The 102,392-nt window shown below is 67.2% G+C and carries 91 protein-coding genes, 2 tRNA genes, 1 other RNA gene and 1 pseudogene; 34 read left to right on the top strand and 61 right to left on the bottom strand.

Annotation, left to right across the window (positions count from 1 at the left end; all coding sequences use genetic code 11):
• Positions 1-520: 520 nt before the first annotated feature.
• Positions 521-2,467, top strand: a complete 1,947-nt coding sequence (locus Q0Z44_RS02670; RefSeq protein ID WP_298009844.1) for a histidine kinase — start codon at positions 521-523, stop codon at positions 2,465-2,467.
• Positions 2,464-3,210, top strand: coding sequence for a response regulator transcription factor (locus Q0Z44_RS02665; protein WP_298009841.1), 747 nt, complete (start codon positions 2,464-2,466; stop codon positions 3,208-3,210). The genes Q0Z44_RS02670 and Q0Z44_RS02665 overlap by 4 nt, the downstream gene beginning before the upstream one ends.
• Before the next feature lie 15 nt (positions 3,211-3,225).
• Here the strand turns inward: Q0Z44_RS02665 and gshB are convergent, their stop codons facing one another.
• From gshB to Q0Z44_RS02635, 6 genes are all read right to left on the bottom strand, one after another.
• Complete coding sequence (gene gshB, locus Q0Z44_RS02660; RefSeq protein WP_298009838.1) at positions 3,226-4,173, bottom strand: glutathione synthase; 948 nt, start codon at positions 4,171-4,173, stop codon at positions 3,226-3,228.
• Complete coding sequence (locus tag Q0Z44_RS02655; RefSeq protein ID WP_298009833.1) at positions 4,170-5,348, bottom strand: benzoate/H(+) symporter BenE family transporter; 1,179 nt, start codon at positions 5,346-5,348, stop codon at positions 4,170-4,172. Before Q0Z44_RS02655 ends, gshB begins: the two co-directional genes overlap by 4 nt.
• Positions 5,349-5,377: 29 nt before the next feature.
• The gene (locus tag Q0Z44_RS02650; protein WP_298009830.1) at positions 5,378-7,264 is read right to left on the bottom strand and encodes a potassium transporter Kup; all 1,887 of its coding nucleotides are present in this window, start codon (positions 7,262-7,264) and stop codon (positions 5,378-5,380) included.
• A gap of 82 nt (positions 7,265-7,346) precedes the next feature.
• On the bottom strand, positions 7,347-8,642 hold the full coding sequence (gshA, locus tag Q0Z44_RS02645) for a glutamate--cysteine ligase (RefSeq protein ID WP_298009827.1): 1,296 nt from the start codon (positions 8,640-8,642) through the stop codon (positions 7,347-7,349).
• A gap of 153 nt (positions 8,643-8,795) precedes the next feature.
• Complete coding sequence (gene amt / locus Q0Z44_RS02640; RefSeq protein ID WP_298009825.1) at positions 8,796-10,334, bottom strand: ammonium transporter; 1,539 nt, start codon at positions 10,332-10,334, stop codon at positions 8,796-8,798.
• A gap of 68 nt (positions 10,335-10,402) precedes the next feature.
• A complete protein-coding gene (locus tag Q0Z44_RS02635; RefSeq protein ID WP_109037346.1) occupies positions 10,403-10,741 on the bottom strand; it encodes a P-II family nitrogen regulator in 339 nt (112 codons plus the stop codon).
• A gap of 289 nt (positions 10,742-11,030) precedes the next feature.
• Between Q0Z44_RS02635 and Q0Z44_RS02630 the strand changes: the two genes are divergently transcribed.
• Both Q0Z44_RS02630 and Q0Z44_RS02625 read left to right on the top strand, forming a co-directional pair.
• Entirely contained in the window at positions 11,031-12,575 is a 1,545-nt protein-coding gene (locus tag Q0Z44_RS02630) for a YifB family Mg chelatase-like AAA ATPase (protein WP_298009819.1), read from the top strand.
• A 72-nt stretch (positions 12,576-12,647) separates the two neighbouring features.
• Positions 12,648-13,208 carry a copper chaperone PCu(A)C gene (locus tag Q0Z44_RS02625; RefSeq protein WP_298009815.1) on the top strand — a complete coding sequence of 187 codons (561 nt, stop codon included), beginning with the start codon at positions 12,648-12,650 and terminating at the stop codon, positions 13,206-13,208.
• On the opposite strand, the gene lapB is transcribed toward Q0Z44_RS02625, so the two are convergent.
• The 10 genes from lapB to gyrA all read right to left on the bottom strand — a co-directional run bounded on the left by lapB (position 13,202) and on the right by gyrA (position 25,698).
• Positions 13,202-14,359: a lipopolysaccharide assembly protein LapB gene (gene lapB / locus Q0Z44_RS02620; protein ID WP_298009812.1), complete on the bottom strand. Its 1,158-nt coding sequence runs from the start codon at positions 14,357-14,359 to the stop codon at positions 13,202-13,204. The two genes, Q0Z44_RS02625 and lapB, sit on opposite strands and share 7 nt — an antisense overlap.
• Before the next feature lie 60 nt (positions 14,360-14,419).
• Positions 14,420-14,785, bottom strand: a complete 366-nt coding sequence (locus tag Q0Z44_RS02615) for a LapA family protein (RefSeq protein WP_342755622.1) — start codon at positions 14,783-14,785, stop codon at positions 14,420-14,422.
• Positions 14,786-14,792: 7 nt separating this feature from the next.
• Entirely contained in the window at positions 14,793-15,122 is a 330-nt protein-coding gene (locus Q0Z44_RS02610) for an integration host factor subunit beta (RefSeq protein WP_109037343.1), read from the bottom strand.
• Positions 15,123-15,279: 157 nt separating this feature from the next.
• Positions 15,280-16,965 carry a 30S ribosomal protein S1 gene (gene rpsA / locus Q0Z44_RS02605; protein WP_109037342.1) on the bottom strand — a complete coding sequence of 562 codons (1,686 nt, stop codon included), beginning with the start codon at positions 16,963-16,965 and terminating at the stop codon, positions 15,280-15,282.
• A 159-nt stretch (positions 16,966-17,124) separates the two neighbouring features.
• Positions 17,125-19,170: a bifunctional 3-phosphoshikimate 1-carboxyvinyltransferase/cytidylate kinase gene (locus Q0Z44_RS02600; RefSeq protein ID WP_298009802.1), complete on the bottom strand. Its 2,046-nt coding sequence runs from the start codon at positions 19,168-19,170 to the stop codon at positions 17,125-17,127.
• A 30-nt stretch (positions 19,171-19,200) separates the two neighbouring features.
• On the bottom strand, positions 19,201-20,082 hold the full coding sequence (locus Q0Z44_RS02595; protein ID WP_109037340.1) for a prephenate dehydrogenase/arogenate dehydrogenase family protein: 882 nt from the start codon (positions 20,080-20,082) through the stop codon (positions 19,201-19,203).
• Positions 20,083-20,094: 12 nt separating this feature from the next.
• Complete coding sequence (gene pheA / locus Q0Z44_RS02590; protein WP_298009795.1) at positions 20,095-21,234, bottom strand: prephenate dehydratase; 1,140 nt, start codon at positions 21,232-21,234, stop codon at positions 20,095-20,097.
• Positions 21,227-22,333 carry a 3-phosphoserine/phosphohydroxythreonine transaminase gene (gene serC, locus Q0Z44_RS02585; protein ID WP_298009791.1) on the bottom strand — a complete coding sequence of 369 codons (1,107 nt, stop codon included), beginning with the start codon at positions 22,331-22,333 and terminating at the stop codon, positions 21,227-21,229. The genes pheA and serC overlap by 8 nt, the downstream gene beginning before the upstream one ends.
• Before the next feature lie 49 nt (positions 22,334-22,382).
• Positions 22,383-22,991 carry a hypothetical protein gene (locus tag Q0Z44_RS02580; protein WP_298009788.1) on the bottom strand — a complete coding sequence of 203 codons (609 nt, stop codon included), beginning with the start codon at positions 22,989-22,991 and terminating at the stop codon, positions 22,383-22,385.
• Between the two features lie 76 nt (positions 22,992-23,067).
• Positions 23,068-25,698, bottom strand: a complete 2,631-nt coding sequence (gene gyrA / locus Q0Z44_RS02575; protein ID WP_298009783.1) for a DNA gyrase subunit A — start codon at positions 25,696-25,698, stop codon at positions 23,068-23,070.
• Positions 25,699-26,020: 322 nt separating this feature from the next.
• Here gyrA and ompA point away from each other — a divergent pair, with 322 nt between their 5' ends.
• On the top strand, positions 26,021-26,671 hold the full coding sequence (gene ompA / locus Q0Z44_RS02570; protein ID WP_298009778.1) for an outer membrane protein OmpA: 651 nt from the start codon (positions 26,021-26,023) through the stop codon (positions 26,669-26,671).
• Positions 26,672-26,773: 102 nt separating this feature from the next.
• On the opposite strand, the gene Q0Z44_RS02565 is transcribed toward ompA, so the two are convergent.
• Both Q0Z44_RS02565 and Q0Z44_RS02560 read right to left on the bottom strand, forming a co-directional pair.
• Positions 26,774-28,384 carry a GMC family oxidoreductase gene (locus Q0Z44_RS02565; RefSeq protein ID WP_298009774.1) on the bottom strand — a complete coding sequence of 537 codons (1,611 nt, stop codon included), beginning with the start codon at positions 28,382-28,384 and terminating at the stop codon, positions 26,774-26,776.
• Positions 28,381-28,917 (bottom strand): hypothetical protein, encoded by a 537-nt coding sequence (locus tag Q0Z44_RS02560; protein ID WP_298009771.1) that lies wholly within the window; start codon positions 28,915-28,917, stop codon positions 28,381-28,383. The genes Q0Z44_RS02565 and Q0Z44_RS02560 overlap by 4 nt, the downstream gene beginning before the upstream one ends.
• Positions 28,918-29,196: 279 nt before the next feature.
• Here Q0Z44_RS02560 and Q0Z44_RS02555 point away from each other — a divergent pair, with 279 nt between their 5' ends.
• Positions 29,197-30,897 carry a long-chain-fatty-acid--CoA ligase gene (locus Q0Z44_RS02555; protein ID WP_298009769.1) on the top strand — a complete coding sequence of 567 codons (1,701 nt, stop codon included), beginning with the start codon at positions 29,197-29,199 and terminating at the stop codon, positions 30,895-30,897.
• Between the two features lie 78 nt (positions 30,898-30,975).
• Here Q0Z44_RS02555 and hemW read toward each other — a convergent pair whose 3' ends face one another.
• The 5 genes from hemW to Q0Z44_RS02530 all read right to left on the bottom strand — a co-directional run bounded on the left by hemW (position 30,976) and on the right by Q0Z44_RS02530 (position 35,658).
• The gene (gene hemW / locus Q0Z44_RS02550; protein WP_298009766.1) at positions 30,976-32,172 is read right to left on the bottom strand and encodes a radical SAM family heme chaperone HemW; all 1,197 of its coding nucleotides are present in this window, start codon (positions 32,170-32,172) and stop codon (positions 30,976-30,978) included.
• Positions 32,173-32,208: 36 nt separating this feature from the next.
• Complete coding sequence (locus Q0Z44_RS02545; protein ID WP_298009763.1) at positions 32,209-32,898, bottom strand: non-canonical purine NTP pyrophosphatase; 690 nt, start codon at positions 32,896-32,898, stop codon at positions 32,209-32,211.
• A 33-nt stretch (positions 32,899-32,931) separates the two neighbouring features.
• A complete protein-coding gene (rph, locus tag Q0Z44_RS02540) occupies positions 32,932-33,666 on the bottom strand; it encodes a ribonuclease PH (RefSeq protein WP_298009760.1) in 735 nt (244 codons plus the stop codon).
• Between the two features lie 88 nt (positions 33,667-33,754).
• Entirely contained in the window at positions 33,755-34,693 is a 939-nt protein-coding gene (locus Q0Z44_RS02535) for a PP2C family serine/threonine-protein phosphatase (RefSeq protein WP_298009757.1), read from the bottom strand.
• Entirely contained in the window at positions 34,690-35,658 is a 969-nt protein-coding gene (locus tag Q0Z44_RS02530) for a serine/threonine-protein kinase (protein WP_109037327.1), read from the bottom strand. Before Q0Z44_RS02530 ends, Q0Z44_RS02535 begins: the two co-directional genes overlap by 4 nt.
• 29 nt (positions 35,659-35,687) lie before the next feature.
• Here Q0Z44_RS02530 and Q0Z44_RS02525 point away from each other — a divergent pair, with 29 nt between their 5' ends.
• The 4 genes from Q0Z44_RS02525 to Q0Z44_RS02510 all read left to right on the top strand — a co-directional run bounded on the left by Q0Z44_RS02525 (position 35,688) and on the right by Q0Z44_RS02510 (position 39,877).
• A complete protein-coding gene (locus tag Q0Z44_RS02525) occupies positions 35,688-36,626 on the top strand; it encodes a YicC/YloC family endoribonuclease (RefSeq protein ID WP_298009750.1) in 939 nt (312 codons plus the stop codon).
• 47 nt (positions 36,627-36,673) lie between these two features.
• The gene (gene gmk, locus Q0Z44_RS02520) at positions 36,674-37,294 is read left to right on the top strand and encodes a guanylate kinase (RefSeq protein ID WP_298009856.1); all 621 of its coding nucleotides are present in this window, start codon (positions 36,674-36,676) and stop codon (positions 37,292-37,294) included.
• 65 nt (positions 37,295-37,359) lie between these two features.
• Positions 37,360-37,563, top strand: coding sequence for a DNA-directed RNA polymerase subunit omega (gene rpoZ, locus Q0Z44_RS02515; protein WP_109037324.1), 204 nt, complete (start codon positions 37,360-37,362; stop codon positions 37,561-37,563).
• Between the two features lie 109 nt (positions 37,564-37,672).
• The gene (locus Q0Z44_RS02510) at positions 37,673-39,877 is read left to right on the top strand and encodes a bifunctional (p)ppGpp synthetase/guanosine-3',5'-bis(diphosphate) 3'-pyrophosphohydrolase (protein WP_298009747.1); all 2,205 of its coding nucleotides are present in this window, start codon (positions 37,673-37,675) and stop codon (positions 39,875-39,877) included.
• A gap of 15 nt (positions 39,878-39,892) precedes the next feature.
• On the opposite strand, the gene greB is transcribed toward Q0Z44_RS02510, so the two are convergent.
• Positions 39,893-40,465: a transcription elongation factor GreB gene (greB, locus tag Q0Z44_RS02505; RefSeq protein WP_298009744.1), complete on the bottom strand. Its 573-nt coding sequence runs from the start codon at positions 40,463-40,465 to the stop codon at positions 39,893-39,895.
• Positions 40,466-40,637: 172 nt separating this feature from the next.
• Here greB and Q0Z44_RS02500 point away from each other — a divergent pair, with 172 nt between their 5' ends.
• The 5 genes from Q0Z44_RS02500 (at position 40,638) to Q0Z44_RS02480 (ending at position 46,509) form a co-directional block, all read left to right on the top strand.
• A complete protein-coding gene (locus tag Q0Z44_RS02500; protein ID WP_298009741.1) occupies positions 40,638-41,321 on the top strand; it encodes a helix-turn-helix domain-containing protein in 684 nt (227 codons plus the stop codon).
• A 21-nt stretch (positions 41,322-41,342) separates the two neighbouring features.
• Entirely contained in the window at positions 41,343-42,431 is a 1,089-nt protein-coding gene (locus Q0Z44_RS02495; protein ID WP_298009738.1) for an ATP-binding protein, read from the top strand.
• Between the two features lie 10 nt (positions 42,432-42,441).
• Positions 42,442-42,819, top strand: a complete 378-nt coding sequence (locus Q0Z44_RS02490; protein WP_298009735.1) for a response regulator — start codon at positions 42,442-42,444, stop codon at positions 42,817-42,819.
• Between the two features lie 68 nt (positions 42,820-42,887).
• A complete protein-coding gene (locus Q0Z44_RS02485; RefSeq protein ID WP_298009732.1) occupies positions 42,888-45,668 on the top strand; it encodes a PAS domain S-box protein in 2,781 nt (926 codons plus the stop codon).
• A 145-nt stretch (positions 45,669-45,813) separates the two neighbouring features.
• On the top strand, positions 45,814-46,509 hold the full coding sequence (locus tag Q0Z44_RS02480; protein WP_298009729.1) for a VTT domain-containing protein: 696 nt from the start codon (positions 45,814-45,816) through the stop codon (positions 46,507-46,509).
• A gap of 18 nt (positions 46,510-46,527) precedes the next feature.
• Here Q0Z44_RS02480 and Q0Z44_RS02475 read toward each other — a convergent pair whose 3' ends face one another.
• From Q0Z44_RS02475 to Q0Z44_RS02415, 13 genes are all read right to left on the bottom strand, one after another.
• Positions 46,528-47,313 (bottom strand): tetratricopeptide repeat protein, encoded by a 786-nt coding sequence (locus Q0Z44_RS02475; protein WP_298009726.1) that lies wholly within the window; start codon positions 47,311-47,313, stop codon positions 46,528-46,530.
• 247 nt (positions 47,314-47,560) lie between these two features.
• A tRNA-Arg gene (locus Q0Z44_RS02470) sits at positions 47,561-47,637 on the bottom strand.
• Positions 47,638-47,668: 31 nt separating this feature from the next.
• A tRNA-Arg gene (locus Q0Z44_RS02465) sits at positions 47,669-47,745 on the bottom strand.
• 104 nt (positions 47,746-47,849) lie between these two features.
• Entirely contained in the window at positions 47,850-49,106 is a 1,257-nt protein-coding gene (locus Q0Z44_RS02460; protein WP_298009722.1) for a heme biosynthesis HemY N-terminal domain-containing protein, read from the bottom strand.
• Between the two features lie 20 nt (positions 49,107-49,126).
• On the bottom strand, positions 49,127-50,287 hold the full coding sequence (locus tag Q0Z44_RS02455) for a uroporphyrinogen-III C-methyltransferase (protein WP_298009719.1): 1,161 nt from the start codon (positions 50,285-50,287) through the stop codon (positions 49,127-49,129).
• A 58-nt stretch (positions 50,288-50,345) separates the two neighbouring features.
• Positions 50,346-51,146: a uroporphyrinogen-III synthase gene (locus Q0Z44_RS02450; protein ID WP_298009716.1), complete on the bottom strand. Its 801-nt coding sequence runs from the start codon at positions 51,144-51,146 to the stop codon at positions 50,346-50,348.
• Positions 51,147-51,153: 7 nt separating this feature from the next.
• Entirely contained in the window at positions 51,154-52,101 is a 948-nt protein-coding gene (hemC, locus tag Q0Z44_RS02445) for a hydroxymethylbilane synthase (RefSeq protein WP_298009713.1), read from the bottom strand.
• A gap of 47 nt (positions 52,102-52,148) precedes the next feature.
• The gene (locus tag Q0Z44_RS02440; RefSeq protein WP_298009711.1) at positions 52,149-52,913 is read right to left on the bottom strand and encodes a flagellar brake protein; all 765 of its coding nucleotides are present in this window, start codon (positions 52,911-52,913) and stop codon (positions 52,149-52,151) included.
• A 19-nt stretch (positions 52,914-52,932) separates the two neighbouring features.
• Positions 52,933-53,280: a flagellar protein FliT gene (locus Q0Z44_RS02435; RefSeq protein WP_298009708.1), complete on the bottom strand. Its 348-nt coding sequence runs from the start codon at positions 53,278-53,280 to the stop codon at positions 52,933-52,935.
• On the bottom strand, positions 53,277-53,690 hold the full coding sequence (gene fliS, locus Q0Z44_RS02430; RefSeq protein ID WP_298009706.1) for a flagellar export chaperone FliS: 414 nt from the start codon (positions 53,688-53,690) through the stop codon (positions 53,277-53,279). Before fliS ends, Q0Z44_RS02435 begins: the two co-directional genes overlap by 4 nt.
• A gap of 152 nt (positions 53,691-53,842) precedes the next feature.
• Positions 53,843-55,288, bottom strand: a complete 1,446-nt coding sequence (gene fliD, locus Q0Z44_RS02425; RefSeq protein WP_298009704.1) for a flagellar filament capping protein FliD — start codon at positions 55,286-55,288, stop codon at positions 53,843-53,845.
• A gap of 125 nt (positions 55,289-55,413) precedes the next feature.
• Entirely contained in the window at positions 55,414-56,349 is a 936-nt protein-coding gene (locus Q0Z44_RS02420) for a flagellin (protein ID WP_298009701.1), read from the bottom strand.
• Positions 56,350-56,580: 231 nt separating this feature from the next.
• On the bottom strand, positions 56,581-57,534 hold the full coding sequence (locus Q0Z44_RS02415) for a flagellin (RefSeq protein ID WP_298009853.1): 954 nt from the start codon (positions 57,532-57,534) through the stop codon (positions 56,581-56,583).
• A gap of 371 nt (positions 57,535-57,905) precedes the next feature.
• Here Q0Z44_RS02415 and Q0Z44_RS02410 point away from each other — a divergent pair, with 371 nt between their 5' ends.
• The 3 genes and pseudogenes from Q0Z44_RS02410 to Q0Z44_RS02400 all read left to right on the top strand — a co-directional run bounded on the left by Q0Z44_RS02410 (position 57,906) and on the right by Q0Z44_RS02400 (position 61,845).
• Positions 57,906-59,828 (top strand): glycosyltransferase family 41 protein, encoded by a 1,923-nt coding sequence (locus Q0Z44_RS02410; RefSeq protein WP_298009698.1) that lies wholly within the window; start codon positions 57,906-57,908, stop codon positions 59,826-59,828.
• A gap of 114 nt (positions 59,829-59,942) precedes the next feature.
• Positions 59,943-61,055: pseudogene (locus Q0Z44_RS02405) on the top strand (DegT/DnrJ/EryC1/StrS family aminotransferase); the annotation flags it as partial.
• A 130-nt stretch (positions 61,056-61,185) separates the two neighbouring features.
• A complete protein-coding gene (locus Q0Z44_RS02400) occupies positions 61,186-61,845 on the top strand; it encodes an acetyltransferase (RefSeq protein ID WP_366517566.1) in 660 nt (219 codons plus the stop codon).
• A gap of 23 nt (positions 61,846-61,868) precedes the next feature.
• Here Q0Z44_RS02400 and Q0Z44_RS02395 read toward each other — a convergent pair whose 3' ends face one another.
• The 8 genes from Q0Z44_RS02395 to Q0Z44_RS02360 form a co-directional block, all read right to left on the bottom strand.
• Positions 61,869-63,017 (bottom strand): TDP-N-acetylfucosamine:lipid II N-acetylfucosaminyltransferase, encoded by a 1,149-nt coding sequence (locus tag Q0Z44_RS02395; RefSeq protein ID WP_298009695.1) that lies wholly within the window; start codon positions 63,015-63,017, stop codon positions 61,869-61,871.
• Between the two features lie 17 nt (positions 63,018-63,034).
• Positions 63,035-64,543, bottom strand: a complete 1,509-nt coding sequence (locus tag Q0Z44_RS02390) for a glycosyltransferase family 2 protein (protein ID WP_298009692.1) — start codon at positions 64,541-64,543, stop codon at positions 63,035-63,037.
• Between the two features lie 173 nt (positions 64,544-64,716).
• Positions 64,717-65,844: a deoxyguanosinetriphosphate triphosphohydrolase gene (locus Q0Z44_RS02385; RefSeq protein WP_298009688.1), complete on the bottom strand. Its 1,128-nt coding sequence runs from the start codon at positions 65,842-65,844 to the stop codon at positions 64,717-64,719.
• 21 nt (positions 65,845-65,865) lie between these two features.
• The gene (gene aroB / locus Q0Z44_RS02380; RefSeq protein ID WP_298009685.1) at positions 65,866-66,990 is read right to left on the bottom strand and encodes a 3-dehydroquinate synthase; all 1,125 of its coding nucleotides are present in this window, start codon (positions 66,988-66,990) and stop codon (positions 65,866-65,868) included.
• 106 nt (positions 66,991-67,096) lie between these two features.
• An RNA gene (ffs, locus tag Q0Z44_RS02375) (signal recognition particle sRNA small type) lies at positions 67,097-67,194 on the bottom strand.
• 105 nt (positions 67,195-67,299) lie between these two features.
• Positions 67,300-67,533, bottom strand: a complete 234-nt coding sequence (locus Q0Z44_RS02370; RefSeq protein WP_294636662.1) for a SlyX family protein — start codon at positions 67,531-67,533, stop codon at positions 67,300-67,302.
• 4 nt (positions 67,534-67,537) lie between these two features.
• Positions 67,538-68,656 (bottom strand): AIR synthase-related protein, encoded by a 1,119-nt coding sequence (locus Q0Z44_RS02365; RefSeq protein ID WP_109037300.1) that lies wholly within the window; start codon positions 68,654-68,656, stop codon positions 67,538-67,540.
• A gap of 109 nt (positions 68,657-68,765) precedes the next feature.
• On the bottom strand, positions 68,766-69,233 hold the full coding sequence (locus tag Q0Z44_RS02360; RefSeq protein WP_298009681.1) for an NINE protein: 468 nt from the start codon (positions 69,231-69,233) through the stop codon (positions 68,766-68,768).
• A 249-nt stretch (positions 69,234-69,482) separates the two neighbouring features.
• Between Q0Z44_RS02360 and rpsP the strand changes: the two genes are divergently transcribed.
• From rpsP to Q0Z44_RS02330, 6 genes are all read left to right on the top strand, one after another.
• The gene (rpsP, locus tag Q0Z44_RS02355) at positions 69,483-69,740 is read left to right on the top strand and encodes a 30S ribosomal protein S16 (protein ID WP_298009678.1); all 258 of its coding nucleotides are present in this window, start codon (positions 69,483-69,485) and stop codon (positions 69,738-69,740) included.
• Positions 69,741-69,755: 15 nt separating this feature from the next.
• Positions 69,756-70,412, top strand: a complete 657-nt coding sequence (gene rimM, locus Q0Z44_RS02350; RefSeq protein ID WP_298009675.1) for a ribosome maturation factor RimM — start codon at positions 69,756-69,758, stop codon at positions 70,410-70,412.
• A 19-nt stretch (positions 70,413-70,431) separates the two neighbouring features.
• The gene (gene trmD / locus Q0Z44_RS02345; protein WP_298009847.1) at positions 70,432-71,214 is read left to right on the top strand and encodes a tRNA (guanosine(37)-N1)-methyltransferase TrmD; all 783 of its coding nucleotides are present in this window, start codon (positions 70,432-70,434) and stop codon (positions 71,212-71,214) included.
• Between the two features lie 106 nt (positions 71,215-71,320).
• Positions 71,321-71,677 carry a 50S ribosomal protein L19 gene (rplS, locus tag Q0Z44_RS02340; RefSeq protein ID WP_298009673.1) on the top strand — a complete coding sequence of 119 codons (357 nt, stop codon included), beginning with the start codon at positions 71,321-71,323 and terminating at the stop codon, positions 71,675-71,677.
• Positions 71,678-71,827: 150 nt separating this feature from the next.
• Entirely contained in the window at positions 71,828-72,544 is a 717-nt protein-coding gene (locus tag Q0Z44_RS02335; RefSeq protein WP_298009670.1) for a CoA pyrophosphatase, read from the top strand.
• 58 nt (positions 72,545-72,602) lie between these two features.
• A complete protein-coding gene (locus Q0Z44_RS02330) occupies positions 72,603-73,601 on the top strand; it encodes a CobD/CbiB family protein (RefSeq protein ID WP_109037294.1) in 999 nt (332 codons plus the stop codon).
• Positions 73,602-73,697: 96 nt separating this feature from the next.
• On the opposite strand, the gene Q0Z44_RS02325 is transcribed toward Q0Z44_RS02330, so the two are convergent.
• Genes Q0Z44_RS02325 through Q0Z44_RS02310 form a run of 4 tightly spaced genes read right to left on the bottom strand, consistent with a single transcriptional unit; the run spans position 73,698 to position 76,585 of the window.
• A complete protein-coding gene (locus tag Q0Z44_RS02325) occupies positions 73,698-73,961 on the bottom strand; it encodes a hypothetical protein (protein ID WP_298009664.1) in 264 nt (87 codons plus the stop codon).
• Positions 73,962-73,974: 13 nt separating this feature from the next.
• A complete protein-coding gene (gene rsgA, locus Q0Z44_RS02320; protein WP_298009661.1) occupies positions 73,975-74,943 on the bottom strand; it encodes a ribosome small subunit-dependent GTPase A in 969 nt (322 codons plus the stop codon).
• Positions 74,940-75,287, bottom strand: coding sequence for a 4a-hydroxytetrahydrobiopterin dehydratase (locus Q0Z44_RS02315; protein ID WP_298009658.1), 348 nt, complete (start codon positions 75,285-75,287; stop codon positions 74,940-74,942). The genes rsgA and Q0Z44_RS02315 overlap by 4 nt, the downstream gene beginning before the upstream one ends.
• Entirely contained in the window at positions 75,284-76,585 is a 1,302-nt protein-coding gene (locus Q0Z44_RS02310) for a M48 family metallopeptidase (RefSeq protein WP_298009655.1), read from the bottom strand. Before Q0Z44_RS02310 ends, Q0Z44_RS02315 begins: the two co-directional genes overlap by 4 nt.
• An 88-nt stretch (positions 76,586-76,673) precedes the next feature.
• On the opposite strand from Q0Z44_RS02310, the gene orn reads away from it, so the two are divergent.
• Positions 76,674-77,255: an oligoribonuclease gene (gene orn / locus Q0Z44_RS02305; RefSeq protein ID WP_298009652.1), complete on the top strand. Its 582-nt coding sequence runs from the start codon at positions 76,674-76,676 to the stop codon at positions 77,253-77,255.
• 10 nt (positions 77,256-77,265) lie between these two features.
• Positions 77,266-77,640 carry a cupin domain-containing protein gene (locus tag Q0Z44_RS02300; RefSeq protein ID WP_298009649.1) on the top strand — a complete coding sequence of 125 codons (375 nt, stop codon included), beginning with the start codon at positions 77,266-77,268 and terminating at the stop codon, positions 77,638-77,640.
• Positions 77,641-77,683: 43 nt separating this feature from the next.
• Here Q0Z44_RS02300 and gluQRS read toward each other — a convergent pair whose 3' ends face one another.
• Complete coding sequence (gene gluQRS, locus Q0Z44_RS02295) at positions 77,684-78,622, bottom strand: tRNA glutamyl-Q(34) synthetase GluQRS (protein WP_298009645.1); 939 nt, start codon at positions 78,620-78,622, stop codon at positions 77,684-77,686.
• Positions 78,619-79,563, bottom strand: coding sequence for a LysR family transcriptional regulator (locus Q0Z44_RS02290; RefSeq protein ID WP_298009643.1), 945 nt, complete (start codon positions 79,561-79,563; stop codon positions 78,619-78,621). The genes gluQRS and Q0Z44_RS02290 overlap by 4 nt, the downstream gene beginning before the upstream one ends.
• A 128-nt stretch (positions 79,564-79,691) precedes the next feature.
• Between Q0Z44_RS02290 and Q0Z44_RS02285 the strand changes: the two genes are divergently transcribed.
• Complete coding sequence (locus Q0Z44_RS02285; protein WP_298009639.1) at positions 79,692-80,393, top strand: pirin family protein; 702 nt, start codon at positions 79,692-79,694, stop codon at positions 80,391-80,393.
• A gap of 41 nt (positions 80,394-80,434) precedes the next feature.
• Here Q0Z44_RS02285 and rlmJ read toward each other — a convergent pair whose 3' ends face one another.
• Positions 80,435-81,301 (bottom strand): 23S rRNA (adenine(2030)-N(6))-methyltransferase RlmJ, encoded by an 867-nt coding sequence (rlmJ, locus tag Q0Z44_RS02280; RefSeq protein WP_298009636.1) that lies wholly within the window; start codon positions 81,299-81,301, stop codon positions 80,435-80,437.
• Positions 81,302-81,389: 88 nt separating this feature from the next.
• Between rlmJ and Q0Z44_RS02275 the strand changes: the two genes are divergently transcribed.
• Both Q0Z44_RS02275 and Q0Z44_RS02270 read left to right on the top strand, forming a co-directional pair.
• Complete coding sequence (locus Q0Z44_RS02275; RefSeq protein ID WP_298009633.1) at positions 81,390-81,947, top strand: flavodoxin family protein; 558 nt, start codon at positions 81,390-81,392, stop codon at positions 81,945-81,947.
• Between the two features lie 23 nt (positions 81,948-81,970).
• Positions 81,971-82,582: an NAD(P)H-dependent oxidoreductase gene (locus Q0Z44_RS02270; protein WP_298009630.1), complete on the top strand. Its 612-nt coding sequence runs from the start codon at positions 81,971-81,973 to the stop codon at positions 82,580-82,582.
• Here Q0Z44_RS02270 and Q0Z44_RS02265 read toward each other — a convergent pair whose 3' ends face one another.
• Genes Q0Z44_RS02265 through Q0Z44_RS02250 form a run of 4 tightly spaced genes read right to left on the bottom strand, consistent with a single transcriptional unit; the run spans position 82,583 to position 86,861 of the window.
• Complete coding sequence (locus tag Q0Z44_RS02265; protein ID WP_298009626.1) at positions 82,583-83,527, bottom strand: alpha/beta hydrolase; 945 nt, start codon at positions 83,525-83,527, stop codon at positions 82,583-82,585. It lies immediately after the preceding gene.
• Positions 83,528-83,548: 21 nt separating this feature from the next.
• A complete protein-coding gene (locus Q0Z44_RS02260; RefSeq protein WP_298009623.1) occupies positions 83,549-84,400 on the bottom strand; it encodes an SDR family oxidoreductase in 852 nt (283 codons plus the stop codon).
• Between the two features lie 17 nt (positions 84,401-84,417).
• A complete protein-coding gene (locus Q0Z44_RS02255) occupies positions 84,418-85,359 on the bottom strand; it encodes an alpha/beta hydrolase (protein WP_298009619.1) in 942 nt (313 codons plus the stop codon).
• Positions 85,356-86,861: an NAD(P)/FAD-dependent oxidoreductase gene (locus Q0Z44_RS02250; RefSeq protein WP_298009616.1), complete on the bottom strand. Its 1,506-nt coding sequence runs from the start codon at positions 86,859-86,861 to the stop codon at positions 85,356-85,358. Before Q0Z44_RS02250 ends, Q0Z44_RS02255 begins: the two co-directional genes overlap by 4 nt.
• Positions 86,862-86,940: 79 nt before the next feature.
• Here Q0Z44_RS02250 and Q0Z44_RS02245 point away from each other — a divergent pair, with 79 nt between their 5' ends.
• Together Q0Z44_RS02245 and dnaE are read left to right on the top strand one after the other, a co-directional pair.
• On the top strand, positions 86,941-87,606 hold the full coding sequence (locus Q0Z44_RS02245; RefSeq protein WP_298009613.1) for a TetR/AcrR family transcriptional regulator: 666 nt from the start codon (positions 86,941-86,943) through the stop codon (positions 87,604-87,606).
• Between the two features lie 59 nt (positions 87,607-87,665).
• A complete protein-coding gene (gene dnaE / locus Q0Z44_RS02240) occupies positions 87,666-91,199 on the top strand; it encodes a DNA polymerase III subunit alpha (protein WP_298009610.1) in 3,534 nt (1,177 codons plus the stop codon).
• 107 nt (positions 91,200-91,306) lie between these two features.
• On the opposite strand, the gene Q0Z44_RS02235 is transcribed toward dnaE, so the two are convergent.
• From Q0Z44_RS02235 to Q0Z44_RS02220, 4 genes are read right to left on the bottom strand one after another with little or no spacing between them, the layout of a single operon-like run.
• Positions 91,307-93,091 (bottom strand): acyl-CoA dehydrogenase, encoded by a 1,785-nt coding sequence (locus Q0Z44_RS02235; protein ID WP_298009607.1) that lies wholly within the window; start codon positions 93,089-93,091, stop codon positions 91,307-91,309.
• Between the two features lie 35 nt (positions 93,092-93,126).
• A complete protein-coding gene (locus tag Q0Z44_RS02230) occupies positions 93,127-94,800 on the bottom strand; it encodes a cation acetate symporter (RefSeq protein WP_298009604.1) in 1,674 nt (557 codons plus the stop codon).
• The gene (locus tag Q0Z44_RS02225; protein ID WP_298009601.1) at positions 94,797-95,105 is read right to left on the bottom strand and encodes a DUF485 domain-containing protein; all 309 of its coding nucleotides are present in this window, start codon (positions 95,103-95,105) and stop codon (positions 94,797-94,799) included. Before Q0Z44_RS02225 ends, Q0Z44_RS02230 begins: the two co-directional genes overlap by 4 nt.
• Positions 95,106-95,165: 60 nt before the next feature.
• Positions 95,166-96,806: an acyl-CoA synthetase gene (locus Q0Z44_RS02220; protein ID WP_298009599.1), complete on the bottom strand. Its 1,641-nt coding sequence runs from the start codon at positions 96,804-96,806 to the stop codon at positions 95,166-95,168.
• A 221-nt stretch (positions 96,807-97,027) separates the two neighbouring features.
• Here Q0Z44_RS02220 and Q0Z44_RS02215 point away from each other — a divergent pair, with 221 nt between their 5' ends.
• Genes Q0Z44_RS02215 through Q0Z44_RS02205 form a run of 3 tightly spaced genes read left to right on the top strand, consistent with a single transcriptional unit; the run spans position 97,028 to position 100,970 of the window.
• Positions 97,028-98,992, top strand: a complete 1,965-nt coding sequence (locus tag Q0Z44_RS02215) for a PAS-domain containing protein (RefSeq protein ID WP_298009595.1) — start codon at positions 97,028-97,030, stop codon at positions 98,990-98,992.
• Complete coding sequence (locus tag Q0Z44_RS02210) at positions 98,989-99,735, top strand: response regulator transcription factor (protein WP_298009593.1); 747 nt, start codon at positions 98,989-98,991, stop codon at positions 99,733-99,735. The genes Q0Z44_RS02215 and Q0Z44_RS02210 overlap by 4 nt, the downstream gene beginning before the upstream one ends.
• A gap of 47 nt (positions 99,736-99,782) precedes the next feature.
• Complete coding sequence (locus tag Q0Z44_RS02205; protein WP_298009590.1) at positions 99,783-100,970, top strand: PA0069 family radical SAM protein; 1,188 nt, start codon at positions 99,783-99,785, stop codon at positions 100,968-100,970.
• A gap of 6 nt (positions 100,971-100,976) precedes the next feature.
• Here the strand turns inward: Q0Z44_RS02205 and Q0Z44_RS02200 are convergent.
• On the bottom strand, positions 100,977-102,392 hold a 1,416-nt coding region (locus Q0Z44_RS02200; protein ID WP_298009588.1), incomplete at its 5' end, for a M48 family metallopeptidase.

The raw sequence follows: 102,392 nt of genomic DNA, 5'->3' as shown, positions 1-102,392 counted from the left end.
TCCCTACACGACGCTCTTCCGATCTTTCTTCGACGCGCTGCTCCCAGTTCCAGCCGTTGCGGGCCTCGATCTGGGTCATGAGCGATTCCATGTCGTCGGCATCGCCTTCGCCGTGCGTGATCGCCTCGAAGCGTTCGCGCAGCGCGCGGATGTCGCCCAGGCCTTCGCTGACCGTGCTCTCCACGGTGGCGTCGTCGGCGAACGCCGGCTCCTGCGGCACGTAGGCCAGCTCGACGCCTTTTTGCACCTGCAGCTGGCCGTCGTCGGGCTTCTCCAGCCCCGCAAGGATTTTCAGCAGAGAGGACTTGCCCGTGCCATTGCGGCCAATCAGGCCGACGCGTTCGCCGGTTTCGAGCGAGAACGAGGCGTGGTCGAGGAGGGCGACGTGGCCGAAAGCAAGTTGAGCCTGGCTCAGGGTGAGGACGGCCATGGTGGCGGGCAGCAAGCAGAAGCGGAAAAGCTGCATTGTCGCCCCAAGCAGGGGGCAGACCCGTGCAGATCGGCGCGAGACAATGGCGCGATGTCTGGCTTGTTGCTCCGGGCGCGCACCGGCGCCGGTCTGTTGGGATGGATGGTGGTGTGGGCCTTGTGGTCGGTGTGGCCCGTGTCGGGTGCACGCGCGGCCAGCGACGCGGTGGCCGTACGGAGCGTGCCGCTGCACGGTGAAGTGCTGCACCACCTGCACGAGGCCTGCGTGCTGATCGGCGCCAGGGGTGCCGATGGCGTGCCGCCCCCTGACGGCCCCTGGTTGCACACGCACCTGCCGCATCGCTGGATGGACACCCATCCGGGTCACACCGGCTCGATGTGGTATCGCTTCCGGGTGGATCTGGCGGGCGTGCCCAAAGGGCCGTGGGCCGTCTACCTGCCTCGCGTCTCGATGAACGGGCAGGTGTGGATCAACGGTGTGGCCTTGCCGTTCTCGGGCTCGATGACCGAGCCCGTGACGCGCAACTGGTACGTCCCCCTGCTCTTCACGGTGCCGTCCACCTTGTGGCGCGACGGCGCCAACGTGATCGACGTGCGGGTGGCCAGTGGGCACGCCGCCCGTGAGGGTCTGGCGCCCATTGCGGTGGGCCCGCTGGAGCACGTCATGCAGCCCTACCGCTGGCGCCGCTGGATCCAGGTCGATCTGATGAACTTCATCCACACGGCCCTCATCACCAGCGGCCTGCTGATGGGGCTCGGCTGGTGGCGCGATCGCAGCCAGGGCGCAGTGGCCTACATGGGCCTGGCGGCCTTCACCTGGGGCCTGTCGACGCTGTTGATGATCCGGCCCGAGCCGCTGAGCGACCCGTCCTTCTGGGAAGGCCTGCGGTCCACGCTCACGCACTGGTATCAGCTGGCGCTGTGCGCCTTCTTCTTTCGCATTGCGGACTGCCCGCCGCGCTGGCTGGCGCGCGTGTTCGGGGCACTCATGCTGCTGGTCGCCGGCTACCATGCCACGGCGGCCGACTTCGTCCGCACGGCGTATGTCTATGGGGCCACTTACCTCATCGCGCTGGTCGGCATGGGGCTCGCCATCTCGCACGTGATCCGCACCCGCCGGCCGGATGGCGGCTGGCTGGTGCTGGGCTGTGCGGCGCTGGTTCCCGCGGCCTTCCACGACATGCTGATCGTGACCGGCGCGCTGCCCTTCGATGCGGTCTACCTGATGGGCATCTTCGGCCCGGTGCTGATCGCGTGCAACTTCGTGGTGCTGGCCGGCGACCAGGGGCGGTCGCGGGCGGCGCTGCACGAGCTCAACCGCACGCTGGCCACCCGTGTCGCCGAGCGCGAGGCCGCCCTGCGTGACAGCTTCGCCCGGCTGTCCGCGCTCGAGAAGGCGCAGGCCGCCACCGCCGAGCGTGCGCGCATCGTGCAGGACATGCACGATGGCGTGGGCGCGCACCTGACCTCGGCGCTGCGGCAGCTTCAGGCCCCGGGTGCGCGGCCCCCGGACATCGGGCTGGTGACCCAGACGCTGCGCGACTCGTTGGCCCAGCTCAAGCTCACGATCGATGCGATGTCGCTCGCGCCGGGCGATGTGGCGGGGTTGCTGGCCAGCTGGCGGTACCGACTGGCGCCGCGCCTCGAGGCCGCCGGCATCACGTTGCGCTGGGACGTGGCGCCCTTGCCCGCCTGGCCCGACGGCAGCCCGCCCGCCCTGCGTCAGCTTCAATACATCCTGTACGAGGCGCTGTCCAACGTGCTGCAGCACGCACATGCCACGCAACTGGTGCTGGCTGCGCACGCCTTGCCCGATGCCATCGAGGTCACCCTCACCGACAACGGTGGCGGCTGGGATCCTGGCGCCGCGCCCCGTGGGCAGGGCATTGTCGGCATGCTGGGCCGCGCCAGCCAGATCGGCGTGGCGCTGCACTTCGACACCCCGCGGGACGGCGGCCTCGCCGTGCGGCTCGTGCTGCCGCTGGCTGCGTCTGCGCCCGGCCCGGGCCCTGCAGTCGGTATATCCTCGTCCACATGAACCGCGACGCCCCCTGGGACGTGGTGCTGGTCGAGGACAATCAGCTGACTCGTCAGTTCCTCGAGCAGTCCATTGATGCCCATCCTGCCTTGCACCTGCGCGCCAGCTTCGGCACGCTGGCGCCGGCCGCCGCGTGGTTCGAACACCGGGGGGCCGACTTGTTGCTGGTCGACCTGGGACTGCCGGATGGCAGTGGCCTGAGCCTGCTGCGCCAGGTGCACCAGCGCTGGCCCGCGTGCGACATGCTGGTCGTGTCGATGTTCGGCGATGAGGCCAACGTGGTGGCCAGCATCGAAGCCGGTGCGGTGGGCTATGTGCACAAGGACGACGAGGCGGCCGACATTGCGGCCACGCTGCTGGCCGTCAAGCAGGGCGCCTCCCCGATTTCGCCGATGATCGCGCGCCATTTGCTCAAGCGACTGCGCCCGGTCCCCGATTCCGTGCAGATGGCCGAACCGGGCCGTGCCGCGCCGGTGCTGCTCACCGCCACGGCCACGCCGTCGGAGGCGGCCGACGCGCCGGCGCCCGTCAGCCTGAGCCGCCGCGAACAGGAAGTGCTCGAGTTCATCGCCCGTGGGTATGCCTATGCAGAGATCGCGCGCGAGCAGGGCATCACCGTGCATTCGGTGCAGACCTACATCAAGAAGCTGTACGCCAAGCTCGCCGTCCACTCGCGCAGCGAGGCCGTGTACGAAGCGAGCCGGCTCGGTCTGCTCGATGTGTTCGGCCGGCCGCGGGGCTGAACAGGCCTTGAGCCGTCAGGCCTTCAAGCGGGCTTCCAGCGCGTCGATGAAGCGTGCGGCCACATCCCAGCCCGTCTGCTGCGTAATCTCCTGGAAGCAGGTCGGGCTCGTCACGTTGATCTCGGTGAGGCGGTCGCCGATGATATCCAGGCCCACCAGCAGCAGCCCGCGTGCCGCCAGAATGGGGCCGAGGTGGCGGGCAATCGCCAGGTCCGACTCGCTCAGGGGCTGAGCCACTCCCTTGCCGCCGGCCGCCAGGTTGCCTCGCACCTCACCGCCCTGCGGGATGCGCGCCAGCGCGTAGGGTACCGGTTCACCATCGATGACCAGCACCCGCTTGTCGCCCTCGGTGATGGCGGGCAGGAACTTCTGCACCATGATCGTCTGCGTGCCGTTGCGCGTGAGGGTTTCGGCCACGCTGCCGAGGTTCAGCCCGTCGTCCTTCACACGGAAGATCCCCGCGCCGCCCATGCCGTCCAGCGGCTTGAGGATCACGTCGCGGTGCTGCGCGTGAAAGGCGCGCACGGTCTCGATGTCGCGCGTGACCAGTGTGGGCGCAATGAACTGCGGGTAGGCCATGATGGCCAGCTTCTCGGGGTGCTCGCGCAGCGCCTGCGGGCTGTTGAACACGCGGGCCCCTTCGCGCTCCGCCTGGCTCAGCAGGTGGGTGGCGTACAGGTACTCGGCGTCGAAGGGCGGGTCCTTGCGCATCAGCACGGCGTCCGCGTCGGCCAGGGCCATCACGGCCATTTCCTCGACGGTGTACCAGTCGTCGGCTTCGCCGGTGAGCGTGATGCGGGCGGCCTCAGCCTGCACCCGGCCGTCGCGTTGCCACACGATCTGCGGCGGCTCGCAGGCCCAGAGTTCATGGCCCCGTGCAGCGGCCTCGCGCATCATCGCGAAGGTGCTGTCCTTGTAGGTCTTGAAGGTGTCGAGCGGGTCGACAACGAAAAGCAGCTTCATGGTGTCTCGGTCGGTTCGGTGGGATGTCGGAAGTGTTCCACGAACAGCGTCAACGCGCCGGCGACCAGGCCCCAGAAGGCCGATCCGATGCCCAGCAGCGTCACGCCCGACAGCGTCACAAGAAAAGTGATGATGGCCGCCTCACGGTAGCGCACGTCGTGCAGCGCGTTGGCCAGGCCATTGGCGATGGTGCCCAGCAGGGCCAGACCCGCCACCGAGATCACCAGCGCCTGCGGAAACGCCGCCAGCAGCCCGGCCACGGCCCCGCCCAGCAAGGCCATGAGGATGTAGAACACGCCGGCGTAGACGGCCGCGGTGTAGCGACGGGCCGGCTCGGGGTGAGCGTGCGGGCTCAGCACGATGGCGGCAGTGATGGCCGCCAGGTTGAACGTGTAGCCGCCGAACGGGGCGAGCACCAGCGTCACCACGCCCGACCAACTCATCAGCGGTGACACCGGGGCCGGGTAGCCCGCCACCCGGAGGGCGGAAATGCCCGGCACCGCCTGCGAGGCCATGGTGACAATGAACAGCGGCAGGCCCATCCCCACCACCGCGTGCCACGAGAACGCCGGCATCACGAACACCGGGCTGGCCAGATTCAGATTGAGCTGGGACGCGTCAAGCTGCCCGCGCACGCCGGCCACCACCGTGCCGATCGCCAGCACGAAGATCACCGCATAGCGCGGGATCCATCGCTTGCCCAGCAGGTAGGCCACCAGCATGGTGATGACCAGCAGCGGCTCACTGGAAGCCGCCGAGAAGGACTGCAGCGCAAAGCGCGCCAGAATGCCTGCCAGCAGCGCCGAAGCCAGCGCGACGGGGATGCGGTCCATCATCCGCTCGAACACGCGCGTCACCCCGCACAGCCACATCAGCAGGCCGCACACCAAGAAGGCGCCGGTCGCCTCGGCCAGGCTCACGCCCGTGGACGCGGTGGCGATCACGGCTGCGCCGGGGGTCGACCACGTCACCAGCACGGGTGCACGCAGCCACAGCGACAGGCCGATGCTGCCTACGCCCATGCCCACACCCAGGGCCAGCACCCAAGAACTGAGTTGCTCGGGCGTGGCGCCCAGCAGCCGTGCTGCCTGGAATACCAGGGCGATGGTGCTGGTGAAGGCCACCAGCGTGGCCACGAAGCCCGCCGACACCGATGAAGGCGCGGAGTCGCGCACCAGGCGCGACAGGAGGCCGGGCGACGCGTTCAGAGCTCGACCTTCGAACCCAGCTCGACCACGCGGTTGGCCGGCAGGCTGAGGAAGTCCGCGACGCCCGACGCGTTGCGGTGCATGCTGGCGAACAGCTTCTCGCGCCACGGCGCCATGCCACCGCCGATGGTCGGGATCACGATGTCACGCGACAGGAAGTAGCTGGTTTCCATGTCGTCGATGTGGACGCCGTGCTGGCGCACCAGCTTGAGCGCTTCCGGCACGTCCGGTTCGTTCTTGAAACCGAAGTGCAGCATGATCTGCCAGCAGCTGTTGCCCAGCGACTCGATCTCGACGCGCTGGTCGAAGCCGATCCACGGCACCTCGTGCGACTTCACCGTCACGAACAGGTTCTGCTTGTGCAGCACCTTGTTGTGCTTGAGGTTGTGCAGCAGGGCGTTCGGCGTGGTGCCTGCGTCGGCATTGAGAAAGACAGCCGTGCCTTCCACACGCTGCGGCGGGCTGGAGAACACGGCCTCCAGGAAGGGCAGGAGGTCGATCGAATCCGAGCGCAGCCGCTCGCTGAGCAGGGCGCGGCCATCGCGCCAGGTCATCATCAGGCTGAACATCACCACGCCGATCAGCAGAGGGAACCAGCCACCATCCACCACCTTGATCACGTTCGCGCTGAAGAACATCAGGTCGATCACGAAGAAGATGCCGGTGGCGCCGATGCACAGGGCGATCGGCAGCTTCCACGCAAAGCGGATCACAAAGAAGGTCATCACCGTGGTGATGAGCATGTCGATCGTGACGGTGATGCCGTAGGCCGCAGCCAGTTTGCTGCTCGAGCCGAAGAAGATCACGGCCAGCACGATGCAGCCGTACAGCGTCCAGTTCACGAAGGGGATGTAGATCTGGCCCGTCTCGTTGACCGAGGTGTGCAGGATGCGCAGGCGGGGCAGGTAGCCCAGCTGGATCACCTGCTTGGTGACCGAGAAGGCGGCCGAAATCAAGGCTTGCGAAGCGATCACGGTCGCGCAGGTGGCCAGGCCCACCAGCGGGTACAGCGCCCAATGCGGCGCCATCTCGAAGAAGGGGTTTTCGACGTTCTCGGGGTGGGCCAGCAGCATCGCACCTTGACCGAAGTAGTTCAGCGTCAGCGCGGGCAGCACCAGGCTGAACCACGCCAGCCGGATGGGCTTCTTGCCGAAGTGGCCCATGTCGGCATACAGCGCCTCGGCGCCGGTGGCGCACAGGATCACCGACCCCAGCGCCACGAAGGCCATGCCCGGGTGGGTGAAGACGAACAACAGCGCGTGATGCGGGCTGAGCGCAGCCAGCACCGCTGGATTGCCGACGATGTGCATGACGCCCAGCACCGCCAGCACGATGAACCACAGCGCCGTGATGGGGCCGAAGAACTTGCCGATGCCGCCGGTGCCGTGCTTCTGGACCATGAACAGGCCAGTGAGCACCACGAGGGTGACCGGCACGACGAAGCGCTCCAGGGCGGGCGCGGCCACCTCCATGCCCTCGACCGCCGACAGCACCGACACCGCAGGGGTGATCACCCCATCACCGAAGAAGATCGCTGTGCCGAAGATGCCGATGCCCAGTAGCTTGGCGCGCAGCGCCGGCCGGTCGGCCACCGCGGTGGAGGCCAGGGCCAGCATGGCGATCAGGCCGCCTTCGCCGTTGTTGTCGGCCCGCAGGATCAGCGTCACGTACTTCAGCGAGACGATCACCATCAGCGTCCAGAAGATCATCGACAGGATGCCGTAGATGTTCTCGGGCGTGAGCGGCACGTGGCCGTGCGCGAACACCTCCTTGAGGGCATACAGGGGGCTGGTGCCGATGTCGCCGTAAACGATGCCGATGGCACCGAGGGTCAGACCGGCGAGCTGTTTGCCGCTGAGGGCGGCGTTGGGGCTGTGTTGCACGTGGAGACGAACGCGTTGCGACAGATGGGCATTTTGCCCGTGTTCCGCCTCTGCGCGCGCGCTCCGAAATGGTGCAGGCGGGTCAGGCGTAGACCTCGGGGTTCGGGTCCGTGGCCTCGAGCTCGTAGGCGGCGGCCAGCATCGCCAGGCGCGCGATCACGCCATACATGTAGAAGCGGTTCGGGGCACTCACGCCCGGCTTCACGCCCGGGCGGGGCAGGTGGGCCGGCTCGGCAAAGGCCAGTGGCACGAAGCTCGAGCCCGGCGCGTTCAGGTTTTCGTCAATGCCCCGTTCGGCGTGCACGCGGTAAAAGCCGCCCACCACGTAGCGGTCGATCATGTAGACCACCGGCTCGGCCACGGCGTCATTCAGGCGCTCGTACGTGGGCACGCCTTCCTGGATGATGACGCGCGTCACCTCCTGCCCATCCTTCACCACCGACATCTTGTTGCGCGTGCGGCGGTTGAGGTCGACCAGCTCCTTGGCGTCCCGCACGGTCATGATGCCCATGCCGTAGGTGCCGTTATCGGCCTTGACGATGACGAAGGGCTTCTCGTTGATGCCGTATTCCTTGTACTTGCGGCGCACCTTGTTGAGCATGGCGTCAACCTGGGCCTGCAGGGCGTCCAGCCCGGCGCCTTCCTGGAAGTTCACGCCCTCGCACACCGCATACATCGGGTTGATCAGCCACGGGTCCATGCCCAGCAGCTTGGCGAACTTCTTGGCCACTTCCTCGTACGCACTGAAGTGCTGGCTCTTGCGGCGCACCGCCCAGCCGGCATGCAGCGGCGGCAGCAAGTACTGCTCGTGCAGGTTCTCCAGCACCGGCGGGATGCCGGCCGACAGGTCGTTGTTGACCAGGATGGTGCAGGGGTCGAAGTGCTTGAGGCCCAGGCGGCGCTTGGTGCGCACCAGCGGCTCCAGCGTCAGCGTCGAGCCATCCGGCAGGGGCAGCTCGGTCGGTTCGGTGATCGTTTCGTCCAGCGTGCCGAGACGCACATTCAGGCCGGCCGAGCCGAAGATCTGCATCAAGCGGGCCACGTTCGCCAGGTAGAAGGTGTTGCGCGTGTGCTTCTCAGGAATCAGCAGCAGGTTCTTGGCTTCGGGGCAGATCTTCTCGATCGCGGCCATGGCGGCCTGCACGGCCAGCGGGATCATCTCCGCCGTCAGGTTGTTGAAGCCGCCCGGATACAGGTTGGTGTCCACCGGCGCCAGCTTGAACCCTGCATTGCGCAGGTCCACCGAGGTGTAGAACGGCGGCGTGTGCTCCATCCACTCCAGCCGGAACCAGCGCTCGATGGCCGGCATGGACTCGAGCATGCGCTGCTCCAGTTCGTTGATCGGGCCGGTCAGTGCGGTGATGAGGTGAGGAACCATGGCGGAGGCAGGCGGGAGTCTGTGGACACCGGATCATTCTAGGAACATCCGGATGTGGGGGCGCATCGGCCAAAAAAAAGGGGCCGCCCGAAGGCAGCCCCGTTGACAGCGGATCCGGCGGCGGGGCAGGGCCCCGTCCGGATTCCGCGTCGATCACTTGTGATAGGCCGTCTCGCCGTGCGAGGTGATGTCCAGGCCTTCGCGCTCTTCCTCTTCCGGCACGCGCAGACCGATCACCACGTCGACGATCTTGTAGGCGATCAGCGAGACCACACCCGACCACACGATGGTGATCAGCACGCCCTTGAGCTGGATCCAGACCTGGCTGGCGATCGAGTAGGCGTCGCCGGTGACCATCGAGACCGTGACCCAGTCCGACACGACCGAGGGGCCGCCCAGGTTAGGCGAGTTGAACACGCCGGTCAGCAGGGCACCCAGGATGCCGCCCACACCGTGCACGCCGAACACGTCCAGCGAGTCGTCGGCGCCCAGGATCTTCTTCAGACCCGACACGCCCCACAGGCAGATGAAGCCCGCCAGCAGACCGATGATCAGCGCACCGCCGATGCCGACGTTGCCGGCAGCCGGGGTGATCGCGACCAGACCCGCGACGGCGCCCGAAGCGGCACCCAGCATCGAAGCCTTGCCCTTGAGCAGGCCTTCGCCCAGACACCAGGCCAGCACGGCGGCGGCGGTGGCGGCAAAGGTGTTGATGAAGGCCAGGGCGGCGAAGCCGTTGGCTTCCAGAGCCGAGCCGGCGTTGAAGCCGAACCAGCCCACCCACAGCAGCGAGGCACCGACCATGGTCAGCGTCAGCGAGTGCGGGGTGAAGGCTTCCTTGCCGTAGCCGATGCGCTTGCCGACCATGTAGGAACCGACCAGGCCTGCCACGGCAGCGTTGATGTGCACCACGGTGCCGCCGGCGAAGTCCAGCGCGCCGTGCTGCCAGATCAGACCGGCCTTGCCGTTCATGGCTTCGACCACGTCAGCCGAGGTGTAGGCGTCCGGGCCCATCCAGAACCAGACCATGTGCGCGATCGGGGCGTAGCTGAAGGTGAACCACAGCACCATGAAGAGCAGCACAGCCGAGAACTTGATGCGCTCGGCAAAGGCGCCGACGATCAGGCAGCAGGTGATGCCGGCGAACGTAGCCTGGAAGGCGGCGAACACGATCTCGGGGATCACCACGCCCTTGCTGAAGGTGGCGGCGTTGGCGAAGGTGCCCGCGGCGTTGTCCCACACGCCCTTCATCATCAGGCGATCGAGGCCGCCGATGAAGGCGTTGCCCTCGGTGAAGGCGAGGCTGTAGCCATAGATGAACCACAGCACGACGATCATCGAGAACGTGACCATCACCTGCATGAGCACGGACAGCATGTTCTTGCTGCGCACCAGGCCGCCGTAGAACAGGGCCAGACCGGGCACGGTCATCAGGATCACCAGCAGCGTGGAGACCATCATCCAGGTCACGTCGCCCTTGTTGGGCACGGGCGCAGCGGCCGCGGCTTCGGCGGGCGCGGAGGCAGCTTCAGCGGCCAGAGGGGCGGCCTCGGGTGCAGAAGCCGGGGCGGCAGCCGCCTCGGTGGCGGTGGCGGCGACAGGGGCCGACGCGGCAGCATCCTGGGCGTGCGACACGCCCAGCAGGCCGAAGGCGGCGAGCCCCAGTGCGATGGACGCAATGAGCTTTCTCATGAAATGCCTCTCAGATACTCAAAGGAGGAGGGGGAGGACACACACCGGGTGGTGCGGCCAACGCTGAATCAGAGCGCGTCCTTGCCGGTTTCGCCGGTTCGGATGCGGATGACCTGTTCGAGATCGGTCACGAAGATCTTGCCGTCACCGATCTTGCCGGTGCGGGCGGACGATTCGATCGCTTCGATCACGCGGTCGAGGATGGCTTCGTCGACGGCGGCCTCGATCTTGACCTTGGGCAGGAAGTCGACCACGTACTCTGCACCGCGGTACAGCTCGGTGTGGCCCTTCTGGCGGCCGAAGCCCTTGACTTCGGTCACGGTGATGCCCTGCACGCCGATGGCTGACAGGGCCTCACGCACTTCATCAAGCTTGAAGGGCTTGACGATGGCGGTCACCATTTTCATGGTTGGTTCTCCGGTGGTTGGCTGAATTGGACGGGTGCATAACTGCACGATCTGTGCCAGTGCTCCAAAACGGGGAACGGCCGCGGGCCCCCGGGGCGCGGTCGCACCGCGATGGCGGGTACAGAGACCTCGCGCACCATAACAAGGCGAGCGGGACGTTCGTGGCCGTCATGGAAGGTGTGCTGCACAACCTTGGTGCGCCAAGTGTCGCCTCGCTCTCCCGGGGGACAGCCAGACACCGGGTCGATGACGACAATCTCGCTCCATCGTCTTTCTTCCCCTGATCCCGATGTCGCTTGCCTTGGTCCGCAGCCGCGCCCTGGATGGGTTGCGCGCACCCGAAATCACCGTCGAGGTGCATCTGGCCAACGGGCTGCCCGCTTTCACGCTGGTCGGCCTGGCAGACACGGAGGTCAAGGAGGCCCGAGAGCGGGTGCGTGCGGCGCTGGCGAACTGCGGGCTGGATTTCCCCTTCAACAAACGCATCACGGTCAACCTTGCGCCGGCCGACCTGCCCAAGGAGTCAGGGCGTTTCGACCTGCCCATCGCCATCGGCATCCTGACCGCCATGGGGCAGCTGGATGCCGAGCGCGTGGCCGCGTTCGAGTTCGCCGGCGAATTGTCGCTGGGCGGCGAACTGCGGCCCGTGCGCGGCGCGCTGCCCATGGCGCTGGCCCTGCACCGCACGGCCGTGCAGGCCGGTGAGGGGCCGCCACGCGCGCTGGTCCTGCCCGCCTCCAGTGCCCGCGAGGCGGCGCTGGTGAACGGTGCCCCGCTGTACGGGGCGGCCCATCTGATGGATGTCGTCAACGCCTTGCGCGTGGAGGGCGCCGAGCCGGGCGGCCTGGTTCGCATGGTGGCCGAGGGCGGCCTGGCCCCTTCCGCCATCGGGCAGCCCGATCTGCGCGACGTCAAGGGCCAGAGCGCCGCCAAGCGCGCGCTGGAGGTGGCGGCGGCGGGGCGCCATTCGCTCTTGATGGTTGGCCCACCCGGCACAGGCAAGTCCATGCTGGTGCAGCGTTTTCCTGGCTTGCTGCCGCCGCTGGATCAGGAAGAGGCGCTGGAGTCCGCCGCAGTGCTGAGCCTGGCGGGCCATTTCGATCCATCGCGCTGGATGCAGCGGGTGATGCGCAGCCCGCACCACAGCGCGTCGGCAGTCGCCATGGTCGGAGGCGGATCCCCGCCGCGGCCGGGGGAGATCTCGCTGGCCCACCACGGGCTGCTGTTTCTCGATGAACTGCCCGAGTTCCCGCGGGCGGCGCTCGAGGCGCTGCGCGAGCCTCTGGAGACCGGGCACATCACGATCTCGCGCGCCGTGCGGCGGCACGACTTCCCGGCGCGCTTTCAGCTGCTGGCCGCCATGAACCCATGTCCTTGCGGGCACTTCGGCAACCCGCTGAAGAGCTGTCGGTGCACGCCCGAGCAGGTCACACGATACCAGTCCCGGCTGAGCGGGCCGCTGCTCGACCGCATCGACGTGCAGGTGGACGTGCCCATGGTGGCGCCGGAGGTGCTGGCCCGCAGTCCGGACGGCGAAAGCACGGCCGAAGTGGCCGAGCGGGTGGCCGCTGCCCGGGCGCGCCAGCTCGGCCGGCAGGGGGTGCTCAATGCCAGCCTGGAAGGGGCCGCCCTGACCGAGCACGCCCGGGTGCATGCCGATGCCATGGCCTTTCTGCAGGCGGCTTGCGGGCGCCTGGGCTGGTCCGGCCGGTCTTTCCACCGTGTGCTGAGGCTGGCGCGCACGATCGCCGACCTTGGTGGCGCGGCCGACGTGCTCACCGCCCATGTGGCCGAGGCGATTCAGTACCGTCGCGTGCTGCAGGTCGCTTCCTGATCCGCGTCAGACGGCAGCGGTGGTGCGAGGCTAGACTGGCGCCTTGTTCCATTCCCCTGTCGGAGCTTGCTCATGCGCATCGTCCCTGCTGCCCTCTCTTCTGCCTGCGCGCTGGCGCTGAGCATGGCGCTTGTCAGCGTGCCCGCCGTGCAGGCGTCCGACAAGGTCGCACCGGGCGCGACACAGGCCGCCGAGGCGCCCGTCTCCGTGGAGGGGGCATGGATCCGGGCCACCGTCAAAGGCCAGACGGCCACCGGCGGATTCATGAACCTGCAAAGCAGCCAGGCCCTGACGCTGGTTGGCTTCAGCGCCACCGAGGCGCCCGTGGCCGAGCTGCACGAGATGAAGATGGAAGGCGACGTGATGCGCATGCGGGCCCTCAAGGCCCTGCCACTGCCTGCCGGCCAGACCGTGAGCCTCAAGCCCGGAGGGCATCACCTCATGCTGATGGGACTGAAGGCGCCGCTCGCTGCTGGCACCACGGTCAGGCTGACCCTGCAATTGCGCGCGGAAGACGGTCGTGTCTTGAGTCAGACGGTCGATGTGCCGGTCAAGGCGATGGCGCCCGCCGGGTCAGGCCAGGGGGCGGGCATGCCGCACCATGGCCAGGGCCATGGCCACATGCATCACTGATCTTCCAGACGCCGGGGCGGGTAGGTGTCCCACCCCTGGCAGCCGGGACATTGCCAGAAGTAATGCTGGCTCTCGAAGCCGCAGGCGGCGCAGCGATAGCGCTGTAGCGGCTTGGCGGCGGTGTTCAAGGCCTTCTGCAGGCCTTCGATCTCGCTCTGATCGAGGGCAACCTCGCTGCTCAACCGCTCCCGGATCAGGCCCTGCGCCGCAGACAAGGACGGCTGGTGGCGCAGGTGCTCGATCAGGCGCTGCCTGCGCAGTCGCTCGTCGGGTTGCAGCAGGTTCACGGCGTTGAGCACCTCGACAGACGGTGCCTGGGCGTACAGCCCTTCCAGCTTGCGCAACGCCGTCGGTCCTTCGCCGCTGGCCTGGGCAGCCTGCGCGTAGTCCATGGCAATCAGCGCAAAGGCCTGAGGTTGCAGTGCCATCAGCTCGTCCCACGCCCTCAGCGCGCCGGCGTGGTCACCCTGGCGCAGCAGGCGCTGGCCCTGGATCACCAGAGGCCGGGCCGCCTGGGGCGCGGCCTCGCGCGCGCGGGCAAGTGCCTGCTCGGCCTCGTCGGCCCGGCCGCGAGCGTCGGCCTCCTGGGCGACCTCACACCAATGGTGGGCCATGCGTTGCGAGAACGAGCCCGTGCCGGCCGCTTCCAGTTGTCGCGCGACGTCGATGGCCGGATGCCAGTTCCGCGAGCGCTCATGCAATGACAGCAGCGCCAGGCGGGCGTCCGTGGTGAAGGCCGTGCCTTCCAGTGCCTTGAACGCGTCCTCGGCACGGTCGAACAGCCCCGCCTTCATGAAGTCCTGAGCCAGCGCGTGCTGGGCACGCTCGCGTTCGTCCCGGGTGATGTCCGCACGGGCCAGCAGGTGCTGGTGCACGCGGATCGCGCGCTCATATTCGCCACGCCGACGGAACAGGTTGCCGAGTGCGAAGTGCAGGTCCGAGGTGTCGGGGTCGTGCTGCACGGCCTCGATGAAGGCGTCGATGGCCTTGTCCTGTTGCTCGTTCAGCAGCAGGTTCAGGCCCTTGAAGTAGGCCTGCGGTGAGGCGCGGTCTTCCCGCTTGAGCTGCCGCAGATCGACACGCGATGCCAGCCAGCCGGCCAGAAAGGCGCCCGGCAAGGCGAGCAACAGCCAGTAGAAATCGAAGTCCATGGGTCACGGGCCCGCCAGGCGGGCAGGTGGAAGCGGTGAACGGCCCGGGGTGGCCGAAGGTCAGCGTGCCGGCTTGCGCGGGGCAGGCATGTCCGGGGGGAAAGGCAGCTCGACAGGCAAGGTCGCGGCGTCGGTGCCGGCTGCGGTAGGCGTGCCCTTGCCGCTCTGCACAGGGGCCTGCGGTTCGGGCTGCAGGTGGGCGCGGTGGCGGGCGTCCCGGCGGTGGCGCCACCAGCTGGGCACCATGGCGAGCACGCCAGCCACACAGCCGAGGGCGAACATGCCGAGCACGATGAACACCATGGGGGCCTCCCACTGGTAGCCCATGAACCACTTGAGTTGCACGACGTGCTGGTTGTTCAACGCGAACGCGAACAGGATGAAGAACAGCAGGGCGCGAAACAGCCAGTTCAGGGTGCGCAGCATGGGCAGGTCAGCTCCGTGAAGGGTCGGTGGACGGGGTGTCGGCCTCAGTGGCCTCACCGCGAGTATCCACCCCTTCGCGCAGGGCCTTGCCGGGTTTGAAGTGCGGAACGAGCTTTTCCGGGATCAGCACCTGCTCGCCGGAGCGCGGGTTGCGGCCCATGCGGGGCGGGCGGCGGTTGATCGAAAAGCTGCCAAAGCCGCGAATCTCGATGCGGTGGCCTCGCGCCAGCGCGTCGGACATGGCGTCCAGGATGGTCTTGACGGCGAATTCGGCGTCACGCTGCGTGAGCTGGCCAAAGCGCTCGGCCAGTCGGGCCACGAGGTCGGATCGGGTCATGTCGGGACGTCGGCAATCGGCTAATTGCCTCTTGTGGAGGCTGTGATGAGCACCGGCACCGTCAGGAAGACAGGCGCCGCGCTCATCACAACCCCCGCGTGCAATGGCCCCGAAGGGCCAGGCACAACGGGTGTCGTGCTCGGAACGTCAGCCGGGATCAGCCGTTGTTCTGGTCGAGCTTGGCCTTCAGCAGGGCGCCCAGGCTGGTGGTGCCGGAGCCTTCCTTGCTGGTGTCGGCGCGCAGCGACTGCAGGGCTTCCTGCTGTTCTGCGTTGTCCTTCGCCTTCACGGACAGCTGGATGTTGCGGGTCTTGCGATCGATGTTGATGATGATCGCGGTGACTTCGTCGCCTTCCTTCAGCACGTTGCGGGCGTCTTCGACGCGGTCGCGGCTGATTTCCGAAGCACGCAGGTAGCCGACGATGTCGTCAGCCAGCGTGATCTCGGCGCCCTTGGCATCCACGGTCTTGACGGTGCCGGTGACGCTGGCGCCACGGTCGTTCAGGGTCGTGAAGTTGGTGAAGGGATCCGAATCCAGCTGCTTGATGCCCAGCGAGATGCGCTCGCGCTCGACGTCGATGGCCAGCACGATGGCTTCGACTTCCTGGCCCTTCTTGTAGTTGCGGACAGCCGATTCGCCCGGCTCGTTCCACGACAGGTCGGACAGGTGCACCAGACCATCGATGCCAGCGGCCAGGCCGACGAACACGCCGAAGTCGGTGATCGACTTGACGGGGCCCTTGACCTTGTCGCCACGGTTGAAGTTCTGAGCGAAGTCGTCCCAGGGGTTCGGCTTGCACTGCTTCATGCCCAGCGAGATGCGACGCTTGTCTTCGTCGATCTCCAGGACCATGACTTCCACTTCGTCGCCCAGGTTGACGATCTTGTTGGGAGCCACGTTCTTGTTGGTCCAGTCCATTTCGGAGACGTGCACCAGGCCTTCGATGCCCGGTTCGATCTCGACGAACGCACCGTAGTCAGCGATGTTGGTGACCTTGCCGAACAGGCGGGTGCCGGCGGGGTAACGGCGCGACACGCCAACCCACGGATCGTCGCCCATCTGCTTCAGACCCAGCGAAACGCGGTTCTTCTCGGCGTCGAACTTCAGGACCTTGGCGGTCAGTTCCTGGCCAACCGTCACGACTTCGGACGGGTGACGGACACGGCGCCATGCCATGTCGGTGATGTGCAGCAGGCCGTCGATGCCGCCGAGGTCCACGAACGCACCGTATTCGGTGATGTTCTTGACCACGCCGTTGACGATGGCGCCTTCGCGCAGCGTTTCCATCAGCTTGGCACGTTCTTCGCCCATCGAGGCTTCGACCACGGCACGGCGCGACAGCACGACGTTGTTGCGCTTGCGATCGAGCTTGATGACCTTGAATTCCATGGTCTTGCCCTCGAACGGCGACATGTCCTTGACAGGACGCGTGTCGAGCAGCGAGCCGGGCAGGAAGGCGCGGATGCCGTTGACCAGAACGGTGAGGCCACCCTTGACCTTGCCGTTGACGGTGCCGGTCACGAAGTCGCCCGACTCGAGGGCGTTCTCCAGCGACAGCCACGAGGCCAGACGCTTGGCCTTGTCGCGCGACAGGATGGTGTCGCCGTAGCCGTTTTCGATGGCGTCCACGGCCACCGACACGAAGTCGCCAACCTGGACTTCGATCTCGCCCTGGTCGTTCTTGAACTCGTCGAGGGGCACATAGGCCTCGGACTTCAGGCCGGCGTTGACGACCACGAAGTTGTGTTCGACGGCCACCACCTCGGCGGTGATGACTTCGCCCGTGCGCATGTTGGCGCGCTGCAGCGACTCTTCAAAAAGGGCGGCAAAAGATTCAGACATGGAATTTCCTGTGCTGGCGCAAACCAGCGGAAACGTTCACGCCGACAGGAACGACGGAACGGGTTGGGTTGAAGAACATGACACCCAGGCCGGCTTGGCGCCGACCCCTGCTTGCGCGTAGCGTCTGCCTGGCAGCAGACGCCGGATGTCACAGCCTTGTCAGGACTTCACGATCACGTGAGGCCAGCCCTCGACCCACGAGTTCAGCACGGTGTCCACCGATTCGTCGATGGACAGCGCCGAATTGTCGAGGCTTCGGGCATCTGCAGCCGGCTTGAGCGGCGCCACCGCGCGGGTTCGATCCCGCAGGTCGCGCGCTTCCAAATCAGCGCAAATCTCTTTCAGGTTAGCAGAAAAGCCTTTGGAAATCAATTGCTTATACCGGCGCTCGGCGCGCTGGGCCACCGAGGCCGTGAGAAACACCTTCAGCGAGGCGTCGGGGAACACCACCGTGCCCATGTCCCGCCCATCGGCGACCAGGCCCGGCAGGGTGCGGAAGGCCTTCTGCAGGTCCAGCAGCGCCTGGCGCACGCCGGGGTTGGCCGAAATGCGCGACGCGGCCTGGCCGACTTCCTCGCGGCGCAGGTCGGCACCCACATCGCGGCCGTCCAGCCAGACGTGTTCGCCGTCGAAGTGCAGCGGAATGCTGTGGCCGACGCGGCGCGCCAGCATCTCGACCTGGCGGCCATCGTCCAGGTCGACGCCGGCTTCCATCGCCAGCAGTGCGGCGATGCGGTAGAGCGAGCCGGAATCGAGGAAGCGGTAGCCCAGACGGGTGGCCAGGCTGCTGGCCAACGTGCCCTTGCCAGAAGCCGTGGGGCCGTCGATCGTGATCACGGGGATCAGGTCGGGCCGCGTGCGGGCCACCTGGAACAGGGCTTCGAAGTAGTCCGGGAAGGTCTTGGCGACGCAGCGTGGGTCTTCGATGCGGACGGACACCGGCGCGTTCGGCGTGGCGGTGGGCGCCAGCGGGTTGAACGCCGCCAGCGAGAAGCACATCGCCATGCGGTGGTCGTCGTAGGTGTGGATGCTCGCGTGTTCCCAGCAGGCCTTGGCCGGGGGCGTGACCTCGATGAAGTCCTCTCCCTCCACCACGGTGGCGCCCAGCTTGCGCAGCTCGGTCGCCATGGCCGCGATGCGGTCGGTTTCCTTCACGCGCCAGCTGGCGATGTTGGTCAGGCGGGTGGTGCCCCGGGCGTACAGCGCCATCACGGCCAGCGTCATGGCCGCATCGGGGATGTGGTTGCAGTCGAGCGTGATGGCCTTGAGCGGCCAGGCGCCGCGGCGCACTTCCAGCCAGTTTGGGCCGGAAGTGACCTGCGCGCCCATGGCCTCGGCTGCCTCGATGAAACGGATGTCGCCCTGAATGGAGGCAGCGCCCACGCCTTCGATGCGGACCGGCTGCTCGGTGGCGGCCAGCGCGCCGAGCGCAATGAAATAGGAGGCGGAGGACGCGTCTGCCTCGACGTGGATTTCGCCGGGGGACTGGTAGTGGCTGCCCTGCGGAATGGTGAAGCGCGACCAGCCCTCGCGGCGCACGGTGATGCCAAAGCGTTCCAGCAGGTTGAGCGTGATCTCGATGTAGGGTTTGGAGATCAGCTCGCCGACCACCTCGATGACCAGATCCTGTTGCTGCGAGACCAGTGGCAGCGCCAGCAGCAACGCCGTGAGGAACTGGCTGGAGACGTCGCCCCGCACCTTGATCGGATCGGCCAGATGGAGCTTGCCGCCGGCCAGGCGCAGCGGCGGATAGCCCTCATTGCCCAGGCACTCGATGTGGCAGCCGAGCGGCCGAAGGGCATCGATCAGGTCGCCGATGGGGCGCTCGTGCATGCGCGGAATGCCGCTGAGTTCGAAGACGCCGCCCTGCGTGGCCGACAGCAGCGCGAGCGCGGCGGTCAGGGGGCGCATGGCCGTACCGGCGTTGCCCAGGAACAGCTGCGCGTTCTGCACCGACAACTGCCCGGCCAGGCCGGTGATCGACACGGTGTCGCCGTCCTGTTCGACGGCGCAGCCCAGCGTGCGCAAGGCTTCCAGCATCACGCGGGTGTCGTCGGACGCGAGGAGGTCGTGCACGACGGTGGTGCCGGCGCTCAGGCCGGCCAGCAGCAGCACGCGGTTGGAGATGCTCTTGGAGCCTGGCAGCCGGATGGTGCCGCCGGCAGACAGCAGGGGCGGCAGATCAAGGAAAGCGGTGGTGTACATGCGAGGCAAGCGGGTGAGCGCACACGGCGCTCAGCGGGAAGCGGCGGGCTTGGGGCCCAGGTGCCACTGGCTGCGGGCGTCGGAAGCCGACTGGATCAGTTCCTGCAGCGCGGGGCCGTTCCAGTCGCGCATCTGGCGTTCCATCAATTCGAGCGCGTGGCGGAAAGCCTCGGATTGTTTCAGGATTTCTTCCCGGTTGGACAGCAGGATGTCCCGCCAGACAGTGGGGTCGCTCGCTGCGATGCGGCTGAAGTCCCGGAAACCGGGACCGGCCAGCGAGAGGTACTCCTGCCCGGCAGGCTGCTCGGCCATCGCGTTCATGTAGGCGAAGGCCAGCAGGTGAGGCAGGTGGCTCACGGCCGCGAAGGCGGCGTCGTGGTGCTCGGGCGTCATCTTCAACACCTGGCAGCCCACGGCCGACCACGCGTCGGTGGCGCGCTGCACCAGCAGGGGATTGGTCTGCGGCAGGGGCGTCAGAATGGTCTTGCGGCCCTGATAGAGCGCGGCATCGGCGTGCTCGATGCCCGCCACCTCACGGCCGGCAATCGGGTGTGCGGGCACGAAGCCCGGCAGGCGCTCCTTCAGCACGCGGCGTGCGGCGTCGACCACGTCCCGCTTGGTCGAGCCCACATCCATCATCAGCACGGTGGGGTCCACCAAGTGGCGGATGGCCTTGAAGGTGGCTTCGGTGGCGGCCACCGGCACGGCAATCAGCACGATGTCGGAGCCGGACACGGCCAGCAGGGCGGATTCGGCGGCAATGTCGATCACGCCGAGTCGACGGGCCTTCTCGACGGTGGAGGGCGACTTGCTGTAACCGATGACCCGCTTGACCAGGCCGGCTTTCTTGAGGGCGAGGGCGAAGGAGCCGCCCATCAGGCCGCACCCGATCAGACCGAGTTGGTTGAACATGGGACAGCGCTTTCAGTGAGATCCGTGTGCATCCAGCGGGTAGCTGCCAAGCACCTTGATGAACGAGACTTGCGCGCGCAGCGCTTCGAGCGCCGCAGCGACGTTGGGGGTGTCCGGGTGACCCACGATGTCGACGAAGAAGACGTACTCCCACTGGCCGGAGCGGGCCGGGCGGGATTCGATGCGGTTCATCGACACGCCGTGCTGCTTGAGCGGCACCAGCATGTCGTGCACCGCACCGGGTTTGTTGGGCACCGACACCGCGAGGCTGATGCAGTCGCGACCTGTGGGCCCCGCCGGCTTGTGCTTCTCGGCCGGCGTGAGGATGAAGAAGCGGGTGCGGTTGTTGGCCTCGTCCTGCACGGCGCGCTGCACGACGTGCAGGCCGAACATCGAGGCGGCGCGCTCGCTGGCCAGGGCGGCAAAGCTCGGGTCGGCGGCGGCCAGGCGGGCGCCTTCGGCATTGCTGGCCACCGCGCGGCGCTCGGCGTGCGGCAGATTCTGGCTGAGCCAGCCCTGGCATTGCGCCAGCGCCTGCGGGTGCGCCGTGACCACCTGGATGCCGTCGCGGCCGGGGTCCTTGCGCAGCAGGTTGTGCTGCACGGCCAGGCTGGTCTCACCCATGATGGTCAGTGACGACTGCAGCAGCAGATCGAGCGTGCGGGCGACCACGCCTTCAGTGGAATTCTCGATCGGCACGACACCGTAGTCCGCCGAGCCCGAGGCGGCCGCCCGGAAGATCTCGTCGAAGCTCGAGCAGGCAATCGGTTCGATGGACGAGCCGAAGTAGTTGTACATCGCCTGCTCGGTGAACGTGCCTGCCGGCCCGAGGAAGGCCACGCGCTGCTTGGCTTCCAGCGCGCGACAGGCCGACATCACTTCGCGCCAGATCGGGCCAATGCTCTCGGGCAGGATCGGGCCCGGATTGCGCTGCTTCAGGCCTTCGATCACCTGCAGTTCACGATCGGGCCGGAACACCGGCGAGCCGTCGATCTTCTTGACCTCGCCCACCGCCTGAGCAAGCCGCGCGCGCGCATTGAGCAGACTCAGCAGCTCGACATCGAGCGCGTCGATGCGCACGCGAAGGTCGGCCAGCTGCTCGTCGACCGGCCGGCCATCGGGTTCATAGTGGGCGTCGAGGGGCTCAGCCATGGGTGCGTGCGAAGTGCTTCATGAAGTCGACCAGCGCCTGCACGCCCGCCAGCGGCATCGCGTTGTAGACCGAGGCCCGCATGCCGCCCACGCTCTTGTGACCCTTGAGCTGAAGCAGGCCCGCTTCCTTGGCGCCAGCCAGGAAGGCGTCGTTGAGCGCCTCGTTCTTCAGGAAGAACGGCACGTTCATGCGCGAACGACAGTCGACCGCCACGCGGTTCTCGTAGAAGCCGGAGCCATCGATGTAGTCATACAGCAGCGCCGCCTTGGCGATGTTGCGGGCCTCGACCGCGGCCAGCCCGGTGAGATGGCCCTCGGTCTGGCGCTTGACCCACTGGAACACGAGGCCTGCGATGTACCACGCATAGGTGGGCGGCGTGTTGTACATCGAATCGTTCTTGGCCACCGTCTGGTAGTCGAAGGCAGACGGGGTGATGGGCAGGGCGCGGCCCAGCAGGTCTTCCCGGACGATCACCAGCGTCAGGCCCGAGGGGCCGATGTTCTTCTGTGCGCCCCCGTAGGCGACGGCCACGCGGGACCAGTCGAGCGGGCGGGAAGCGAGGTGCGACGAGCAGTCGATCACCAGCGGGGCGTTCGAGCCGAGGGCCTTCAGGTCGGGCAGCTCGTGCATCTCCACGCCGTGGATGGTTTCATTGCTGCAGACGTGCACATAGGCCGCGTCCTTCGACAGCTGCCAGCTGCCATAGGCGGGCATGCGCGTGTGCAGGTCGGCCTCGTTGGTGGCCGCCACGTGCACATCGCAGTAGGTGCGCGCTTCCTTGGCCGATTTCTGCGACCACGAACCGGTGATCACGTAATCGGTGCGCGCGCCCCGCGACAGGTTCATTGGCAGGATGGCGTTCTCGGCGATGGCGCCGCCCTGCATGAACAGGACCTTGTAGTTCGCCGGGATCGAGAGGATCTCGCGCAGGTCGGCTTCGGCCTGCTGTGCGATCGAGATGAACTCCTTGCCGCGGTGGCTCATCTCCATGACGCCCATGCCGCTGCCGCGCCAGTCCAGCATCTCGGCGGCGGCCTGTTTCAGAACGTCTTCGGGCAGCGTGGCCGGGCCAGCCGAGAAATTGAAAGGACGCGTCATGGGGCAATCCGATGGGAACGAACCCGGCGCGCGGCCGGGTCGGGGAGGGTCACTTCTTGGCGGGGACGGGCTTGGTGGCCGGAGCAGGCTGACTGGATTGGCCGCCACTCAGCTTGCCGCCGGTCGCGGTGTCCAGAATCTTGCGGATGTTCTGCTGGGCGGCCTGCAGCTTGGGGTCAACCTGCGGGCGGGCTTCCTGCACCACCTTCTCGACCAAAGCGTTGCTCATCTCGGGCAGCAGCCCCTGGTACTTCTTGAGCACGGGCGACTCGAGCATGGTGACCAGCTGGCGCAGTTCATCTTCGGTGAAGCGCTCTTCGAACATCGGGCCGATCACGCTCTGGCTGAGCTTGACCGTGGTGCTGCGCAGCACCGGGATGGCCACGTCCAGATACTTGCGGATCTCGGCGTCGATCTGCTTGGCGGTGGCTTCGCGCTTGTCTTCCGGGACAGCCTGGGCCAGGACCGGCTGCGCCGCGCCGGCGAGTTGGCGGGCCGGGTTTTCGGCCAGGCCGCGGGCGGTGCCTTCGAGTGCGGGTTGCTGGAGGGTCAGCAGCTTCTGAACCAGCTCCTTCTTGCTTTCGGCATGCGCACCCAGGCTGGTCGCCATCAGGGTCGAGGCGATGGCCGCAGCCCACACCGTTTTCGTCAGCTTCATGTTCGGTCCTTGGTGTCCGTGAGAGAAGGAAAACCCCGCCAGTGTGACGGGGCGCAACTCGCTTGGTGTCAGATCATCACAGATCGGTTCCGGCCTCGCCGTCTTCCGGGTCGTTCTCTGTCGCGGCGGCATCGGCGTTGGCGTCGTTCTCGACGATGCGCTGCAGGCCGATCAGCTTGGCGCCTTCATCGAGCGCGATCAACGTCACGCCCTGGGTGGCGCGGCCCAGCTCGCGGATTTCACTGACGCGGGTGCGCACCAGCACGCCCTTGTCGGTGATCAGCATGATCTCGTCTTCGGCACGCACCAGCGTGGCGGCCACGACCTTGCCGTTGCGCTCGGACTGCTGGATGGCGATCATGCCCTTCGTGCCGCGGCCATGGCGGGTGTACTCGACGATGCTGGTGCGCTTGCCGTAGCCGTTTTCGGTGGCGGTCAGCACGCTCTGCGTCTCGTCTTCGGCCACCAGCATGGCGATGACCGACTGGCCTTCTTCCAGCATCATGCCGCGCACGCCGCGGGCGCTGCGGCCCATGGGGCGCACGTCTTCTTCGTCGAAGCGCACGGCCTTGCCGCCATCGGAGAACAGCATCACGTCGTGCTTGCCGTCCGTGAGGGCGGCGCCGACCAGGTAGTCGCCGTCATCGAGGCCCACGGCGATGATGCCGGCCTTGCGTGGGTTGCTGAAGTCGGTCAGCGGGGTCTTCTTGACCGTACCCAGGCGCGTGGCCATGAACACATAGTGGTCTTCAGGGAAGCTGCGGAACTCGCCGGTCAGCGGCAGGACGACGTTGATCTTCTCGTCCTTCTCCAGCGGGAACATGTTCACGATGGGCTTGCCGCGCGAGTTGCGCGAGCCCTGCGGCACTTCCCAGATCTTCAGCCAGTACACGCGGCCGCGGTTGCTGAAGCACAGGATGTAATCGTGCGTGTTGGCGATGAAGAGCTGGTCGATCCAGTCGTCTTCCTTCGTGGCGGTGGCCTGCTTGCCGCGGCCGCCGCGCTTCTGTGCTCGGTATTCGCTCAGCGGCTGGCTCTTGATGTAGCCGGTGTGCGAGAGCGTCACGACCATGTCGGTCGGCGTGATCAGGTCTTCGGTGCCCAGCTCCTGCGCGTTGTGCTCGATCGTCGAGCGGCGGGCGCCGACCTTGGTCTGACCGAACTCGGTGCGGATGGCCATCAGCTCGTCACCGATGATGGCCGAGACACGTTCCGGCTTGGCGAGGATGTCCAGCAGATCGGCGATCTGGGCCATGACGTCCTTGTACTCGCCGATGATCTTGTCCTGCTCCAGGCCGGTCAGGCGCTGCAGGCGCATCTGCAGGATTTCGCCAGCCTGCTCGTCGGACAGGCGGTACAGGCCATCGGCCTGCATGCCGTAGTTCGGCGACAGGCTCTCGGGGCGGTACTGCTTGGCGTCGCCTTCGACGCGAGACAGCATCTCACGCACCAGCGACGAGTCCCAGCTCTTGCTCATCAGCGCCGTCTTGGCGACCGGCGGCGTGGGCGAGGTCTTGATGGTTTCGATGAACTCGTCGATGTTGGCCAGCGCCACGGCCAGGCCTTCGAGCACGTGGCCGCGCTCGCGCGCCTTGCGCAGCTCGAACACCGTGCGGCGGGTGACCACTTCGCGGCGGTGCTCCAGGAAGACCGTGATCAGGTCCTTCAGGTTGCACAGCTTGGGCTGACCGTCGATCAGCGCCACCATGTTGATGCCGAAGGTGTCCTGCAGCTGCGTCTGCTTGTACAGGTTGTTCAGCACGACCTCGGGCACTTCACCGCGCTTGAGCTCGATCACCACGCGCATGCCGGACTTGTCCGACTCGTCCTGGATGTGGCTGATGCCTTCGATCTTCTTCTCGTGGACCAGCTCGGCGATGCGCTCCAGCAGCGTCTTCTTGTTGACCTGGTAGGGGATCTCGTCAACGATGATCGCCTGGCGGTCCCCCTTGCCGATGTCCTCGAAGTGCACGCGGGCGCGCATGACCACACGGCCGCGGCCGGTGCGGTAGCCCTCGCGCACGCCGCTCATGCCATAGATGATGCCGGCGGTGGGGAAGTCGGGCGCGGGGATGATCTCCATCAGCTCGTCGATCGAGCAGTCCGGGTTCTTCAGTGAGTGCAGGCAGGCGTCGACGACCTCGTTGAGGTTGTGCGGCGGGATGTTGGTCGCCATGCCCACGGCAATGCCCGCCGAGCCGTTGACCAGCAGGTTGGGCAGCCGGGTGGGCAGCACCAGCGGCTCTTTTTCCGAGCCGTCGTAGTTCGGGCCGAAATCGACAGTTTCCTTGTCGATGTCGGCCAGCATTTCGTGCGCGATCTTCGACAGGCGGATTTCGGTGTATCGCATGGCCGCGGCGCTGTCGCCGTCAACCGAGCCGAAGTTGCCCTGGCCATCGACCAGCATGTGACGCAGCGAGAAATCCTGCGCCATCCGGACGATGGTGTCGTAGACGGCCGAATCACCGTGGGGGTGGTATTTACCGATGACGTCGCCAACGATGCGCGCCGATTTCTTGTATGGCCGGTTCCAGTCGTTGTTCAATTCGTGCATCGCGAACAGGACGCGGCGGTGCACGGGCTTGAGGCCATCACGGGCATCGGGCAGGGCGCGGCCGACGATCACGCTCATCGCGTAATCGAGGTACGAGCGCCGCATCTCCTCTTCGAGGCTGATGGGCAGGGTTTCCTTGGCGAATGACGTCATGCGGACTCGGTCGGCGAGAAGGAGCGGTGCAGCCGGGAGGCAGGGCACCGCGACGGGCTTCCATGGACCCCGCCGCCCCCTGTGTCAGAGGGGAGCAGGGCTGAACAAGCCATTGTAATTGGCCTGGATTGTCTCCCTCGCGCAACAAGTCGGCGGCCGTGTTCGTGCAGTACGGACGCCTCATTGAGTGTCATTTCCGCTATGGCACAATGGTTCGTGTCAGCCCCCAAAGGGTTACCCCCTTTCACCGTTAGCTTTTCGGCTAATTGCCCAGGCAGGGCGCTTCGCAGTCCAATGCTGCGTCTTACACGTGAGGATTCGCATGAACAAACTCAATAAAGTTGCCGCGCTGTTTGCTACTGTTGCCCTGACGGGTGGTGCTTTCGCCCAAGCCCAGTCGACCACCGACAACTGGCGTGGTACCGACGGTACCGTGTGGAAGAACGGCACCAACGAATACTGCTGGCGCGACAATTTCTGGACCCCGCAGACCGGCGTTCAGGGTTGCGACGGCGTGCCCGCCCCGGCCGCTCCCGCTGCTCCGGCTCCGGCTCCGTCCGCAGCCCCGGCTCCGGCTCCAGCCCCCGCACCCGCCCCTGCCGTGGTCGCCCCGGCCACCGAGAAGGTCAGCTTCGCTGCCGACGCCTTCTTCGACTTCGACAAGGCTGTGCTGAAGCCCGAAGGCAAGGCCAAGCTGGACGACCTGGCCGACAAGGTCAAGGGCCTGAATCTGGAAGTCATCATCGCCGTCGGCCACACCGACTCGGTCGGCTCTGATGCCTACAACCAGAAGCTGTCGATCCGTCGTTCGGAAGCCGTCAAGAGCTACCTGACCGGCAAGGGCATCGACGCTGCCCGCGTGTACACCGAAGGCAAGGGCGAGAAGCAGCCCGTGGCTGACAACAAGTCGGCCGAAGGCCGCGCCAAGAACCGCCGCGTGGAAATCGAAGTGGTGGGCACCCGCAACAAGTAAACTTGTCTGGTGCGCCGGCTCCCCGAAGGGCCGGCTCCAACAACAAAACCCCGCCTTGGCGGGGTTTTGTGTTTTCCGAGGGGCTGGTTTGCCCCGCTCTCATCAGACCAGCGACACCATCTGGCCGCTGAGACGGCGCGCGAGCTGGGTGGCCATGCGATTGACCGTTCCGTAGATCGACAGCTGTGGATTGGCGCCGATGCTGGTGGGAAACAGCGAGCCGTCGTGCACCGAGAGGTTGGCCAGCTGCCAGTGCACGCCGTCCGGGCGCACCACGCCCTGCTTCTCGGTGCCCCCCATCCGGCATCCGCCCATGACGTGTGCGCTGCCCGCGCCAACGAGGTAGGGCTTCATGTCGAAGGCGGCAATGGCTGCCTTGGCCTCGGCCCAGCTTGTGTAATGCTGACCCTGTTCGTGCAGCGGCAACACCTTGCGGGCGCCAGCGGCAAACTGCACTTCGGCCATGCTGGCCAGCGCGCTGCGGAAGCCTTCCAGGACATAGTCGGTCAGCGGGTAGTGCAGCAAGGGCGAGCCGTCCACGTTGAGGTACACCGTGCCCCCGCCGGACTCTGGATGGAAGCCGTCGCGCAGCAGCGCAAGCATCATCTGCGTGTTCGGATACTGCGCAAAGCGCTCGGCGAGCAGATGGCCGTGCCCGCCCAGCAGCACGGAGGTCAGGCCCGGCTGCATCGGGGTGGCTTCAAGCTTGTAGCCCATCGGGCCGTCGAGCGGCGCGTTGTGCACGAAGTGATCGGAGTAGATCGACTGCGGCGCGCCAGCCCAGCCTTCGATGCGCTGGTCGAACACCGCCGATGAGAAGGCCACCGGGTGGAGGAAGGTGCGCGTGCCGAGCAGGCCGTGGGGGTCCGGCACCTTGGAGCGTTTCAGCAGGGCGGGCGAGTTGATCGCGCCGCCCGACACCACATAGTGGCGCGCGGTGACCCGCATCAGCTGGTCGGACACCTTCTGGCCGTTGATGCGGATGGGCGCACACAGCAGCGCCTTCACCTTGTCGCCGTCAAGCTCGAATGCCTCGGCGCGAGTCTGATGGAACAGACGGGCACCGCGCTCCAGGGCCGTCGGCAGCGTGGTGACCAGCATCGACTGCTTCGCGTTGGTGGGGCAGCCCATGCCGCACGAGCCGAGGTTCCAGCAGCCCTTGACGTTGCGGGGGATCACATCGGCCTGGATGCCCAGCTTGCGTGCCCCGGTGCGCAGCAACTCGTTGTTGGGGTTGGCGGGCACCTCCCACGGGGTCATGTTGAGGCGCGTCTCAGCCTGCTTGAACCAGGGCGCCAGGGCGGCTTCGGTGAAGTCCTGCAGGCCGAATTCGCTCTGCCAGTACGACAGCGTCTGCGCTGGCGTGCGAAACGAGCTCGTCCAGTTGATGACGGTCGTGCCACCCACGCAGCGCCCCTGCAGGATGGTGATCGCACCGTCGGCGGTACGGCGGCCGGCGCTGTCCTGGTAGAGGGTGGCGTAGGCCTCGGACTCTTTCTGGTGGAAGTCGCTGCTGGTACGCAGTGGACCTTCTTCGACCAGCACGACATCGAGGCCGGCCTTAACGAGCAGTTCGGCAGTGATGCCGGCGCCGGCGCCGCTGCCCACGATGACGACATCGCATTCGACCCGACTGGGCAGACCGGTTTCGCCGTTGACGGCTTTCCAGCCGCGGGCCAGGCCTTCGCGGAACGGATCAGGGAGTTTGCTCATAGGTCGACGGGGCCAGGGTAGCCAGTGAGGGACCAGTGGTCGCTGTTTGCGAAGAACGTCATGCAGGTGATGGAGCGCACCACCTGGTAGGTCAGCCGGTTGCTGGGCAGCGGATGGCGCCGCATGTTGTCAAATGCGGCCTCGAGTTGGGCTGGTGTGGCGCTGTCCCAATCGGTGGGCAGACCCGTCAGCATGCGGCGCGTGACGCCGTTGGCGAGCAGCCCGACGATGGCATTGACTTGCACCTGCAGCACCTGAGGCAGGTTGTTCAGAAAGGGCTCCAGGTGCTCGAGGTGCGCGCTCAACAGGGCTTCGCGCTTGGCGGGATCCTGCGGCAGCATCGGACCGACAAAGCCGATGGCAAGGGCACGAAACACCGAACGGCCTTCTGGCGTGAGGTGCCCTTCGCGCATGCCTCGGTGCCAGTACACCAGGCCGCCGAGGGAGGCACCCAGCGCGCCAATCGCCAGGGCGGTCTTAAGGAACCAGCGGCGTCGAGGGGTGAGGGGATGGTCTATCGCACGGTCAGCCATGATGGACAGCGGGGCCTGCAAATGAGTGGTGAAGAGGAAACATGTGGAGTCACATTCGAGGGTATTGTGCCTCCGTGTGCCCGGACTGTCTGTCCCGGTTAACACGGGTGGCCCCGCAATCAGGGTGAAATAACCTGTTGCAATCGGCCGCTGGGCGCAACTGGTACTCGGGATTACCCCTAGCTACAGATGTTGCAGAATGCGTGCAGCGCTGTCGTGCGGTGACCCCCGTCAGGGTGCCGTGCGTGATTGACCTGACCAAGAGACGAGGATGACCCCATGACGAGCTCCAAACCCTGGCTGGCCCACTACGAAGCCGGCGTGCCTGCCGAGATCAACACCGCCGAATACGCCTCGCTGGTCGATCTTCTGGACCAGTCGTTCAAGCAGTACGCGAAGCGCGACATGGCGGCGTTCATGGGCGCCCACTTCACGTACGAGCAGGTCGACGAACAGTCGCGTGCCATGGCTGCCTGGCTGCAGTCGCTGGGGCTGGCCAAGGGCGCCCGCGTGGCGCTGATGATGCCCAACGTGCCGCAGTATGTGGTGGCGATTGCCGCCGTGCTGCGCGCCGGCTATGTGGTGGTCAACGTGAACCCGCTGTACACCCCGCGTGAGCTGGAGCATCAGCTCAAGGACTCGGGCGCTGAAGCCATCGTCATCCTCGAGAACTTTGCGACCACGCTGCAGGAAGTGGTCAAGCGCACGGCGGTCAAGCACATCGTCGTGGCCACCATGGGCGACATGCTGCCCGGCCTGAAGGGGCCGCTGGTGAACTTCGTGGTGCGCCACGTCAAGAAGATGGTGCCGGCCTACAGCCTGCCCAACGGGAGTGGCATCAAGGTCACGCCGTTCAAGCAGGTGCTGTCGCAGGGCAGCTCGGCGAAGTACGCGCGTCCGTCGCTCAGGCCCGATGACGTTGCCTTCCTGCAGTACACGGGCGGGACGACCGGCGTGTCGAAGGGTGCGACGCTGCTGCACAGCAACATCGTGGCCAACATACTGCAGTGCGAGGCCTGGTTCAAGCCCGAGCTGGGCAAGCTGGGCAACCAGCCGCTGACCGTGGTGTGCGCGCTGCCGCTGTACCACATCTTTGCGCTGACGGCCTGCTACATGGTCGGCGCGCGCATGGGCAGCATGAACATCCTGATCGCCAATCCGCGCGACATCCCGGGCTTCGTGAAGACGCTGAAGAACTACAAGGTCAACCAGTTCCCCGCCGTCAACACGCTGTACAACGCGCTCGCCAACGACCCCGAGTTTGCCAAGCTCGACTTCTCGGGTCTGAAGGTGTCCAACGGCGGCGGCATGGCCGTGCAGCAGGCCACCGCCGAGAAGTGGCAGAAGCTGACGGGTTGCCCTATCGTGGAAGGCTATGGCCTGTCGGAGACCTCGCCGGTGGCCACCGTGAACCGCCTGGACAACAAGGGCTTCAACGGCGCCATCGGCCTGCCGCTGCCCTCGACCGACGTGGCCATCCTGGACGACGATGGGAACCATCTGCCGATCGGCGGCGTGGGCGAGATCTCGATCCGCGGCCCGCAGGTGATGGCCGGCTACTGGAACCGCCCGGACGAGACCGCCAAGGTCATGACGCCCGATGGTTTCTTCCGCACCGGTGACATCGGTGTGATGGACGAGACCGGCCTGGTGAAGATCGTGGACCGCAAGAAGGACATGATCCTGGTGTCGGGCTTCAACGTGTACCCGAACGAGGTGGAGCAGGTGGTGAACATGCATCCCGGGGTGCTGGAGTGTGCGGCCGTGGGTGTGCCGGACAGCAAGTCGGGCGAGGCTGTGAAGCTGTTCGTCGTGCGCAAGGACACCACGCTGACGGAGGAGCAGCTCAAGGCTTACTGCCACGAGCAGCTGACCGGCTACAAGTGTCCCAAGCACATCGAGTTCCGCACCGACCTGCCCAAGACCAACGTGGGCAAGATCCTGCGTCGCGAACTGCGCGACGAGAAGAAGGCGGCCTGATCGCCGCGCCCCGGCCGGGCAAGCCCTGGCTGGCGAAACCGGACCCAGCCGCTGGTGTGAGCCAGCGGCTTTTTTGTGTCAGTCCTTCAGGAAGAGGCCCTGCAGGTCACTGAGGAAGTCGAAGCCGCGCGCGGTGGGCCAGGCGCGTGTGAGGTCGCGGGCCAGCAGGCCCTTGGCCTCGGCCTCGGCGAGCGGGCCCTGGATGCTGGCCAGCGTGAGGCCGGTGCGCTCGGTGTAGCGGTCGAACTCGAAACCGTCCTTCAGGCGCAACGCGTTCATCATGAATTCGAACGGGCGGTCGGCCAGCGCCACCGGGGTCTCGTTCGAGCAGGCCTGCCCCTGCGTCGCCTTGTCCATGTAGGTGCCGGGCTCGCGCCAGCGCACCTGCCGCACGATGCGGTCAGGAAAGCTCAGCTTGCTGTGGGCGCCGGCGCCGATGCCGAGGTAGTCGCCGTACTGCCAGTAGTTCAGGTTGTGCCAGCAGCGGTGGCCCGGGCGGGCGTAGGCCGAAACCTCGTAGCGCTGCAGGCCGGCCTGCGCGGTGCGCTCGGTGACCACGTCCAGCATGTCGAACGCCGTGTCGTCGTCTGGCAGGCCTTCGGGCGGGCGGGAGCCGAACACGGTGTTGGGCTCCATGGTCAGGTGGTAGAGCGACAGATGCGGTGGCTGCTGGGCCAGGGCGAGATCCAGGTCGGCATGCAGGTCGGCCAGGGTCTGACCGGGCAGCGCATACATCAGGTCGATGTTGAAGGTGTCGAAGCAGGCGCGGGCCTCGTCGATGGCCGCCAGGGCCTGGTCGCGGCTGTGGATGCGGCCCAGGGCCTGCAGCTTGGCGTCATCGAAGCTCTGCACACCGATCGACAGGCGGTTGACCCCGGCGGCGCGGAAGGCGCGGAAACGGTCCTTCTCGAAGGTGCCGGGGTTGGCCTCCAGGGTGATCTCGGCCTGGGCGTCGAGCGGCAGGCGCGCACGCACGTCGGCCAGCAGGCGATCGATGCCGGCTGGGCTGAACAGGCTGGGCGTGCCGCCCCCGATGAAGACGGAGTGGACGCGCCGTCCCCAGATCAGCGGCAGCGCGCTTTCAAGGTCGGCGCGCAGGGCGTCGAGGTAGCGGGTTTCGATGTCGGGCGACAGCACGGCCGCCCCGCCAGGCTCGCGCACCTCATGGCTGTTGAAGTCGCAGTAGGGGCACTTGCGCAGGCACCAGGGCAGGTGCACGTACAGTGAAAGCGGGGGCAGGGCGCTGAGTGCGCCGGGGCGTTGCAAGGTGATCATGGCTGTGCCGTGCGTCTAGAAGCGGTCGCAGGCGTGTCAGGCGCCCTGCCAGGGCCATGCGGCGGGGGCGTCTGCGGCGGCTGGGGCATCTAGGCCCCAGCGGAGGCGCATCATGTCGCGCAGGCGCTGGCAGGCCACCGCGCGGTGGCTGATGCCGTTCTTGATGTCGGGCGGAAGCTGCGCGGCACTCATGCCGTGCGTCGGAATCCACAGCAGCGGGTCGTAGCCGAAGCCGTGCTCGCCTTGCGGCGCGGTCAGCAACTCGCCCGACCAGTGGCCTTCTGCGATCAGCGGCTCGGGGTCGTCGGCGTGGCGCACCGCCACAAGCAGGCAGGTGAAGTGCGCGCGGCGCTGGGCTGCTTGTGTCAGAGGGGCCATCTGGGCCAGCAGCCAGGCGTTGTTGGCCGGGTCGATCACGTCCCGGCCGGCGCCTTCGGGCACCCGCCCCGCGTCGACGGCGTAGCGGGCCGAGCGCACACCCGGCGCGCCACCCAGCGCATCGACACACAGGCCGGAGTCGTCGGCCAGCGCCGGCCCGTTGCCCTCGCGGGCGGCATGGCGGGCCTTGGCCAGTGCGTTCTCGACGAAGGTGACGTGGGGTTCTTCCGCCTCGGCGATGCCCAGCGCGCCCTGCGTGACCAGATCGACCCCCAGCGGGGCGATCAGCGCTTGCAGCTCGCGCAGCTTCTTGGCGTTGTTCGAGGCGAGGATGAGTTGGCGTGGCATGGCGGCAGACCGGGCAGGGGGACGGATACGTGCTCAGGCGAGCGGCTGGGCGAGGGCGGCGGCCTGGGCGGCGATCAGCTCGCGGATGCCCTTGTCGGCCAGGGCCAGCAGCTGGTCCATCTCGGCGCGTGTGAAGGCCACGCCTTCGGCCGTGCCCTGCACCTCGACGAAGTGACCGGCGCCGGTCATGACGACGTTCATGTCGGTGTCGCAGGCGGAGTCTTCGACGTATTCAAGGTCGAGCAGCGGCGTGCCTTCGACAATGCCGACGCTGATGGCGGCCACGGGCTGGCGCACCGGGTTGTCAGTGAGCTTGCCGCTGGCCAGCAGGCCGTTGACCGCGTCCATCAGCGCCACGTAGGCCCCGGTGATGGCGGCGGTGCGGGTGCCGCCATCGGCCTGGATCACGTCGCAGTCGAGCACGATGGAGCGCTCGCCCAGCTTGGTCAGGTCGACCACGGCGCGCAGGCTGCGGCCGATCAGGCGCTGGATTTCCTGCGTGCGGCCGCTCTGCTTGCCCCGGGCGGCTTCGCGGTCGCTGCGGGTGTGGGTGGAGCGGGGCAGCATGCCGTACTCGGCGGTGACCCAGCCTTCGCCGCTGCCGCGCTTGTGCGGCGGCACTTTTTCTTCTACCGAGGCGGTGCACAGCACCTTGGTGTCACCGAAACAGATGAGCACCGAGCCTTCGGCGTGGCGGGTGTAGCCGCGGGTGATGGTCAGCGGGCGCAGTGCGTCGGCGGCGCGGCCGTGGGGGCGTTGGAAGGCCATGGGGGCTCCTGTGTCGGAATCGGTCGTCAAAAACAAAGAGGGCACGTGCGTGTGGCCGTGCCCTCGGAGGATGGTGTGTCGGGCGCGCTCAGGTCTTGCGGGCGGCCGCGGCGGCTGAGCGGCGGATGGCCTCGTTGATCTCGCGGATGGAGCGCTCGATCTCGGCCTCGTCCAGGTCGTCGGCTTCGACGATGTTACCCGGCCCGGTGGCGTTGCCGACGCTGGCCTGGATGGTGGAAGCAAACACCTCGTCGCCCAGCGTGTCGGTCGAGATTCCGCGCGTGTCTTCGTGGCTGGCCGATTCCCATTCCATCGCGATGACGGTCACGTTGTCGCACTTCGGGCCGCCGTTGCGCAGCGCTTCTTCGACCAGTTCGGGCACGGCATCCGAGATCGTGCGGGTGGCCATGTGGTGCGTGATGACCTCGTCATCGACCGTACCCCAGAGGCCATCGGAACACAGCAGGACACGGTCACCCTCCTGCAGCAGCAGCGGGCCGGCGGTGTCGACGACCGGCTTGCCGGGGCTGCCCAGGCAGGTGAACAGCACGTTGCGGTTGTAGCGCTCGTTGAGCGGCACCACGGTCGACAGGGTCTGCTGCAGTTCGGAGTAGGAGTGGTCGCGGGTGCGAGCGATCAGCTTGTCGCCGCGCACGAAGTACAGGCGCGAGTCACCGCAATGAGCCCAGTAGGCGGCATTGCCCTGCAGGATGCAGGCGACGATGGTGGTGCGCGGCGTGTCGATCAGGCCTTTTTCGCTGGCATAGCGCAGCAACTGGTGGTGGCCCGCCATGACGGCGTCCTGCAGAAAGCGGATCGGGTCGGCCAGCGTGGGGCGGGCATCGCGCTGAAAGAGCGCGGCCATCGTCTGCAGCGCAAGCTGCGAGGCCATTTCGCCCTCTGGGTGGCCGCCCATGCCGTCGGCCAGCGCGAACAGACCGGAGTCCCGCGTGTAGCAGTAGCCCATGCGGTCTTCGTTCTTCTCGCGGCCGCCCTTGCGGCTGATCTGATAAACGGAGAACCTCATGCTTTGGTACCGGTCTTGAGGTTTTCAATCTGGAGTTTCACGCGCTCGGCAAAGGTGAGTTTCGAGTAGCGACGTTCGGTTTCACGCGCCAGTTCCTTCTGCAGCGCGAAAACGCTCTGCGGACGGGCCAGCGGGTCGAGCGACATGCACCACTCGGTCACCTCCAGCAGGTTATCCGAATAGACGTTGCGCAGCCGCGAGAGGGACAACCCGAGACGGTCTTTTTCAAGACGCTGCGGGGCGTCGTTGGGCGGGTAGCCCTGCATGCAGGCGTAGATGCAGGCACCAATGGCGTAGATGTCGGTCCAGGGCCCCAGCGAGCCATCGCGACGGTACATCTCGGGCGCGGCAAAGCCGGGCGTGTACATCGGGCGAATGAAGTTGCCTTCCTTGGACAGCACCTCGCGCGCGGCGCCGAAATCCAGCAGCACTGCCTTGTTGTCGTTCGTGATGAAGATGTTGGCCGGTTTGATGTCGAGGTGCAGCATCTTGTGCTGGTGCACGATGCGCAGGCCGCGCAGGATCTCGTCGAACAGGCTGCGGATCGTGGATTCGCGGAAGACCTTGTCGCGCTTGAGGTCGCGGGCGGTGACGATGAAGTCCTGGAGGGTGTCACCCTGCAGGTAGTTCATCACCATGTAGACGGTTTCGTTTTCGCGGAAGAAGTTGAGCACCGAGACCACGCTGGGGTGCGCGATTTGCGCCAGCGAGCGGCCTTCTTCGAAGAAACTCTTGAGACCCAGACGGTACAGCGGCTGCTTGTCGGGCTTGACGCGCGGAATCAGCTCGCCGGGCGAGCGCTCGGCCAGCGAGGCGGGCAGGTATTCCTTGAGGGCGACCAGGCGTTTTTCGGGGTCTTCGGCGAGGTAAACGACGCCGAAGCCGCCAGCAGCGAGCTTCTTGACCACCTGGTAGCCACCCACGACGGTGCCCGAGGGCAACGGGGCGGGTTTGGGCTTTGACATAATCGAGTTTTGTCCGGTGTCAAGTAACCATGTCAGTCTACAGTATGACCGGCTTCGCCAGTGCGGCGGCGTCCTTGCCCGACCAGGGTGGTGAGCACGGCGAGGATTCCGACACGCCATCGGCGTCGCGCAAGGGCCTCAGTGGCTCGGTCGGCGCGGAGTTGCGCTCGGTCAACAGCCGTTTCCTCGATCTGAGCTTCAAGCTCGCCGACGAGTTCCGGGGGCTGGAGCCCGCGCTGCGCGAGCTGGTCACGGCGTCGTTCAAGCGCGGCAAGATGGAGTTCCGCCTGCAGCCGCAGCGCGCGGCCGACGCCGGGTGGCCCCAGCCTCAGCCCGACCAGTTGCACACGCTGGCACGCCTGGAAGGCACGGTGCAGAACTGGCTGCCCAAGGCTGCGCCCTTGAGTGTGAACGAGGTGCTGAACTGGTGCCGTGCAGCCGCGCCGGCTGCCCGCCTGGAAGAGGTCGCCATGCAGGCGGCCCGCCAGTGCATCGAGGCCATGAAGGAGGCCCGCGAGCGTGAAGGCGCCCGCCTGGTGGCCGTGCTGCAGGACAAGCTCAAGGGGCTGAAGGCGCTGGCCGCCCAGGCCGAGCCGCTGGTGCCTCAGGCCGTGCAACGCCAGCAGGAGCGCTTCGTGCAGAAGTACGAGGAGGCCCTGAAGGCCGTGGGCGGCACCGTCACGCCCGAGGCCGCACAGGAGCGCGCGCTGAGCGAGGCGGCTGCCTACGCGCTGCGCATCGACGTGGACGAAGAACTGCAGCGCCTGAAGGCCCACCTCGACGAGATCGGTCGGCTGCTGAAGAAGGGCGGCGAAGTGGGCAAGCGCCTGGACTTCCTCATCCAGGAGCTGCACCGCGAGGCCAACACGCTGGGCTCGAAGGCCGCAGCGCTGGAGCTGACGCAGGTGTCGGTCGACATGAAGGTCCTGATCGAGCAGATGCGCGAGCAGGTTCAGAACCTTGAATGAGTGCCGATAACGTGTCTCATCCCACCCCCATCGCCCCGGTCAGTGACATGGACTACCCCGGCAACCTCTTCGTGGTCTCGGCCCCCAGTGGCACGGGCAAATCCAGCCTGGTGAAGGCGCTGCTCGAGCTGGACTCGCGCCTGCAGGTCAGCGTCTCGCACACCACCCGCAAGCCGCGCGGTCAGGAGCAGCACGGTCGCGAGTACTGGTTCGTGTCCAAGGACGAGTTCAACGCCATGGTGGAACATGGCGACTTCTTCGAACATGCCGAGGTGCACGGCAACTGCTACGGCACGTCCCGCAAGGCGATCGAGGAGCGCATCCAGCACGGCGAGGATGTGGTGCTGGAGATCGACTGGCAGGGCGCGCTGCAGATCAAGCAGATCTTCCCGACTGCCATCCTGATCTTCATCCTGCCACCCAGTTACGAAGAGCTTTTGCAGCGTCTGAACCGTCGCGGCGAGGACGCGCCCGATGTGATCGACGTGCGCATGGCCAATGCCCGCATCGAGGTGGCGCAGGCGCAGCACTTCGATTTCGTGGTGGTCAACGCGCTGTTCGAGTCGGCTTTGTTCGATCTGAAAGCCATTGTTCACGCGCAGCGGTTAAAATACGCTGCTCAGCGCCGCAACAAGTCTGTTGTGTTTCGCGCCCTCAATCTGGTTTGACCGGGCTTGTCCTGGACAAAACCTGAACACGAACCGGTTTGCCGGTTCACCCTTCGGAGAGCCCCATGGCCCGCATCACCGTCGAAGACTGCCTGCAGAAGATCCCGAACCGCTTCCAACTCGTGCTGGCCGCAACCTACCGCGCCCGCATGCTGAGCCAGGGTCACACGCCCAAGATCGACACCCGCAACAAGCCGAGCGTGACCGCCCTGCGCGAGATCGCCGCGGGCCAGGTCGGCCTGGAAATGCTGCGCAAGGTTCCGACCTGATCCAGCCTGGCTCTGCACGCCACACAAGGCCCGCCTCGGCGGGCCTTTGTCGTTGTTTCCCGAGAGCCTGACGTCCCCAGGGGACTTGCGCTCGCGCTACATTCAGGACATGACCCTGGCCACTGACGCCGCGGCGGCTTCTTTTGCCGCGCTGACCCACAAGCTCGATTACCTGGACGAGGCTGACATCCGCCGTGTGCGGGACGCCTACCGGTTTGCCGACGAGGCCCACCTGGGGCAGTTCCGCGCCAGCGGCGAGCCCTACATCACGCATCCGATTGCGGTGGCCGGCCTGTGCGCCGACTGGAAGCTGGACGCGCAAGCCATTATGGCGGCGCTGATGCACGACGCGATGGAGGACTGCGGGGTCACCAAGGTCGAGCTGATCGAGCGTTTCGGGGCGCCCACGGCCGAGCTGGTCGACGGGCTGACCAAGCTCGACAAACTGCACTTCTCGACGAAGGAGGAGTCGCAGGCTGAGTCTTTCCGCAAGATGCTGCTGGCCATGGCGCGCGATGTGCGCGTCATCCTGATCAAGCTGGCCGATCGGCTGCACAACATGCGGACGATGGCCGCGATGGTGGCGCACAAGCGCGCCCGCATCGCCCGGGAAACGCTGGAAATCTACGTGCCGATTGCGCACCGGCTGGGGCTGAACCAGACCTACCGGGAGCTGCAGGAGCTTTCCTTCCAGTACATCAACCCGTGGCGTTACGGGGTGCTGGCCAAGGCCGTGAAGAAGACCCGCGGCAACCGGCGGGATCTGGTCGAGCGCATCCGCAAGGAAGTGCAGGAAGCGTTCGACGCGGCCGGCATGCACGTGGAGGTGTACGGCCGCGAGAAGACGGTCTACTCGATCTATCACAAGATGGTCGAGAAGAACCTGAGCTTCGCGCAGGTCAGCGACATCTTCGGTTTTCGCATCGTGACCAACGAACTGCTGGAGTGCTACACGGCGCTGGGCGTGCTGCACCAGCTCTACAAGCCGCTGCCGGGGCGCTTCAAGGACTACATCGCGATCTCGAAGGCCAACGGCTACCAGTCGCTGCACACCACGCTCGTGAACCCGGTGGGCACGGCGGTGGAGTTCCAGATCCGCTCGCAAGCCATGCACGCGGTGGCCGAGAAGGGCATTGCGGCGCACTGGATGTACAAGGAGCAGGAGGAGCCCGGCGATGCGTCGCCGCAGCAGGCGGCGGTGTGGCTGCAGTCGTTGATCGACATCCAGCACGAGACGCGGGATTCGGCGGAATTCCTCGAGCACCTGAAGATCGACCTGTTCCCGGAGTCGGTGTATGTGCTCACGCCGAAGTCGCGCATCGTGGCGCTGCCCAAGGGCGCGACGCCGGTGGACTTTGCCTACGCCATCCACTCGGGGGTGGGCGACCGCTGCGTCTCGGCCAAGGTCAATGGGGAGCCGGTGCCGTTGCGCTCGCAACTGCACAGCGGCGACGTGGTCGAGATCATCACGGCACCGAGCGCGCGGCCGAATCCGGGCTGGCTGAATTTCGTGCGCACGGGCCGGGCTCGCTCCAAGATCCGCAGCTATCTGAAGGCGATGGAGGCGGAGGAGTCACTGGAGCTGGGCGAGAAGCTGCTGGCGCAGGCGTTGCGTGCCGAGGGGCTCACGCTGCCCAGTGGCGACGACGAGAGTCCGGGTGCGGAAGGTGCCCTCTGGCAGAACCTGGTGCGCTGGGGCGGCAACCGCAGCCAGCGCGAACTGCTGATCGACATCGGCCTGGGCCGCAAGATCGCGCCCATGGTGGCCAAACGCCTGGCACAGCTGATGGCCGAGTCGGGCGAGCGGCCGGACGCGCTGACGCTGACGCTGGGCCGATTTGCGGCGGCCGAGGCGCCGACGCAGGGCTCGGTGGTGATCGACGGCAGCGAGGGCGCCACCGTGCGCCTGGCGCCGTGCTGTACGCCCGTGCCGGGCGATCCGATTGCGGGCTATCTGGGCCGCGGCGAGGGCCTGGTGGTGCACACGCAGCACTGCGGCGTGGGACGACGCCTGTTCGAGCGGGACAGCGAGCGCTGGATCGACGTGAGCTGGGCGGAGGAGCCGACGAGGGCATTCGAAACCGTGCTGGCCGTGACGGTCACCAATGGCAAGGGCGTGCTGGCGCAGGTGGCCTCGGCCATCAGCACGGCCGAAACCGATATCACCCACATCGAGATGGGCGACGAGCGCCTGGGCCAGACGGCGGAGCTGCGCCTGACGGTGGCGGTGCGCGACACCGAGCACCTGTCGGACGTGCTGCGCGCGCTGCGGCGCTGCAACGTGGTCATCAAGGCCGAGCGCGTCTGCCCCTGAGGCCGCAGACGGGCTTCAGGGCGCGTCGGTCTCTCGGGCTGGTGCGGGGTAGCGCACTTCGATGACTTCGAGCCGCTCCAGCCCGCCGGGTGTCATCAGTTGCACCTCGTCGCCTTCGCGGGCCTTCAGCAGCGCGCGGGCGATCGGCGAGATCCAACTGACTTCGCCATTGAGGTTGTCGACCTCGTCGATGCCCTTGATCGTGATGGTGCGTTCCACCCCCGCCTGGTTGGCGTAGGTGACGGTGGCCCCAAAGAAGATCTGGTCGTTGCCATGGTGCGCGGTGGGGTCGGCCACCTCGGCGCGGTCCAGCCGCTTCGTGAGGAAGCGGATGCGGCGGTCGATCTCGCGCAGGCGCTTCTTGCCGTAGAGGTAGTCGCCGTTCTCACTGCGGTCGCCATTGGAGGCCGCCCAGTGGACGATCTCCACCACCTTGGGGCGTTCCACGTCGATCAGGCCGACCAGCTCGGCACGCAGTCGCTGGTAGCCCTCGGGCGTCATGTAGTTCTTGGTGCCGGCAGGCAGCGGCGGCAGGGCGACGTCGTCGTCCTCGTCGCCTTCGGCTTCCTTCGTGAAGGCTTTGCTCATGGGACGCGATTGTGCCCAATCCGCCGGAGCGCGCCAAATGCGACTTCTGCACGCACCGGGGGTGTTTCGTGCACGGGGCGACCTCCGAAGGGACCTGGGAACTCGAAAAACTGAAATGTCTGCCGACAACATGGTTGAGACCACCAACTGGCGCGACAAAAAGGTTTGTCCCATGTCCCACGTGATCCCTCTGGGCCCCGCGGCCCGCATGCTGACCACCCGCGAGGCCGCCCTGCGCCTGGGCGTCTCGCTGCGCACCGTGCAGCTGTGGGTCGAGGCCGACATCCTGCCGGCGGCTCGCACGCCCGGGGGGCACCGACGCATTCCGTACAACGCGGTCGAGGCGCTGGCCTTGAGCACGGGGCTGGGCGGGGAGCCTCCGCGCGCGGACGAGCGCGCCCGGGCCCTGGCTGCGGTGCCCGAGATGCAGCCACAGCCCCCGCGGCCGCGCGATGCCGTGCAGGGCACCCGGCCACTGGACGTGCTGCTGGTGGCCGATGACCCGCAGTGGCAGGCACGCTGTGAAGCCGCGGTGCAGCCGTTCGGGCCCTCGGTGACCATGCGGATGGCTGAAACCGGCTACCTGGCCCTGCTGCAGATCGGCCAGCGTGCGCCCGACCTGCTGGTGACCAACCTGGAATTGCCCGGGATGGATGGCATGGCGATGCTGCGGACGCTGGAGCGGTGCGAGTCACTGGCCGGCATGCGCGTGCTGGTGCTGAGTGCGGCCAGCGACCATGAGATCGCCCGCCGTGGAGGGTTGCCCGCCGCTGCCGAGCTGATTCATCTGCCGGTGTCGCCCGAGGCGATTGCCGTGCGGGTCGGGCGTCAGTTGCTGGGCCAGCGTGTCAGTTGAAGGCGCCAGAAGGGGATCACCATGAACGACGCTTTCCGGATGTTGTTTGACCAGGTCAAGAGTGGCGTGGTCTGGGTGCAGCGCAACGGGGTGGTGCGTTATGCCAACAAGGCCGCGGTGCAGATGACGCCGGTGATGCTGGGCCAGCCGATGATGGACCCGGTGGCCGAGCGCACCGTCAAGGCGGCTGGGCAGAACATGCTGACCCTGCCTTTCCAGTTCGAGCTGACCACGCAGGAGGTGAACCCCGACACGATCCGCGCGGTGGTGATCAACGCGCCGGTGGGCAACGACCTGATGGTGGTGCTCAACAACGTGTCGGAGGAGCGCTGGTATTCGCACGCGCTCGAGAACCTGATCGGCTACATCGACGCCGAAATGGCCCGCCCGATCGAATTGCTGGCGGGCAAGCTGCCGGCCATCGGCCAGATTCTGGCCCGCCCGGGCATCGCGCCCGAACTGCAGGCGCTGGCCGAAGAGGCCTCTGCGCTGTCGGGCAAGCTGGGCAAGCTGCACGATCTGGTCAGCGTCTTCGGCGAGAGTGCCATCCAGCGCGACGAGCGCATCCTGCTGCCCGATCTGCTGCGCAAGGCGCTGGACGAGGTGATGTACCTGGCCGACGCCCGCAATGTGACCGTGGCCGTCAACGGCATCGATGGGGAGTTGCCCCCGGTCTATGGCAGCGTGCACTGGCTGGGCAAGGCCATGTCCGAGTACCTGGAGCAGTCCATCCGCAGCGCGCAGCCGGGCGGGCTCATCGACCTGTCGGTGCAGGCCGTGGGCACGCGCGTGATGGTGCGCGCCCGTAACCAGGGCCTGTTCGTGTCCAACCACGAGCGCCGCAAGGCCTATGTGCCCTTCGGGGTGGGCGACTCACCCAAACCCGTGGCACGGCAAGGTATCGGCCTGGCGCTGAGTCAACGCATCCTGGAACAGCACGGCGGCTCGGTACGCATCGAGGACGACTTCGATGGCGTCGACTTCGTGCTCGAGATCCCGGCGGGGGCCCCCGCCACGCAGGACGCCCAACTGTCCGTGGAGCAGGCTCAGCGCTATGCGCGCGACATGTCGCAGCTGCTGGCCCGCAGCATGAGCAAGAAAGTCACCTGAGGAGACAGACATGGCCCACCGCATCCTGATTGTTGAAGACCAGGCCGACATCCGCAAGCTGATCCGCATGACGCTGGAGTTCGGCGATTTCGAGATCCACGAGGCCCACGACGGCGAGTCCGGTCTGGCCATGGCCCGCGCCATCCGGCCCACGGTGATGCTGCTGGACGTGATGATGCCGGGCCTGCTGGACGGCTACCAGGTGTGCGCCCGCATCAAGCAGGATCCCGAACTGAAGGCCATCCAGGTGGTGATGCTGACGGCGCGGGGTCAGGCGACGGACCTTGCCGCTGGCGAGGCCGCTGGTGCCGACGCCTACCTGGTCAAGCCGTTCAGCCCGCTGGAGCTGATCGAGCGCGTGGAAGCCATGGTCTCGACCGTCGCCTGAGGGCAGCCCTGCACCGGGGGTGCCAGTCGCCCCGCGTCGGCCCCCTCGTGGGCGCAAGGAGTGAGGCCATGATGAACCACCGTCGCGATGCTGTGGAGCTTCCCGCCACCCTCGAGCGGCTCATCTCGGCGCTGGAGCGCCTGACCGGGCGGATTCCCTTGGGGCATGCGCTGACGCTCATCGGGGCCATCGGGGTGCTGCTGACCTCGGCCATGGTCTTCACCGTGTGGCGCATCGAGGCCGAGCGCACCCGACACGAGTTCGACGCCGATGCGGTGCGGCTGCAGATGTTGCTGCAGGATCGGTTGATGCAGCGTGTGATGACGCTGGAGCAGGCAGCGGCCTTGTTCGGCGCCAATGACCGCGGGATGGCATCTGCCAGCTGGCCCGCCGCCCGGATCCTGCGCGTGAATGGCGAGGCCGCATCGCCCGCGGCCTTGAGCCGACTGGGGGGCTACACCCCGGCCGACAGCGAGGCGCTGGCGTCCTGCCTGGTGCACGTGGAGGTCGGTGCCACCACCTTGTGTCCGCCAGCCACCGGGGCGGCGAGCGAGAACCGCTTCATGGCACGGGCGCTGCCCGCTTCGCGAGGCTGGGTCGTGGCGCTGCTGAACGACGCCGATCTGCTGCCCGCGGCCCTGTCTCGCGGCGACTGGCTGCTGTGGGCGCGGCTGTTCGGCAAGGTACCTGTGCCGCTGCATGAGGGGGCGCGCTTGCCCGCGGCGCCCGCGCTCGACGAGGCCGCACTCACCCGCTGGCACCGTGACGTCGGCATCATGCTGGCTGGTGAGCGCCTGACTCTCACGTTGCAGGGCCACGAACAGGCGCGTGGGTGGTGGCAGGGCCTGATGCGCTACGCCAGCGTGTGGGCGGCGGCCGCGTTCGGGCTGGTCTGCACGCTCACGGCGCTGCATGTTTACCTGATGCTCATCTCCACGCGCAGGCGCGCGGCCCGCATGGCGAGCGAGATGTCGGCGGAGTTGGAGCGCACACAGTCGCGCAACCAGGCGGTCATGGACACGGCGGCCGATGCCATCGTGATGGTCGATGGCCAGGGGCTGGTCCGCTGGTGCAATCAGGCCACCACCAGCATCTTCGGCCGGCCGCCCGACGTGCTCGTGGGCCAGCCGATCGACAGCGTGCTGCCCGCCCTGTCGCCGGACGGTCTGGACGACTGGTTTGCCAACCACGGTTTCTCCAACCGCGTGATCGGCTGCGAGACCACGGGGCTGCGCAACGAGGGCACGGCCTTTCCGGTGGCGGTGTCGGCGAGCCGGGCCACGCTGGACGGCGAGCGCATCCAGACCTTCATCGTGCGCGACACCACCGACGCGAAGTGGGCCGAGCAGGAGCTCATCCTGCGTGACCGTGCGCTGGCCTCGTCGGCCGATGGCGTGGTGATCGCGTCGATGACCTTGCCCAACCACCCGGTCATCTACGTGAACGCGGCGTTCGAGAAGATCACGGGCTACGAGGCCCATGAGGTGCTGGGCCTGAACTGCAGCCTGCTGCAGCGGCATGACCGCAACCAGCCCGGCGTGGAGGCCATGCGGGAGGCCATCCGTGAGGGCCGGCCCTGCCAGGTCGTGGTGCGCAACTACCGCAAGGATGGCAGCCTGTTCTACAACGAGCTGGCCATCTCGCCGGTGCTCAATGCCGAGGGCGCGCTGACGCATTACGTTGGCGTGCAGTCGGACATCACCGATCGCATCGCGGCCGAGCAGGTGCTGCAACTGCGCACCGAGCGGCTCAACGCCGTGTTCGATCTGAGCCCCGATGGCTTTGTGGTGCTGGACAAGCGGGGCGAGGTCAGCATCGTGAACCCGGCCTTCGAGCGCATGACCGGCTTGCTGGCGGCCGATCTGGTCGGGCAGTCGATCGAGGCGCTGGAAGAGCAGTTGATGGCGCGTTGTCAGTGGGTCGAGACGGATGCCGTGGTGTCGGTCGAAGGGCAGGGGCCGGAGGGCGATGCCCGCCAGTTCGGCCCGCGCGAGTTGCTGCACCTGCACACACCGTGTGCTCGCACGCTCACGCGCCGCGTTCGACACGGCGGGCAGGACAACGAGACCGTCATGTACTTCCGCGATGTCACGCACGAGCGGGAGGTGGACCGCATGAAGAGCGAGTTCCTGTCGATGGCCGCACACGAACTGCGCACCCCGATGGCCAGCATCTTCGGCTTCACCGAACTGCTGCTCAAGCGCCAGTTCAGCGACGAGCGCCGCAACGACATGCTGTCGACCATCCACCGGCAGGCGCAGGTGCTCATCAACCTTGTCAACGAGTTGCTGGACCTGGCCCGCATCGAGTCGCGCCGGGGCAAGGACTTCAAGCGCGAGCGCCAGGTGCTGCAGCCGCTGATCGAGGCCACGCTGTCGGGCCTGCTGGTGCACAACGACCCCCGCAAGGTGGACTACCACCTGCCCGAGGAGGCCATCGTCGTCGACGTCGACCGGGAGAAGCTGTCGCTGGCGCTGACCAACGTGCTGTCCAACGCCTACAAGTACTCCCCGGGGGGCGGCGCCATCGAGCTGTCGCTGCTGTGGCGGTCGCAGGGGCTGCAAGGGGTGCAGGGCGAAGTCGGCATCCAGGTCACCGACCACGGGCTCGGCATGACGCCCGACCAGCTCGAGCGGGTGTTCGAGCGCTTCTTCCGCGCCGACACCTCGGGCAACATCCCGGGCACCGGCCTGGGCATGACCATCGTGAAGGAGATCATCGAGCTGCACGGTGGACAGGTGATGCTGACCAGCGAGCACGGTGCGGGGACCACGGTGGTGCTGTGGTTGCCGGTGGTGAGCGGTGCGCCTGTGGCGCAGCAAGGCGAGTCCGAGGCGGCCATGGCCTGAGGTGTGGCGTGCGGGATGCGGGCATCCCCGAAGCGCGGGGGCTGCGGCCTTGTTCGGGGGCATCCCCGCATGGCCGGGTGCGGAGGGCCGGGGCAGCATCGCTCTGCGCGCGCGGCGATGGGGCCGCCGCGCCTGGAGACCGTCCGTGCTTTCCTCGCTGTCTGTGCCTCCGTTGCGACGGACGCGCTTTCTATTCATTGCGGCTTACGCGCTGGTGGGCGTGGGCCTCGTCTGGCTGTGGCAGCAGCCGCAGGCCAGGGCGCTGCTGAGTCTGCCGGCCTTGTCCGAGGCCGGACGCACGTTGCTGAAGACCCCGTTCGGCTCCCTGGCCGTGATCGGCGGCTACGTGCTGGCCGTGTTCCTGGCGGTGCCCGTGGCCGCACTGATTGCCGCGGGGGTGCTGGTGTTCGGGCCGTGGCCCGGCATGGCCTACGCGATGGCGGGGATGCTGGCGGGGGCGGTCGTCGCCTGGGCGGTGGGACGCTGGAGCGGCCCGGCGCTGATCGACCGGGCGGCGGGCGGGCGGCTGGCGCTGCTGTCGGCGCACTTGCACCGGCGCGGTCTGTGGACGGTGGCGGTGGTCCGCGCCTTGCCGGTGGCGCCGTTTCTGGTGGTGAATGTGGCGGCCGGTGCGCTGGGCGTTCGACTGCGTGATTACGTGCTCGGCAGCTTTCTCGGCCTGCTGCCCGGCACGGTCGGGATGTCGCTGTTCATGGACCGTGTGGTCGCGGTGTGGCGCGAGCCGGGACCCGGCGCTTGGGCCAGCCTGGCCGCGGTGTTCGCCGGCGTGGCCACCCTGCTGTGGTGGACGCGACGCAGGCTCAGCCAGCCGCCGGTCTGAGCCTGCGCGGGCCGGCCCTCAATACAGGCCGGCGGCGCTGCCCGATTGGAGGGCGGCCAACGCCGCAGGGTAGCCTTGTGCAGCCGCCTTCTTCAGCCAGTGCAGGCTGGCCGGCAGATCCTTGTCCTGACCCACGCCGGTGCGGTGCATCACGGCCAGCGCGTACTGGGCCTCGGCCTCGCCGGCATCGGCCGCCAGACGAAAGCGACGTGCCGCTTCGGCCAGGTCGCGCGGCACGCCACGGCCGGCCTCGTACATCCAGGCCAGGCGGGTCTGCGCGCTGCGGTCACCCTGGTCCGCCAGGCGCGCATACAGCGTGGCGGCCTCGGTGTGGCGGCCCCCGGCCGACAGCGATTCAGCCTGCTGATACGGGCTCAGAGCCTGGTCGGGCTGATCGAGTGCGGCCAGGCGGGCGCGCGCGTCCGCGTCACCGGCCTGTGCCGCCATGCCGAGATAGAGCCGCGCCCGGGCCAGGTCTCGCGGCAGTGTCTCGCCGGTGCTGTAGAGCAGGCCCAGTCGGTACTGGGCCTTGAAGTTGCCAGCCCGCGCCGCGGCGGTGTAGAGGGTTTCGGCCTTGGGCAGATCACGCGGCTCGCCCAGTCCGTCTTCGGCCAGCACGCCCAGGTTGAACAGCGCGTCGCCGTTGCCTACCTCGGTCAGCGTCTCCCACACATGGCGGGCCTCGGCGTAGTGCCCCATCTTGAACTCGGCGTAGGCCTTGTAGTTGCCCATGGCCGGATTGCGCAGCCAGTCGCTGCGGGTGCTGTCCTGCGCAGAGGCCGTGCCGATGAGGGCGAGCAGCATTGCTGCGGAGAGCAGGGGGCGCCGCCATGGCGAGCAGGAGGCGGGGTGAGAGGGCATGGGCTTTGTCTCCGGTGACCTGCGCGCTGCGCAGCCGGGCCGGTGCGTGCCGGCCCTGGGTTGAATGCCCGACAGCATACGCGCTGCGTGTCATCTGGAGGGGGCCTCGGCGCGAAGAAAGCGGAGGCAAAAACACAAAAGGTCAGATGCCTTGAGACATCTGACCTTCTGGCGCACAACGCAATGTGCTTGGTGCGGCTGGCAGGATTCGAACCCACGACCCCTTGGTTCGTAGCCAAGTACTCTATCCAACTGAGCTACAGCCGCTAAAAATGTTCTCGGCTACCAGTGATGAAACTGGTGCGGCTGGCAGGATTCGAACCCACGACCCCTTGGTTCGTAGCCAAGTACTCTATCCAACTGAGCTACAGCCGCCGAGAAGTGAAACTATAGCATGTTTTCGGCCCTGCCGTCAAAACGGTGCACTTTTTGTGCGTCGCCGCGGCACAGTGTGGTGGGCGCCACACCGCCGCGGCGGGTCAGTCACGTTCGCCGGGCAGCGCGGCCCGACGGTAGAAGCGAGCGGCTTCGTCGTCGCGGTGTTCGCGTTCGGCAAGCTGGCCCAACGCGGCCCAGGCCGTGCGGCGCCGCTCGGTGTCCAGCGCCTGGTCATTGGCCGCCGACATCAGCATGCCGCGCGCCTTGCCCCACAGCTGTCGTTCCGACAACGCCAGGCCCAGCACCAGCGCCAGGCCCGGATGGCGCAGGGCCATCTGCGTGTAGGCATCCAGGCGTGGCAGCCACTCGGCTTCCAGGCCGATCAGGCTGTCGCCCAGCGCCTGGGTCAGCGCGTCGACGGCCTCGGGCGATTGCTCGGGCAGGCGGTCCCACAGCGGGGCCAGCCACTGACGGGCATCGGCCGGGGCGCCGAGCGAGGCCATGCGCCGTGCGGCGTGCGCCACCACCATGGCGTCGCGCCGGTCAGCGGGGTCGAGGTGCGACCACACGTTGCGGAGCTGGTCGGCGTCGCGGGCCGAATCGAGTGTCTCGGTGGCCAGTGTGCGCAGCAGGCCTTCGGCGGCAACCGGTGTGAAGCCCTGGTGCTTGGCCAGCAGGCGGGCGGTGCGCAGCGCCTCGACGGGCTGGCGGGCCAGCCGGGCAGCCTGGAGCTTGAGACGCAGGGCCTGGGTGCGGCGTGCCACGCCGGGCGGCAATTCGGCCAGATCGCGCAGGGCCTTGGGGGCGTCGCGGTCTTCCAGCGCGCATTCGGCGGCCATCAGGCGTGCGCCCTCTTCGGTCGGGCGCGGCTTGCGCGTCAGCTGCGAGAGCTCGATGGCGCGACGCAACTGCTCGTCGCGGCGCGGGCGGTCCTGCAGGCGGTGCAGGCTGCCAGCCGACAGCAGGTGGGCCAGGGCCGTGAACTCGGCATCGAGCGCCAGTTCGGGTGTGTCGGCCTGGATGGCGATCGCCTTCTGGCAGGCGCGGTGGGCGCGGCTGTAGCGGCCGGCCATGTACAGCGCCAGCCCTTCACGCAGGGCCGCCTGGGCCAGGCGGTCGCGCTGGTTCAGGCGCCAGCGTCGGGCGCGCTGCGGCAGGTCCAGCAGGCCGTCGAGCCCGCGGATCAGCGAGTACACGGCCAGGTAGATCAGGATCAGGCTGATCAGGAAGAGGTTGAGCGAGAGGTCGGCGCGCCAGCCCATCCAGTAGAGGGTGACGAGGCCGTCATTGGCGCCGAGGGCGGTGGCCCCGACCACGGCCACGACGGCCAGCAGCAGAAGCCAGACGATGGAACGCATGCCTTGGGTCCTTCCGGGGCTCAGCGACCGCCGTTGACCGCGATGAGCGCGGCCAGCGTGTCATCGGGGCGGGGCACCACGGTGTGCTGGCCCTGGCCGATCACTTCGGCCAGCAGCGATTGCAGCAGCTGGGTCTTGCGCGAGCTGGTGTCGAAATAGCGGGACACGGCCTGCTGCGTGGCTTGCAGGTCGGCGGTGGCGGTGTGCGTCTGCCGGCTCAGCAGGGCCACGCGGGCATTGAGCAGGCGCAGCTTCATGTTCTCGCGCATGAAGAAACCCTGCTCGGGCGACATCAGCATCGCTTCGGGGCGGTCCACGCGGGTCAGGCGGACGAGGCCGCGGGTCTCATCCCACACGGTGCGGGCAGAGCCGCTGATCCAGCCCAGCACCTGCTCGCCCCAGCCGGGCTCGCCAGAGGCCGCTTCGGAGGCCGCGCCCGGGGCAGAGGCACCCTTGGTGGCCTGGGCGTTGCGCAGCGCGGGCCGGCTGGGGGCGGGCACCGGGCGGCCCTTCGCCATGGTGGCCTCGGGCTGGTTGAGCAAGGGCACCTCGTCGATGAGGCGGATGGCCTCGTCGAGGCGGATGCCCAGGGTGACGAGGTCGGCCACGCGCGTGGCTTTCACGCGGTCAAGGTCCTTGGCGATGGCGCGGCGCACGTTGTCCAGCCGGGGCTGGCGGGTGCGGGTCAGGCGTTCATCGGCCGATTGCAGTGCGGCCACGATGGGATCGGCGCTGCCCGTCAGCGAGGCCTGCTGTGCGGCCACGCGCAGGCTTGATTCGATGTCGGCCAGCAGGTTCTCGTCGCGTGACTGGCTGAGGTTCTTGACCAGGTCTTCGACCTGCGTGCGCTGCAGGGCGACTTCGGCCAGGCGGGTTTCGAGCAGCGTGGCGCGGGCCGCAGCCTCGCGCGAGAGCTCCTGGGCCTGCTTGGCGGCCACGCGGGCCTCGGTGGCCTGGCCCTGGCTGTCCTGCTGTCGGCGCACCAATTCCTGTTCGAGGCTGTGCACGCGCTGCTGCGTCTGCCAGGCAGACCAGCCGGTCGCGACGGCGGCGGCGGCCAGCGCCAGAACGGTCCATCGCATCCACCCGGGCTGCCCGGACGGGGTGACGGTGTCGTCGCCTGCGCGAGGGGACACGGGCAGTGCGGGCTCGGTGGCTTGAGGTGGGGTGGTATCGGTCACGCTTTGATTGTATCGAGCGGCCCAGCGTGCGCCCGTGACAAAAAGGCGTGGGGCCGACTCAGGCGGCCGTGCGTCGTGCCTGCACGACGGCCTCGAGCGTGGGCCGCGTCTGAACAATGTGGCCGAAGCCCGCGCGCCGGGCGTGTTCGGCGATCTTCGGGTGGGTGACGAGGGCCTGGTGGTCTGCCCAGTCGGGTACAGCACAGGACCAGGCGGGCAGGTGGTGGGCGATCAGATGGTCGATGGCTTGTGAGCTGCTGAACAGCCACTGGTGGGTGGCGGGTTGAGCCAGCGCGGCGCGAGCCAGCGCCTGTTCGTGTGCCTGCCAGGTGCCGGGGCCGCGCTGGTAGGCCAGCACCGGGGTGACAGTGGCGCCGCGCGCGCGCAGTTGCTCGGCCAGCCAGGTGCGTCCCTTGACGTCGGACTGGTCGCCGCCGCCGAGGATGGCCACGTGCTGCCCTGCCCAGTCCAGTGGGGCCAGCACGGGCCACAGGTGTTCGGAGTCGAACTGGCTGGCCTGGCTGGGTGGGGTCAGGATCTGCTGCGGCGTCAGGCCGCTGGGGGCGCCGGCTGCCTGCAGGGATCGGGCCGTGCCCGGGCCCGGCGTGGCAGCCAGGCAGGTGGCAGGCCAGCGCGCTTCGGGCGGCCGCAGGGCAAAGAACCACTGCACCGCAGCGGGGCTCACGAACATCAGCAGTCGGTGCGCTGCCAGCCCATGCCACAGCGCGCGAACCGGCTCAGGATCGGCCGGGCCTTCGATGGCGATCAAGGGCAAGGCCGCGGCATCGAGCCCGGCCGCACGCAGGTCGGCCACCCAGGCATCGGCCTGGGGCTGGGGCCGCGTGACCAGCAGCGGCATGGACGGATCAGGCTGCCGGGTGCAGCGCAGCCAGCCATTCCGGGCCGGCCTGCTCCTGCAGCCGCCGCGCAACCGCCTGGCCCATGGCCTCGGCTTCGGCAGCATCGGCCGGGGTGGCGCTCAGGCTGGCTTCCACCAGGCCGCTGGCGCTCGGGTGTCCCAGTCGGGCGTCGAGCACCAGCTGGCCTTCGCGCCACTGGGCGAACGCGGCCAGCGGCATCGAGCAGCTGCCGCCCAATGCGCGCGACACCGCCCGCTCAGCCAGCGTGGCCAGCCACGTCGGCATGTGGGCCAGCGAGGCGATGGCGTCGGCGAGTTCGGCGTTGCCGGTGCGGATTTCGATGCCGAGGGCGCCCTGGCCCGCAGCGGGCAGCATCACCGACGGTGCAATGAGGGCGCGGATGCGGCCTTCGAGGCCCAGGCGCTTGAGCCCGGCGGCCGCAAGGACGATGGCGTCGTACTGACCGTCGTCGAGCTTGCGCAGACGGGTGTCGAGGTTGCCCCGCAGGGGCTCGATCTTCAGGTCGGGGCGCAGGGCGCGCAACTGGGCCAGGCGGCGCAGGCTGGAGGTGCCCACCACCGCGCCTTGCGGCAGGGCTTCGATCGACGCGTAGCGGGACGACACCAGCGCATCGCGCGGGTCTTCGCGCTCCATCACGGCGGCCAGCACGAAGCCTTCGGGCAGCTCCATGGGCACATCCTTCAAGGAATGCACAGCGAGGTGCGCCCGGCCTTCTTCGAGCGCGACTTCGAGTTCCTTGACGAACAGGCCCTTGCCGCCGACCTTGGAGAGGGCGCGGTCGAGGATCTGGTCACCCTTGGTCGTCATGCCCAGCAGGTCGACGGGCCGGCCGAAGCGGCGCGACAGGATGTCGCGGACATGCTCGGCCTGCCACAGGGCCAGGCGGCTTTCACGGGTGGCGATCACCCAGGAGGACAAGGCGGTGGTGCTCATGCCCGGCATTATCGGGCCTGACGGCTCCCGGGACACGAAAGGCAGGCTCAGCCTTTGATGCTGCCCAAGGTGGCGAGTCGACGCTTCTGCGTCTGGTTCACGTACAGGGCCAGTGTGCGGTCGCGCGGGTCGATGCCGGCCAGCTCGCAGCCCAGTCGGTGCGCCGGGGCCTGCGTGCCCAGGGCGGTCACGTGGTGCACGATGAGATCGCAGCTCAGCTGGGTTTCCTCGTCCAGCTCCAGGTCGACAGCCTGGATGCGGCTGCCCGCGGCCACCATGGGGGCATCGGGCGGCAGCAGGAGCGCCACGCCATGCAGGCTGACGTCCAGCACGCGCAACACGAGCGGGGCATCGGGCCGAGCCGGGTGAACCAACCGCGCCAGGGGGGTGCTCGATGCCAGCGGCTGCACACGGAAGGCGGCGCGGCGTTGGAAGCGGTAGGCCACGGTCGGCAGGCTCGCGTGCAGGGTGCTGCCCTGGGTGCCGTGCACGAGCACGAGGCCATCCATGTCGAACTCGACCTTGATGCTGTCAAGGTAGGCGACGGCTGACACCTCGTTGCTGTCGAGCAGGGCCTGAATGCGGGCATCGCCCTCTTCGGCACTCAGGGTCACCGTGTGACGCTGCGGGTCGATGGTCAGCAGCACCGTGGTGTAGCTGGCGCCGCCCGGCGCACTCAGGGTGACCAGTGCGTGCTCGTCGTGCATCTGGCGGAGCAGTGCTGCAATCTCGACGGCCGACGTGATGCGGTAGTCGTCCAGATCGGCAACACGCCCGCGTGATGCGGGCGTGGAAGGGGTGCGGGTGTCCATGTCGGATTAGCCCGAGGGCTCAATGCATCTTCGTCGGATCGGTGGTGTTGCCCATCATGCGACTGAGGTCGTTGATCCACGGCTCGGCCAGGTTGCGGATCTCGGCGTCGTTGACAAGGATGCGCTGCATGATGCGCGTCTTGAGCGCCAGTTCCGACGGGCCCATCGGGTGCTCTTCCGAGGCGTGCTTGAGCTGCGCGATCAGCACGGCGCAGGCGCCTTCCAGCTTCACCACGGTGTCCCAGTCGCCCTTGCGGGCGGCGTTGAGCATGTCGTGGCTGGCGGTCTCGATCGCTTCGTAGTAGCCCAGCAGGCTGCCGTGGAAGAGTTCTTCGTCGGGGTGGCCGAGGATTTCGGGGGCGTTCATGCGCGGAGCTCCATGCCAGAGGCGTAGGCGGTATGGCTCTCGCCTGCGTTGATGCCTTCCCACGCTTCACGAATCGGTTGCATGAGGGCGTTGCATTCGTCGAGCGCCGCCTCGTCGTTGCGCAGATTGGCGTGAGTGAGGCGGAGGCAGACGTAGCCGTAGAGGTCGCTCAGATTCTGAGCCAGTTCTCCACCGGCTCGCAGATCGAGGCTGGCTTTGAGACCTTCGTCGACGATGCGCAACGCCCGACCCAGGGCGTTGCCCTTGGCGGCCATGTCACCGGCCTTCATGGCGCCACGGCCTTCGGCCACGGCATCGAAGTAGCCGGCGAGCAGCAGTTTGATGAGCTTGTGTGGAGACGCGCCGCTGATGCTGGTCTCGACGCCCACTTGCTTGTACATCGCGGACATCGTGCGGTCTCCGGCGGGGAGAGGGCGGGAAAACGGGCTGGCAGGTGCAAACATCTTGGTGCTCTGCTGGGTTGACGACTGATGTATTGGTTATCGACCTGCTGTGAGCAAGCTTGACCCGTTTAGCCCTGAAACAGGCGGTGACTACGCCCTCAGTTCTTGTTCAAGGCCGCGAGCTGTGCGGACACGTAACTCTGCAGCCCACTGAGCTTGGAGACATTGGTGTCCAGGGCCGAGTACTGCGCCCGCAAGCGGGCCTCCATCAGCGTGACGCGGTCTTCGATCCGTTCGATCTTGTCCTTGTTGCGCTTGATGGTGCTGTTGAGGCCATCCGTCTTGGAGTCGATGGCGCCATCGTCCTGGAGGAGCTTCTTGGTCAGCTCTGCGACGCGCTGCCCGATCCCGTTCTTGGTCGTGTCTGCCTCGTTCACGTTGGAGAAGAACTTCTTCATCTCCGGCAGGTTGTCCAGCGCGGCGTTCAGCTTGGATGACTTCGTGCTGAGCGTGCCGTCCTTGCCAATGTCGAGGCCGATGTCCGGCAGGCGCGAGAACACGCTTGAAGCCCCCGTTTCGCTTCCCATCAGGCTTCGGATCTGGGAGAGCAATCCTCGCGCGGTCGCGTCGCCTTGCAGCGGGCCGGCGGTCTTGGAAGCTTCGTCGTACAGCGTCTGAACGCGGATGGTGCTGACGACGTTGTTGTAGGCCGAGACGAAGGTGTCGATGCCCTTCTTGATGCTGGAGGTGTCTGAGGTCACGTTCACCGAAACGGGCGAACTGGTGACCTTTCCGACCGTCAGGCTCACACCCTCGAGGACGTTGCTGAACGTGTTGCTGCTGGAGGACACCGAGATGCCGTTGATCTCGGCCACCGCATTGCCCGCGAGTTGCGTGCGCGCCATCGGGTTCTCGGCTTTGACCTTGGTGCCGTCGTACGCCAGCGCGGAGAGGCCCGGCGCGGCTGCGTCTTCCGTTACGTCGACCTTGAAGCCGTTCTCGCTGCCGGTGGAGCCGCGCATGATGAGGCGTGTGCCCGACGCGTCCGTGACGAGCGAGGCGGTGATGCCCGCGTTCGCACTGTTGATGCGGTCACGGATCTTCTCGAGCGTGTTGTCCTCAGGCCCGATCGAAATCTTCACTTCCTGCGCGGCGGCCTTCGCGTTGAAGGTGGCCGCGGGCGGTGCGTTGTCCGGATCGTTTGCGTAGGTGCCAAGCTGAATGCGGATCTCGCCCTGCCCCACGGCGGAGGTCTTGGCTGCAAACGGCTTGCTGGCGATGTACTGCGCCGACGCGAGTGCGGACACGTTGACGCTGTAGGCGCCTGCCGCACTTTCTGACGTTGACGTGACGGCCACCGCTGACGCGTCGCTGGACGACGCCGTGGTGGCCGTCCAGAAATCGGACTTGTTCAGCGCCTTTGCAGCGTCCTGCAATGCGGAAAACGCACTCTGGATCTTGCCCCACGTGGAAACCTTGGTTTCCAGCTTCGAGTTCTGCGTGGCAATGACCTGTGCGGGCTGCTTTTCGATCGCCACCAGCTTGGTGACGATGGATTCCGCATCCAGTCCGCTGCCAACCCCCAGTGAAGATAACGACGCCATGATCTGCCCCTCTCAATGCACAACAGTCCAGGCAGTGACTCACCACCCGGACATCGAAGGAATCGGCTGTCGTTCACGGAACTTGAGCCGCGCTGATCCCATCGCGTGAAGAAGTTCGCGGGATGTCAGCCTTGCAGCAGCTTCAGAACCTGCTGCGGCAGCTGGTTGGCTTGCGCCACCATCGCGGTGCCGGCCTGCTGCAGGATCTGGGCGCGCGACAGGTTGGCTGTTTCGGCGGCGAAGTCGGCATCCATGATGCGTCCGCGGGCCGCGGCCTGGTTCTCGACGCTCACCTGGAGGTTCGAGATCACGGCCTCGAAACGGTTCTGTGCAGCGCCGAAATCGGCGCGCTGGTCGTTGACCACGTCGAGCGCCTTGTCGATGGCGTTGATGGCGTCATCGATCTCGGCTGCGCTGGCCAGTGTGCTGCCCGTTCCGCCACCGATTGCAATGCCGTTCGTGCCGTCGAAGGCGCCAACCACCGTGGCCATGAGGTCCTGCACAGCCGACGTAGAGGTCGATGCAATCGCGGAGGAGGCAGAGATGGCGGAGCCGCCGCCGAGCACCGCCCCCTTGATGTCGATCGTGTCTTCGTTGGTCGTGCCCGCGCCGACCTGGAATTCCAGTGTGGTGGCTGCGGTGGACGAGAAGAGCGGCTTGCCGTTGAACTTGGTGCCATCGATCGTCCGGGAGATTTCTCCCTGCAGTTGCGCGAATTCCTTCTGCAGGTTGGCGCGGTCGCCTTCCGAGTTCGTGGCGTTGCGCGACTGGACTGCCAGCTCACGCATGCGCTGCAGGTTGTCGCCGATCTTGCCCAGTGCGCCTTCCGCAGTCTGCGAGAAGGAGATGCCGTCGTTGGCGTTGCGGATCGCGACGTTCATGCCGCGGACCTGGGTGTTCATGCGCTCGGCGATCGCCAGACCCGCGGCGTCATCCTTGGCGGAGTTGACGCGCAGGCCCGATGACAGACGCTGCATCGAAGTGGACAGCGAGGTCTGCGAGGTGTTCAGATTCCGCTGGGCGTTGAGCGAAACGATGTTCGTGTTGATCGTTTGGGGCATGTTGCACTCCTAAAGAACCCGTGACTCCCGGCATGCACGCCGGCCGGCTATTGGCTGGCCAAAGACGGTGTCACCTTCGACCTGTAGTGAGTGCAATGGTGAGACTTTTGGGTCAGGGGCAAGGCCGCGATGTGACCGGCTTTTGGGGGCTATTTCGCATCTTGATCCACCCCATGAAAAAGGCCGCCCCGTGGGGCGGCCTGTTCGCTTGAGCCCCTGCGGGCCGGTCGATCAGCGGAGCAGCGAGAGAACCTGCTGCGGCAGCTGGTTGGCCTGGGCCACCATCGCGGTACCGGCCTGCTGCAGGATCTGCGAGCGAGAGAGGTTCGCGGTCTCGGTCGCGAAGTCCGCGTCCACGATCCGGCCTCGTGCGGCAGCCTGGTTCTCGATGTTGGTCTGCAGGTTCGAGATGACAGCTTCGAAGCGGTTCTGCGAGGCACCGAAGTTGGCGCGCTTGTCGTTGATGAGGTCCAGGGCCTCGTCGATGGCGTTGATCGCCGCATCAACCTGGTCCACGCCGGCGACGGACGTGCCGCTCGTGGCAGCGCCGCCGATGGCGATACCGTTGGTGCCGTCCCAGCCGCCGACCACGGTGGCCATCAGGTTGGCTTCGTCGGTGCCGTCCACACTGGTGCCGTCCATGGCGCCGATGGCCGATGCTGCCGACATGCTGGTGCCGCCGCCGAGCACGGCGCCCGCGATGTCGATGCGGTCCTCACTGGAGGTGCCGGCGCCGACTTGGAAGGACAGCTGAGTGGCTGCGCCCGATGCGAACAGCGCGGTGCCGTTGAACTTGGTGCCCTTGACCGTGCGATCGATTTCGGCCTGCAGTTCCTTGAATTCCTTCTGCAGGTTGGCGCGGTCGCCGCTCGAGTTCGTTGCGTTGCGCGACTGGACGGCCAGTTCACGCATGCGCTGCAGGTTGTCGCCGATCTTGCCCAGGGCGCCTTCAGCAGTCTGGGCCAGCGAGATACCGTCGTTGGCGTTGCGCACCGCCACATTCATGCCCTTGACTTGGGCGCTCATGCGTTCTGCGATGGCCAGACCGGCGGCGTCGTCCTTGGCGGAGTTGACGCGCAGACCCGACGAGAGGCGCTGCATGGTGGTGGCCATGCTGGATTGGGAGGTGCTGAGGTTGCGCTGGGCATTGAGCGAAACCACGTTGGTGTTGACGGATGCCATGATCTGATCCTTTGACGTTGAAACTACCCGGCGACAGCGCCGGCGAACAAGTGCCGCTTGATACGAAGTGCCTTGCGGCTTGACCTGCCCGACGCTAGTCAGCCTTGGACCTGGTAGGTGCTTGATCACCCGCAGGACGCTGGCCGTCTAACCGGACCCCGGAACCTTTCAGTGCCGTTGGGTTGTTTATCGTCGCGTCGTGTCCGCCTCTTGAGTGATTTTTTGCTCGCTTTTGCAAAGTCGTCGCATGCGGGATGCTTGACGGCGTTGAGAGAAGCGGGGGGTTTTCGGGTCTCTTGCGCTGAACTTGAGCACTTTCTTTTTCTAGACTGCGACAGGGGATGTTGATGCCCTGCAACCAGCCCAGGAACGCCATGAAGGTCAGCTCGAAACCCAGAACACGTCAGGCTCAGCAAGCGCAGACACTGTGGGAGCGCGGCGTGGCGCTGACCAAGCAGAAGCAGTGGCGGGAGGCCGCTGAAGTCTTTCAATCGGCGGCGAAGCTTCAGCCGCAAGATGCCCTGCTGGCCCTCAATGCTTCGCGGTGTCACTTTCAGGCCGGGCAACTCGATGACGCGCTGCGCCACGTGGAGCGGGCCTGCGCGCTCGAGCCAGCCGCCGAACTGCAGGCGCTCTTTCGCGTGCGCATCCTCAACCGCTTGCAGCGACATGCGGAGGCGATGCAGGTGCTGCAGGCCATGCCTGAAAGCGCCCGGAGCTCGTTCGAGTACAACGCCTTTCTGGGGTTCTGTCTGCAGCACGTTGGCGAACACCAGAAGGCGGTGGGTGCCTACATGACCGCGCTCGGTTCGAAGATGGACGATGCCATGTCGCACTACCGCATGGGCGTTTCCTTCTATGAGCTGGGCCTGAAGGAGGAGGCATCCGAGTGCTTCCGGACCGGACTCGTCCTCGGGTTGGGGTTGAGTGCGGTACACGTGCACGGCATGCTGGCCTATGCAGAGCGGGAGAGCGGGCGTTGGCCCCAGGCCCAGCTCGAGCTCAGCCGGCTGCGCGACATCATCGCCCAACTGCCTGACGATGCAGCCATCACCACGGCCCCCTTTGCGCACGTCACGTTGATGGACGATGCCCTGCATCAGTTGAAAGCGGCCCGCCTGATGTCCAACACATGGCGATCGGTGCAGCGTCTGGCGCCCGCACCGCGGCAGACGGACGATGGGCGCATCCGCGTGGGCTACCTCTCGAGCGACCTTTACCAACACGCCACGTGCGTGCTCATGGCCGAAGTGTTCGAGCATCACGACCGCAGCCGCTTTGAGGTGTTCGTGTATTCGCACGGTCAGGATGACCGATCGGCCATGCGCCGTCGCGTGATCGATGCCAGCGAGCATTTCGTGGAGTTGCGCGGCCTGGCCGATCGAGAGATGGCCCAGCGCATTGCAGCCGATGGCATTGACGTGTTGATCGACCTGAAGGGGTACACGGCGCATAACCGCATGGGCGTGCTGGCTCGCCATCCCGCCCATGTCCAGGCCACCTTTCTGGGCTTCCCGGGCACCACGGGGGCCAGCTTCATGGATTACATCGTGGGCGACCCAGTGGTGACCCCGCAGGCTCACGAGGCGCACTTCGCCGAGAAGATCGCCCAGATGCCGGTCTGCTATCAGCCCAATGACCGTCAGCGCGCCCGACCACAGCCCCGTACCCGTGCTCAAGTCGGCCTGCCCGACGATGCGCTCGTGCTGTGTGCTTTCAACCAGGCATACAAGATTTCGCCCGAGGTGCTGGATGTCTGGGTCGCTCTGTTGCGCGACTTGCCGAATGCGGTGTTGTGGCTGCTGGACTGGCACGGTCAGGCCCGGCCCAATCTGGAAGGAGAACTGCGCGCGCGCGGAGTGGATCTACGACGCGTGTTCTGGGCGCCCAGGCTGAGTCTTGACGAGCACATCAGCCGCGTTGCCCTGGCCGATGTCTTCATCGATACCTGGCCTTGCAATGCACACACAACCGCCAGCGATGCCTTGTGGGCCGGGCTCCCTGTCGTGACGCTCATGGGTCAGACGTTTGCCTCCCGTGTGGCGGCCAGCCTGCTCAATGCCTGCGGTCTGCCGGAACTGGTGACAGAAGATGTGGACAGCTACAGGCAGACCATTCTTCGACTGGCCCGCGATCCGGCGTGGCTTGCTGCGTGCCGCAGCAAGCTGGTCGAAGCGCGCGACACCAGTCCGCTGTTCGACAGTGCCAGGTTCACCCGCGATTTCGAGGCCCTGCTGGAGCGCATGGTGCAGCAGCACCGCGAGGGGCAGGCTCCAGCTCACCTTCTCAGTCTCTGAAGACGCTGACGCGATGCGGGGAATGGGGCCGGAACCACGGTTTATTTCTCCTCTTCGGTAGCCGCGCGCTTGCCGGAACATCAGGGTCATACCCAGCGAAGACAGGATATCGCCATGTCAGACCGTCGCCCTCTGTACGTCACCCGGCCCGAGTTGCCGCCGCTCGAAGAATTCCTGCCTTACCTGAAAGAGATCTGGGATACGCGCATCCTGTCCAACAACGGCCCGTTCCACCAGCAGTTCGAACAGGCGCTGTGTGAGCATCTGGGCGTGCGCCACATCTCGCTGTTCACGAATGCCACCATGGCGCTGGTGACCGCGCTGCAATCGATGCGGGTCACGGGCGAGGTCATCACGACGCCTTACTCGTTCGTGGCCACCGCCCACTCGGCCATGTGGAACGGCATCAAGCCGGTGTTTGTCGACATCGACCCTGTGACGCTCAACCTCGACCCACGCAAGATCGAGGCGGCCATCACACCACAGACCACGGCGATCATGCCGATCCATTGCTATGGCACCCCCTGTGATGTCGATGCCATCCAGGCCATTGCCGACGCCTACAACCTCAAGGTGATCTACGACGCTGCCCATGCCTTCGGCGTGCGTCGGATGGAAGGCGGCGAGATGCGCAGCGTGCTCAACCATGGTGACCTGTCGGTGCTGAGCTTCCACGCCACCAAGGTGTTCAACACCTTCGAGGGTGGGGCCATCATCGCCCCCGATGCCAAGACCAAGCAGCGCATCGACCACCTCAAGAACTTCGGATTCATCAACGAGACCACCGTGGTGGCTACGGGCATCAACGGCAAGATGAGCGAGTTCAATGCAGCGCTGGGCCTGGTCCAGTTGCAGCACGTCGACGGGGCCATCCGGCGCCGCGGCGAGATCGATGCGCTGTACCGAAAGCTCCTGGCCGATGTGCCGGGCATCCGGCTGCTGGCGCCCCCTGCCGACGCGCAGCCCAATCATTCGTACTTCGCGGTGCTGATCGGCCCCGACTTCGGTGTCTCGCGCGATGCAGTGTACGAGGCCCTCAAGGCCGAGCAGATCATGGCGCGCCGTTACTTCTATCCGTTGATCTCTGACTTCCCCATGTACCGTGGGCTGCCGTCGGCCGCGCCGGCCAACCTCCCGATCGCGCGCGCGGTTGCGGATCAGGTGCTCTGCCTCCCCATCTTCCCTTCGCTGGAAGACGCCGAGGTCGAGCGCGTCGTGTCCGTGATGCTGGCCGCCCGCGGTCAGGCCGTGTTCGGCGGACCGTCCGTGCTGCCGGATGTACCATCGCAGCCTTCTGGGCTGTTGCGGTCTTCGACGCTGGCGTTGAGTACCTGACGTCGTTCATCCGGAGGGTGTCGTGAGCCTGCGATTGTTCGGGCTGTATGGGGCGGGCGGCTTTGCCCGCGAAGTCATGCCCTTTGCGCGGCAGCAACTGCTCGCCGAGGGCTGGCAACTGGTGTTTCTGGAAACCTGTCCTGCCGCGACCGAAGTCAACGGCGTGCCGTTGCTGTCAGAAGACGCCTTCTTTGCAGCGCCGGCGCATGAGCGCGGGTTTGCTGTCGCCATCGCCGACTCCCGCGCGCGCGAGACGCTGGCGCTGCGGTGCGAAGCCCGGGGCGCACGCCCCATGACCCTCCAGGCACCGAGCGCGCTGGTGTACGACGCGGACCGCATTGGCCCGGGCGCCATCATCTGCCCGTACGCGTCGATCACGGCCAATGTCACCGTGGGGCGCCATTTCCACGCCAACTTCTATTCCTACACCGCGCACGACTGCGTGATCGGTGACTGGGTGACCTTTGCGCCCCGCGTCAACTGCCTTGGCAACGTGACGGTACACGAGCACGCCTACATCGGGACCGCCGCCATGATCCGCCAAGGCATCCCGAGAGGTCGCCCGACGGTGGTGGGGGCAGGGGCCGTGGTCGGAATGGGTGCTGTGGTGACCCGCGATGTGCCGGCAGGGGTGACAGTGGTGGGCAATCCAGCGCGTCTCTTGCAACGCCCATCAAAGTGAACCCAACGGTGCGGTCCGCGGGTTCAGATCCTGGGCGTCAGGGCCGTGTCGACGAGCATCCGTGTCCGCTGGCGTTGGGTGCTTCGGCCGTACTCCGCCAGCAGGATGCGAGCCTGCATTTCGGCGTCGGCCTCGGTCAACGGTTGAAGGGCGGGTTGCACCAGGTCGGAGATCGGCAGCCCGAGCTTCTTCATCCACGATGCCACCGGGTTTCGACGGTGGAGGTGCATCCGGGCGCCGAGCAGGCCACTGATGATCAGGTTGCCCATCGCCTGCTGGCGGACGTGGTTCATCATCACGTGTCCGCACGACGTCAGCACCTCGATGTAGCGATCCTTGGGCAGGTAGTCCAGCAGCGGGACAAGGCGCGAGCCGAAATGCTTCTGTCCGGCTTGTACAACGTGCCGCGTGTACGCACCGTCGCCATCACCATAGCTCAACGGTACAACGATGCGGCGCCCGTCAAGATCCGGCTGCCGGGCCAGGCTGGCAAAGCACTCGAGATGGTTGTTGGCCGGCGTGGCGCTGTTGCCCACCAGGATGTCGGCGCCGAGCGTCTGGCAGCGTGCGGTCCCCAGGCTCATGTCGTCCTCGGCCGTGCCGTAGTTCCAGCGGATGAACCGGGCGCGCAGCTGGGGTTGATGCTGTGTCAGCAGCGTGTATTCGTTGGGCAGCACCGGACTGAAGAAGTCGACACGCTGCAGGGCCGACAACTCGGTCCGAGATGGCTTCGCATACGGTCGGGCTGCCGAGAGCACGGATGACCGCATCGACCCCGTCCTGGGAAGTCCGCCTCGCGGCTGCAGCCCGCCCATCAGCCGGGCCGTTTCCGGCATGAAGAGGCCCTCCGGGAAGGCGTCCATCAGCAGGCCGTAGTAGTCATAGCCCCATCCCAGCCAGATGACGTGGGGTCGTTCGGGCATTTCCGGCAGCATCAGCAGCGTCGACAGCGGCAGGCTGTGGCACACGATGGCCGCGACGTCGGGCTGGTTCAGCCGAGCCAGGCAGGCCCCGCGAGAGACCGCCTGGATCAGCGGGCTGCGCACATAGCGATAGGGCGGCGAGCCGCCGCCGACGAGGAGGTACTCGTGAACGCCCGGGCTCACGCCCTCGAATTCGCGGATGGCGCTGTCGATGAACTTGTCATCGACCACAAGGTGAATGATCTTCATGGCGGACTCCGGACGATTCAGTGTGAATGAACGACCAGGGCCTGCCCTGCAAGCGCGCCTTCTGCGTAGCCCAGTTCCGGTGCTGCTGCGCGCCATGCGTGCACGGCCTGTTGCAGCGGCTGCGGCTGACCGGGGGACCAGACACACAACCGGAAACCCTCTGCGCGAAGGCGGGGCAACACCATGGGGAGGGAAAGTACCGCGTCGGCCGGGACACGGCCGGCACCCTCCGCGTGAACGATGACGAGGTCAAAGTCGATTGCGTCATCCGGCAGCAGTGCGAGGTTGGGGAACTCGCCCGCATGCCCTTCGAAATCCGCTGCCACGAGCGGCACATGCAGAACCTCGGCGTCGATGCTCGCCGAGCCCAGCGAGGCATACAGGGACATGGCGCGCTGCTGATCGCCGCACACATGGGTCATCTTGCCGCCGAGGCCGCCAGTCAGCGCATGCAGCGCCGCAGACAGCGGGCTCGTCCCGATGGAGAGGACCCTGGGCTGAGCAGGACCACGTTGCAGCCATTGCCACCATGCCCACAAGACCTCGACGTCGGGTCTGGCGTGCACGGACGCCATGACGAGTTCGAGCAGGCCAGGGCAGCGCTGGTGCAGCAGGTTGGCGGCAGCGTGGATCCACGGGTCCTGCGCGCCTGGCGCAGACTCGCTTCTCGCCGGTTCCCCGCCAGCCAGACGTTGCATCAACGCTTGCTGACCAGCCAGCACCTTGTGCTGCAGCTGGCCGATCAGCTGATCTCCGGCCCCTTGTGGGCCAAACACCCATCTGCGGCACGGCAGCGGCGCCTTGGCGAGCACGACCTCGGCGCTGCGCATCTGGTGCCGCGAACTGAGGCCGACCGCGTGCGGGTCCTGGTTGTGATGTGAAGACGGGTTGGTGGCGGTGTAGCGGTAGGCCACCACAGGCAGGAAGCGATACCTGCGTGTCTGGTCCAGCATCGGGAAGGCGATGGCCAGGTCGCACGCGGCCGTGAGCCACGCGCCCGTGTCGTCGCGGAAGTAGGATTCCGGCACGCCGTCCAGCAGCTCGGCCCGGAAGCTGAAGAAGTGACTGGTCTTCCAGCCCTGTTTGCGTGGCGACACGAACGGGTCGAGCGCCGCATTGCGCCCTACGGCGCCCTGATCGGTTTCGAAGTTGCTCCACACCACGTCGAAGCCGGCGTCGTACTGCGCCGCCATCTCGGCCAGGATATCTGCCTTGATCAATTGGTCGTCGGCGTCGAACACCGCGACGAAATCGCCCTTGTCCCGGCAAGCCCGAAGATGCACATGGGTGTTCCGGGCCTTGCCCCATTGCTCGGGGTTGCGAACGAAGGTGTGGCGGCCATCAAAGAATTCGCTCAATACCTTCTGGGCCACGGTGCCGGTTTCGTCGCTGGAGCAGTCGTCCACGAACAGTACGTGGATGCCGGGGTGCGTCTGCCAAGCCAGGCTTTCGAGCGCTGCGCCCACGTACTTCGCGCAATTGCGCGCATTCATGAACACGAGGGCACGTGGAGGCGTGGGAATCATGGCCGGGGGTCCTTGCTGAGCGACACAGAGCGGCGCCACACAGCAGGGCAACCTGTGTCCGGCTGGCACGACGCCGCATGCTGGACTCTAGGCGCCGCCCTGCAATCCAATGGGCGGAATAGAACGGCCCCCTCGGCTCATTTCAGCCCGGACGGGATCCCGGGCCGCATGCCTCAAAACACCCGCTCCCCCGTCACCCGCTCATGCTCCTTCACCGCAAACCGATCCGTCATCCCCGCGATGTAATCCGCCACCGCCCGGTGCAGGTCTTCGCGCGCCGCATAGTCGGCCGGCATCGCCTTCGGATCGGCCACATAGGCCTCGAACAGCTCGGTGATGACGCGCCGGCCTTTGGCCGTCATCTCGTTGACCTGCGGGTGCCGGTACAGCTCCTTGAACAGGAAGCGCTTGAGCTGCGTGCTGGCCTCGCGCATGGGCGCGCTGAAGCGCACCAGCGGCGGGCAACGCCGCGCCTCGTCGGCCGTCACCGGCAGGTGCTCGGCAATCTGTGCGCGCGTCGCGTCGATCACGTCGTACACCTGCTGTGACAGCATCCGGCGGATGGTGTCGAACAGCAGGCGCCGGCCCTTGGCGTGCGGGAACTCGCTCAGCGTCTCGTCGCGGAAGCGCACGAACAGCGGCACGGCTTCGAGCTGCTCCATCGTGATCAGGCCCGAGCGCACGCCGTCGTCGATGTCGTGCGCGTTGTAAGCGATCTCGTCGGCCAGGTTGCACAGCTGCGCCTCCAGGCTGGGCTGATGGCCCTTGATGAAGCGCCGGCCCACGCCGCCCGGCTCGTGCTTTTCCAGCGCCTCCGCGTGGGCACGCGAGCAGTGCTTGAGAATGCCCTCGCGCGTCTCGAAGCTCAGGTTCAGGCCGTCGTAGCCCAGGTAGCGCTCTTCCAGCTTGTCCACCACCCGCAGCGACTGCAGGTTGTGCTCGAAGCCGCCGTGGCCCTGCATGCAGGCATTCAGCGCGTCCTGGCCCGCATGGCCGAATGGCGTGTGGCCCAGGTCGTGCGCCAGCGCAATGGCTTCCACCAGGTCTTCATTGAGCCCCAGCGACCGCGCCACCGAGCGACCCAGCTGCGCCACCTCCAGCGAGTGCGTCAGCCGCGTGCGGAACAGGTCGCCCTCGTGGTTCAGGAACACCTGCGTCTTGTAAACGAGCCGCCGGAACGCCGTGCTGTGCACGATGCGGTCGCGGTCGCGCTGGAAATCGCTGCGCGTCGGGGCCGCCGGCTCGGGGTGGCGGCGCCCCTTGGTCTGCTCAGGATGACTGGCGTAAGGGGCTAACCACATGGTGTCTCGTTTCCGGTGGTGTCAGCGGGTGTGGGTGGCGATCACATCGCGTACCAGGGCGTCCGGCGCCCCGCGCATGCCTGCCTGTCCCAGCGGGCCGATCACCACGAAGCGGATCTCGCCGCCCTCGGCCTTCTTGTCCACCTGCATCAGCTCGATGTAGCGGTCGGCGCCCAGATCGGGGCCCCGGGTCGGCAGCCCGGCCCGTTTGATCAGCGCGATGATGCGGTCGGCCGTGCCCGTGTCGATCAGGCCCAGGCGCGCCGACAGGTCGGCGGCCATCACCATGCCGCAGCCCACGGCCTCGCCGTGCAGCCATTCGCCATAGCCCAGTCCCGCCTCGATGGCGTGGCCGAAGGTGTGGCCGTAGTTCAGTATGGCGCGCAGGCCGGCTTCCTTCTCGTCCTGGCCCACCACCCAGGCCTTGATCTGGCACGAGCGCTGCACCGCGTACTTCAGCGCCTGGCGGTCGCGCGCCAGCAGGGCATCCAGGTTGTCTTCCAGCCAGCCCAGGAAGGCGGCATCGGCAATCGGGCCGTACTTGATCACCTCGGCCAGGCCGGCCAGCAGCTCGCGCTGGGGCAGGGTGTCGAGCGTGCTCATGTCGCACACCACACGCAGCGGCTGGTAGAACGCGCCGATCATGTTCTTGCCGGCGGGATGGTTGATGGCGGTCTTGCCGCCCACGCTCGAATCCACCTGGGCCAGCAGCGTGGTGGGCACCTGCACGAAGGGCACGCCGCGCATGTAGCAGGCCGCGGCAAACCCGGTCATGTCGCCGATCACGCCGCCGCCCAGTGCGTACAGCACCGTCTTGCGGTCGGCGGCTTCTTCCAGCAGGCGGGTGAACACCTGGTTCAACGCCGGCCAGTCCTTGTACTGCTCGCCGTCGGGCAACTCGATGTCGAGCACCTGCTTGTGCAGCGGGGCAATGGCCGCGCGCAGCCTGGCGGTGTAGAGCGGCCCCACCGTGGTGTTGGTGACGATCAGCGCCTTGGTGGACTTGGGCAATCCGGCAAACGTGGCCGGGTCGTCCAGCAGGCCCTCGCCGATCAGGATGTCGTAACTCCGGTCGCCCAGGTCGATGGCCACGTTGGCCGTGCCGGCGGGGGCGGGAGAAGCGGGGGGCAGGTGCGTGGATGCCATGAACGCGGTCGTCGGTCTCAGCGGGGTTGAACGGGCTGTTCAAGCGCCCCGAACTTCGCGGAAGTTCGGTCCCGGCCGCGACGCAGGGGGCATCTGGAAAGGAAAGGGTGACGAGCCTTGACCTGGCACTGTTGGCTAACGGTTGGGGCTGCTTCGTTCCCGACCTGACCCGGTTGGCCGCGCCCCCATGCAGGGAGGCCCGTCACTGCGGATTGTAAGCGATCCTCGGCCTCTTCCCGGGATGGCTGTGGTGCCCTTGTGCATGAGAAGGCCTCTTCCGGTGGCCAGGAAGAGGCGTGCCGAGCTGCCTCAGTAGTGCGGCGGCAGCTCGTCGCGCAGGCTGCGGAAGGCGGGCGGTGCGCCCTCGTCGGTCTGCTCCCGCAGACGGCGCACCTCGTGCAGCAGCAGGTCGATGTGGGCCTGCTGCCGGGCGACCACGGTGTTCAGGCTGTCGACCAGGTCTTCCAGGTAGACGGCCTTGATCTCCAGCGATTCAAGCCGGGCGGCCGTCTCGGCCTCCCGGGGCGTGGGCGTGTCAGGCATGCACTCAGCGCAGCTGCAGCTCGTCGGCGCCGTAGGTCACGCCCAGCGGCTCGATCACGACCTGCTTGGGGCCTTCTTCCACGCGGCCGGCCACCAGGGCCGGGATGCCCAGCGACTGGGCCACGGCCACCACGCGCTCGGCCTGGTCGGCGGCCACGTACAGCGCAAAGCCGGCGCCCATGTTCAGCGTGCCGTAGGCTTCGTGGTCGTCCAGGCCGCACTCCTTCTGCATGAAGGCCAGCACGGGCGTCTTCTCTGGCAGGGCGGTGATGCGGTAGGTCAGCGCCTTCGGGTGGCGCAGCAGCTTGCGCCAGCCGTGGCCGGTCACGTTCGCGCAGTAGTGCGGAATGATGCCTTCCTTGGCCAGCGCTTCCGTCACGGGCGAATACAGCACCGTGGGGGCCAGCAGGGCTTCGCCATAGGTCTGGCCATTGCCGATGTCGGTCAGGTAGCCCTGCGGCAGGCGCTCGGCCAGCTTGCGGGCCAGCGACAGGCCGTTGGCGTGGATGCCACTGGAGGCCAGCAGGACGATGGCGTCGCCGGCTTCCAGCTTGTCGCCCACCGACAGACGCTCCTTCGGGCTGATGATGCCGGTGCACGAGGCGGCCAGGTCGACGCGGCCATCGGCCACGATGCCGGCCAGCGCGGGGGTTTCACCGCCGCCCCAGGCCACGTTGCACACCTCGCAGGCCTTCTTCCAGCCGGCCACCAGCGCGTTGGCGCGCACCTTGTCGCCGAACCAGTCCGAACCGCCCGCGGCCCAGTAGGCCTGCACCACCAGCGGCGTGGCGCCCACGGTGATCAGGTCGTTCACCGCCATGGCAATGGTGTCCTGCGCGATGCCGTCGTAGTAGCTCTTGCCCGTCAGCGTGGCCATCTCGTCGGCCACCAGGGTCTTGGTGCCCAGGCATTCCACGATCGAGGCCAGGTACATCGGGCCCACATCCACCACATAGGCTGACTCGCCGCGCGAAGCCAGCACCTCGCTGAAGCCATGGCTGGCCAGGTGGGTGCCGGTTTCTGCCGCGGCACGCTGGGCGGCCACCTTCAACGGGTCGATCAGGTCGTAGTTGACGCCGGCCTGGTCGTACGTCAGCGGGGAAGAGGGCGTGGCAGAAGTCATGGCGGTCGGGGAAATCGGTTGAGGCCCATCCGGGGTCGGACGTGGCCGGACGGCGATGCGCAAAGGCGAGATTATCCGGCACCCGGAGGCCGCGTGGCACGCCCGGCCGTCACTGGCTGATCTTGCGTGCCTCTTCCACCTGGTACTCGAAGTAGCGCTGCCCCGAGAACGCGATGGTGGCCATCAGCACGGTGGCGCCCACCATCAGGGCCAGGACCACGGCGATGACCACAGCCCAGCCACTGTGCGAGGCCATGGCAGGGTCGGTCAGACCGGGGTTGTGCCGCGCGTGCCAGCGGGCGTCCGTTGTCAGCCCGTAAAGAATGGCCTGCAGCATGGTCCCGGCCACTGTGAAACCGAGCACCGGCAGCAGCAGCCACGACAGGGTGTCGTCCTGACCGTAGCGCTCCACCCGGCGCAGGCCGGCCAGGCCGATCAGCGTCAGTACGGGCATCGCCCAGCCCAGCCGATCGCGCCAGCCGTACAGGTAGAAGCGGTGCAGGCCGAGCGTGCCGACCAGGAAGGCCAGCCAGGTCGCGAGCGTCTTCGATTTGGCGGGTGTCGGCGCGTCTTGCATGGGGTGTTCACACAAAGCGGTTTCGGGGGACTATAATCCGCGGTTTTCTGGCCCGAGCTGCGGGCTTTCCTTGAGTGTCCGGCTGGCCGGGTTCGAGCGGGAAGTGCGTGGCGCGTATCTAATCGGCGCCGAATCAAAAAACGGTGCGGGCAGGTCGGATGAAACCAGACGCCTGCGCGAACCCTGGCTGGTCTACCCCGAGTGTCTCCCGGGCGGGCCCGTCGCCCAAACCAATTTGAAGGACACACCATGGTCGTGATTCGACTTGCACGTGGCGGCTCCAAGAAGCGCCCTTTCTTCAACATCGTTGCCGCTGACTCGCGCAACCGCCGTGACGGCCGCTTCCTCGAGCGCGTGGGTTTCTACAACCCCGTGGCTTCGGGCAACGCCGAGTCGCTGCGCGTCGCTTTCGACCGCGTCGAGTACTGGGTGAACAACGGCGCACAGGTTTCGGAAACCGTGGGCCGTCTGCTGCGCCAGGCCAAGACCCAGGCCGCTGCCGCCTAAGGTTCTGCGTTTCGCATGAACGACCGCGCCGCAGCCTCGCCCCTCGTGCTGGAAGACGGAGTCGTCTGGCCCGATGACGCGGTGGAGGTGGGGCGCGTGCTGGACGCCTGGGGCGTGAAGGGTGGCATCAAGGTGCTGCCGTTCTCGACCGATCCCCAGGCGCTCTTCTGCACCAAGAAATGGTTTCTGCGCCCGGCCGAAGCGGCTTCGGGCGCCGTGGCGCGTCCGGCAGCACGTCGGACGGCCCCTGCGGGCACCGAGCCCGCTGCGCCGGCCCGCCTGAGCGCGCCGCGCTTCCTGAAAGTCAGGCAGGCCCGCGAGCAGGGCGACGTGGTCGTCGTGACCGCCGAAGGCCTGGAAGACCGCAACGACGCCGAAGCCCTCAAGGGCGCGCGCGTGTTCGTGTCGCGCTCGGCTTTCCCGACGCCCGATGAAGACGAGTTCTACTGGGTCGACCTGATCGGCCTGGACGTCGTCAACCGCGAAGGCCAGCCGCTGGGCAAGGTGGTCGACCTGCTCGACACCGGCCCGCACTGCGTGCTGCGCTGCGCCGTCGAAGCGCCCGCCGAGGGCACCCCGGCCGAGCGCCTGATCCCCTTCGTGTCGGCCTACATCGACAGCGTCAGCCTGGCCGACAAGCGCATCGTGGCCGACTGGGGCCTCGACTACTGACGCGGGGCGGCACATGGCCGTGCGCTTCGACGTCATCACCCTGTTCCCCGAACTGTTCGCCCCATTTCAAAGCGTGGGCGTGACCCGTCGCGCGTTCGAAACGCGCGCGGTCGACGTGCGCCTGTGGCCGCTGCGCGACCACGCCGAGGGCGTGTACCGCCGCGTCGACGACCGGCCTTTCGGCGGTGGCCCGGGCATGGTCATGCTGGTCGAGCCGCTCGTGCGCTGCCTGTCGGCCATCCGCGCCTCGCAGGCGGTGGACGGCGCGCCGCGCCTGCCGGTCGTGCTGTTCAGTCCCGCTGGCCGCCCATTCACGCAGCAACGCGTCGAGGCGCTGGCCGCGTCGCCGGGCGCCGTCCTGCTGTGTGGCCGCTACGAAGGCATCGACCAGCGCTTCATCGACGCGCATGTCGATGAGGAAATCAGCCTGGGAGACTACGTGCTGTCGGGCGGCGAGTTGCCCGCACTGACATTGATGGATGCCGTGGCGCGACTGCAGCCCGGCGTGCTGCATGATGCGGCCTCGCACCAGCAGGACAGCTTCTCGGATGGCCTGCTCGATTGCCCCCACTACAGCCGCCCCGAGGTGCTGCCGCTGCCTCCGCGCGAGGGCGGCGAGCCGGTAGAGCAAGCCGTGCCACCGGTGCTCTTGTCGGGCCACCATGCGCACATTGCCCGCTGGCGCCGTGAGCAGCAACTCGCGATCACGTGGCGCCGCCGCCCCGAACTGATTGCTGCAGCGCGCGAACGCGGTGAGTTGTCGAAGAAAGATGAAGACTTTCTTCGCGGACTGACGCTATAATCTGCGGTTTTCCGATCCTCTACCCGGCTTCATTGCGGGGGCGCCTCATCCCGAGGGGTCTTCGACATCCAACCTGGCGCGGGCAAGATCACCCTAGGAGCCCTTGATGTCCAACATCATCCAACAGCTCGAGCAAGAAGAAATCGCTCGTCTGAACAAGATCATCCCGTCGTTCGCCCCTGGCGACACCGTGATCGTGAACGTGAACGTGGTTGAAGGCACCCGCAAGCGCGTGCAGGCCTACGAAGGCGTCGTGATTGCCAAGCGCAACCGCGGCCTGAACTCCAGCTTCATCGTCCGCAAGATCTCCAGCGGCGAAGGCGTCGAGCGTACGTTCCAGCTGTACAGCCCGCTGATCGCTTCGATCGAAGTCAAGCGCCGCGGTGACGTCCGTCGCGCCAAGCTGTACTACCTCCGCCAGCGTTCGGGCAAGTCGGCTCGAATCAAGGAAAAACTCGCCTGAGCATGGCTCTGCCGTGGTCATGGGCCACGGTGCTTTGCAACGCAAAGCAAGCGAGTTTCCGACGTGGGCCCTCAGGGCCTGCGTCAAGCGCGAACACATCAAAAGCCGCCTGCTGCGCAAGCCCAGGCGGCTTTTGCTATGGTGCTGTCCATGACCGTTTCCATCGACCCCCGCGTCGCCGAACTGCTCGGTCACGATCACCATCTTCCGCCTGTCGATTCGCAACGCTTTTCGCCGCAGGCGCTGGTCGAGCGCTTTCTGTCGCCGCCTGCGTGGGAGCCTGACGTCTCGATCGAGCGCTGGGCCACGCCGTCCGACCCGGTGCATGCCGCGGTGCTCGTGCCCATCGTGATGCGGCCCGAGCCAGCGGTTCTGCTGACCCAGCGCACCGCCACGCTGCGCAAGCATCCAGGCCAGATCAGTTTTCCCGGCGGGCGTTGCGAGCCCGACGACCCCGACCCGGTGGCCACGGCGCTGCGCGAGGCCCAGGAAGAGGTCGGCCTGCCGCCCGAGCGGGTACAGGTGCTGGGCCAGATGCCGCGCTACACCACGGGCACGGGGTTCATCGTGACGCCGGTGGTGGGTCTGATTGCGCCTCAGCCGCACGAGACGCCGATGCTGGCGCTGCAGCCCGATCCGCGCGAGGTGGCCGAGGCCTTCGAGGTGCCGCTGTCCTTCCTGATGGATCCGCGGCATCACCAGCGGCGGGCCTTCGGCGTGCCGGCCCTGGAGATGGGCCGTGACAACCCGCGCATCGAGTTCTTCTCGATGCCATGGCGGCCCGGCGCCGAATCCGATCGCGAGTATTTCATCTGGGGCGCCACCGCCGCGATGTTGCGAAATTTATACCGCTTCCTTTCCGCGTGATGCGGCGTGTTCTTTTCTGTCACCAGGGGGCCGGTGGGCCCCGCTATGATCCTGAGCCATGAGCTTTTTTGCCGTGCTGTTCGCCCTGCTCGCCGAACAGCTCAAACCCCTCTCGAACCTCAACCCCATTCACCACGGCCTGACGGCCTGGGTGCGCTGGGTCGGGCGCAATTTCGATGCGGGGGCCGAAGTGCATGCGCGCGTGGTCTGGGGGATCACCGTGGTGGCGTCGGCGGCGCTGGTGGCCATCCTCTACGTTTTCGTCAACCGCTACAGCACCCTGCTGGCGCTGGCGTTCGACGTGGCCGTGCTGTACCTGACGCTGGGCTTCCGGCAGTTCAGCCACCATTACACCGACATCCGTGATGCCCTCGAGCAGGGCCGTGAAGAGCGCGCCCGCGAGCTGCTCGCCCACTGGCAGAACGTCGATGCGAGCGACCTGCCGCGCACCGAGATCCTGCGCCATGTCATCGAGTTCTCGCTGCTGGCGGCGCACCGCCACGTGTTCGGCGTGTTCTTCTGGTTCGTGGCGCTGTCCACTTTCGGGCTGGGCCCGGCGGGCGCCGTGCTCTACCGCATGGCCGAGTTTGCCGGCCGCTACTGGTCGTACAAGAGCCGCGTGACCGGCCAGCCCACGCACGACCGCCTGATGGCGCTGTCGCAGACGATGTTCGCACTCATCGACCACGTGCCCGCGCGCCTGACAGCGTTCGGTTTCGCGGTGGTGGGCAACTTCGAGGATGCGATCGATGCCTGGCGCCGCCATGCGGTGCTGTGGGCGCATCCGAACGAAGGCACGATCCTGTCTGCCGCGTCGGGCGCCATCGGCGTGCGCCTGGGCGGGCAAGTGGCACCGGCCACCGGGCGTGCGTTCGGGGATGTCAGCCGCACCGTGGTGAGCGGCGATTCACCCGATGTGATCGACGCAGAGGGCAGCACCACCGGTGCACCGCCCGAGATGGCGCACCTGCGCAGCGTTGTGGGCCTGGTGTGGCGCTCGGTCGTGCTGTGGATGCTGTTGCTGGCGCTGCTGTCGCTGGCCAACCTGATCGGCTGAGCCGGTCCGTCCGGCATGCGTCGCCCCGGTATTCCGGCGCCTGCGCCCGTGCGGTGAGCCGCCGAGCTTCAGCCGTACCGGGTCACCTTCCTGGCTTCACAGCGCGCGGGCGCGCGCCAGCCAGTCGCCCAGCGCCGCCACCATGTCACCCTGGCTGAACGAGCAGCTTTCTTCCGTGAACAGCGCGGCGCTCTCCAGTTGCGACAACACCCGTTCCAGCACCTCGAGGTAGCGGGGCGGCAGCGCCGGTTCGTGCGCCCGCGCGGCCTCGCGCCATTGTTGAGTCAGTGCGGAAAGAGGCATCTGGCCGGCGCTGAAGGCGGTCAGGGTGGCGGGCAGGGCGGCAAGGTGGTCGGACATGGGGCGGCAGGCCTCACCAGCGGGGCTGGCTCAGCTCCTCGAACAGGTCATTGAACAGGCTCAGGCGGATGGGGCTGACCTCACCGCGCTCGACGGCAGCCCGTACGGCGCAGCCCGGCTCCTGCCGGTGCGTGCAGTTGTGGAAGCGGCAGTCGGCCACGTGTTTGCCGATGTCGGGCATCCAGCGCGCCAGGTCGGTGGGCGGAATGTGGTGCAACCCGAACTCCTGAAAGCCCGGCGAGTCGATGACGGCGGTGCCCGCGGCCTTGTCCATCCAGTACCAGAGGCTGGTGGTGGTCGTGTGGCGGCCCGAGTTCAGCGCCTGCGAAATCTCACCGACCTCGGCGCGCGCCTCGGGCAGCAGGGTGTTGATCAGCGTGCTCTTGCCGGCGCCGGAGGGGCCCAGCACCAGCGTGGCCTTGCCGTCGAGCAGGGGAGCCATCTGGGCGCGGGCGCCCTCGGTGTCGGCCTTCAGCGAGAGCTCGACCACCCGGTAGCCCATGGCGCGGTAGGGCGCCAGGCGGGCGCGGGCGGCGTCGGCGCCGGGCAGGTCGATCTTGTTGAGCACGATGGTCGGCGGGATGTCGGCCGATTCGGCGGCGATGAGGGCGCGCGTGAGCTGCGCTTCGCTGAACACGGGCTCGACCGCAATCCACATCAGCAGCTGGTCGAGGTTGGCCGCAAACGACTTGCTGCGCCATTCGTCCTGGCGCCACAGCAGGCTGCGGCGCGGCTCGACCTGCACGATCACGCCTTCGTCGCCCCCGTCGAGCGTGTGCTGCCACAGCACGCGGTCGCCGACGACGGCCTCGCTCTTCTTGCCGCGGGGGTGACAGATCAGGCGCGGGCCCTCCTCGGGCTCGACCACCACGTGGCGGCCGTGCGTGGAGACGACCAGGCCGCGGCTGCAGCCGGAGGTGTCGGCCTCACGGGCCGGGCGTCCCTTGCGGCCCTGTGGGGCGGGCGGGTGACCCCGCTTCATGCGCCAAGGGCATCCACGCGGGCGGCGCAGATGAAGTCGTTCAGCGAGACGCCGCCGACCGAATGGGTCGACCAGCGCAGCGTGCAGCGGTTGAAAGACACGGCCATGTCGGGGTGGTGATCCTGTTCGTGGGCAATCCAGGCCACGGCATTCACGAAGGCCATGGTGCGGTGGAAGTCGGGGAAGGTGTAGGTGCGCTGCAGCGCCCCGCCCGGCACGGCGTCGTCCACCTGCCAGCCGGGGATCTGGCCGAGCATGGCGTGCTGGCCGGCCACGGACAGCGGCGAGCCAGCGCGCGGCTCACAACGCTGCTGGTGCAGCGGCAGGGGGCTGACCGCGCTCATGCCGGTTGGGCCGCGCCGTGCGGGGCCGTGCGGGTGAGGGCGCCCATGGCGGCCAGGCGCTCGGAGGCCGGCGGGTGCGAGTAGTGGAAGCGCACGTACAGCGGGTCGGGCGTGAGGGTGGACGAGTTGTCCTTGTAGAGCTTGATCAGGGCGTTCGCCAGGTCGGTGCCGCTGGCCTGGGCACAGGCGTAGGCGTCCGCCTGGTATTCGTCACGGCGCGAGAAGGCCGAGAACACCGGCGCGATGAAGAACATGACGGGCGGGAGCGCCAGCATGAAGAGCAGCAGGGCCAGCGCGTCGTTCGGCGCACCCAGGTTGGGCGATGCGCCCAGGCCGGTGTAGAAGGCCATCTGGCGCGACAGCCAGCCCAGCAGCGCGAAGCCGATCAGGCTCATCACGAACATCATGATCATGCGCTTGAGCACGTGCTTGTGCTTGAAGTGCCCCAGCTCGTGGGCCAGCACGGCCTCGACTTCGCCATGCGAGAGCTTGGACAGCAGTGTGTCGAAGAACACCACGCGCTTGGAGGACCCGAGGCCCGTGAAGTAGGCGTTGGCGTGCGCAGAGCGGCGGCTGCCGTCCATCACGAAGAAGCCTTTGGCCTTGAAGCCGCAACGCTGCATCAGGCCGGTCACGCGTTGGGCCAGGCCCTCGTCCTGCAGCGGCTCGAACTTGTTGAACAGAGGGGCGATGAAGATGGGAAAGATCACCATCAGCAGCAGGCTGAACGAGACCCAGGCGACCCAGGCCCACAGCCACCAGGCGCTGCCCGCGGCGCCCATCAGCCACAGGATGAGGGCCGCGATGGGGGCGCCGATCACGACACCGACGATCGCCTGCTTGATGTGATCGCCCACCCACATGCCGAAGCCCATGCGGTTGAAGCCGTGGCGTTGCTCGATGCGGAAGGTGTGCCAGGCCTCCAGCGGCATCTCGATGAGGGCGCCGATGGCGCTGAAGGCGCCGAGCAGCACAAGCTGGTAAGCCAGGCCGCCCCAGCGGGGGAAGACCAGGTCGCGCACCGCGTGGTTCAGGGCGTCAAGCCCGCCCAGCAGCGTCCAGCCAAGCAGCACGGCCGTGGTGACCACCGTGTTCACCAGGCCGAAGCGGAGTTTGTCGAGCGTGTAGTCGGCGGCGCGCTGGTGGCTGCGCAGCGTGACCTCGTCGGCAAATGCCGGGGGCACGGCGGCGCGGTGGCGCGCGACGTGGCGGGCCTGGCGGGTGTCGAGCCAGAGCTTCACGAGCACGGAGGCCGCGACGAAAAAGGCAAAAAGCAGGGTGACGGTGCTGGATGGCATGCCGGGAGTGTACGTTTGCCGCACAATCGGCTGCCGGGCTGACGTGCACAAGACCGTGACGCCAGCGCCTGTTTTGACTTCTGCCGACATGACCGACACCACCGCCCCCGACACCCCCGTGACCCTGGCCAAGAGCGACCAGAACCTGATCTGGATCGACCTGGAGATGACGGGCCTCAAGCCCGAGAGCGACCGCATCATCGAAATCGCGGTGGTGGTGACCGACGCCAACCTGTCGGTGCGCGTGGAGGGGCCGGTGTTTGCCGTGCACCAGAGCGACGCCGTGCTCGACAAGATGGACAACTGGAACAAAGGCACGCACGGCCGCAGCGGCCTGATCGACCGCGTGAAGGCCTCGACCGTGAGCGAGGACGAGGCGGCCCAGGCCGTGATCGACTTCCTCAAGCAGTACGTGCCGGCCAACAAGTCGCCGATGTGCGGCAACTCGATCTGCCAGGACCGCCGCTTTCTGGCGAACTACATGCCCAAGCTGGAAGCCTTCTTCCACTACCGCAACCTGGACGTCAGCACCCTGAAGGAACTGGCCAAGCGCTGGAAGCCCGGGCTCGCCGAGGGTTTCAAGAAGGCACAGAAGCACACCGCGCTGGCCGACATCCACGAATCGATCGACGAGCTCGCCTACTACCGCGAGCACTTCCTTGTGAAGTGAGGTCGGGTGCATGACGCAGCATGCTGATCAACCTGGCATCGTCCGGTTCGATGCGCCTGTGGGCGGCGGCACGATCGACCATCCGCGTCCGGACCGGCTGGAGCAGGGCAACCCGCGTCGTGAAACCTGGACACTGTACGAGCCGGCCGCGGGCGGCCTGTCGGCCGGCATCTGGGCCTGCGAGGTGGGCCGGTGGCGCATCGTGTTTCCGCCGGGCAAGCACGAGTATTTCTTCGTGCTGGAAGGCCATGTGCGGCTGCATGACGCGGCCGGAGGATGGACGGATGTGCGCGCTGGCGAAGGCGCCGTGATCCCCGGCGGCTTCACCGGCGCGTTCGAGGTGATCGAGCCTGTGCGCAAGCACTTCGTGCTTGTCGGCGGCTGAGCCACCCGCACGCCGTGCCACGCTGTTGTGCGGCACGGTGCCGTCAGGCGATGGTTTCGGTGTGGGGAGCGGACGAGGCCCAACAGGCCACCCGGGCCCGCCAGGCCGGAATGGCGGCGCCGAGCCACTCGCCCACGGTGCTGCCGCCCATATCGGACAGCCCTAGCACGGCACCCGCCCGCCGCAGCGCATCCAGCGGATCGTCAAGGGCCAGGGCCGCCGCACCGTTCTGCTTCGACAGTTTCTCGCCGTTGTCGCCCATCACCAGCGGCGTGTGCAGGTAACGCGGGTGGGGCCAGCCGAGTTGCGTCTGCAGCCACATCTGGCGCGGCGTGTTGTCGGCCAGGTCCTCACCCCGCACCACGTCGGTGATGCCCTGCTCGGCATCGTCCACCACGACGGCCAGCTGGTAGGCCCACAGGCCGTCGGCCCGGCGCACCACAAAGTCGCCCACGGCGTCGTCCAGCTGCTGTGACTGCGGGCCCAGACGCCGATCGAGCCAAGGCCAGTGCGCAGCGGCCCCCTCGGGCACGGCCACCCGCCAGGCGCGGGGCGCGCGACCGCGCAAGCCCCCGTGGTCAGGGCGGCACGTTCCGGGGTAGACCAAATCGCCGTGCCGGGGCTTGATGCGGCCCAGTTCGGCGTTCGCCCGCGCAATGTCGCTGCGGGTGCAGGCGCAACCGTAGGCCACCCCCTGGGCGATGAGCCGGTCGAGCGCCGCCTGGTAGCGGTCTCCGCGGCGGCTCTGCCAAACGGGGGGGGCATCAGGGAGGAGGCCGCAGGTGGCCAGCTGCTGCAGGATCAGTGTGTCGGCACCCGGCACGCAGCGCGGCGTGTCGACGTCCTCGATGCGCACCAGCCACTGCCCGCCCTGTCCGCGCGCGTCCAGCCAGCTGGCCAGAGCCGCCACCAGGGAGCCCGCATGCAGCGGGCCGGTGGGCGAGGGGGCAAAGCGGCCGATGTACGGTGCGGCAGCGCTCACAGCAGCAGGCCCTCGTGGCGCTCGAGCAGCGCGCGCCGGGTGGTCGGGCTGGCCAGCTGATGCAGCCACCATGTGAGCCCGAGCCCCGGCTGGGCGCTGGGTTGACGCCAGGCGTAGAACGAGCGGATCAGCCGCTCTGGGCCGGTCACCGGCTTGTGCACCAGCCGGCCCTGATCCAGGTAAGGGCGCAGCATGGGCTCGGGCAGGTAGCCACAGCCCAGCCCGCGCAGCTGGGCTTCGAGCTTGGCCGACATGGACGGCAGCGTCAGCACATCCTGCCCGGGAAGGATGCCGACCGTCATCGGGGTCAGCCCCTGCGCCGTGTCGGCCACCGCGATGATGCGGTGTTGGGCAATCTCGGTCGGGCTCAGCGGGCCGGGTTCGGCGGCAAGCGGGTGATGGGGCGCCACCGCGAAGATGAACTTGAACTCGCCGATCAGTTCCTGCCGCATGTCCGAGCCCACCACACGGTCGGCCGGCACGCCGATGGCGAGATCCGCCTTGCCGGTGGTCAGGGCTTCCCAGGTGCCCGTCATCACCTCGCTGCGCATGCGCAGGCGGGTGGGCGGCTTCAGCGCGTAGAACGCCTCCATCAGGTCGAAGATCGCATGGGGCGCCATGGCCTTGTCGACCGCAATCGTCAACTCGGCTTCCCAGCCCGACGCCACACGCTGGACCCGGTTGGCCACTGCCGCCATCTGCTGCAGCAGCAAGCGCCCTTCGCGCAGCAGTTCCTCTCCGGCGGTGGTCAGGCGGGCCTGGCGGCTGCGCCGGTCGAACAGCAGCACATCGAGTGCGTCTTCAAGCTGGCGCACGCTGTACGTGAGGGCGGAGGGGACCTTGCCAAGTTCGCGCGCGGCGGCTGCGAAGCTGCCAGTGCGGGCGATGGTGTCCATCATCAGCAGCGCGTCGGGCGTGAGGACATGGCGGCGATCCGGCATCGTTCGGCTAATTTCGTTCAATTGGTTTGAATGATGCCATCAGACGGCCGCAGCCTCCGAGGGGTTGTCGGTGCCTACAGTGAGGTCATGCGTCCAGTGGGCGCCCGACCCCTCTCAGGAGACCCCTCATGCTGACCCTGCGCCGATCCGAAGACCGCGGCTACGCCGACCACGGCTGGCTGCAGAGCTTCCACAGCTTCTCGTTCGCGGACTACCACGATCCGGCCTTCATGGGCTTCGGGCCGCTGCGCGTCATCAACGACGACGTGATTGCCCCCGGGCGTGGCTTCGGCATGCACGGCCACCGCGACATGGAGATCGTGACCTACGTGCTGGATGGTGCCCTGGCGCACCAGGACAGCCTGGGCAACGGCGCCACCATCCTGCCTGGCGACGTGCAGCGCATGAGCGCCGGCAAGGGCATCCTCCACAGCGAGTTCAACCACGAGACGGCCGCCGCCACGCACCTGCTGCAGATCTGGATTCAACCCACGGTGCGCGGCATTCGCCCCAGCTATGAACAGAAGCACTTCGACGCTGCCGACAAGCGCGGGCGTCTGCGTCTGGTGGCTTCACCCGATGGCCGCCAGGGCTCGGTCAGCATGACGGCCGATGCCCTGCTGTATGCCGGCCTGTTCGACGGCACTGAAACCGCGGAACTGACACTCGATCCCCGCCGCAAGGCCTATGTGCATGTGGCGCTGGGCGAGGTGACGGCGAATGGGACTGTGCTGAAGGCGGGCGATGCGGCCATGCTGGAAGGCGAGGCGCTGCTGCGGCTGGAAGGCGGGCACCAGGCCGAAGTGCTGGTCTTCGATCTGGCCGCCTGAGTTCAGGACACGGCATGCGCGTCCTGCATCCGATCCTGCGCTCAGTTCTGCTGGGCTTCGAGCGTGTAGGCCGCGTGGTCATCCTCGCCGAGCTTTTCGACCAGCCAGGGCAGGGCCTCGGCCAGGCGGTCATACAGCGTCCAGGGCGGGTTGATGACGAACATGCCGCTGCCGAACAGGCCCATGCCGTCGCGGGCGGCCGCCTTGACACGCAGCGTGGCGTGCAACCAGTCAACCTTGGGCAGCGCCGCCGCCACCCGCTTGAGCTGGCCCGGCAGCTGCTGCGCTTCGTGGCGCGCCACCTCGGGGTACCAGATGGCGTAGGTGCCCGTGGCGAAGCGCGGCACGGCCTCCTTCAACGTCTGGATCACGGTGCGGTAGTCGTCCTTGACCTCGTACGGCGGGTCGATGTGGACCAGGCCGCGGCGGGGCGGCGGCGGCAACACGCCACGGAGCCCCGCAAACCCGTCTGCCACCTGGATGCTGACGCCTCGGCGCACCGACGCGAAGTGCTGCTCCAGCAGTTTGCTTTCGGTGGGATGCAGTTCGTACAGGCGCAGGTGATCGCCCTCACGCAGCATCTGCGCGGCCAGTTGCGGCGAGCCGGGATACCACTGCAGCGTGTCCCCGTGGTTCACGGCAGCCACCTGTTTCAGAAAGGCCTTGACGGCTTCCGGCATGGCCGGGTCGTGCCGTTTGGGCCAGAGGGCCTGAATGCCGGAAGCCGCCTCGCCGCTGCGGGCGGCGTAACCCGCGGTCAGGTCATACAGGCCGCCGCCCGCGTGGGTGTCGATCACCCAGAAGGGTTTGTCTTTCTGCAGCAGGTGCTCAAGCACCTGCACCAGCACCGTGTGCTTGAGCACATCGGCGTGGTTGCCCGCGTGGAAGCCGTGTCGATAACTGAACATGGCCCAAGGGTAGCAGCGGATGGCGCTGCCTGCGGCTGATGTCCTTGTCTTTTTCCCGTTCCGTCTCTCTCCCTGAAAGGATTCCCTCATGAGCAAGCAGATCGCCATCGTGTACTTCAGCGGCTACGGCCACACACAGCGCATGGCCGAGGCGGTCGCCCAGGGCGCCGGCGCGACCCTGGTGGCCGTGGACGCCGAAGGCAACGTGCCGGACAGCGGCTGGGCCACGCTGGCGGCCGCCGACGCCATCGTGTTCGGCGCGCCGACCTACATGGGCAGCGTGCCCTGGCAGTTCAAGAAGTTCATCGACGCCACTTCCCGCATCTGGTACACGCAGGGCTGGAAGGACAAGCTGGCCGCCGGCTTCACCAACTCGGCCTCGATGAACGGCGACAAGCTCTCCACGTTGCACTACCTGTTTACCCTGGCCATGCAACACAGCATGGTGTGGGTCGGCACGGGCATGATGCCGAGCAACAGCAAGGCTGCGACGCGCAACGACGTGAACTACGTGGCCTCGTTCAGCGGCGCCATGGCCACCACCCCATCGGATGCCAGCGTGGACGAGATGCTGCCCGGTGACCTCGAGACCGCCCGCCTGTTCGGCGAGCGCGTGCGCGCCGTGGCCAACCGCTTCAACGCCTGAACGACACCCGAAGGACGACCCGCATGACCGCCTCCCATCCGAACCGCGCCCCCCGCCTGCTGGCGCTGAGTGGCAGCGCCCGCGAGGGCTCGATCAACGGCAAACTGGTGGCGGTGGCCGCCGCCAAGGCCACCGCACTGGGGGCCGAGGTCACCTCGGTGGACCTGCGCGCACTGGCCCTGCCGGTGTTCGATGCCGACCTGATCGCGGCCGAAGGGCTGCCCGCCGGTGCGCGTCAGTTACGTGACCTGATGGCGGCGCACGACGGCGTGCTGCTGGCCAGCCCCGAGTACAACGCCTTGCCGACTCCGTTGCTGATCAACGCACTGGATTGGCTGTCTGTGGTGCAGGCCGAAGGCGACCTGCCAGGCGGCACGGTGGCCACCGCGGGCAAGCCGGTGGGTCTGATGGCCGCATCGCCGGGCGCGCTGGGTGGCGTGCGGGCGCTGCCCATCGTGCGCACCTTCCTGAGCACCAATTTCGCGATGGTCGTGGTGCCCGAGCAGGTGGGTGTGCCTGCGGCCGACCAGCAGTTCATGGCGCCGGGTCGTCTGGCGAGCGACGCGCTCGACCAGATGCTGGACCGCCTCGTGGCGTCGGTGGTGCGTCAGGCCAACTGGCGCCTGCAGGGCTGATCAGCTGCCCAGAAACTCGCGGACGGCGCTCAGCGTGGCGGCCGGGGCCTCTTCCTGCGGGAGGTGGCCCAGGTCGGGGTAGGTCACGAGCCGGCACTGCGGGATGTCCCGGCAGAACAGCCGGCCGTGTTCGGGCGAGATCATTTCGTCGCGCTCGCCCCAGATCACCAGGGTGGGCTGGCGCACGCGCTTGATCAGCAGGGCCGAAGCGCCGAACTGCGCCTGGTCCATGCGCTGGAAGAGCGCGCCGCGGTTGCCCACGCGCAGCGCCATCTCGAAATAGCGGTCGACCTGTTCCTGGGTGACCCGCTCTGGCGCGCCGAAGACGCTGCGCACGCTGGACGCCACCAGGGGCTTCGGAAGGATGCGCTCCGACACCCATCGCAGGCCCCGGGTGCTGGCCACCTGGAAGGCCAGAGGCATGGACAGCACCGACGGTTCATAGCCATCGGCGTCGATCAGGATCAGTCTGCTGACCCGGTCGGGGGCCAGCACGGCGGTCTGCCAGGCGATTTCGCCGCCCAGCGCATTGCCGCCCAGGATCACCTGGCGCAATCCCAGGTTGTCCAGCAGGCGCAGCACGAAGCGGGTGTAGGCGTCGATGCGGTAGTCGCCCTGAGGCGACGGGCCCGTCAGGCCGAAGCCCGGCAGGTCGACCGTGATGACGCGGTGCCGGGCCTGCAGGCCACGCTGCCAGCCGTCGAAGGTGTGCAGGCTGGACGCCATGCCGTGCAGCAGCACGATCGGGGTCTTGTCATCGCGCGGACCGGTGTCGCGCACGTGCACCTGCATGCCATCGAGCTCGATGAAGGTCGATGGATCAGGGGCCCAGCGGGCCACGAGCTGGCCGAGCTGACGATCAGGTTCCCAGGTGGTCGCCACGACCGCCGCCAGCGCGGCAGCAAACAGCACGATGGCCCACCACAGACGTTTCAACCACTCCATGGGCCGACATCATGCCTTGCTTCAGCGCGGTTTCCGGCTGTTGAGCTTGCGCATCTGGCGGATCACGAGCGCCTGGTAGGTGCTGCCCAGCAGGCGCACCACCTTGTCGAGGAACTTCGCGTCGGGGCCGACGAGCACGCGTCGGGCATTGCGCTCGACGGCATCGAGGATCTGCAGCGCGGCCGATTCGGCGGTGGTCGTGCTGATCATCTTGTTGGCGCGGCGCTTGTGCTGTTCGATGGTGGCGCCGGTGAGTTTCTCCATCGCCGGGTCAACCTTGCCGGCCATCGCGATGTTGGTGGCAATGCCGCCCGGGTGCACACAGGTGGCGCTCACGCACGCGCCTTCCATCTCCAGTTCCATGCGCAAGGCTTCCGTGAAGCCGCGCACCGCGAACTTGGTGGCGTTGTAGGTGCCCTGCGTGGGGATAGCCATCAGCCCGAACAGGCTCGAGGTGTTGACGATGTGGCCGTCGCCGGAAGCGCGGAGGTGCGGCAGGAAGGCCTGCGTGCCGTGCACCACGCCCCAGAAGTTGATGCCCATGATCCACTCGAAATCGGTGATCTTCGCGTGCTCGACGGGCACCGTCAGCGCCACGCCGGCGTTGTTGAACACCAGGTTGACGCGACCGTGGTCGCGCACGACCTCGTCGGCCCAGGCGAACACGGCGGCGCGGTCGGCCACGTCGAGCTTGCGCAGCGTGACCCGCACCCCGTGCTGGCCGGCCAGCTCGGCAGTGCGGACGAGCTCGGTGTCGTTCACATCACTGAGGGCCAGGTGGCAGCCGCGGCGGGCCAGTTCGATGGCCAGGGTACGGCCCATGCCGGAGGCCGCGCCGGTGATGGCGGCGACCTTGTCCTTGTATGACTTCATGTGGGTGGCGAAAACAATCAGGCCGCGCGGCGGGCGGCATCGGCGGCCGCGTTGGCGGCCTGGGTACGGCGGGCGATCCAGGTGCCGCAGTCGGTCAGCGTGCGGCGCGCCTCGGGCAGCATCAGCATGGTCGGCCACACATGGGGCATCCGCGCCTTCAGGTGCAGCTCGCTGGTGACGCCCTGCACCACGGCCCGGTCATGCAGCCGGGTGGAGTCGGCCATCAGGATCTCGTGGCGGCTGGCGTGGATCATCAGCGGGGGCAGGCCCCGCAGGTCGGCAAACAGCGGTGAGGCCACCGGGTCGTTTGCAGGCCGGCCCGCCAGGTAGAGCTTCGCCGCTTCGGGCAGCAGGTGCGGGTTGAACATGACGTCGGCCTTGGCCTGCGTCTGCATGGTCTCACCGGAGCAGGTCAGATCACACCAGGGCGAGAACAGCACGGCGCCGGCGGGCAGCGGCAGACCGGCATCGCGTGCCGCCACCAACGTGGCCAGCGCCAGGCCGCCCCCGGCCGAGTCTCCGGCAAACACGACGTCCTCGGGTCGGGTGCCTTCGGCGAGCACGGCTTTCCACCAGGCTAGCGTGTCGTCCACGGCGGCCGGGCAGGGATGCTCGGGTGCCATGCGGTAATCGACCGACAGCACGCGGGCCTCGGCGGTGCGTGCCAGGTAGGCGCACGTGGGCCGGTGGGTGGTGAGGCTGCAGAAGAAGTAGCCGCCACCGTGGAAGTACAGCACGGTGCGCTTCGGGTTGGCGACGCTGAGCCATTCGGCCGCGCACAGGCCGGCGGCGGGGTTGGCGGCCACCGGCGTGTGCCGGATGCTGGCGGGCGGCGGCGGGTAGCGGCGCGCCAGCTGATCGACCTTGTGCCGCGCGGCGGCCACGTTCAGCGGGCCGCGGCTGCCCCGCTTGAACTGCCAGCGCAGGACCAGGTTGGTGAGGACGGACTGGATGCTCATGCGGGCTCGCTCAGGTAAGGCTTGAGGTTGAAACGGCGGGTCTTGAGACGGTAGGCGAAGGTGAAGCCGGGCCACAGGGAAATATTGCGTCCCTCGGCCGTGAGGTACCAGCTCTTGCACCCCGACTGCCAGACGGTGCGCTGCAGTTGCTGCTGCACCTCGTTCACGAAGCGGGCTTGCGCCTGCGGCCGGATCTCCAGCGTGCGCAGGTGGCGTTCGCGCATGGCCTTCAGCGCCTCGACGATGTAGTGCGCCTGGGACTCGATCATGAAGACCATCGAGTTGTGGCCCAGGCCGGTGTTGGGGCCCATCAGCATGAAGAAGTTCGGAAAGCCCGCCACGGTGATGCCCATGTAGGCCTCCGGGCCGTTGCGCCAGACTTCGGCCAGGTCGGCGCCGCCACGGCCGAAGACCACGCCCGGCGGGATCGGATCCGAAACCTTGAAGCCGGTTCCGAAGATCAGCGCATCCACGTCGCGCAGCGTGCCATCCTGCGTGACGACGCCGGTTTCCGTCACTTCCCGGATGCCATCGGTGATCACGTGCACGTTGGTGCGCGCCAGCGCCGGGTAGTAGTCGTTGGAGATCAACAGACGCTTGCAGCCGGGCGTGTAGTCGGGTGTCACCTTGGCGCGCACCTCCGGATCCCGGATGGCCTTGGCGATGCGGTGCTTGCCGACCTTGGCCACCAGCTTCATCCACTCGGGCTTGTACTTGAAGGCCAGGAAACGGGCTTCGAGCATCCAGTAGAGCTTGATGCGCTGCAGCCGCTGACGCCAGGGATGGGCGCTGAAGTCGGCGCGTTCGCGCTCGATCAGCGGGCGGTCATCTTCGGGCACCACCCACGGCGGGGTGCGCTGGTAGTAGTCGAGCCGGTCGACCAGCGGCGCAATGGCCGGCACGAACTGGATGGCGCTGGCGCCACTGCCAACCACCGCCACGCGCAGGCCCCGCAGGTCCACATCGTGCTGCCAGGTGGCCGAATGGAACACCGGCCCCTTGAAACGCGCCAGGCCGGGCAGGTCTGGCACCATCGGGTTGCTCAGGCCGCCCATGCCGGACACGAGCACCTCGCCTTCGAAGACCCGACCGTCTTCTGCCTGCACCACCCACAACCGGCGGGCTTCGTCGTAACGCGCACCCACGAGGTTGGCGTTGAAGTGGATGTGGCGCATCAGGTCGAAGCGCCGGGCCACGTCCTTCAGGTAGGCAAAGATTTCGGCCTGCGGGGCGTACATCCGCGACCAGTTCGGGTTGGGTGCGAACGAGAAAGAATAGAGGTGCGATTGCACGTCGCAACCGCAGCCCGGGTAGGTGTTGTCACGCCACGTGCCGCCCACCTCGCTGGCGCGTTCGAGCAGGACGAAGTCTTCCTCGCCCGCTTCCCGCAGCTTCACGCCCATGCACAGGCCCGAAAACCCCGTGCCCACCACGATGACGCGGTGCCGGGACGGCGCGGTGCCCGAAGGGGTGGCCGGCTGGGCGTAAGCCTGGGGTTTCATGCGAGGGGAGGGTTGATTTCTGACAAGGAGGCTTGTCACAATAGCTTTGACAATGGACCATGTCAACATAGGCATCCCTATGGAAAGCCCACGCCCTGACCCATCCCCCGCGAACAAGCGCCGCTACGGCGGCGTGCTGCCCGAAGAGCGGCAGCGGCAGCGCCGTGCCAAGCTCATCGAGGGGGCGCTGGCGGTGTTCGGCACCAAGGGCTTCCACGCCACCACGGTGCGTGAGGTGTGCGTGGCCGCGCACCTGACCGAGCGCTACTTCTACGAATCGTTCAAGACGCTGCCCCAGCTTTATCTGGCGACCTATGAAACGCTGCGCGAAGAACTGATGCGGCTGACGCTGGCGGCGCTGTCGCAGGCCGAGCCCACGCCGCTGGGCTTGCTGGAGCCTGCGATGCGGGTGTTCCTTGAGTTCATCCGCGACGACCCGCGGCGTGGCCGCATCATGCTGGTCGACTCGCTCGCCGTGAACGACGAGGTGGCGGCCGTGAGCGGCGCCACGGCGCGCGATTATTCGAACATGCTGCGCTCGCACCTGGCCCAGCTGGTGCCTGATCTGAAGCGCGATGACATCAGCCTGGACCTGCTGGCCGAGGGGATGATCGGGTTGAATGTGCTGTTGGCCGCCCGGTGGATGCAGGACGGTTTTGCCGAGCCCATCGACAAGGTGGTCGCGACCAATCTGCTGCCGTATCGCGGGCTTTTCGCACTGGCGGGCGCCCCGCGCAAGGCCTGAACGGACACGGTGCGACGAGGCGGGCACCGGGCGGCGCCGGCCTCCCTACAATCGCGCCCATGCCTTTCGTTCACCTGCGCTCCCACACCGAATTTTCCGTCGTCGACGGCACCGTCCGGATCGACGACCTGGTCAAGGCCGCGGCCAAGGACAACCAGCCCGCGGTGGCCATTTCTGACCTGAGCAACCTGTTCGGGGCGCTGAAGCTGTACAAGAGCGCGCAGAAGAAGGGTGTTCAGCCCATCATCGCAGCCGACGTCTGGCTGGAGCCCGAAGAGGCCGGCAAGGCGCCCACCCGGCTGCTGCTCGTCATCCAGAATCGCGAGGGCTACCTCCGGCTGTGCGAGCTGCTGGGCGAGGCCTGGACGGCCCCGGGCCAGCGGACCCATGCATGGGTGGCGTGGGCCTCGCTGGCGCAGCGCAACGAAGGGCTGATCTGTCTGTCCGGCGCCGACCTGGGCCCGGTGGGGCAGGCCGTGCTGATGGGCGATCTGGCGAAGGCCGAAATGTGGGCGCGCAAGCTGGCCGAGATCTTTCCGGGCCGCTTTTACCTGGAATTGCAGCGCGGTGGCCATGCCACGAACGAGCCGCACATCCGCGCTGTGGTGCCGTTGGCCGCGCGGCTCGGGCTGCCCGTGGTGGCCACGCACCCGATCCAGTTCATGACGCCCGATGACTTCGATGCGCACGAGGCCCGCGTGTGCATTGCCGAGGGCGAGACCCTGGGCAACCCCAAGCGCATCAAGCGCTTCACGAAGGAGCAGCACTTCAAGACCACGGCCGAGATGACGGCGCTGTTCGCGGACATCCCCTCGGCGATCGCGAACACGGTGGCCATTGCCCGCCGTTGCGCGCTGACGCTGGTGCTGGGCAAGCCGCAGTTGCCCGACTTCCCGACGCCGATCATGCCGGACGGCCAGCCGCAGCCGATGGAAGACTTCTTCCGCGAGCTGTCGCACCAGGGCCTGGAAGAACGCCTGCTCCACCTGTTCCCCGACGAGGCCGAACGCAACGCGCAGCGCCCGACCTATGTGGAGCGCCTGGACTTCGAGATCAACGTGATCCTGAAGATGGGCTTCCCGGGCTACTTCCTGATCGTGCAGGACTTCATCAACTGGGCGAAGAACAATGGCTGCCCGGTGGGCCCGGGCCGGGGCTCGGGCGCCGGTTCGCTGGTGGCGTATGCGCTGAAGATCACTGACCTCGACCCGCTGAAGTACAACCTGCTGTTCGAGCGCTTCCTGAACCCCGAGCGGGTCTCGATGCCCGACTTCGACATCGACTTCTGCCAGGGCAACCGCGACCGCGTCATCGACTACGTGAAGGACCGCTACGGGCGCGATGCCGTCTCGCAGATCGCCACGTTCGGCACCATGGCCGCCAAGGCTGCGCTGCGCGACGTGGGCCGCGTGCTGGGCATGGGCTACGGCCATGTCGACAGCATTGCCAAGCTGATCCCGGCGCCCCCGGGCAAGACGGTGACGCTGGCCAAGGTGCCTGCCGAGCCCGACCCCGGCATCATCTACGCGCGCAAGGAAGCCCCCGAACTGGAAGAGCGCGAAAAGGCCGAAGAGGAAGTGGCTGCGCTGCTGACGCTGGCCGAGCGTGTGGAAGGCATGGTGCGCAACATCGGCATGCACGCCGGGGGCGTGCTGATTGCGCCGGGCAAGATCACCGACTTCTGCCCGCTGTACATGCAGCCGGGCAGCGACTCGGCCGTGAGCCAGTACGACAAGGACGACGTCGAGGCGATCGGCCTGGTGAAGTTCGACTTCCTGGGCCTGGCCACGCTGACCATTCTGGAGACGGCCAAGGAGTTCATCATGGCCCGGCATCCGGACCAGAAGGACTTCGATTTCGCCAAGATCCCGCTCGATGACGCGCCCACGTTCCGGCTGCTGTCCGAAGGCAAGACGGTGGCCGTGTTCCAGCTGGAATCCCGCGGGATGCAGGGCATGCTGCGCGACGCCAAGCCCAGCGTCTTCGAGGACATCATCGCGCTGGTGGCGCTCTACCGTCCGGGCCCGATGGACCTGATCCCTTCGTTCTGCGCGCGCAAGCACGGCAAGGAAGAGGTGACCTACCCGCACCCGCTGATGGAGACGGTGCTCAAGGAAACCTACGGGATCATGGTGTACCAGGAGCAGGTGATGCAGGTGGCCCAGATCGTCGGGGGCTACTCGCTCGGCGGCGCCGACCTGCTTCGCCGGGCCATGGGCAAGAAGAAGGTCGAGGAGATGCAGCACCACCGCGGCATCTTCGCGGAGGGCGCCGCCAAGAACGGCATCAGCGCCGAGCTGGCCAACGAGATCTTCGACTTGATGGAGAAGTTCGCGGGCTACGGCTTCAACAAGTCGCACGCGGCGGCCTATGCCCTGCTGGCGTACCACACGGCCTGGCTCAAGCAGCACTACACGGCCGAGTTCTTCGCAGGCAACATGACGATTGCCAGCGACGACACCGACAAACTCAAGATCTTCCACGACGATGCCACGCAGAACTTCGGCATCACGTTCACGCCACCGGATGTGAACCAGGGCGCGTGGCGCTTCATCCCGATCGACGACAAGACCATCTGCTACGCGCTGGGCGCGGTCAAGGGCACGGGCCAGGGCGCCATCGAAGCCATCGTGCGCGAGCGTGAGGCCAACGGCCCGTTCAAGAGCTTCTTCGATTTCTGTTCGCGTGTGGACCGCAAGCTGGTCAACAAGCGCGTGGTGGAGGCCTTGATCAAGGCCGGTGCCTTCGACCGGCTGGAGCCGCACCGCTCGGGCTTGCTGGCGAGTGTGTCGCTCGCCTTCGAGTACGCCGACACGCTGGCGGCCAATGCCGACCAGGGCGGGCTGTTCGACTTCGGTGACAGCCACGCGGCCTCGACCAACGAGCCTGACCTGGTGCCGACCGAGCCGTGGACGCTCAAGGAGCGCCTGAGCCTCGAGAAGACCGCCATCGGCTTCTACCTCTCGGGCCACCTGTTCGACGAGGCCGAGCCCGAGGTGCGGCGCTTCTGCAAGCAGCGCATCGGCGACCTCAAGGACAGCCGCGATCCGCAGCTGGTGGCCGGCATCATCAGCGAACTGCGCATCATCAACGGCACCCGCGGGCGTGTGGCCATCTTCAAGCTGGACGACAAGAGCGAGACGATCGAGGCCGTGGCCAACCAGAGCACGCTGGATGCCAACAAGGACCTGCTCAAGGACGACGAGCTCGTCATCATCCAGGGCAAGGTGCAGACGGACCGCTTCTCAGGCGGACTGAGACTGAACGTGCAGGAGGTGATGAGCCTGGCGTCGGCGCGGTGCCGCTATGCCCGCTTCGTGCGGCTGGTGGCGCGCGACCAGAAGCTGCCCGTGGCCGAGGTGCTGCGCGAGCACCCGGCGCGGCGCATCGAGTCGGATCAGCCTGACCTGCCGCCCATCCTGCAGGGCCTGCCACTGCGTGTGCTGGTGGAGCGCCGGACGCCCGAGCTGTCGGCGCGGGCCGAACTGGAGCTGGGCGACCAGGCCAAGGTGTACCCGACCGAGGCGGCCATGCTTCGCTTCAAGGAGCTGATGCCCGACGCGCAGGCCACGGTGGTCTACGGCGAAGGCTGATCGGTCCACCAAAAAAAGCAGGCACATGCCGTGGAGCGCCATGTGCCTGAAAAGAGGGCAGGCCACGAGGCCCACCCGCCGCTGATCTGCTGGTGATCAGGTCAGAATCAGAATTGGTCCTCGCGCAGGGCCAGCGTGCTGCTGGCGCCGTTGACGACGCGGTCGCGCCAGGCCGGTGCTTCGACCAGCATGTGGTGCAGGAAGTGCAGCGCGGTGCCGACCTTGGCGCTGAGGAAGCCCTCGTCGCCGGTGGCGCCCGACAGCTGGGCCAGAGCGGCCTCGGCCGAGCGGCTCATCAGCCAGCCACCGATCACGGTGCCGCTGAGCTTCAGGTAGGGCACGGCACCGGCCGCGCTGGCGGCCGGTTGCTGGGCGCCGACGGTCAGCAGCCAGTCGGTCGCCTGCGACAGCGCATCGAGACCGCGCTGCAGACCCTGTCCCAGCTGGCGCAGCGACGCATCCGGATGCTCGCTCAGTCGGTGAGCGTCGGCCGACATCGTGCGCGTCAGCGCCTTCATCGTCACGCCGCCTTCTCGGGCCAGCTTGCGGCCGATCAGGTCGTTGGCCTGGATGCCGGTCGTGCCCTCGTAGATGGTGGTGATGCGGGCGTCACGCACGTACTGTGCTGCACCGGTTTCTTCGATGAAGCCCATGCCGCCGTGCACCTGCACGCCGTCGGCCACCACCTGCTGGGCGGTTTCCGTGCACCAGCCCTTGACCACCGGGATCAGCAGGTCGACCATGGCCTGGCTCTGCTGGCGCACCGTCGCATCGGTGTGACCATGGGCGCGGTCCATCTGGCCGGCTGCGTAGTAGGCCAGCGAGCGCATGGCTTCCACGCGGGCCTTCATGTCCATCAGCATGCGGCGCACATCGGGGTGGCCGATGATGCCGCGGCTGCCTTCGGTCAGGGTGCGGCCCTGCACGCGCTCGATGGCATAGGCGCGGGCCCGCTGGTAGGCGCGCTCCGAGATCGCCACACCTTCGAGGCCGACATTCAAGCGGGCGTGGTTCATCATCGTGAACATGTAGCCCAGGCCCTTGTGGGCCTCGCCCACCAGGTAGCCGATGGCGCCGCCCTGGTCACCAAAGGACATCACGGCGGTGGGGCTGGCGTGGATGCCGAGCTTGTGCTCGATGGACGAGCACATCAGGTCGTTGCGCTCACCGAGTGAGCCATCGGCATTCACGAGGTACTTGGGGCACACGAACAGCGAGATCCCCTTCACGCCTTCCGGGGCGTCCGGCAGGCGGGCCAGCACCAGATGGACGATGTTCTCGGCCATGTCGTGCTCACCCCAGGTGATGAAGATCTTGGTGCCCGTGATGCGGTAGTGGTCGCCCTCGGGCACCGCGCGGCTGCGGATGGCCGAGAGGTCCGAGCCGGCCTGCGGCTCGGTCAGGTTCATGGTGCCCGTCCACTGGCCGGACACCATCTTGGGCAGGAAGCGCTGTTGCAGCTCAGGGCTGCCGTGGCGCGCCAGGGCCTCGACGGCACCCAGCGTCAGCATCTGGCACAGCGAGAACGCCATGTTCGACGACTTCCACATTTCCAGCACCGCGGTGCTGACCAGCGTCGGCAGGCCCTGGCCACCGAATTCGGTAGCGGCGGGCATGCCGTTCCAGCCTGTTTCGCAGAACTGGGCGTAGGCTTGCTTGAAGCCATCGGCCGCGTGAACGACGCCGTTGTCCCAGCGTGCACCCTGCTGGTCGCCGGGCCAGTTCAGAGGGTCCAGCACACCGCTGGCAAACCGACCGGCTTCCTCGAGGATGGCCTCCACGAGATCGGGCGAGGTTTCTTCGAAACCAGGCTGGGCGCACACGGCGTCCAGGCCGGCCACCTCCTTCATCGTGAAGGCCATGTCGCGCAGGGGCGCGCTGTAGACGGACATCGTTCGTTACTCCAGTTCAGACTTGGGGAAAGGACTCAGTGCGCGCTGGCGGCCGCGGCACCGATGCCGGTTTCGGCGCGCACGCTCTGGTCATGGAAGCCGGCCTTGTCCTGCTTGGCACGGGCGCTGCTGTCGGTCACCGAGAACAGCCACGTGAAGAAGAACGCCAGCGGCATCGAGAACAGGGCGGGGTGTTCGTACGGGAAGATGGGCTTCTCGTTGCCGAGCACCACCACCCACACGGCCTTGGACAGCACGACGAACAGCACGGCCGACACCAGACCGGCGATGCCACCCAGCAGGGCGCCCCGCGTGGTCAGGCCCTTCCAGTACAGCGACAGGATCAGCACCGGGAAGTTGGCCGATGCGGCGATGCCGAAGGTGAGGCCCACCAGGAAGGCGACGTTCTGCTTCTCGAACATGATGCCGAGCACGACGGCCACCACGCCCAGGCCGATCGAAGCGAACTTCGACACGCGCATTTCTTCGGCCTCGGTGGCCTTGCCATGGCGCAGCACGCGGGCATAGATGTCGTGGGCGATCGACGAGGCACCGGCCAGGGCCAGGCCGGCCACCACCGCGAGGATGGTCGCGAAGGCCACGGCCGACAGGAAGCCCAGGAACAGGTTGCCGCCGACGGCGTTGGCCAGGTGCATGACGGGCATGTTGTTGCCGCCGATGATCTTGCCGCCGATGACGCCGCCTTCAAAGAACTTGGGATCCTGGCCGACGATCACGATGGCCGCCAGACCCAGCAGGCACACGATCAGGAAGAACAGACCGATGAAGCCCGAGGCCACGAACACCGACTTGCGCGCTTCCTTGGCGTTGGGCACGGTGAAGAAGCGCATCATGATGTGCGGCAGGCCAGCGGTGCCGAAGACCAGACCCAGCGACAGCGAGGTCGCGGTGATGGGGTCGGCCAGCATGCTGCCAGGGCGCATGATGGCGTCGCCATCCTTGTGCGCAGCCACGGCCTTGGTGGCCAGCGTCTCGATGTTGAAGCCGAACTGGCTCAGCGCAAGGCCGAGCATCAGCACGCCACCGGTCAGCAGCAGCACGGCCTTGATGATCTGCACCCAGGTCGTGGCAATCATGCCGCCGAAGGTCACGTACACGACCATCAGCACGCCCACCACGGCCACGGCCACGGGGTAGTCCAGGCCGAACAGCAGCTTGATCAGCTGGCCCGCGCCCACCATCTGCACGATGAGGTAGAAGCACACGACGGTCAGCGACGAGAAGGCTGCGAAGGTGCGGATCGAGCCCTGCTGCAGTCGGTACGACGCGATGTCGGCGAACGTGAAGCGGCCCAGGTTGCGCATGCGCTCGGCCAGCAGGAACAGGATCACCGGCCAGCCGATGAAGAAGCTGATGGTGTAGACGAAGCCGTCGTAGCCGCGCATGAACACCAGCGAGCTCAGGCCCAGCAGCGTGGCGGCCGACATGTAGTCGCCGGCAATGGCCAGGCCGTTCTGGAAGCCGGTGATGCCGCCGCCAGCGGTGTAGAAATGAGCGGCCGATGTGGTGCGCTTGGCGGCCCACCAGGTGATGCCGAGGGTGAACAGCACGAACACCAGGAACATGCCGATGGCCGTGAGGTTGATCGGCTGCTTCTGCACCTGACCGACGTCACCGGGCGCAGCAAGGGCGCAGCCCACGGCCAGCAGGGCCGCCGAAGCGGCAAGGGCTTTCAGATGGGCTTTCATTTGTTGCGCTCCACGATTTCACGGGTCAGACGGTCGAACTGGCCGTTGGCGCAGCGCACGTACCAGCCGGTCAGCAGCCATGAGCCGACGATGAGGGCAGCGCCGACCGGGATGCCCAGCGTCAGCGTGCTGCCGGCAAACAGCGGCTGGCCGAAGATGCCGGGCGCGAAGGCCACGATGGCCATGAAGCCGTAGTACGCGCCGAGCACCAGCACCGACAGCGTGACGGCCAGTCGGTTGCGGCTGCTTTTCAATTCGCGGAAGGCAGGGTCGGCCTCTACGCGCCGATAGATGTCCTGGCTCATGTCTCTCTCCAATTTCTCCAGGGATTCAGGGAGCGGCCCACCGTGGCGGGCCGCACGGGGTCACTCGATGGCGCTGGCGGACTTCACCCGCTCACGCAGCACGAACTTCTGCACCTTGCCGGTGGCCGTCTTGGGCAGCTCACCGAAGACGATGCGCTTGGGCACCTTGTAGCGGGCGATGTGCTCGCGGCAGAAGGCGATCAGCTCTTCTTCTGTCACGTGCTGGTCGGCCTTCAGTTCGACGAAGGCACACGGCACTTCGCCCCACTTCGGATCGGGCTCGGCCACGACCGCCGCCGACATCACGGCCGGGTGGTGGAACAGCGCGTCTTCCACCTCGACGGACGAGATGTTCTCGCCGCCGGAGATGATCACGTCCTTGCTGCGGTCCTTGATCTTGATGTAGCCGCTGGCATCGCGCACGGCCAGGTCACCGGTGTGGAACCAGCCGCCCGCGAACGCTTCCTTCGTCGCCTTCTCGTTCTTCAGGTAGCCCTTCATCACGACGTTGCCGCGGAAGCAGATCTCGCCGATGGTCACGCCGTCGCACGGCACGGGCTCCATCGTGTCGGGGTTGAGCACGGTCACGGCTTCCTGCAGCGCGTAGGGCACACCCTGGCGGCCGTTCAGGCGGGCACGCTCGTCCAGTGGCAGGTCGTCCCATTCGGCTTGCTTGGCGCACACCGCGGCGGGGCCGTAGACCTCGGTCAGTCCATATACGTGGGTCAGGTTGATGCCGGCGGCCTCGCAGCCTTCGATCACGGCGATCGGAGGTGCAGCGCCCGCGATCAGGCCGTTGACCGTGTGGTTCAGGCCTTCGCGCAGCTTGGCCGGGGCACTGATCAGCATGTTGTAGACGATCGGGGCGCCGCACATGTGGGTCACATGGTGGCTCTTGATCAGCCAGAAGATCACCGACGGGTCGATGCGGCGCAGGCACACGCTGGTGCCGGCGATCAGCGCCATCGTCCACGGGAAGCACCAGCCATTGCAGTGGAACATCGGCAGCGTCCACAGGTAGGTGGCGTGCTGCGGCAGGCTCCACGAGATCACGTTGCTGGCCGAGTTCAGGTAAGCGCCGCGGTGGTGGGTGACCACGCCCTTGGGGTTGCCCGTCGTGCCCGAGGTGTAGTTCAGCGCGATGGCGTTCCACTCGTCGTCGGGCAATTGCCATTCATAGGCCGGGTCGCCCTCGGCCAGCAGCTGCTCATAGGTCAGCGAGCCGAGGTTGTCGCCCGCAGGCGCTGTCTCGTCTTCGACGTCGATGACGAGGATATCCCGGCCGGCCATCTCCAGCGCCTTGCTGATCACGCGCGAAAACTCCCGATCGGTCAGCAGCGCCTTGGCTTCGCCGTGCTGCAGCTGGAAGGCGATGGCTTCTGCATCGAGCCGGGTATTGAGCGTGTTGAGGACGGCGCCCACCATCGGAATGCCGAAGTGCGCCTCCAGCATGGCCGGCACGTTGGGCAGCATCACGGCCACGGTGTCGCCCTGACCGATGCCGCGGGCCGCAAGGGCGCTGGCGAGTCGGCGGCAGCGCGCGTCGGTCTCGGCCCAGGTCTGGCGGCGCTCGCCGTAGACGATGGCCGCGCGGTTCGGGTAGACGGCCGCCGCCCGGCGCAGAAAGCTCAGTGGCGAAAGGCTGACATGGTTGGCGGCGTTCTTGTCCAGGCCAAGCTTATAAGGGTTTATACTAGTCATCGTGGTCTCCGTGGCGGCGGTGCCTGCCGCGCCCGGATTCACAGTCGGACGATGACGCGGCAAGCGTTGTCGGCGGCGATGATGGCCAAGGACTTTTTCACGACCTCCCATCAAATGTGACGAATCTTTGCGTCACCCGTCGTGGCCGGCGATCCAGCGCGCTGCTGCCTAGAATCCGGCAGTCAAAGGGTCCGTTCGAGGCCCGCCCACGAGGAGACAGCGTGACGGCCATCCCCCCCACTTTTCCAGCCGATGGCGGCAGCTGGCGGCAGCAGACGCTGCAGGCCGGCCTGGATCTGCTCGACCAGGGCCTGACGGTGTTCGACGCCTCGTTGCACCTGGTGGCCTGGAACCGGGCCTTTCTGGAGCTGCTCGCGTTTCCACCTGAGATGACGCGCATCGGCGCGCCGTTCGAGGACTTCATCCGCTACAACGCCCGCCGCGGCGAGTACGGCGACGAGCCCGAAGACGAGGCCGTGCGCCGGCGCGTGGACCTTGCGCTGAAGTTCTTGCCTCACGACATCGAGCGCACCCGGCCCGACGGCCGCATCCTGCGCATCACCGGCCAGCCCCTGCCGGGACACGGCTTCGTCACGCTGTATTCGGACGTGACCGAGCAGCGTCGCACCGAGCAGGCGCTGCGGCAGGCCAACCTCGAGCTGGAGTCGCGCGTACGGGCCCGTACCGCCGAGCTGCAGCGCAGCGAACAGCAGATGCGGCTGGTGACCGACTCCATTCCCGCGCTGGTGGCCTACTTCCGGCGCGACCGTGGCTATGAGTACATCAACCGCGGCTACCAGGACTGGTTCGGGCTCGACCCGAAACGGCCCGAGCAGGTCAGCGCGCGGGCCTTCCTTGGCCCCGAGGTCTACGAAGGCATCAAGCCCAATGTGAAGCGGGCGCTGGCCGGCGAGTCCGTCACGTTCGACTACGAGCTGCACACCGTTCAGGGTGAGACGCTGTCCGTGCGCACCACGCTCATCCCCGACCGCACGGCCGATGGCGAGGTGGTGGGCTGCTTCGAGTTGACCTTCGATGTGACCGAGCAGAAGCGCTCGCAGGCGCTGATCGAGCGTGCGCAGAAGATGGAAGCCATGGGCCAGCTGGCGGGGGGGCTGGCCCACGACTTCAACAACATCCTGACCGTCATCATCGGTAACCTGGCGGCACTGGGCGATGCGCGGCCACAGGATCAACTGGTGAGCGAGTTCACGCAGCCCGCCGTGGCCGCTGCGCGCCGTGGTGCGGAGCTGATCCGCGGCCTGATGACGTTCGCACGCCAGCAGCCGTTGCAGGCGGCGGCGGTCGACGTGGGGGCGCTGGTGTCGTCGGTGGTGCGCCTGGTGCGGCCCGCGCTGCCGGCCTGCCTGACGCTGCAGGCCCATGCGGGCGACGATGCCGCGTGGACCTGGGTGGATGCCACGCAACTCGAGAACGCGCTGGTCAACCTGATTCTCAATGCGCGCGATGCCACGCCAGGCAGTGGCCGCATCGACGTGCGTGTGCGGTGTAGCGATCTGGATGGTGTGCGGGCTCGAGCGCTGCAACTGCAGACAGGTCCGCATGTCTGCATCGAGGTGCAGGACCAGGGCGTCGGCATGGATGCCGCCACACTGGCGCGGGTGTTCGAGCCCTTCTTCACCACCAAGCGGCATGGCAGCGGAACGGGCCTCGGCATGGCGATGGTCTATGGCTTTGTGCGGCAGTCGGGCGGTGCTGTGGACGTGCGCAGCACGCCGGGGCAGGGCACCACGGTGAGCTTGTGGCTGCCCGCCACCGAAGCCCCGGCCGAATTGCCGGCGCTTGACGAGCCGGGGCATGTGCCCGGCAGTGCGCGCCGCGGCGTGGCCCTGCTCGTGGAAGACGACGGGGATGTGCGCAAGGTGGTGCGGCGCAGCCTGCTTGACCTGGGCTTTGCCGTGATCGAGGCCGCCAACGGCCATGAGGCGCAGGAGATCCTGGCGCAGATGAGCGGCATCACGCTGCTGCTGTCCGACATCATGATGCCCGGCGACATCGATGGGCGTGTCCTCGCCCGGCAGGCGCGCGAACGCGGTCAGGCCAAGCAGGTGTTGCTGATGAGCGGGTATGCCCCCGGCATCGACACCCTGACGGACCTGCCCTTGCTGGCCAAGCCCTTCACCACCAGCGAACTGGCCGCGGCCATCGAGGAGCTCACGGTATGAGCGAGCCGCACCTTCCCGCAGCAGAACAGGACGGCCAGGCGCCGGCCCTGATCTACATCGTGGACGACGACCTGTCGATTGCCCGGTTGCTCACGCATGTGCTGACCGAGTTTGGCTTTCTCGCCGAAGCCTTCGGCACCGGTGCGGCGGTGTTGCGTCGTCTGCAGACCACGCGACCGGACCTGTGTATCGTCGACCTCGGCCTGCCTGACATGGACGGGATCGAGTTGGTGCGCCAGATCGCCCTGCAGTCGCATGCCGGGGTGCTGATCCTGACCGGGCGCGGGCACACGGTGGACCGTGTGATGGGGCTGGAACTGGGCGGCGACGACTACGTGACCAAGCCGTTCGAGCCGCGCGAACTGGTGGCACGGGTGCGCAGCATCCTGCGGCGGCGAGCGCCCCACACGGGCACGGCCGTGGGGTCGGCACGCCGGCTGGCGTCGTTCGCAGGCTGGACGCTGGACTGTGCCGCCAACATCCTGCGTGCCGAAGACGGTACCGAACACGTGCTCGGTGTGGCCGAGGTGCAGGTGCTGCGGACGTTTCTCGAACGGCCGCATCAAATCCTGAGCCGTGAACAGTTGGTGGGGCACCGCGGCCTGTCGCCCATGGACCGGAGCATCGATGTGCGCATCTCTCGGCTGCGCCGCAAGATCGAAGTCGACCCGATGGACCCGCGCATCATCAAGACGGTGTATGGCGCGGGGTATGTGTTCTCGGCGAGCGTCAGCTGGTCCTGACGGGCGAAGGGGTTTGCGCAGCGCGCGGTACTGTATGAAAATACAGTATGCGCAAGCCCGCCGCTACCCCTGACGCCATTCCGGACGACCGGCGCGCCGCCGCGCCCGTGAAGGGCCGTGGCACGTCCACGCAGCTGGCGCATCGCTTCGAAGCCCGCACACGTGAGCGGGACCAGACCGGCTGGGAGCCCATGCAGTGGCAGCCTGCGCAGCGCCCGGAGGAGGGCCCCGCGGATGACCCGTTCGACGCGCCGCCCTCGGTGCAGCCCACCACGTGTCGGCCCGAACCGGCGCGCACCATCCTCTCCCGCAATGATTCTCCGGACATTCCCTTCACCTGGGCCATCAATCCCTACCGTGGCTGCGAGCACGGCTGTATCTACTGCTACGCCCGGCCCACGCACAGCTACCTGAATCTGTCGCCGGGGCTGGATTTCGAAACGCGGCTGATCGCGAAGGTCAATGCGGCCGAGGCGCTGCAGCGCGAACTCGCCCGGCCTGGCTACCAGCCGAGTCCCATCCAGATCGGCTCGGCCACCGATGCCTATCAGCCCGTGGAGCGCGAATGGCGCCTGACCCGGCGGGTGCTCGAGGTGTTGGAGGCCTGCCGGCACCCGTACACCATCGTCACCAAGTCGAGCGGCGTGGAGCGCGACATCGACCTGCTGGTGCGTGCAGCCGACCGGAAGCAGGTCTACGTGATGGTGAGCATCACCAGCCTGGATGCGGGCCTGTCGCTGCGGCTGGAGCCCCGGGCGGCGGCGCCGTGGCGTCGGCTGGAGACTGTGCGGCGGCTCGCAGCGGCTGGGGTGCCGGTGGGGGTCAACGTCGCGCCCATCATCCCCTTCCTCAACGAGCCGGAGATCGAGCGCATCATCGAAGCGGCAGCGCAGGCCGGGGCCGCCAGCATCCACTACACCGTGGTGCGCCTGCCCTGGGAGGTGAACCCGCTGTTTCAGGGCTGGCTGGCCGACCATGTGCCCGACAAGGCCGAGCGCATCATGGCCCGCATCCGTGAACTGCACGGGGGGCGGGATTACGAAGCCGACTTTGCCCGGCGCATGAAGGGCGAGGGCATCTGGGCCGACCTGATCCGCCAGCGTGTGCGCAAGGCAGCCGAGCGCCATGGGCTCGGCCACGCCGGGCCCGGGTTGGACGTGACCGCCTTCACCCCCCCGGCACCGAGGCCCGCAGCCAGTCCTTTGTTGCCGCCCGCGCAGGGCAGCCTGTTCTGAGCGACCTCAGGTCGCCTGTCGCACGTACAACGGCGGAACCGGCAGACGCTCGATGTCTGCCAGCGTGGGGTCGTCGCCTGCCCACAGGGCGAGCACCGGGCCCGGCACGTCAATGGCGCTTTCGAGCTCGCGACACAGGGCATACCGTCGGGCGTCGCTCAGGCCGGGCAGGTCGAGCAGAAGCAGGTAGCCGGTGCGGCGCCCGTGGCCGGGCAGATCGCGGCTGACCAGCCAGGCGCGTTGAACGGTCGGCTCGCGCATGATCGGGTCCAGCGCGTCGTCCACATCGAGCGCCGACAGCTCATGCGGTCGCACACGCTGTAACCAGGGGGGCGTGTGCAGGGCCTCCCACAGGGCCTGGTCGCTGGCCTGGGCGTCCTTCACGCGCTGCCGCCAGCGGGCGAGTGTGTCGGCGGCCACCGAATGGATGCTGGACTCCAGCCGCTGCACCGCCTGACGGGCGGCCCAGCTCTGCAGGTTGTCATCGCGCTGCCACAGCGTATCGAGCCAGAAGAGGTGGTCGTCCAGCGGTGCGTTCGGGCGAGACAGCACCAGCCCCTTGAGGGCCGGGGCATAGCCGGGCCGAAGCTGCAAGGCGCGTTCGTACCGATCCGCCAGCTCATCAAGTGAGCCAGGCGCCCGCCAGCGCCGTTCGCAATCCGCCCACATCACCCATTCCTCGGCAGACAGCTGAGGCGCGCGCTGGCGCCAGTCCTGGGCCAGGGCGCGCAGTTTCTGCAAGCGCGCGTGGCGTGTCTTCCAGGCGCTGGCATGGTCGCGGCACCAGCGCTGGTCGAAGTGGGCGATGCTGCGCTCGGCGTGCGGGCCCAGCAGAGACAAGGCCGATCGGCTCGACCAGGCCGGCAGCGACAGGTCGGCCGACAGCGCTTCCAGCCGGTCCTTGAGGCCCGGGTGCGTGTCGTCGAAGTTGCTCGGACGGCGCAGAGCCTGCCGCAGCGCTTCGCTGGCGTGCGCCGCTTCGGGCGGGCTGGCCAGCAGGTGGCGCATGGCCTTGAACGGGCCCTGGGGCAACGCGTGCGTGGCAGCGCCGAGCCAGTGCTGGCGCCAGAAGGCGCGTGCCAGCCAGTCGCCCTTGACGCTGATTTCAATGAGAGCGGCACCAGCCACCTGAGGGCCCACCAGGCTGGCCGCGATGCGATCGGCCTCGTATTCGTCCTGGCGGGCCAGCGCGAAGGTTTGCGCCAGAAAGCGGGGCACGTACCAGCTCATGAAGCGGGCCGTGAGCCAGGAGGCGGCACCGTCGTCGCCGTCCAGTTGTGCGTTGAGCCGGGCCCAGCTCTGGCGGCTGCGGTACACCCAGGCGGCGAAGCGCCCGTGGTGGCCGCGCAGATGGCCGTACTCGTGCGCAAGCACCGCCGCCACCCGAGGGCCGTCCAGCGCCATCAGCAGCGGCAGCCCGAG

It is taken from the genome of uncultured Aquabacterium sp., assembly GCF_947366995.1.
GTDB lineage: Bacteria > Pseudomonadota > Gammaproteobacteria > Burkholderiales > Burkholderiaceae_C > Aquabacterium.
Note: the sequence above shows the minus strand (reverse complement) of the source record. Positions and strands in the feature narration are given on the sequence as shown.

Bases quoted from the DNA above. Each gene is read 5' to 3' on its own strand.
- Q0Z44_RS02610 (WP_109037343.1), bottom strand. From the start codon at position 15,122: ATGACCCGATCCGACCTCGTGGCCCGACTGGCCGAGCGCTTTGGCCAG.
- aroB (WP_298009685.1), bottom strand. From the start codon at position 66,990: ATGGCATCCACGCACCTGCCCCCCGCTTCTCCCGCCCCCGCCGGCACG.
- Q0Z44_RS02670 (WP_298009844.1), top strand. From the start codon at position 521: ATGTCTGGCTTGTTGCTCCGGGCGCGCACCGGCGCCGGTCTGTTGGGA.
- Q0Z44_RS02310 (WP_298009655.1), bottom strand. From the start codon at position 76,585: ATGCCATCCAGCACCGTCACCCTGCTTTTTGCCTTTTTCGTCGCGGCC.
- Q0Z44_RS02230 (WP_298009604.1), bottom strand. From the start codon at position 94,800: ATGAAAGCCCATCTGAAAGCCCTTGCCGCTTCGGCGGCCCTGCTGGCC.
- rlmJ (WP_298009636.1), bottom strand. From the start codon at position 81,301: ATGTTCAGTTATCGACACGGCTTCCACGCGGGCAACCACGCCGATGTG.
- Q0Z44_RS02370 (WP_294636662.1), bottom strand. From the start codon at position 67,533: ATGCCTGACACGCCCACGCCCCGGGAGGCCGAGACGGCCGCCCGGCTT.
- Q0Z44_RS02615 (WP_342755622.1), bottom strand. From the start codon at position 14,785: ATGCTGCGCACCCTGAACTGGCTGTTTCGCGCCCTGCTGTTCTTCATC.
- gshA (WP_298009827.1), bottom strand. From the start codon at position 8,642: ATGGTTCCTCACCTCATCACCGCACTGACCGGCCCGATCAACGAACTG.
- Q0Z44_RS02255 (WP_298009619.1), bottom strand. From the start codon at position 85,359: ATGAGCATCCAGTCCGTCCTCACCAACCTGGTCCTGCGCTGGCAGTTC.
- Q0Z44_RS02625 (WP_298009815.1), top strand. From the start codon at position 12,648: ATGCGCATCGTCCCTGCTGCCCTCTCTTCTGCCTGCGCGCTGGCGCTG.
- orn (WP_298009652.1), top strand. From the start codon at position 76,674: ATGACCGACACCACCGCCCCCGACACCCCCGTGACCCTGGCCAAGAGC.
- rpsP (WP_298009678.1), top strand. From the start codon at position 69,483: ATGGTCGTGATTCGACTTGCACGTGGCGGCTCCAAGAAGCGCCCTTTC.
- greB (WP_298009744.1), bottom strand. From the start codon at position 40,465: ATGAGCAAAGCCTTCACGAAGGAAGCCGAAGGCGACGAGGACGACGAC.
- Q0Z44_RS02635 (WP_109037346.1), bottom strand. From the start codon at position 10,741: ATGAAAATGGTGACCGCCATCGTCAAGCCCTTCAAGCTTGATGAAGTG.
- gyrA (WP_298009783.1), bottom strand. From the start codon at position 25,698: ATGACGTCATTCGCCAAGGAAACCCTGCCCATCAGCCTCGAAGAGGAG.
- fliS (WP_298009706.1), bottom strand. From the start codon at position 53,690: ATGTCCGCGATGTACAAGCAAGTGGGCGTCGAGACCAGCATCAGCGGC.
- pheA (WP_298009795.1), bottom strand. From the start codon at position 21,234: ATGGCTGAGCCCCTCGACGCCCACTATGAACCCGATGGCCGGCCGGTC.
- Q0Z44_RS02485 (WP_298009732.1), top strand. From the start codon at position 42,888: ATGATGAACCACCGTCGCGATGCTGTGGAGCTTCCCGCCACCCTCGAG.
- Q0Z44_RS02290 (WP_298009643.1), bottom strand. From the start codon at position 79,563: ATGCCGGATCGCCGCCATGTCCTCACGCCCGACGCGCTGCTGATGATG.
- Q0Z44_RS02500 (WP_298009741.1), top strand. From the start codon at position 40,638: ATGTCCCACGTGATCCCTCTGGGCCCCGCGGCCCGCATGCTGACCACC.
- Q0Z44_RS02385 (WP_298009688.1), bottom strand. From the start codon at position 65,844: ATGTGGTTAGCCCCTTACGCCAGTCATCCTGAGCAGACCAAGGGGCGC.
- fliD (WP_298009704.1), bottom strand. From the start codon at position 55,288: ATGGCGTCGTTATCTTCACTGGGGGTTGGCAGCGGACTGGATGCGGAA.
- Q0Z44_RS02390 (WP_298009692.1), bottom strand. From the start codon at position 64,543: ATGATTCCCACGCCTCCACGTGCCCTCGTGTTCATGAATGCGCGCAAT.
- Q0Z44_RS02600 (WP_298009802.1), bottom strand. From the start codon at position 19,170: ATGTACACCACCGCTTTCCTTGATCTGCCGCCCCTGCTGTCTGCCGGC.
- Q0Z44_RS02365 (WP_109037300.1), bottom strand. From the start codon at position 68,656: ATGACTTCTGCCACGCCCTCTTCCCCGCTGACGTACGACCAGGCCGGC.
- Q0Z44_RS02315 (WP_298009658.1), bottom strand. From the start codon at position 75,287: ATGAGCGCGGTCAGCCCCCTGCCGCTGCACCAGCAGCGTTGTGAGCCG.
- Q0Z44_RS02440 (WP_298009711.1), bottom strand. From the start codon at position 52,913: ATGGACACCCGCACCCCTTCCACGCCCGCATCACGCGGGCGTGTTGCC.
- lapB (WP_298009812.1), bottom strand. From the start codon at position 14,359: ATGGACTTCGATTTCTACTGGCTGTTGCTCGCCTTGCCGGGCGCCTTT.
- Q0Z44_RS02270 (WP_298009630.1), top strand. From the start codon at position 81,971: ATGACCGCCTCCCATCCGAACCGCGCCCCCCGCCTGCTGGCGCTGAGT.
- Q0Z44_RS02530 (WP_109037327.1), bottom strand. From the start codon at position 35,658: ATGTCAAAGCCCAAACCCGCCCCGTTGCCCTCGGGCACCGTCGTGGGT.
- Q0Z44_RS02555 (WP_298009769.1), top strand. From the start codon at position 29,197: ATGACGAGCTCCAAACCCTGGCTGGCCCACTACGAAGCCGGCGTGCCT.
- ompA (WP_298009778.1), top strand. From the start codon at position 26,021: ATGAACAAACTCAATAAAGTTGCCGCGCTGTTTGCTACTGTTGCCCTG.
- Q0Z44_RS02595 (WP_109037340.1), bottom strand. From the start codon at position 20,082: ATGTTCAACCAACTCGGTCTGATCGGGTGCGGCCTGATGGGCGGCTCC.
- Q0Z44_RS02235 (WP_298009607.1), bottom strand. From the start codon at position 93,091: ATGTCCGTCTACAGCGCGCCCCTGCGCGACATGGCCTTCACGATGAAG.
- Q0Z44_RS02435 (WP_298009708.1), bottom strand. From the start codon at position 53,280: ATGAACGCCCCCGAAATCCTCGGCCACCCCGACGAAGAACTCTTCCAC.
- Q0Z44_RS02330 (WP_109037294.1), top strand. From the start codon at position 72,603: ATGAGCTTTTTTGCCGTGCTGTTCGCCCTGCTCGCCGAACAGCTCAAA.
- dnaE (WP_298009610.1), top strand. From the start codon at position 87,666: ATGCCTTTCGTTCACCTGCGCTCCCACACCGAATTTTCCGTCGTCGAC.
- Q0Z44_RS02460 (WP_298009722.1), bottom strand. From the start codon at position 49,106: ATGCGTTCCATCGTCTGGCTTCTGCTGCTGGCCGTCGTGGCCGTGGTC.
- gshB (WP_298009838.1), bottom strand. From the start codon at position 4,173: ATGAAGCTGCTTTTCGTTGTCGACCCGCTCGACACCTTCAAGACCTAC.
- rplS (WP_298009673.1), top strand. From the start codon at position 71,321: ATGTCCAACATCATCCAACAGCTCGAGCAAGAAGAAATCGCTCGTCTG.
- Q0Z44_RS02265 (WP_298009626.1), bottom strand. From the start codon at position 83,527: ATGGAGTGGTTGAAACGTCTGTGGTGGGCCATCGTGCTGTTTGCTGCC.
- Q0Z44_RS02490 (WP_298009735.1), top strand. From the start codon at position 42,442: ATGGCCCACCGCATCCTGATTGTTGAAGACCAGGCCGACATCCGCAAG.
- gmk (WP_298009856.1), top strand. From the start codon at position 36,674: ATGGACTACCCCGGCAACCTCTTCGTGGTCTCGGCCCCCAGTGGCACG.
- rpsA (WP_109037342.1), bottom strand. From the start codon at position 16,965: ATGTCTGAATCTTTTGCCGCCCTTTTTGAAGAGTCGCTGCAGCGCGCC.
- Q0Z44_RS02205 (WP_298009590.1), top strand. From the start codon at position 99,783: ATGCGCAAGCCCGCCGCTACCCCTGACGCCATTCCGGACGACCGGCGC.
- Q0Z44_RS02475 (WP_298009726.1), bottom strand. From the start codon at position 47,313: ATGCTGCTCGCCCTCATCGGCACGGCCTCTGCGCAGGACAGCACCCGC.
- Q0Z44_RS02395 (WP_298009695.1), bottom strand. From the start codon at position 63,017: ATGAAGATCATTCACCTTGTGGTCGATGACAAGTTCATCGACAGCGCC.
- Q0Z44_RS02565 (WP_298009774.1), bottom strand. From the start codon at position 28,384: ATGAGCAAACTCCCTGATCCGTTCCGCGAAGGCCTGGCCCGCGGCTGG.
- serC (WP_298009791.1), bottom strand. From the start codon at position 22,333: ATGACGCGTCCTTTCAATTTCTCGGCTGGCCCGGCCACGCTGCCCGAA.
- Q0Z44_RS02560 (WP_298009771.1), bottom strand. From the start codon at position 28,917: ATGGCTGACCGTGCGATAGACCATCCCCTCACCCCTCGACGCCGCTGG.
- amt (WP_298009825.1), bottom strand. From the start codon at position 10,334: ATGAGAAAGCTCATTGCGTCCATCGCACTGGGGCTCGCCGCCTTCGGC.
- Q0Z44_RS02360 (WP_298009681.1), bottom strand. From the start codon at position 69,233: ATGCAAGACGCGCCGACACCCGCCAAATCGAAGACGCTCGCGACCTGG.
- Q0Z44_RS02665 (WP_298009841.1), top strand. From the start codon at position 2,464: ATGAACCGCGACGCCCCCTGGGACGTGGTGCTGGTCGAGGACAATCAG.
- Q0Z44_RS02545 (WP_298009763.1), bottom strand. From the start codon at position 32,898: ATGCCACGCCAACTCATCCTCGCCTCGAACAACGCCAAGAAGCTGCGC.
- Q0Z44_RS02580 (WP_298009788.1), bottom strand. From the start codon at position 22,991: ATGAAGCTGACGAAAACGGTGTGGGCTGCGGCCATCGCCTCGACCCTG.
- Q0Z44_RS02275 (WP_298009633.1), top strand. From the start codon at position 81,390: ATGAGCAAGCAGATCGCCATCGTGTACTTCAGCGGCTACGGCCACACA.
- Q0Z44_RS02335 (WP_298009670.1), top strand. From the start codon at position 71,828: ATGACCGTTTCCATCGACCCCCGCGTCGCCGAACTGCTCGGTCACGAT.
- rsgA (WP_298009661.1), bottom strand. From the start codon at position 74,943: ATGAAGCGGGGTCACCCGCCCGCCCCACAGGGCCGCAAGGGACGCCCG.
- rpoZ (WP_109037324.1), top strand. From the start codon at position 37,360: ATGGCCCGCATCACCGTCGAAGACTGCCTGCAGAAGATCCCGAACCGC.
- Q0Z44_RS02300 (WP_298009649.1), top strand. From the start codon at position 77,266: ATGACGCAGCATGCTGATCAACCTGGCATCGTCCGGTTCGATGCGCCT.
- hemC (WP_298009713.1), bottom strand. From the start codon at position 52,101: ATGAGCACCACCGCCTTGTCCTCCTGGGTGATCGCCACCCGTGAAAGC.
- Q0Z44_RS02325 (WP_298009664.1), bottom strand. From the start codon at position 73,961: ATGTCCGACCACCTTGCCGCCCTGCCCGCCACCCTGACCGCCTTCAGC.
- Q0Z44_RS02495 (WP_298009738.1), top strand. From the start codon at position 41,343: ATGAACGACGCTTTCCGGATGTTGTTTGACCAGGTCAAGAGTGGCGTG.
- Q0Z44_RS02420 (WP_298009701.1), bottom strand. From the start codon at position 56,349: ATGCCCCAAACGATCAACACGAACATCGTTTCGCTCAACGCCCAGCGG.
- hemW (WP_298009766.1), bottom strand. From the start codon at position 32,172: ATGATCACCTTGCAACGCCCCGGCGCACTCAGCGCCCTGCCCCCGCTT.
- Q0Z44_RS02450 (WP_298009716.1), bottom strand. From the start codon at position 51,146: ATGCCGCTGCTGGTCACGCGGCCCCAGCCCCAGGCCGATGCCTGGGTG.
- Q0Z44_RS02630 (WP_298009819.1), top strand. From the start codon at position 11,031: ATGTCGCTTGCCTTGGTCCGCAGCCGCGCCCTGGATGGGTTGCGCGCA.
- Q0Z44_RS02245 (WP_298009613.1), top strand. From the start codon at position 86,941: ATGGAAAGCCCACGCCCTGACCCATCCCCCGCGAACAAGCGCCGCTAC.
- Q0Z44_RS02250 (WP_298009616.1), bottom strand. From the start codon at position 86,861: ATGAAACCCCAGGCTTACGCCCAGCCGGCCACCCCTTCGGGCACCGCG.
- Q0Z44_RS02210 (WP_298009593.1), top strand. From the start codon at position 98,989: ATGAGCGAGCCGCACCTTCCCGCAGCAGAACAGGACGGCCAGGCGCCG.
- Q0Z44_RS02510 (WP_298009747.1), top strand. From the start codon at position 37,673: ATGACCCTGGCCACTGACGCCGCGGCGGCTTCTTTTGCCGCGCTGACC.
- rph (WP_298009760.1), bottom strand. From the start codon at position 33,666: ATGGCCTTCCAACGCCCCCACGGCCGCGCCGCCGACGCACTGCGCCCG.
- Q0Z44_RS02225 (WP_298009601.1), bottom strand. From the start codon at position 95,105: ATGAGCCAGGACATCTATCGGCGCGTAGAGGCCGACCCTGCCTTCCGC.
- Q0Z44_RS02260 (WP_298009623.1), bottom strand. From the start codon at position 84,400: ATGAAGTCATACAAGGACAAGGTCGCCGCCATCACCGGCGCGGCCTCC.
- Q0Z44_RS02410 (WP_298009698.1), top strand. From the start codon at position 57,906: ATGAAGGTCAGCTCGAAACCCAGAACACGTCAGGCTCAGCAAGCGCAG.
- Q0Z44_RS02220 (WP_298009599.1), bottom strand. From the start codon at position 96,806: ATGACTAGTATAAACCCTTATAAGCTTGGCCTGGACAAGAACGCCGCC.
- rimM (WP_298009675.1), top strand. From the start codon at position 69,756: ATGAACGACCGCGCCGCAGCCTCGCCCCTCGTGCTGGAAGACGGAGTC.
- Q0Z44_RS02525 (WP_298009750.1), top strand. From the start codon at position 35,688: ATGTCAGTCTACAGTATGACCGGCTTCGCCAGTGCGGCGGCGTCCTTG.
- Q0Z44_RS02535 (WP_298009757.1), bottom strand. From the start codon at position 34,693: ATGAGGTTCTCCGTTTATCAGATCAGCCGCAAGGGCGGCCGCGAGAAG.
- Q0Z44_RS02285 (WP_298009639.1), top strand. From the start codon at position 79,692: ATGCTGACCCTGCGCCGATCCGAAGACCGCGGCTACGCCGACCACGGC.